Genomic DNA, 115,343 nt, shown 5'->3' on the forward strand with positions numbered 1-115,343 from the left:
TTTTAAAATCTTAGTATAACCCAGATCAATTCTAAAAGGCAGATTTTCTCTGACACCATTAAACGATTTAAACTGATAACCGAAATTTCTCAGCACCACAGAAACCACTTCTTTACTTTTTTTAGGATGATAAGTCACTCCTAAAGTTCCTGCCAAAGCAGAAGATGTATAGGTGTCAATTTTTGACGTTATAAAATTTAATCCTCCACCGATCGTCCAGTCTTCTTCAAACTGATACGCATATCCACCGCCAACTGCAACGTCTGAAGCCGAGAATTCTCCCATTTCAAAACCACTCTCGTCAGTTCTCGGTATGTTTCCATAGCTCATATAACGTGCGTTTACGGTAACCATGTGGCCATTTTCGAGATCTTTTGCAAAAGCTATTGTTCCGTACTTTGAATCTGCAAGATAAGCAGTCGCATTTACAGAAAGCTGTTTGTCTGATTCCTGATTAAGTAGAGCAGGATTGGCAATGGCAAAAGATACATCATGATCTCTCATGGTAATTGCATCACCACCCAAAGCAGCCTGTCGTGCTGATACCGGAATATTCAGAAACGGATAAACGTTTGTTCCAGTTTGTGCAAACGAAACAATTCCCGAAAGAAACAGTGAAAAAATTAGAACTTTCTTCAAATCAGTAATTAATTAATGCAAAAATAATCCTTTTTCGAACTTATCAAAATATTTAGAACATTATTTACTATTAAATATTTTTCTTTTTTCAATATTTTTAATGATTATATTTGCAAAGTTAATTTCTGAGGAATTTGACTCTCGAAAACTATTATAAATTTAAAGATGAAATATAAAAGAATCCTTCTAAAACTGAGTGGTGAGGCATTGATGGGGAACAGACAGTATGGTATTGATACCGAAAGACTGATGGAGTACGCTCAGGAAATTAAAAAAGTAGTCGATCTGGGCTGCGAAATTGCGATTGTAATTGGAGGAGGAAATATTTTCCGTGGTGTAGCTGGAGCTGCAAAAGGTATGGACAGAGTGCAGGGCGATTACATGGGAATGCTGGCAACGGTGATTAATGGTATGGCTTTGCAAGGAGCTTTGGAAGATGTCGGAATTAAAACGAGACTACAATCTGCTATTGAGATGGACAAAGTAGCTGAACCATTCATCAAAAGAAAAGCGGTAAGACATCTTGAAAAGGGTAGAGTTGTGATCTTCGGAGCCGGAACAGGAAATCCTTATTTTACGACAGATACTGCAGCAACTTTACGCGCAATAGAAATTGATGCAAACGTAATTTTAAAAGGAACCAGAGTAGACGGAATCTACGACAGCGATCCTGAAAAAAACGAAAATGCTGTAAAATATAACTCATTATCTTTTGATGAAGTTTTCGAAAAAAATCTTAAAGTGATGGATATGACTGCTTTCACCCTAAGCCACGAAAACAAATTGCCTATCGTCGTATTTGATATGAATAAAGATGGTAATTTGGTAAAAATTGTTGAGGGAGAAAATGTAGGAACTTTAGTGAATATATAAAAAAAAAACATAAATAACCCCCCTTTAGACTTACGTCTAAAGGGGGTTATTTATTAATACTGTGTACGTACTGATAACCGTAATTTGATACATTTTCTTATTATTACATTTACGGCTTTAAAACTATTTTTATGAAGAAAGTAATACTTATTTTATTCTCAAATTTATTATTTGCTCAAATCATTCCAGAGCCTAGACAAATCAACATTCCACCCCGTCAGAAAGTAACAGAATTAAACTTATTAAGAGTAGAACTTAAAGATGCTTTACAGCCTTTCATTAATAGTGAAAAATATGGAATAGGAGTAATTAGTTACACTGCTATTAGTGGTTATTCAACAACTGGTGCATCTTTTTCCATATACAATCCCTCGCAAAAAACTATTAAATATATTTGGTTTACTGTTGCAGGTGAAAATCCGGTAGGGGATTTAGTTCAAGTTTCAAAAGGAGTTTATTATAAAACATTAAAAGCTATAGGACCCGTTGTAACTAGTGGAATTGCAGAGTGGTCATTTGATTATGTTTGGTCTACAGATATTGTAGAATACTTAAGATTATCCAATATAAAAATACAGTATATGGATGGTACGTTTAAAACAATCAAATACAACAAGAATATGCACATTGGCGAATCTGCATATGAATATGCAATAATTTTAATGAATAAAAAGAAAAACGCTGAGCTAGAAGAACAGGAAAAAACTTATTCAGATTTTACTCTAGAAATGGATAAAATATACGCAGATGTTGATCAAGCTCCAGAATTTCCGGGAGGAGTAAATGCATTTAGATTAAAAGTTTCAAATAGTTTTAATAGCTCTAAAATGAAAGGTAATGAAGGTACAGTTAAAACTGAAGTAACATTTATTGTAGAAAGAGATGGTAGTATTACAGACGTTAAAGCAGGTGGTAATAATGAAGATTTCAATAATGAAGCAATTCGATCAGTTAATTCTATAAAAAACAAATGGACACCTGCAAAAATCAATGGACAATCTGTTCGTTGTATATTCAGACTACCACTAACAATGAATTTTGAATAAAAAATACGAAACTTCAAAAGATTGGTAAGCATAAAGGAATTATTAAGTTCCTCTTTTTATTATCAAAGAAAATTCTTACTGATATTCAGAAAACAATCATTATTTTTGCAAAACTAAATAGTAAAAAACAGTGAGTAAAAGGCTTAAAATGTAAATTTTAGAAAGCTTAACTTATTGATTTAAATACCTATTAAAAAATGTGTAACCTTTCAAATTTTTATTATATAATGGAAGAATTAGATCTTATTGTAGAATCTGTAAAACATGATATGGAAGCAGCTATAAAGCACTTAGATCATGCATTTCAAAGAATTAGAGCTGGCCGTGCGTCTACAAATATGGTTCAGGATGTGATGGTAGAATATTATGGTGCTCCAACTCCTCTTAACCAGGTTGCAAACGTATCTGTGCCTGATGCGATGACAATTTCTATTCAGCCTTGGGATAGAACTGCTATTAACGCTATTGAGAAAGCTATCATTAATTCAAACTTAGGTTTTGCACCTTCTAATAACGGTGAAAATATTATCCTCAATGTACCACCTCTTACTGAAGAGAGAAGACGTGAACTGGCAAAACAGGCCAAAGGAGAAACCGAAGATACCAAAGTCGTAGTAAGAAATGCTAGACAAAACGGGATCAAAGAACTGAAAAAATTAGAAGGAGTTTCTGAAGATGCTATCAAAGGTACTGAAGAAGAAATTCAGGTACTTACCGATAAGCATGTGAAGCTTTGTGACGATCATCTTAAGACAAAAGAAGCTGAAATTATGAAAGTATAATTTTAATTTAAAATTATAACAAAAAGTGGTTTCGTATTTATCGGAACCACTTTTTGTTTTTAAAGACAATTGATTTTGCCCTTTTTATTTCTATTTTTAAGGAGCAATTCTAAAGTTTTCTGAACTTCGTTTGCAGAACAATTTTTATTCTGTTTGTTGGGTATATTTTCAGGATCAGGTTTTGTTGGGAGGCTAGACTTTATAGTAAACTTTTTTTCTAAACACTGAATAATTTTATCTTTCGAAAAATACATTCTTGTCTGAGTGACATCATCTTTAGTTTCTGGCTTTTCAGGCGTTCCTCCATCAAAGTTCCAAACTGTTTCATCCCTGAAAACGAAATATGGATGACCTTCATTTAAAAAATATTTTTCTGTTGAAGAATAGTGACTGTCTGCAGTGAAATGTTTGATAACTTTTAAAATTCCATTCTCAGAATAGTAAACCACATTTCCTGACCTTTCTTCGCATTCATAATCGAAACTGACTGAATCAAGTTTTTTTGCGGTTAGTTTCGAATTGATCAAATTGTACTCTTTTTTTATTCCATCAATAGAAATTAAATTATTATTTGATCTTAAAGAATCTTCGATTACTTTTGAGGTAGAAGTGTCTTTTAAAACATCATTTTCAGAAGGTTTATCATTTCCTTTTTTACATGAAACCAGCAAAATTAGACTTAGGATTAGAAGCAGATTTTTCATAAGAGTAATTTAGGATAACGATTTATAAACAAAAAATGTGCGATAGAGTACTTATCACTCTCAGAATTTAGCTTCAAACCCTGTATGTAATGCTTTTTTTTCAGGATCAGTTAAACTCCTTTTGTAAATTTGTTCCCAAATATTAATGGCTTGGTCGACAGAATTTACATCTAAATTTCTAACGTTTGCAGCCCAAAGTAAAATGGCAAAATCTTTCTTATTGTACGCAGTGTCCCCGAAAGTAATTAATGCATTATCTTTGTATTTTGCATCAACTTTTTTGGTGAAATCAAGCTTTCCGCCAATGCTTTCTTTTTTGATGTAAGCTTCTTTATCGCTTTGTTGAGCCATTGCAGAAATGCCTATGAATATCAATAGAATAAAAAATGTACTTCTCATGCTTTGATTTTATATTTAAAGATAGAAAATTTTCCCATCTTTCTTAAAATAATTATTTGTATTAAATAATGACTATTTACAGTTTTCGTTGTAATCAAATATCACTTCATCCACAATTTGAGGAACGTTAGACATTACGTCATCGATTTGATTTTTAATAAATCTACCCAAACCAGAGCGCTTTTTTTCATCATTTTTCATTGAAGAGTAAGAACCGTTTGCTATTTTACCTTTCACAAAACCGCAATCTGCAGTGATGATTTTAGTTTCCTTTAAATCTAATTCTTTAAGCTTACTACCTTTTTTTGTGTAAATAAAACTTGGATTTTTTCTCATTCTCTCGGTTTCCTGATCTGCTTTGTCAATCTGACTTTGACCGGCCGAAAAAGTCGTAGGGTAACCGTATAATTTATAAATTTTTATTTTACCGTCTGTTACCACTTCTGCAAATTGATTGCTTTTTGTAAGATTATTAAATGCTTTAATATTTCCGCTTAATCCTCCGGTGGCTGTATTAAAACCTTCTTTGGTGTTGGTGTATTTTATTACTTCAAAATGCCGTTCGGTATTGCTGTCATCATAAGCAACATATTCTTTAAGATCATCAGAATCCAACGTTTTAAATTTCTGTTTTTTCTTCGATTGATCAATATCTGAAGTAGCAATAAATTTCACCTTTTTTTGGTTGACCCAAGGGCTCATTTCACTGCCTGCCAATCTTACAATTCCCTCAATTTTTTTTCCGTTTTTATCAATTACGTAACCATATTTTTCGTTGGTTTTTAATTCGTAATCTATATTTTCCTCCTGTGCATAAACGCTTGAAGTGATTAAACTAAACAGGCTAAACAATAGAACTTTTTTCATAATTATTAAATTTAAATAAGATGATAAATATGAGATTATTTTTCGACACTTTAGGAATTTAAATTTCTTATGTATTTCGAACTAACTTTTATAAAAAAAATCCGAAGACTAGCTTCGGATTTTTTGTTTATTGATATCGTTTATGTTCTTTATCTTTCACAAAAAGCTTCGTAATGGGTTTAAAGAAAGTCTTGTATTTTTCAGAATCAAATAATTGAGAATCTGTAAGTGCTTTATAAGTCATCAAGACACCAAAAGGAAAAAGTATCATGTTTGGTAGCCATGCCGCAAGATACGGACTCATTTTTCCTGACCAGGCGACGTTTTCAAAACCAACATTGATGACATAAAATATAATAAAAATCACAATGGCAACGATAACGGGAACGCCCATTCCGCCTTTTCTGATAATAGAGCCAAGACTCGCACCGATCATGAAGAAAATGATGCATGTGAATGAGTAGGAGATTATTCTTTGCTGATAAATAACTACTTTGTTAAAATATTTTACGCTTGGCGTGATCTCCTGATCTTTAGTTTCCAGCGTAGTTTTTAGATTACTAAGCCTGCTGTGAGCATTGTAGATCATCTCCAGCTTTTTATCTTTTTTTATCGTATCAAGTTTATATTGGGATTTTACCGGCGCTTTTGTTTTATTTTTATCCATATAAGTGACCACAGAGCTGGTCTGGGACAAAACCTCATTTCCAATAGTAGATGATAATTTAGCATTATCTTTCCTCGTTTTATCTATTGTTGAAAATAATTCTCTGAAAGTCTGAAAACGGTAATCTTCTGTAATTCTTTCCTCTTCGATCGCTTTATTAATAATTTCGCTGACATCAAAATGTGAAACTAATGTGTCAAATTTAATTGCCTGATCCGGCTGCTTTAATCTGATATTTTCTGATTTACCCGCATAACTGTCTTCAAAAACATAACCGTTGAACAATACCAATTGAAGATAATTTTTATTCGGAGGCGTTACAAATTTTCCCTTTTCTGCTACAATAGACCGTTGGTTTTCGAATGTACTTGCTTTTTTATGAATGAAAATCCCTTGCAGATCGCGACCTTCTTCGCCTTCTATTTTATCAAATTTTACCATATATCCGGGAATCTGATCGATGAACTGTCCTGGTGTAAAATTTAATGCAGGTTTGGTTTGAGCAATATTATAAAGCATATTCTTTGCTTTCCTCTGAAAATCCGGAATAATGTTGTTCGAAAAGAAATATAGCATGACTGCCAAGACGGTGACCACTCCCAAAAGAGGCATCATGACACGAGTAAGTGAAATTCCTGCTGCCTTCATTGCGGCTAATTCATACCTTTCGCCAAATTCTCCGAAAGACATGATGCTAGCCAAAAGTATCGTCAAAGGCAAAACCATACTTACTACACTTACTCCAAGATAAAAAAGAAGTTTCATGATCTGAAGAGTGGTAAGACCTTTTCCCATAAACTGCCCGAGCTGAATCCAGATAATGTTTACAATAAAAATGAAAAACAACACACTGAATATAAAAAAGAACGGACCAAAAAAGGTTTTAATAATATATCGGTCTAATATTTTAAACATTCGCCAAAATTAATGAAAAAGCCACAAAGTTTCCTTTGTGACTTTAAATTTTAATATATATTTAGAATTATAATTCTGTAACAAGATAGTTTTTATATTTATTCTTATCGAAAACAAACATGTTAGGGTCTAATTGCTGATTTTCTTTATACTCTTTAATAGAAATTACCGCAATATCTTTATTATTTCCGTGTTGCTCTAATTTTAGCATTTGTTTTTTTGCGCCGTCTATAAATATGTAAATAGATTTCAGACCATTTGGTTTTACTGGCGTTAAGGTTATAAAATCTGCACTTACACCTTCAACTGTTTTTTTTCCGCTGTAAGAAACATTGTAATCTTTTCTATAAGATGTCAAATAATTAATAGGAGAAAACATCGTCGAGCTTTCATTAGGCTTTGCTACCGTTACTTCTTTATCTTCTGTGTTGATATTATAAATTTTGCTACCATCGAAAATCTGCTCGGTTTCCATGATCTTTAATTTATATTTATCTCCGGCTGTGTAATAAATTCCTGGTTCGTTTTTACTTACAACACCATTCATGCCGCTTCCGAAAGCAAATTTGAAATACGAATTTTTTTTAGATTTGTAATTTGCCGTTACATCATCTAATATTTTTTTTGCCTTGGCATCAATTTTTTGAGCCTGAACAAAAGCAACACTTCCGACTACAAAAGATCCAAATACTATTTTTGAAATTAAATTTTTCATGTTTCTATTTCTAAATTTTCTATTCTTTAGACGCATTCAACTCTTAAAAGTTAAAACAGGTCTGTTTCTTTAATTTCGCAGATCTTTCAAAAACTGTTCCATTAAAGTGATGCAGGTTTTATTTGCGATTTGCTCTGTTATTATACTTTTCAAAATTTTGCGGTAATACATTGGTAACCGTAAGTTTATTTGATGTGATCGTGGGTTCTATTCTGATCACTTTAGTATTTTCATTAACAGAAACGGAGTGATTACTTCTCATGTTGACCATATCTAAATGAAGTACATTAAACTCATAAATTCCATTACTAAGATCGATGATCACGTATTCTTTTGTTCTGATCTGACCAACCGGTTTCTTATTAATCCAAAATTTAATCTTGCAGTATTATCCATCGAGTGCAAAATACTTGCGCCATTGTAGATCAGTATTTTACCGTTTCCTAATGTGCTGAGATCTACCGATTCAATTTTCACATCACTGTAATCGCTTGGTACCGATCTTAATGCACATGAATTTAATGTGATGAATAATGACAAAGCAGCAATTCCTGCAATGTAATTTCTAAAGATTTTCATAAAGATTTATTTAGTAATGATGTGTTGAAATTTAATTTCTAAGATCTTCTAAGAACTGCTCCAGAGAATTAAGGTCGCTGATCAAAACTTCTCTTGCTTTAGCTCCGTTAAATCCGCCAACAATACCGCTTGCTTCAAGTTGATCCATAATTCTGCCGGCTCTGTTGTATCCCAACTTTAATTGTCTTTGAAGCATCGAAGTAGAACCTTGCTGTGTTGAAACAATAATTCTAGCAGCATCATCAAATAACTGATCTTTTTCATTAGGATCAAATGCACCAACTGTACTTGTAGCCTCTTCATTTACATATTCAGGAAGCATAAAAGCTGACGCGTAGCCTTTTTGTTCGCCAATAAATTCTGCGAGTCTTTCAACTTCGGGTGTGTCAACAAATGCACACTGAAGTCTTAAAATCTCATTTCCGTTAAAATAAAGCATGTCGCCTTTTCCGATCAACTGGTCTGCACCTGGAGAATCTAAAATTGTTCTTGAATCGACGCTCGAAATCACTCTGAATGCCGCTCTTGCAGGGAAGTTTGCTTTAATCATTCCCGTAATTACGTTTACAGAAGGTCTTTGAGTGGCAACAATCAGGTGAATTCCGACTGCTCTTGCTAATTGCGCCAATCTTGCAATTGGAAGTTCAACTTCTTTCCCGGCAGTCATAATCAAATCTGCAAATTCGTCGACAACCAAAACGATGTAAGGTAGATAACGGTGTCCGTTTTCAGGATTTAATTTTCTTTCACTGAATTTTTTATTGTATTCTTTTAAGTTTTTACAGAAAGCATTTTTAAGCAAATCATATCGTTGATCCATCTCTACACAAAGAGAATTTAGAGTGTTGATTACTTTATGAGTATCTGTAATAATTGCATCATCAGAATCCGGAAGTTTTGCTAAATAATGTCTTTCAATTTTAGAATATAATGACAGTTCAACTTTTTTAGGATCTACCATTACAAATTTTAATTCGCTAGGATGTTTCTTGTAGAGTAGGGAAGTCAGGATTGCATTAATACCGACAGATTTTCCCTGTCCGGTAGAACCCGCCATCAAAAGGTGAGGCATTTTTGATAAATCTGCCATGAAAACTTCGTTGGAAATCGTTTTCCCAAACACAACTGGAAGATCCATATCTGTATTTTGGAATTTCTGCGATGCGATAACGGAACGCATAGAAACCATTGTAGGATTTTTTCTCGGAACTTCGATACCGATCGTTCCTTTTCCAGGCATTGGTGCAATGATTCTAATTCCCAGAGCAGAAAGATTTAAAGCAATATCATCCTGTAATTTTTTAATAGCAGAAACTCTGATTCCCGCCTCAGGAACTATTTCGTATAAAGTAACTGTTGGCCCGATGGTCGCTTTAATTTCAGCAATTCCAACGTTGAAGTTCTTTAATAAACCAACAATTTTATTTTTATTTTCTTCTAATTCTTCTTTATTAACAGATATTTCCTCATTTCCGTAATCCTGCAGTAGATCGATCGTCGGCATTTGAAATTTAGCTAAATCCAATCGATGATCATACAGACCGTGTTTCTCAACCAAATCATTAGACTGTTTTTCAGAATCATCTAAAATCTCTACAGCCGGAGCAACTTCGACGTTAAATTTAATTCCGTCTGCTGGCGAAGTGGAAGGTTTTATATCAAATGCCTCTTCAGGTTTTACAACAGGAATTACTGGTTTTGTATTCAGATCTAGACTTACAGATTGGGAAAAATCTTTTTTGTCTTCTTCAAATGAAGTCTGATTGGGAGTGACAATAGTTTCAACATTCGTAATTGGCTCATTATCTACTATCGGTTTCGCTGTTTTTACAACTTCTTTTTTGGAAGCATTGTCAGAAACATCAGTAATTGTAATATTGGATGAGTTATTTTCAACCTCATTTTCAAGTTCCTGATCTGCTTCGAAATTTTCGCTCGAATTTGGCATCATCGATTTTACTCTTCCGATCGTATTTTCATTGATTTCATTAAATTTCGATTTAATAGAAGACGGACGAAGATTAAATTCCAGAATAAAATAAAGGGCAATGCTAACTACCAAAACCAGCCAAAGACCTACGCTCCCGATAATTGCACTTAGAGAATCCATAATCTGGTAACCATACACTCCGCAAAGTACGCCGGCATTTCCCTGACCTTTAGTTACGGCTCCGAAAAAAATAGGCAACCAGCAGATAAAGAACAGTGAATGTCCGAATGTCATCCATGGTTTAAAGATTTTCTTCTTTAAAATCATCGTCCCGAAAACCACAAAAAGAAAGGCAACAATAAATGATGCAACACCAATACTTTCAAAGATGAAAATATTGCCGAGCCAGTCTCCCAATTTACCAAAAACATTAGATGATTTTATACTTTTATCAAGCATTGTTCCTGCCTGGCTTTGATCTGATTTCCAATTCATTAAATAAGAAATGAACGACAGCGCGAGAACTCCCGAGAAAACGATAAACGTCAATCCGAAAAAGATTCGCGGTTTAGATAATATCTTTCCTTTTTCAGGAGATTCGGTCTGTGGTTTTTGTATTTTCTTTTCCATAATGTCAATCCCGGCAAATTTAGTGTTTTTTTAATATTGTGCTTATTTTTTTTCTCTAAAAACCGCCTCGTTTTCTATGCTGATTCACAGATGTTTTAAGTTTTTAATAATGAATTTTTTATTATCAAGAATGATTCAAAATAACAGTTTCGTATGCTTTGAATGACAAAAAACAGCTTTTTTTCTCTGCCTTTCGTTTTATCATCCTTATTTTTGCAAGTCACATAAAAAAAATCATGAAGAAGATCCAGGATATTCTTATTTCGACCAGAACAATGGCTGTTCTATTGCTATTTTATGCCTTCTCAATGGCGTACGCAACATTTTTAGAAAACGACTATGGAACGCCCACAGCGAAAGCTTTAATTTATGAAGCTAAATGGTTTGAACTGATTATGGTTCTTCTTATTCTCAATTTTATAGGAAACATCAGCCGTTACAGACTTTGGAAGAGAGAAAAATGGCCGGTTTTGGTATTTCACCTTTCTTTTATTTTAATCTTTACAGGTGGTGCCATTACAAGATATATCAGTTTTGAAGGGCAAATGGTGATTAGAGAAGGCGAGACTTCTAATGAGATTGTGACCGATAAGAATTTCTTTAAAATTCAGATCGAAGATAAGGGGGATGTTTTGAATTATCAGGATGTACCTTACCTCATGTCGCCTTTGCACAAAGATTTTGGTGCTGCTTACGATTTTCATGGGAAATCTGTAAAAGTGAAAACTTTGGATTATGTTCAGAGAAAAAAAGACAGTTTAGTTGCTGATGCAAACGGTTCAGAATATCTTCATTTAGTTTCTACAGCTGAGACCGGAAGACAAAATATTTTCATCAAATCGGGCGAAACAAAATCAATCAACGGAACTTTGGTGACATTTAACAGAGCCATTGACGGAGCGGTAGAATTTAAACAGGAAAACGGACAAATTTTAATTAAAACTCCCGTAGATGCTAACTATATGACAATGGCAACTCAGGCAACAGGAAAAACTGTGAAAGATCAGTTCCAGCCTTTGGCATTGCGAAGTTTATATACAATTAATGAGCTAAAACTTGTGGTGCCTGAAGGTCTGAGAAAAGGTAAATTGATGTCATTTGAAGGTGATAGAAAGAAAGATCAGAATGTTCCCGACGCAATGACGATCGAGCTTCAGGGTCCAAAAACAAAACAAATCGTAGAGCTCTCAGTAGAAAGAGGAAACCCTAATGCGTATAAGCAAGTGACAATCGACGGATTAAACATAATGGTTGGTTTTGGTCCCAAAATTTACAATACGCCTTTTGCAATAAAATTAGATGATTTCGTAATGGAAACTTATCCTGGAAGTTCATCACCAAGTGCTTATGAGAGCCATGTGAAAATTATTGATGAAGGAAAGCAGACACCTTATAAAATTTATATGAACAATGTTTTGAATTATAAAGGTTACCGTTTTTTCCAATCAAGTTTTTCACCCGACAGAATGGGAACCGTATTATCTGTAAATCATGATTTTTGGGGAACTTTAATTTCTTATATCGGATATGCCTTTTTGTTCGGAGGAATGTTTGTAATGTTCTTCTGGAAAGGAACTCACTTCTGGAAACTGAACAAAATGCTTAAAGACATTAATAAAAAAAGAGCGACTGCAATTTTGCTTCTATTTCTAAGTTTTGGTTTAAATGCTCAGAAAATCGAAACTCACGGAACAACAGATGGAAGCAGAGAACACGTACATGTGGAAGGCGACGGTCATAGTCACGACGCGGCTCCTCAGGCAGGTCCCGGAGATCAGAATATACGACAGAATTCAGTAGCTGCACCTTTATCGAAGATGAAATTGGTTTCTCCTGACGAAATCATTGCAAGAAATAAAATAAGTAAAGAGCATGGAGATAAATTCGGATATCTTCTGGTTCAGAATATAGAAGGTAGAATTGTTCCTATCAATACGCAGGCTTTAGATGTTTTAAGAAAACTTTATCAAAAAGACGCTTTCAGAGGTACTGACGGAAAATATCTTACTGCAAACCAATGGTTTTTATCCATAAATACAGACACTCCGAGTTGGACGATGGTTCCGCTAATTAAAGTTGATGCAAAAGGTGGAAAAGCTTTATTAGAGAAGACTAAAGCCAATGAAGATGGTTACACATCATTGATGAGCCTTTTCCCTGCAGATGCAAACGGAAATCTGACTTACATTTTAGATGAAGATTACAATACTGCTTTCCGCAAAAAACCTGCTGAGCAGACTGAATACGACAAACAGGTCATTAAAATCAACGAAAAAGTACAAATCTTTAATGGTTTCTTCAGCGGTCAGTTCATGAGAATTGTACCTGTAAAAAATGACCCGAATCACACTTGGCATTCTTGGCTTGACCAAAATATGGAACCCGATACTGAATCTCAACAAGTGATGGGACCTTATTTTGCAGAAGCACTGCAGGCGGAGAAATCAGGAAACTGGAGCAAAGCAGATGCAGAATTAGCAAAACTTTCGGCATATCAACAAAAGTGGGGAAAAAGTGTAGTTCCATCAAAAACTAAGGTTGATGTGGAAGTTTTTATGAATGAAGTGAATATCAATTTTAAACTTTTGATTTTTTACACGATCATTGGTGGTCTCTTATTAATATTAGGTTTTGTGGAATTATTCAAACCTAAAAAGCTTTTAAATAAAATTATTAAGACCATTATTTATTTGGGAGTTGTAGGTTATTTCTTTCATTTCTTAGGATTGATTGCAAGATGGTATATTTCGGGACATGCACCTTGGAGTAACGGTTATGAAGCCATAATATTTATTTCGTGGATCGGAATTTCAGCAGGATTAATGTTCTACTTTGGTTTTGGAAAACCAGGTCTAGAACCAAAAGCGACAGCAGATAGTACGCAAAATGTGAGTAAAGGGAATATGTCTAATGCATTAATTCCTGCCGCAGGATTTATGGTTGCTGTCATCATGATGGGATTTGCTCATGGAGGTTCAGCGCTTGATCCGCAAATCACACCGCTTGTTCCTGTTTTGAAGTCTTACTGGTTAATTGTGCACGTTGCGATCATCGTCTCAAGTTATGGCTTTTTCGGGTTATCGATGGTTATTGCAGTAATTTCACTGGTATTTTATATCATTTCAGATAAGAATTCTTTTAAAATTCATAACGATACAACGCTGAAAGAACTGGCTATCGTTTCTGAAATGTCTTTAACGATGGGACTTTTTGCTCTCACAGTAGGAAATTTCTTAGGCGGAATTTGGGCGAATGAATCTTGGGGAAGATACTGGAGCTGGGATCCAAAAGAAACATGGGCGTTTATTTCAATCATGGTTTATGCTTTTGTATTACACATGAGATTGGTTCCGGGATTGAGAAGCAGATGGGCATTTCACGTCGCAACGATGTTTGCATTCTGTTCGATGGTGATGACTTATTTTGGGGTCAATTATTACTTAAGCGGTCTTCACTCTTATGCAGCCGGTGATCCTGTTCCCATTCCTGCTTGGGTTTATATAGGATTGGCAACGATGCTAACATTAGCAGTGATTTCTTACTTTAGATTTGTTGCTTTAAAGAAAAAATAAAATAACATTTTATAAATTTAAACTCCCGAAATTAATTTTTTCGGGAGTTTTTTTATTGTAAGATATTCGGTTGTTAAATAATCATTGCCTAAAATTTTAAAAAAAGCATTTAAGTAAAAATGAATTTGCGAAATTAAAAGCTAGTAGTAGTAAAAACCATTTGCAAAATTTACGTTAAAATAATTAGTTTCTAAATCTGCAGAAAATGAAATCATTAAATTCAAAAAGCTCTTCAGATAACGCAGCAAAAAAATAAAAAATCTTTTGTAGTCAGGATTGATGAAGATACTTATAAATTAGTAGAAAAATGGGCTAACGATGAGTTCAGAATTGTAAACGGAAAAATTGAATATCTACTCAGTAAAAGTTTAATGGATTCTGGAAGGAAGAAAAAAGAATAAAGAAAGAACGTCATAAGAGCAAAGAGAAATCTTTGCTTTTTTATTGAAAAATACCTGAGAAATAACCACTAATGATTGTCCAGAAATTTTTGCCTAAAAAATAGATCAAAGTTGACGTGATAATACCTTTTACTGTAAAGAAAATAATTCCTGCAACACCAAATTTCTTCAGCATCCTTTTCCATCGGGAATTTTTCTCTTCCGTGGGCTCTTTTACAGATTTATTGGTTTCCATTCTAGAAAGATTTATCATACAAATATAAAGATGTTTATAATCATTCCAAATAAAAATAGGTTAAAATCAATAAAGTTTCATCATTCTCAGAATTATTTTTATCTTTAGACAAAACGAAAAGTAACATTTATGTCAAAAAAAATCAAAGATTTCGGAATAGAAAAATCTTTAAAAAACCTCGGGATAAAAGCTGAAAATAAAGGAACTTCTACAGGAGGTAAATTTTTTGCTTCCGGGAAAAACATCGAAAGTTATTCGCCCTCAGATGGAAAACTGATCGGAATCATAAAAACATCATCGGAAAAAGATTATGACAAAGTAATAGAAACTGCACAGCAGGCTTTCAAAGAATTTAGAATGATACCTGCTCCCAAAAGAGGAGAGTTTGTAAGACAGCTGGGTCAGAAATTAAGAGAATATAAAGACGATTTGGGGAAACTTGTTTCTTATGAAATGGGAAAATCTTTGCAGGAAGGTCTTGGTGAAGTTCAGGAAATGATTGATATCTGTGATTTCGCAGTCGGACTTTCGAGACAGCTTCATGGTTACACAATGCATTCTGAAAGACCGGGACATAGAATGTACGAGCAATATCATCCACTTGGAGTTGTTGGTGTGATTACCGCTTTCAACTTTCCTGTTGCTGTATGGGCATGGAATACTGCTTTAGCTTGGATTTGCGGAAACGTTACCATCTGGAAACCGTCAGAAAAAACGCCTTTCTGTGCTATTGCCTGCCAGAATATTATGATGGAGGTTTTAAAAGAAAATAATCTTCCGGAAGGTATTTCAAGTGTTTTGGTTGCAGATCACGAAATAGGGCAAAAATTAGTTGATGACAAAAGAATATCGTTGATTTCTTTCACCGGTTCTACAAAAGTAGGAAGAATGGTTTCCTCTAAAGTAGCTGAAAGATTCGGGAAATCTATACTTGAGCTTGGCGGAAACAATGCAATTATCATTTCGAAAGATGCAGATCTGGATATGTCAATTATCGGTGCTGTTTTTGGCGCGGTAGGAACAGCAGGACAGAGATGTACATCGACAAGAAGACTGATCATTCACGAAGATGTCTATGAAGAAGTGAAAAATCGTTTGGTAAAAGCTTACGGGCAGTTGAAAATCGGGAATCCTTTAGATGAAAATATGCATGTGGGACCACTGATCGACGTACAAGCAGTAAATCAATATGAAATGGCCATTGAAAACTGTATTCAGGAAGGCGGTCAATTTGTTGTAGAAGGTGGTGTTTTGAAAGGTAAGAATTATGAGTCCGGCTGTTATGTAAAACCTTGTATCGCTGAAGTTGAAAATTCTTTCCAGATTGTACAACACGAGACTTTTGCTCCGATTTTATATTTAATTAAATACAAAACTTTAGAAGAAGCCATCGAAATTCAGAATGATGTTCCGCAAGGATTATCATCTGCTATCATGACACAGAATTTGAGAGAAGCTGAATTGTTTCTTTCTCAGGCTGGTTCAGATTGTGGAATTGCCAACGTTAACATTGGAACTTCCGGTGCTGAAATCGGTGGAGCTTTCGGAGGTGAAAAAGAGACAGGTGGTGGTAGAGAATCTGGTTCGGATGTCTGGAAATATTACATGAGAAGACAGACCAATACAATTAATTACACTGCAAATCTACCGCTGGCTCAGGGAATTAAATTCGATTTATAAAGTTTTAGTTTAAATCATTAAAAGATAAAGATTTAATGATTAGCGTTATATAATTTTTAATTCTTTAATCTTTTAATAAAAATATTTTCAATTCACACAACTATATGGAACATACAATAGAAACAAAAATAAATAAAGTAAAAGAAACCGTTGGGAAACACGTTTTGGCAGACGGATTCGATTTCGTGATGGATATTGAAAACTCTCACGGATCCTGGATTCATGACTCCATTACAGGTAAAAATTATCTGGATATGTTCTCAATGTTTGGCTCAGCTTCAATTGGTTACAATCATCCGTATCTTGTTGAAAGATCAGAATGGCTCGGTAAAATGGCGATCAACAAGCCAACCTTGGCAGATGTATATTCCAAAGAGTATGCAGACTTTCTGGAAACTTTTGAAAGAGTAGTAATGCCAGAAGAGCTTCAGTACGCATTTTTTATTGAAGGCGGAGCAATGGGTGTTGAGAATGCAATGAAAGCTTGCTTTGATTGGAAAACAAGAAAGAATTTTGATAAAGGTCTTGATATTGAAGCAGGAATCTGCATTCATTTCAGACAGGCTTTTCATGGACGAAGCGGATATACTTTAAGTTTAACGAACACTTCTGATCCCAGAAAATATCAGTATTTCCCGATGTTTGAATGGCCAAGAATTTTAAATCCTAAATTGAATTTCCCTATTACAGAAGAAAATCTTGAGGAGACGATTAACAATGAGAGATTAGCATTATTAAATATTGGTGAAGCAATTTTAGCTAATCCTGATAAAGTTGCGTGCATCATCATCGAACCAATTCAGGCAGAAGGCGGTGACAACCACTTTAGAGACGAGTTTTTTGTAGAATTGAGACAACTCTGCGATGAGCACGAGATACTTTTGATTTTTGATGAAGTGCAGACCGGAATAGGTATTACAGGAAAAATGTGGTCTTTTGAACATTTCAGCGTAAGACCGGATATTATAGCTTTTGGTAAAAAAACGCAGGTCTGCGGGGTTTTGGCAAACAGAGAAAAATTTGATGAAGTTCCGAATAATGTTTTTAGAGAAAGCTCAAGAATCAATTCTACTTTCGGAGGAAACTTTATTGATATGCTACGTTTCCAACTGGTAATGGAAGTTATTGAGAAAGAAAATTTGGTTGAAAATGCAAGAGTTGTAGGTGATTATCTTTTAGATGGACTGAAAATTTTAGCACAAAAATATCCCGAAAAAATCTCAAATGCAAGAGGAAGAGGTTTAATGTGTGCTATCGATTTGCCGACGCAGGAACACAGAAATAATCTTCGCGAAATTCTTTTTGATGACGGATTAATCATACTTTCATGTGGCGATCAATCCATACGTTTCAGACCACATCTGAACGTTACAGCAGAAGAAATTCAGATTGCTTTAGATAAAATTGAGAGCAATATTAATAAAATTTAAAATTTCAAAATTTGGATTTTTAAAAAAAACGTTCTATATTTAGATACTCAAAATGTATAATATATGGAACGTAACACGAGAGTATCAGTTTTTGAAAGCGATAAACCGTCAGAAATTCAATTGATCAAATCTAAATTAGAAGAAGCCCAAATTACGAATGAAGTTGAAAATAATTATCTTACATTCACTACGACGCCCACCGCGACATCGCTGAAGGTTATGGTAGATTTGCAGGATGAAAAGAAGGCATTTGAAGTAATTGATGCTTACATTCAACAAAATCAGAATCAATAAAAATCAATTTCATAATTTTAAATTTTACTACTTCGGAACCGAAAATTAATTATATTAGTTTTCGGTTTTTTTTGCTGGAATTCAATCAAAACCAGCGATATAATTATATTAATTAAAATTTATCATCAATAAACACAATTTAATTTCTCATGACTCAAGAAAATGCAATTAAATTTAGACCAGCTCAAATGTCAGATAAAGATATTATCTGGGAAATTATTATGCAGTCAATCGAAAGGAGAAGAATTGACGGAAGCGCACAATGGCAAAATGGCTACCCGAATGAGCAAACAATTGAAAATGATATTTCTAGAAATTTCGGATTTGTATTGACTGTGAATGGTGAGATAGCGGTATATGTTGCTCTTATATTCAATGACGAACCAGCTTACAGTACCATCGACGGTGCGTGGCTTACTACTGGTGAATTTGCTGTAATTCATAGAGTTGCGGTTTCAGAAAAATTTGCAGGCAAAGGAATGGTGAAAAAACTTTTTGATGTAATTGAAGATTTTGTAAAATCACAAAATGTTCAGAGTATAAAGGTTGACACGAATTACGACAATCTCGCGATGTTAAAAATTTTAGATCACAAAGGGTACACTTATTGTGGTGAAGTTTTTCTGGCGGGTGGCATAAGAAAAGCCTTTGAAAAAGTGTTGATTTAAATGATAGTCAAAAGTTAAATTGTTGTCTGATTGATTCTTTAAGAAACTATATATTCATAAACTCTATTAGCTTTGTTCGTTTAGTTCCGAACTAAGTTTTACTTTTGTGCAAAATTACTTTTCTATGAATAAAAGTATACAAATTGATGAAAGAATTTTTCAGGATTCAGTAAAATTTTGCAGCACCATGTTTAATCTGCCTCCGTTAGCGTCTAAAATCTATTCCTATCTTATTTTCGATTTTGAAAAGGTAGGAATTACTTTTGATGAATTTGTAGAGGTTTTTGCAGCGAGCAAAAGTTCGGTTTCTACAAACATTAAATTATTGCTCAATGCTCAGCTTATTATTGATGTAAACAAAATAGATGAGAGAAGAAGGTATTTTTATACCAACAGCGAGTACAAAAAAGTAAGGTTCGAAAAAATAGTGCAAAAAATGCAGGATGAGCTTAAACTGATAGAAGATCTTCGGAAATTCAGAAAACTCAAACAAACCCACGATATAGACTATGACGAAAAAATGGAAGTCTACAAATCTCTTTTAAATAAAAATATCGTAAATATTCAGGAATCACTAAATAAACTATAAAATGACAAACAAGCTTATACTATTTTCTGTAGCAGCATTTTCTCTCACTGCCTGCAAAAAAGAAGCTCCGAAACAGGAAGGCCCAAAAACTTTTCCTGTAATAGCGGTAGAGAATAAAAATATAACAGGATACGATATTTTTCCGGCGAGCATCGAAGGAAGGGTAAATAATGACGTAAGGGCAAAAATATCCGGCTACATTACACAGGTTTTGGTAGATGAAGGTCAATATGTTTCGAAAGGGCAACCGTTGTTCCGTTTGGAAACCAATACTTTAAATGAAACCGCAGCAGCAGCGAAAGCAGGCGTAGGTGCAGCGCAGTCGAATATTGCAGCGGCTCAGGCAGCAGTAAACGCAGCTCAGGTTGAAGTAAATAAGCTTAAACCTTTGGTTGCAAAAAATATCATCAGTAACATTCAGCTTCAGACGGCTCAGGCGAATCTTTCGCAGGCTCAGGCGCAAGTTCAGCAGGCGATTGCTGCAAGACAACAGGCAAATGCAAATTATAAAGGAGCGGCAGCGAACGTTGATTACTCCATTATTCGTGCGCCAATATCTGGTGTGATCGGAAAGTTACCTTTAAAAGTTGGTAGTTTGGTGGGACCGACAGATCAGATGGCGTTAACAACAATCTCCGACACTTCTGAAGTTTTCGCTTATTTCTCAATGAACGAAAAAGAATATTTTGATTTTCTGGAAAAATCTGTTGGATCTACGGTTCCGGAAAAAATAAAAAACCTCCCAATGGTTGAATTACAACTTGCAAATGGAAGTATTTATCCTGAAAAAGGAAGAATAGAAGCCATTACAGGTTCTATCGATCCTACGACAGGTACTATTCAATTCAGAGCTTCATTTAAAAATGCTCAGAAACTTTTGAGCAACGGAAATAGCGGAAGTATCAGATTTCCAAAATCTTATGATAATGTTCTAGTGGTTCCCGAAAGTGCAACTTATGAGCAGCAGGGTATTGTTTATGTGTATAAAGTTGAAAAAGATACTGCCAAAAATGCCGTTGTGGAAGTAATTGAAAGAATAGACAATTTAGCTTTACTAAAATCTGGTGTGAAAAAAGGCGATGTAATTATTGCTGCCGGAACAGGAACGATAAAATCCGGAACTGCGGTAAAACCTAAAAAAATAAGCATGGACAGTCTTGTACAATCAGTAAAACCCAAATTCTAATGATAAAGAACTTTATTAACAGACCGGTTTTATCAACGGTAATCTCCATACTGATCGTTATCCTGGGGGTTCTGGGTCTTACGGCACTTCCCGTTACACAATATCCCGACATTGCTCCTGCAACAGTAAGTGTACGAGCAAATTATACTGGAGCCAACGCAGAAACGGTAATGAAAAGTGTTGTTGTACCTTTAGAAGAGCAGATCAATGGAGTTGAAGGTATGGATTATATTACTTCATCCGCTGGAAACGATGGTTCGGCTCAGATTCAGGTATTTTTTAAACAAGGCGTTGATGCAGATATTGCTGCCGTTAACGTGCAAAACCGTGTTGCCAGAGCCTCCCCGTTACTTCCAAGTGAAGTTACAAGAGCCGGTGTTGTTACACAAAAACAGCAGACCAGTGCATTGATGTATTTGTCTTTTTATTCTGAAAATAAAAATATTGATGATGTTTACCTTCAGAACTTTTTGAATATCAACGTTATCCCAGATCTTCAGAGGATCAACGGAGTAGGTGAGGCCAATGTTTTTGGTGGAAAAAACTATTCAATGAGAATCTGGCTGGATCCTGCAAAACTGGCAGCTTATGGTATAACTCCAAACGAAGTTACAACAGCAATTAACGAACAGAGTAGAGAAGCTGCAGCAGGTTCTTTAGGACAAAACAGCGGAAGTTCTTTTGAGTATATCATCAAATATGTTGGTAAATTCAGTGAAAAAGAACAGTACGATGATATTATCATTAAATCTCTTCCTGACGGACAGAATTTGATGCTTAAAGATGTAGCGAAAGTCGAATTAGGAGGTTTATCTTATAGCGGTGTTGGTGAGAATGGTGATAATCCGTCAATTAGTATGGGAGTTTTTCAGACTCCGGGATCAAATGCACAGGAGATTATCGAAAACATCAAAAAACAGCTTAAAGACAATGAAAGCTCTTACCCTGAAGGTGTAAAATATACTTTTAACTTTGATACCAACGAGTTTTTGGATGCCTCTATTGAGAAAGTAATTCATACTTTAATTGAAGCATTTATCTTAGTGTTTATTGTAGTGTATATTTTCTTACAGGATTTCAGATCGACATTAATTCCTGCAATTGCAGTTCCTGTATCTATCGTGGGAACCTTTTTCTTCCTAAATTTATTTGGATATTCATTAAACCTTTTAACGCTTTTCGCATTAGTATTAGCCATTGGTATTGTAGTAGATGACGCGATTGTCGTCGTAGAAGCAGTACACGCTAAAATGGAAAACGGTGTTTCGAATGCCAAGAAAGCAACAGTGGAAGCAATGGATGAAATTACTGGAGCGATCATTTCGATTACTTTGGTAATGGCGGCGGTATTTATTCCGGTAACATTTATTACTGGCCCAACTGGTGTTTTTTATCAGCAGTTTGGTATTACTTTGATTATTGCAATTATTATTTCAGCAGTAAACGCATTGACACTGAGCCCGGTTTTATGTTCATTATTCTTAAAACCTCACGAAGATCACCACGAAGATTATAAGTCTAAAAATTTCATTCAGAAGTTTTTCTATAAATTTAACATTGGTTTTAAAACTGCTACAGACCGTTACGGAAGAGGCTTTAATTTCTTAATTAAACACAAGTGGGTAACTTTACTCATTCTCGTGCTTACTTGCGGAATTATTTATTGGGCAAACGGAAGCATGAAAAAAGGTTTCGTACCTACAGAAGACAGAGGAATCATATTTACCGACGTACAGCTTCCTCCGGGAGCATCGATGGAAAGAACCTACAATGTTCTTAAAACTTTACAGAAGAATGCAATGCAAATTCCAGGAATACAGAATGTTACCATTTCTACAGGGAGAGGTTTACTTTCCGGTAACGGTAGTAATAATGGTTTGGCATTTATAAAATTAAAACCATTTGATGACAGAAACGGTGATGGTCTTTCATCTGATGAAATCACTAAGAGATTATTTGGTTTGGCAGGGAAAGTTCCTGATGCAAAAGTAGTATTCTTCCAGCCGCCAAGTGTACCGGGATTCGGTAACAGTGCTGGTTTTGAGATGGTACTTTTGGATAAATCCGGAGGAGATTTTGCTGAATTGGATGCTAAAACAAATGAATTTATCGGAAACTTAATGCAGAGACCAGAAATTGAATTTGCTCAGACTTCATTCAATACCAAATATCCACAGTACATGATGGAAATCAATGTTCCTCTCGCAAAACAAAAAGGAGTTTCAGTCAACGATATTTTGTCTACAATGCAGGGCTACATAGGAGGAGTTTATGGTGCTGACTTCACCAAATATGGAAAGCAGTTTAGAGTAATGATACAGGCTCTTCCTCAGGACAGGGAAAATGCAGAAAATCTTAATCAATATTATATTAAGACCAATTCTGGTGAGATGTCTCCAATTTCACAGTTTGTTACGCTCACCAAAACTTATGGTCCGCAATCTGTAGGTCGTTACAATTTGTTTACTTCTGTAAAGATTACAGGCGCAAATAAGGCAGGTTTCAGTTCAGGTGACGCAATTACAGCAGTACAGGAAGTTGCTAAACAAACCCTTGATCAAAACTATGATGTAGAATTCACCGGTCTTACAAGAGAAGAATTAAGTGCAGGATCTCAGACTTTATTGATCTTCGGACTCAGCTTGGTTTTCGTGTATTTTATTCTTTCTGCACAGTATGAAAGTTATATACTGCCTTTTGTGGTTGTCATCTCCCTACCTTTAGGAGTTATGGGTGCTTATTTCGGACAGAAAATAATGGGTCTGGAAAATAATATCTATTTCCAGATTGCATTGATCATGCTTGTAGGATTACTTGCCAAAAATGCAATTTTGATTATCGAATTCGCAGTTCAGCGTAGACATCATGGCGAGACGATTGTAGAATCTGCTATTAATGCCGCAAAAGCAAGATTAAGACCTATTTTGATGACATCACTTGCATTTATATTTGGTCTTTTACCTTTGGTTTTAGCCAGCGGAATTGGCGCTGTCGGAAACAGATCAATTGCAACAGGTGCAGCAATAGGTTTACTGATCGGTACCATCCTGGGAGTATTTGTTATTCCAGTTTTGTACGTGGTTTTCCAGACTTTACAGGAAAAAATAAAACCAATCAAGCACGAAGACATCAATTTAGCCGAATAAGAAATCTTTAAGATTTAAATAATGAAAAATTTATCAATAATTATAAAAGGAACTGCTTTTTCTGTGCTTACAGCTATGCTTATTACTTCTTGCAACATAAGAAAGGAGTATGAGAGACCTGCTGCCGTAGTTGATGAAAAACTCTTCCGAACTGATATGCTTCCTAAGGATAGTACAAGTACAGCAAATGTTTCGTGGAAAGAGATATTTACCGATCCTATTCTTCAGAAACATATTGCAAAAGCTTTGGAAAACAATTTAGATATTAGAATTGCAATACAAAACATAATATCTGCTGAAGCATATTTGCGCCAAAGCAAAGCCGCCTATCAGCCGACACTTTCTGTGGGTCCGGGTTATACATTCCAGACTCAGTCATTGAATACGCAATTCGGACAGATCATTGGTGAGAGACGCTATGTCAATCAGTTTGACATAACCGGATCTGTTACCTGGGAAGCCGATATTTGGGGAAAACTAAAGGCTCAGGAAAAAGCTCAACTGGCAACATATTTAGGAAATGTAGCGGCGCATCAGGAAGTGAAAAGTGATCTTGTGTCATCAATTGCATCAAGCTATTTTCAACTCTTGACACTAGACGACCAGAAAAGAATAATCCAGGAAACAATAAAGATCAGACAGAATAATCTTGAAACTACAAAAGCTTTAAAGGTAGCCGGAACGCTTACAGAAGTTGCGGTGCAACAAAGTGCGGCATTAGTTTACAACGCAGAGTCTTTATTGATCGACATCGATACTCAAATTCAGCAGTTAGAAAATACGATGAGCTTTCTCATGGGCGAGCCTTCAAAGGCAATTGAAAGGTCAACTTTAGAAAATCAGACGCTTCCTGCCAATTTTGCACTGGGATATCCTGCTAACTTATTGGCAAACCGTCCGGATGTGATGCAGGCAGAATTTAATTTAATGAATGCATTTGAGCTTACAAATTCTGCAAAAGCTCAGTTTTATCCGACTTTACGATTAACGGGAAGTGGCGGTTTACAGTCTGTGGATATTGACCATTTGTTTAGTGTAAATTCACTTTTTGCAAGTATAGTAGGTGGTTTGGTACAGCCAATTTTAAATAAAAGACAGATAAGAACCAATTACGAAGTGACTCTTGCTAATAAAGAAACGGCTTATTTAAACTTTAGAAAAACCGTTCTTACGGCAGGAAAAGAAGTTTCTGATGCAATTAGAGTGTTTTCTGTTCAGGATTCTTTTATTGATTTAAAAATGAAAGAACTCAATGCTTATAAAAACTCGGTCGAATACTCACAGGAATTGGTAAACTACGGGATGGCAAATTATCTAGAAGTCTTGAATGCCAGCGTAAATTCACTGAATGCAGAGCTGAATATTTCTAATGCACAATACAGTAAAATGAAAGCTGCAGTAGATTTGTACAAAGCTTTAGGCGGCGGCTGGAAATAAATTATTAATATAAATTCTATTCTGAAAACGTATGCTGATGTCCGGCATACGTTTTTTTTGTTTTTTCTTAAATATAGTTCAATACGTGATAATGCTGTATTTATTTAATCATAATCTTAAATAAAATTTAACAAAACATTTGCAAATATGGTTTATTTACTTACTTTTGTACCGCTTCGTGAGAAAAACAAGGCAAAAGGGGAATTAGCTCATTTGGCTAGAGCGCTACACTGGCAGTGTAGAGGTAACGGGTTCGACTCCCGTATTCTCCACAAAAGAAAACTTTATCAAACCATATTAAAAGCTATGAAGAAACTTTTTTTACTTTTAGTGACTACTTTTTTATTAATCGGATGTACAGCTGATGACGAAACAATCTATGATTACATAGGAACATGGTCTGGAACTTACACAGGAAGTGATAAAGGAGTGTGGAATTTTGTAGTAGCGAACGATGGTAACGTTACAGGAACAATGCATTCTGACACCAACAATGAGAACTATAATATCTCCGGTCATTTGGATGCCTCAGGTCAATTAACAGCAGAATTAGGATTGCCACAGGACGGGCAGTTTGTGGGAACTCTAGATCTGGAGAAAAAAGCAAACGGAAACTGGACTAATGCTGTACCAACGCCCACAAGAAGCGGTGCATGGACTGGTGAGAAGAATAAATAATTTTTCAGCTTTAAAAATAGAAAACCTGTAAAGAAAATTTACAGGTTTTTTTATGATCTTTAAACAAATCCCATCTTAACAATTTTTCCTTCATTTTTTAGAACTACAAAATGAAGCAGCAATTCTTCGTCTGAAAAATGCTTTTCAAAAAGATATTCATTCGACTGATTATGTATATTAATTATCTGTTGGAAATTCTTAGATGTATAGCTTTCAAAATCAACAGATAAAGTTTCTACAACCATTTCATCACAGGCAGTATTTTTGTCTAAAACTAAGCTCTTATCCCACAAACCTATAGAAACTGGTGCAATATTTTCCAAATTTTCTATAATTCCAAACTGGAATTTCTTTAACAGCTGATATCCCAATTCTGTTTCTAATCCTTTTTTTACAGATCTTTTCCCTTTTTCGGAAACTATATCTAGATCTTTAATTTCTGTCATCACTTTCGCAAATTTCTGGTAGAGTAGGGGATCTTCAGATTTTTTGATATAAAAATCCAGACACTGTCTTATCGTTTTTCCAATTTTTGAGCAATGACCAAATTCAGAACTGTTCTGCCGTACTTTTTCATACGACGCACTTTTTTTAAATGAGTTTTTGTTAAATCCACTTTTTTTCCTAACAACGTTCTTACCATTTAGATTATAAAATACCAAATCGCCTAACGATCCTTTCAGTTTTATTAAACTTTCATATGTAGCCATTGATCCATAATTGAATTTCAAATATACTAATAAAAATTAAATTCTATAGTTTTAACATATAGTTATCATATAGTTGTAGTATAGTTCTAGCATAATTAAAAATAATTTATTATTTTTGTTATCAGAAATTTAAACCCTAAGTCACCGAATTATGGATTTTGATAAAGTACATTATAAAAAGGCAACTAGATTCATTACAGTTTTGTTACTTTCGACAATAATTATATCATGCGGAAGTTCTAAAAATGTTACAAAATCAAAATCTTCATCTGGCAAAATAATTGCAAAGGCTGAAAATTTAAGAAAACTAGATTCGAAATTCGACGGCAAAATTTCTGGTTCTGTAAAAGATATTTTAAAAGATGCTGAAAAATTTTTAGGATCGCCATACAAGTTTGCTGGAAATTCATCTTCAGGTTTTGACTGCTCCGGGCTAACATCTAAAGTTTTCGACGACAATGGTTTAAAGCTACCAAGAAGATCAGCAGATCAGGCAAATACAGGTAAAAATATTGATGTAGAAGAAGTAAAACCCGGTGATCTGCTATTTTTTGCAACGGCCGGTGGAAGCAAAGTTTCTCACGTCGGCATCGTACATAAAATAGAAAATAATGGCGAGATAAAATTTATTCATGCTTCTACGTCTAAGGGCGTTATCATTTCGTCGCTCAATGAAAAATACTGGAATAAGGCTTATTTGCACGCCCAAAGAGTATTATAGATCAGATTCAAAATTTGGCTCATTTTTACAATTAAATGATTTCGCTAATCATAACTTTAAAAGGGTTTTGCGCAACTTTTTCGTATCTTTGGCGACATATTTAAACTGAAATAAACTTAAGACATGTCGTTACAACAAACTATCGAAAACATTTGGGATAATAGAGATTTATTACAAAACGAAGACAGCAAAACTGCTATTAGAGAAGTTATTTCTCTGTTAGATTCAGGAAAACTTCGTGTTGCTGAACCTACAGAAAACGGATGGCAGGTAAATGAATGGGTAAAAAAGGCTGTAGTAATGTATTTCCCGATTCAGACAATGGAAACTATTGAAGTTGGTCCGTTTGAGTTTCACGATAAAATGCCTTTGAAAAGAAATTATGCTGACAAAGGGGTGAGAGTTGTACCTCATGCTGTTGCAAGAGAAGGTGCCTTTATTGCTTCCGGAGTTATTTTGATGCCTTCTTATGTTAATATCGGAGCATATGTTGATTCAGGAACGATGGTTGATACCTGGGCGACTGTTGGAAGTTGCGCTCAAATCGGTAAAAACGTTCATTTAAGTGGTGGTGTTGGTATTGGTGGTGTTTTAGAACCACTTCAGGCTGCGCCGGTTATTATTGAAGACGACTGTTTTATCGGTTCGAGATGTATCGTTGTAGAAGGAGTTCACGTTGAAAAAGAAGCGGTTTTAGGAGCAAATGTGGTTTTGACGGGTTCTACTAAAATTATTGATGTTACAGGTCCTGAACCAATCGAAATTAAAGGAAGAGTTCCTGCGCGTTCGGTTGTGATTCCGGGAAGTTATACAAGACAATATCCTGCGGGAGAATATCAGGTTCCATGTGCTTTGATTATTGGTACAAGAAAAGAATCTACAGATAAAAAAACGTCTCTGAATGACGCTTTGAGAGAAAATAATGTTGCGGTTTAATCATATTTAACCTAAAACTAAAAACCTTGAAAGAAAAATTTTTAAAGCTGATCTTAAACCCCAAGTATATATTTGGGGTTTATCTTATTATAGCAATTGTTACGGCTATCTCAAAGTATTTTAGAGGTAATGCGATCAACAATTATTTGATTTTTAAGTATACTTATTTCAACACAATTCTTGAGAAAAATCTGTATTTGCAATATCCTGAGCATTTTCAGGATTCTAATCATTATGGTATTTTCTTTAGTGCCTTGATTGCTCCATTTGCCTTAATGCCCGATTGGTTGGGGATTTCACTCTGGAATGTTGCCAATACTTTCATCTTTATTTATGCCATTCATAAACTTCCGTTTTCGGATGGTAAAAAAGCGCTATTCGCATTGTTATGTTTACAGGAATTCATTACAGCAGCTTTAAGTTTACAGTTTAACATTGCTCTTGTCGGATTGTTGATGTTGTCAGCAACTTATATTTATGAAAAGAAAGAAGTAAAATCTGCAGCCGCACTCATGGTTGGAGTTTTTGTAAAAATCTATGGAGTTGTAGGTTTATCGCAGTTTTTCTTCATTAAAAATAAAACTAAATTTATCATTGCCGGAATTGTGATTGCGTTACTGTTTTTCGTATTTCCGATGATCTATTCCAGTCCGGAATTTGTAATTCAAAGCTACAAAGACTGGTCAGTTTCGTTGGCAGAAAAAAACGGACAAAATCAAAGTTTAAACAGTTATCAGGACATTTCTTTAATGGGTTTTGTAAGAAGAATTTTAGGCGATGCTTCTATTTCTAATCTTGCTTTTTTAGCTTTCGGTTTACCATTATTTGCGTTGCCATATATCAGAATCAAACAGTATAAAAATTATGCTTTTCAGTTGATGATTTTAGCTTCTACCTTACTTTTCTTGGTTTTATTCAGTTCAGGCTCAGAATCTCCGACGTATATTATTGCAGTTGCGGGAGTAATGATCTGGTTTTTTCTACAGAAAAAAAGGTCTCCGCTTGTCATTGCGATGTTAGTTTTCGTAATTATTCTTACTTGTTTTTCACCCTCAGATTTATTTCCAAAGTCCATCAAAGTCAATTATATCGTAAAATATTCCTTAAAAGCGGTACCTTGCATTATCGTTTGGTTCAGGGTAATTTATGAACTGATGACAAGAGATTTTGAAAAAGATTACAGTCTGCAATAACTCGCTGCATATGAAAAAAATATCTATCGTAATTCCTGCCTACAATGAAGAAGGAAATGTTGCATTGATTCATGAAAAAATCAAAGAAGTTTTTTCTGAATTGCAGAATTATGATTTTGAAATTATTTTTGTAAACGACGGAAGCAGAGACAATACTCAGCAACATTTGCAGCTTTTATCTGAAAAATTTAATGAAGTTAAATACATAGAATTTTCCAGAAATTTCGGGCATCAACCTGCCGTAAAAGCCGGAATGGACAGTGCTTTAGGAAATGCTGTTATTTCAATGGACGGCGACCTTCAGCATCCACCAGAACTTATTCCAAAGATGATTCAGAAATGGGAAGATGGGTATGATGTGGTATTAACAGTAAGAAAATATCCTAAAGAAATTTCCTGGTTTAAGAGAAAAACTTCAGATTTTTTTTACAGAATTTTATCCGGGTTATCTGATGTAAATCTTACAAAAGGCGGCGGTTCAGATTTCAGGCTGATGGATGCAAATGTTGTCGAAGTCATGAGAAAATTCAACGAAGATGATTTATTTCTTCGCGGGTTGACAAGCTGGATGGGTTTCAAACAAATTGCATTAGAGTTCACAGCATCTGAACGGATTTCAGGAGAAAGTAGTTATAATTTAAAAAAAATGATCACTTTTGCATTTACTGGAATCACAGCATTTAGTGTAAAACCCTTATACATTGCAGCCTATTTAGGATTCTTATTCTCAGGTTTTTCGGTAATTGGTTATGCAGCTTATGTCATTCATTCTTTTGTTACAAAAACAGAAATTTCAGGTTGGGCATCATTGATTATGACCATCGTTTTCTTTGGTGGTTTACAGTTGATTATCTTAGGAATTATTGGGATTTATTTAGGTAAAATTTTCAAACAAGTGAAAGCGAGACCCAATTATATTATTAAAAATAAAAACTTTTAAAAATGGTATTATTAAGTTTTGACATCGAAGAATTTGATATGCCATTCGAATATCAAGGGGAAATTTCCTTCGAAGATCAAATCTCAATTTCTCAGATCGGTCTTGAAAGAATTTTAAATATTCTTCAAAAACACAACGTTAAAGCTACTTTTTTTTCAACAGTAGTATTCGCTGAAAATAGTAAATCGCTTATCGAAAGATTACTAAATGAAGGTCATGAATTGGCTTCTCACACGTGGTTTCATTCCGAATTTGAAGTCAAACATTTAAAGGAATCCAGAGAAAAATTACAGCAATTATTTTCAACAAAGGTTACAGGATTGAGAATGCCAAGAATGATGCCTGTCGATAAAAAAGAAGTTGAAAAGGCAGGATATTTATATAATTCTTCTATAAATCCAACTTTTCTTCCCGGCAGATATAACAATTTAAAAGTGTCACGAACTTATTTTAAAGAAGAAAGTGTCACTCAAATTCCGGCTTCGGTTTCACCCAATTTTAGAATACCTTTATTTTGGCTGAGTTTTCATAATTTCCCACTAAGTTTTTATAAAAAAATAGCATCAGATACTTTAAAAAAAGACAATTATCTCAACATTTATTTTCATCCATGGGAATTTGCTGAAATTAGAAATCCAGAGTTTAAACTTCCAGGATTTACCGTTAAAAAGTCTGGAAATGAAATGGTTGAAAGATTTGATAATTTCGTTGGTTGGTTAAAAAATAAAAATTACAAATTCGGAACTTTTCAGGAATTTCAAAAGCAGATAGAATCATGATGATAGCTTACGACGCAAAACGTTTCTTTCACAACACTTCGGGTTTGGGAAATTATTCCAGAGATCTGGTAAGAATACTTTCCGAATATTTCCCTGAAAATCAATACCTTCTCTTAAATAAAAACAAATCTGAAAGAGGAAATATTATTGTAGAAAATTCTAATGTTCATTTTATTGCAACATCAAAAGGAAAATTCTCGCGACAGCTTAAAATGGGTAAAGACGCCCAAAAACAAAATGCAGATATTTTTCATGGACTTTCCGGTGAACTGCCTTTAAAATGGGATAAAACCCCAATCAAAAAGGTTGTGACGATTCATGATCTTATTTTCATGAGGTATCCACAATATTATTCTTTTTTTGACAGAAAAATCCACTTTTGGAAGTTTAAAAAATCGGCTGAAATGGCCGATAAAATCATTGCAATTTCGGAGCAGACAAAACGAGATATAATTCAATATTTAAAAATTCCGGAAGATAAAATTGAAGTTATTTATCAAGGCTGTCATCAGGCTTTTAAAAAAAATCAGTCTGAAGAATTCATTCAAAAAACGAAACAAAAATTCAAGCTTCCTGAAAGATTTATTTTAAATGTCGGAACAATTGAAGAAAGAAAAAATCTTTTAAACATTGTAAAAGCAATTGACAAATCTGAAATTCCTCTGGTCGTTGTTGGTAGAAAAACAAAATATTTTTCCAAAATAGAGCAGTACATCAAAAAAAATAAGTTAGAAAAACAAATTTATTTTTTGGAAGGCGTTTCGATGGATGAGCTCGCTGTGATTTATAAGTCAGCCGATATTTTTGTGTATCCGAGCTTTTTTGAAGGTTTTGGGATTCCGATTATTGAAGCATTATTTTCAAAAACCGTCGTTATTACCAGCAATATAAGTTGCCTTCCGGAAGCTGGCGGAAAAGATTCTGTTTACATATATCCAGAGAATTATTTAGATATTCAGGCAAAAATAAAATTTCTCTGGGAAAACGAATCTGAGAGAAAACGTCGTGCTGATAAGGGTTTCGATTTTGTTCAGAAGTTTAACGATGAGCCAATTGCCAATGAAATGATGAATCTCTATCAAAAAATTCTCTAAAAATTCTTGGTTAAATAAAAATAAGTTCTACATTTGTACCATAAATATTCAACAATGAAACCCAATTTTTTAACAGTACATCATTATCATCATCTCTGCTAAGACGGAATTGATTGATATTTGTGTTAAAAAATATATTAATAATTTAAACCGTCTGAGTCTATAGACGGTTTTTTTGTTTCCTGAATTCTCTTCAGAATCCCAATAATTCCTTTTTATTTACTCAGACACAAGAAAAGTGAAAATGAGTAAATTAAAAATTGCAATCCAAAAAAGCGGCCGTCTGTACGAAGAATCTCTGCAGCTTCTCAAAGATTGCGGAATTTCTGTAAACAATGGGAAAGACCAGTTAAAAGTTTCTGTGGAAAATTTCCCAATGGAGATTATGTATCTCAGAAATTCGGATATTCCTCAATATCTGGAAGATGGAGTCGTGGATATCGCGATCGTAGGAGAAAATCTTCTGGCTGAAAAAAATAAAGAAATCACCGTTGTTCATCAGTTAGGATTTTCAAAATGCCGCGTCTCTTTAGCGGTCCCAAAAGATGTGGAAACCGACGATCTTCAGTATTTCCAAGGAAAAAAGATCGCCACTTCTTATCCAAACACACTAAAAGAATTTTTAAAGCAAAACCACATTGAAGCTGATATTCACGTGATTTCCGGTTCTGTAGAAATTGCTCCCAACATTGGTTTGGCAGACGGAATCTGTGATATTGTAAGTTCCGGAAGCACTTTATTTAAAAATGGTTTAAGAGAAACGCTTACTATTCTGAAATCCGAAGCTGTTTTAGCGAAAACTGTTCAGCTAAGTGCAGAAAAGGAGAATGTTCTTGATAAACTGCTATTCAGGATCAAGGCTGTTTTAAAAGCTAAAAACTCAAAATATATTCTGATGAATGTTCCTAACGATAAAATCGCTGACATTTCAAATGTACTTCCGGTTTTGAAAAGTCCAACAGTGATTCCTTTGGCAGAAGAAGGCTGGAGCAGCATTCACTCAGTCATTGATGAAGAACGCTTTTGGGATGTCATTGATGAGTTGAGAGAAAACGGAGCCCAGGATATTTTAATAATTCCAATTGATAAAATGGTTATTTAAGATGAACAGATATGAATTTCCCAGTAAAAATAACTGGAACGAACTGATAAAACGTCCGGTTCTCAAAAGAGAAGAAGTTTCCGAGATTGTTGCAGAAATTTTCAACGAAGTACAAAAATTTGGTGATAAGGCATTGTTTGATTTTAATAAAAAATTTGATTCAGTTGAAATAGAAAATCTTTCCCTCTCAAAAAATGAAATAGATAATTCAGCTCAATTAATATCAGTAGGGTTAAAAGATGCTATTCAACAGGCAAAAGAAAATATTACAAAGTTTCACAATTCTCAAAAGATTGAAATTCAGAAAATTGAAACAACAAAAGGGGTAATTTGCTGGAGAGAAAACCGAGCCATCGAAAAAGTGGGAATTTATATTCCTGGAGGAACAGCCCCATTATTTTCAACGGTTCTGATGCTTGCAATTCCTGCACAATTGGCCGGTTGTAAGGAAATTATTCTTTGCACACCACCAGATAAAAACGGAGAAATAAATCCTGCAATTCTCTATACAGCAAAGCTTTGTGGAATCACTAAAATCTTCAAAATCGGTGGAGCTCAGGCAATTGCAGCAATGACTTTCGGTACAGAAACGATTCCTAATGTTTATAAAATTTTTGGTCCCGGAAATCAGTTTGTTGTTGCAGCAAAAGAACTGACTCAGAATTTTGGTATTGCCATTGATATGCCTGCAGGACCAAGTGAAGTTTTAATTATCGCAGATGAAAATGCAGTTCCTGAGTTTTGTGCTGCTGATCTTCTTTCACAGGCGGAACACGGAAGTGACAGTCAGGTGATTTTTGTCTCGACAGATCGAGAGATTTTAGATGAAACTATTGAAGAAGTTGAAAAGCAGATTAAAAATCTTCAAAGAAATGAATTTGCACAGCAATCTTTAAATAATAGCCATTTTATTTTAGTTGAAACTATTGAAGAAGCATTGGAATTCAGTAATTTATATGCTCCTGAACATTTAATTCTTGCTATTGAAAATTTTGAGAATTATATCCCTTTAATCAAAAATGCAGGTTCGGTTTTTCTGGGAAATTATTCATGTGAAAGCGCAGGAGATTATGCAAGCGGAACCAATCACACATTACCTACGAATGGTTTTGCTAAAAACTACAGTGGTGTTTCTCTAGATAGTTTTGTGAAGAAAATTACTTTCCAGAATTTATCAAAAAACGGACTTCAAAATTTAGGTAAAACCATCGAAATAATGGCAGAAGCGGAAGGTTTATTTGCCCACAAAAACGCAGTTTCAATCAGATTAAAAAAGTAAAATGACAATAATAAATATTAACAGGTTTGTTCGAAAGAATATTTTAGAACTTCAGCCTTATATCAGTTTCAGGGATCAAAACGAGTTTGAAAGTCCTATTCTAATGGATGCTAATGAAAGTCCGTTCGGTGAATTCAATCGTTATCCGGATTCTACTCATAAAAAAATTAGAAATCAAATTTCTCAACTTAAAAGCATTTCACCAAGTCAGATTTCAATTGGAAACGGAAGTGATGAATTGATTGATCTGATCATCAAAATCTTCTGTGAACCAAAAAAAGATTCCATATTAATGATGAATCCTTCGTTTGCGATGTACGGTTTTTACGCAGCAATCAACGAAAATTTAGTTTTAAAACTTCAGCTAGACGCAAATTTTGAAATTCAGAAAGAAGATTTTTTAAATATAATAGAAGAAAATCAACCTAAAATTTTCTTTTTATGCTCACCCAATAATCCTACCGGAAATTCAATTGAAGATATTGAGTTTTATATCAAAAATTTTAGTGGAATTGTAGTGGTAGATGAAGCTTATATTGAATTTTCGGATGGAAGATCAGCGATTGAATTGTTAGAAAAATATCCGAATTTGATTGTCCTTCAGACCTTTTCAAAAGCTTGGGGAATGGCGGGAGCAAGAGTAGGAATTGCTTATTCTTCTGAAGAAATAACTCAATTAATTTATACTGTTAAAGCTCCTTATAATGTCAATTCTTTAAGCCTGAATTTAGTTTCAGAAAGTCTTGAAAATATAAGTGAATTTCAGAATAATCTGGAACAGATCATTGCAGAAAGATCTTGGTTAAAAGAAGAATTTAAAATGATTAGATGTATCGAAAAAGTTTTCCCAACCAATGCTAATTTCTTTCTTATTGAATTTAAAAATGTAGAAACTGTTTATCAAAAATTGTTGGAAAACGAAATTTTAACCAGTAAAAGATTTCCTCAAATTCCAAACTGTATCAGAATAAATGTTGGAAATAAAGAAGAAAATAACATATTAATTAATGTTTTAAAAAATATTTGATGATGAAAAAAGTATTATTTATCGATCGCGACGGAACATTAATTACAGAACCGCTAACAGATTTTCAGGTTGATTCTCTTGAGAAACTTGAATTTTATCCCGGAGTTTTTCAAAACTTAGCAAAAATTGTAAAGGAATTGGATTACGAATTGGTAATGGTAACGAATCAGGATGGTTTGGGAACTGACAGCTTTCCTTATGAAGATTTTATAAAACCACAGGAAAAAATGATGAAAGCTTTTGAAAGTGAAGGGATATTTTTCACAGATGTTTTTATTGATAAAAGTTTTGAGCATGAAAATTTAAATACAAGAAAGCCGCAAACCGGAATGCTTGGCAAATACGTCTACGGAAATTACGATCTTGAAAATTCATATGTAATCGGTGATAGATTAACAGATATTGAATTAGCAAAAAACTTAGGAACAAAAGCAATTTTTCTTAATGAAACTGAAAACGAAGAAGCTGAATTAACAACGAAAAGCTGGAGCGAAATCTATCAGTTTTTAAAGCAAATTCCAAGAAAAGCTAACGTTTACAGAAAAACAAATGAAACAGAAATTGAAATTGAAGTTAATCTCGACGGAAGCGGAAATTCTGAGATTTCGACCGGGCTGCATTTTTTTGACCATATGCTTGAACAGATCTCAAAACACGGAAATTTAGATTTAAAAATTAAAGTGAATGGAGATTTACAAGTTGATGAGCACCACACAATTGAAGATACTGCGATTGTTTTTGGAGAAGCAATTTTAAAGGCTTTGGGCAAGAAAAAAGGAATTGAAAGATATGGTTTTTTGCTTCCAATGGATGATTGTCTGTCTCAGGTTGCGATTGATTTCGGAGGAAGGCCGTGGTTGGTTTGGGATGTAGAATTTAAAAGAGAAAAAATTGGTGATGTACATTCTGAAATGTTTTTTCACTTTTTTAAATCATTTACAGATTCTTCGAAGTCAAATTTGAATATAAAATCTGAAGGAAATAATGAGCATCACAAGATCGAGTCTATTTTTAAAGCTTTCGCAAAAGCACTGAAAATGGCTGTCAACCAAACTGATCAAAACTATAATTTACCCTCAACAAAAGGAAGTTTATAAATGATTGCAATTATTAAATACAACGGCGGGAATGTACGTTCAGTGCAAAATGCATTAAACAGATTAGGCGAAAAATCTATAGTCACAGATGATTTTGAATTGATTCGAAAAGCCGATAAAGTGATTTTTCCGGGCGTCGGTGAAGCTTCTTCTACAATGAAATTACTGAAAGAGAAAGGTTTAGATGAATTGATTCCGAAACTCACTCAACCTGTTCTTGGAATTTGTCTCGGAATGCAGTTGATGTGTGGACATAACGAAGAAGGAAATACTATGGGAATGGGAATTTTTGATATAAACGTTAAAAAATTTCCTTCAGAAAATATCGTTCCGCATATGGGTTGGAATACGCTTATGGATTTGAAATCAACATTGTTCTCTGAGATTTCAGAAAAAGATGATTTCTATTTTGTTCATAGTTATTTTTGTGAATTATCAGATTTTACAACTGCTGTCTGCGATTATATTTTGCCTTTCAGCGCAACTTTGCAGAAAGATAATTTTTTCGCAACACAGTTTCACCCTGAAAAATCAGGAAAATCTGGAAGTCTGTTATTGAAAAACTTTTTAAAAATTTAATGATGAAAATAATTCCTGCCATAGATATCATCGACGGAAAATGTGTAAGGCTATCAAAAGGTGATTACAGCACAAAAAAAATATACAACGAAAATCCTGTAGAAGTTGCCAAAGAATTTGAGAGCTTTGGAATACAGTTTCTTCACTTAGTTGATCTTGACGGAGCAAAATCCAAACATATCGTCAATCAAAAGGTTTTGGAAAAAATTGCTAGTAAAACTTCATTACATATCGATTTTGGAGGTGGATTAAAAACTGAAGAAGATATTGAAACTGCCTTTAATTGTGGTGCAAAGCAAATTACAATTGGAAGCATTGCCGTTCAAAATCCTGAATTTTGCTATGAAATTATTCACAAATACGGTTCTAAAAAAATAATTCTGGGAGCCGATTGTGAAAACCGAGAAATAAAAACTTCAGGCTGGCTTGAGGAAAGTGACAGAGATATCATCGATTTTATTCTGCAATATCAAAAATGTAATATTGAGAATGTGATTTGTACAGACATTTCAAAAGACGGAATGTTGCAAGGTGCATCCACAGAATTGTATCAGGAAATTTTAGTAAAAACACATATAAATCTCATTGCAAGTGGTGGAATCTCGTGTCTCGAAGATGTTTTTAAAATGAAAGAAATTGGCTGCTCCGGAACGATTATCGGGAAAGCTATTTATGAGAATAAAATATCATTAAATCAACTTCAAAATTTTATTGAAAATGCTTAAAAAAAGAATCATTCCATGTTTGGATATTAAGGATGGAACAACTGTAAAGGGAATTAATTTTGAAGATTTAATTAATGCCGGAAATCCAATTGAGTTGGCTAAAAAATATGAAAATGAAGGCGCTGATGAATTGGTTTTCCTTGATATTACAGCAACAATCGAAGAACGAAAAACTTTCGTTGAACTCGTAAAAGATATTGCAAGAGAACTGAGCATTCCATTTACGGTAGGTGGCGGAATTTCTACGGTGGAAGATGTAAGAAAATTGCTTGAAGCGGGAGCCGACAAAATAAGTCTCAATTCTTCTGCGGTAAAAAATCCAATGCTAATTTCTGATTTATCCCAAGAATTTGGAAATCAATGTATTGTAGTTGCAATAGATACGAAATTCATCGACAATTCTGATCGGGTCTTTGTAAAAGGCGGGAGAGAAAAAACTGCTTTGCAGACCTTAGATTGGGCAAAAAAAGCAGAAGAACTGGGTGCAGGTGAAATTCTTCTTACCTCAATGGACGGAGACGGAACTAAAAATGGTTTTGATTTAAGATTAACAAAACTGATTTCAGAAAGTATTAATATTCCTGTAATTGCGTCAGGTGGAGCGGGAAAAATACAAGATTTTGAAGATGTTTTTAATCAGACAAAAGTTACAGGAGCTTTGGCTGCAAGTATTTTTCACTTTAGAGAAATTGGTATCAATGAATTAAAAGAAGAATTAAAATTAAAAAAATTAGCAATAAGATGATAGATTTTAGTAAAACGAATAGTTTGGTTCCCGTGATCATTCAGGATGACAGAACTTTACAGGTTTTGATGTTGGGTTATATGAACGAAGAAGCATTAGAAAAAACAAAAAAAGAAGGCATTGTTACTTTTTTCAGTCGTTCAAAAAACGGATTATGGACAAAAGGTGAGGAGTCCGGGAATTTTTTAAAAGTAAAAAATATAGCAATAGATTGTGATCAGGATACGATTTTGATAAAAGCAATACCTGAAAATATTGTTTGCCACACCGGAAGTTTCAGTTGTTTCGGAGATAAAGAATCGAAAGGATTTTTGTACGAATTAGAAGAAAAAATTGCCCAAAGGATAGATAACAAAGTTGAAGAATCCTACACATATTCGCTATACAAAAAAGGGATTAATAAAGTCGCACAAAAAGTAGGAGAGGAAGCAGTAGAAGTGGTGATTGAAGCAAAAGATAATGATGCAGACCTGTTTAAAAATGAAGCGGCAGATCTTCTTTATCATTTTTTGATTTTACTGAAAGCCAAAAACTTTTCTTTGCAGGAAATCGAAGAGATTCTGGTGAAGCGCAATCGATAAAAAACCTGCAGATGCAGGTTTTAAATTTATTTTTTAATTACGATTTTTCTGGTCGCGCTTTGGTTTTCCGTTTCTATTGAGCAAAGATAAACACCATTTGGTAAATCTGAAGTGTTCAATTCAGTTTCATTTTCTTTAGACAAAACTAACTTTCCGGACATGTCTGTGATCTCAACTTTAAAATCTTTGATATCTTTTGGCAGTTCTAATTTGACAAAATTCTTGGCTGGATTGGGATAAATCTTTATTGATTCAAGAGAATTGAAAGATGTTTCGTTGATAGAAAGATTAGTTGTTGCTACTGCAAAATGCTGCAGAGCACCAATTGCCGCTTTACCAACATTAAACACATATGTGGGATCTACATTTACAAAGGTGTCATTTGATGTATGCTCGTTCATGCTTTGAGGAGTTTCGTAGAAACCGGTAATAATATCTCCTTTAGCTTCAAAAGGCACATAATCGGAAGCATAAGTATTTGACATTACAGTTTGCAGAGGAGAATAAAGTGAAGTACAAGTTGCCAACTGCTGCGTAAATGTAAGTGATTGCGCATTGTTGCTGGTGAGACCACTTTGGTCGCTTTCACATTTTATAAAATTACTAGGTGCAGACAATTTGCCTCCAACTTGATCGATATTGAAAACTACTTTCAAGTTTAATTGTCGTACTCCATTTTGAAAAACAACATTATTCACATAGTGATTACTGCCAATTAGTCCCTGTTCCTCACCGGAAAAATGAATAAATTTGATAGAATATTCGGTAGGAATGTCTTTTAAAATTCTTGCAGCTTCAAGAATAATAGATGTTCCGCTGCCATTATCACTTACGCCAGGACCCACAATAGTGTCATAGTGTCCACAGATAATAACATAGATATTTGGATATACGGTTCCGGTTTTCGTTATAATTAAATTTTTTGTTGTATTACCGTTAACCGTAAAGCTGTCTTCAGTTACCTGACTAGCATCGTAGCCGTAGGTTTGATATTTACTTTTAAGCCAGTTCAAGGTATTATTATTGGCTGCTGAGCCAGAAGTTTTTACACCGTATGACGCAAAATCCTGTAACAGGGAAGTTACATTAGCCTGCGTGATCTGATTGACTCTGTTTTGATAAGCCTGAATAAAACTTTGAGCCTGAATATTATAAGATGCTAACGAAAGTAGGAGTAGAGTAGTTAAATTTTTCACTTTTTATCAAATAAATTAAGATTTAGCAAATGTAGATAAAATAAAAAAATCCCGAGCAAAAAACTCGGGATTTAATATTGATAACAAAAAATTTTACATTATTTTACTTGATCTACAACTGCTTTGAACGCTTCAGGATAGTTCATAGCCAAATCAGCTAAAACTTTTCTGTTTAATTCAATGTTGTTCTTTTTAAGAGCTCCCATAAACTGAGAGTAAGACATTCCGTGTTCTCTTGCACCAGCGTTGATACGCATAATCCAAAGTGATCTGAAGTTTCTCTTTTTCTCTTTTCTACCACGGTAAGCATATTGCATTGCTTTATGTACCGCGTTTTTAGCAACAGTCCAAACGTTCTTTCTTCTACCGAAAAAACCTTTAGCTTGTTTCATTAATTTTTTTCTGCGAGCTCTAGAAGCTACGGCATTTACTGATCTTGGCATAATTTAAATTGTTTTTTTGAAAAGGGCGGCAAACTGTTTCATTGCACTTATCTGCACCGTTTCAGGGTTAAAATGTTGAATTGTTATTCTTATAAACCGAAAAATGATTTATAAAAACTACTTAATTGCTAATTGACGTTTAACGCTTTTTTCGTCCACTTTAGCTACATAAGAAGTAGTAGTAAGATTTCTCTTCTGCTTAGTTTCTTTTTTAGTCAAGATGTGGCTTTTGTAAGCATTTTTTCTTTTGATCTTTCCAGAACCGGTAAGAGCAAAACGCTTTTTAGCACCTGATTTCGTTTTTAATTTTGGCATTGTTTGCTTTTTTATGTTTTTGTTATCAATACTATTTTCAATTGTAAAAATATTCCGATCTAGAAGTGTACTATGGCTAGCATATATTACACTTTAATTGGTACATAGTTACATTACTATATTTGCAAAATTAATGACTATCATATTTACCACGATATTCATTGTTATTTTACGCAAATATTTGGTTTGCAAAACTACGAAAAATAATCATACAAAAAGAGACTTTCCGTAGAAAATCTCTTTTGTATATTCTCAATGATAATAAGCTTTGAGCTATTATCATATTATTAAACTATTTAGCTGGTTTTTTAGGACTCATCATCATGATCATTCTCTTACCTTCAAGTTTAGGTAACTGATCTACTTTCCCAACGTGCTCTAATTCCTGAGCCAATTTAAGAAGTAAAATCTCACCCTGATCTTTAAAGATAATTGAACGTCCTTTAAAAAATACGTAGGTTTTCAATTTTGAACCTTCTTCCAAAAACTTTTCAGCATGTTTTTTCTTAAAATCATAATCGTGCTCGTCTGTCTGAGGTCCGAAACGAATCTCTTTTACAACCACTTTGATCTGTTTTGCTTTAAGCTCTTTGGTTTTTTTCTTTTGCTCGTATAAAAACTTTTTGTAGTCTAATATTCTCGCAATGAAAGGTTCAGCCTTGTCTGAAATCACGACCAAATCTAATTCCTGTTCTTTGGCAATTTGTCTCGCTTTGTCAATCGGGAAAATTCCCGGTTCTACGTTATCGCCCACTAAACGAAGTTCTCTTACGCGAATCTTATCGTTTATCATGTGTAAGTCCTCCTGTGGTGGACGTCTCTGTGGGCCTCTGTTGTTAAATCTTTGTGCTATCGCTTTATAATTTTATTGGTTAATAACTAATTTTAATAATTAAGACATTCAGTAATTCAGATTAATTAATAACTTATTTCTAAATAATAAATCTCTTAATTGTCTTATATTGTTGCTTCTTTTTTGAAGTGAGATACAAACTCATCCATACTCATCACTCCAAGATCGCCTTCTCCACGTCTACGTACAGAAATTGTGCCATCTCTTTCTTCATTTTCTCCTACTACAAGCATAAAAGGAATCTTTTTTAATTCCGCATCACGAATTTTTTTGCCTGTTTTTTCGTTTCGATCGTCAATCAATCCGCTAATATCGTGATTTTCTAAAAATTCTGAAACTTTTTTAGCATAATCTACATATTTTTCACTTATTGGCAATATTGTAAACTGATCCGGGCTTAGCCATAATGGGAAATCTCCGGCAGTATTTTCTAATAAGATCGCAATAAAACGTTCCATAGAACCAAATGGAGCTCTGTGAATCATTACAGGTCTGTGCTTCTCATTATCGCTTCCAATATAAGTAAGATCAAATCTTTCCGGCAAGTTGTAATCTACCTGAATCGTTCCCAACTGCCATTTTCTACCTAAAGCATCTTTTACCATAAAATCCAGTTTAGGACCATAGAATGCAGCTTCACCGTATTCAATTACAGTTTTTAAACCTTTTTTCTCCGCAGCCTGAATAATTGCACTTTCTGCTTTCTCCCAATTCTCGTCAGATCCTATATATTTTTGTTTATTTTCAGGATCTCTTAACGAAACCTGAGTCACAAAATCTTCAAATCCTAAAGACTGAAAAACATAAAGGGTAAGATCTATTACTTTTTCAAATTCTTCCGCAAGCTGATCCGGAGTACAGAAAAGGTGAGCATCATCCTGAGTAAATCCACGAACTCTCGTTAAGCCATGAAGTTCACCGCTTTGCTCATATCTGTACACAGTCCCAAATTCTGCATATCTTTTTGGTAAATCTCTATAGCTCCATTGTGAAGTTTTGTAAATCTCACAGTGATGCGGACAGTTCATTGGTTTCAATAAAAATTCTTCTCCTTCATTTGGAGTTTTTATTGGCTGGAAGCTGTCTTCCCCATATTTATCCCAGTGACCGGAAGTTACATACAATTCTTTCGAACCGATGTGAGGAGACATTACAAATTCGTAACCTCCTTTTTTCTGAGCAACAGAAAGGAAATTCTCTAATTTCTTTCTTAAAGCTGTACCTTTTGGTAACCAAAGTGGTAAACCGGCACCTACTTTTTCTGAGAAAGCAAAAATCCCTAATTCTTTACCTAATTTTCTATGATCTCTTCTTTTAGCTTCTTCTAATAACTCAAGATATTCGGTCAGTTCTTTCTGTTTTGGGAAAGAAATACCGTACACTCTTGTTAGCTGAGGGTTTTTCTCATTTCCTCTCCAGTAGGCTCCTGCAGCATTCAGAATCTTCACTGCTTTTACAATTCCTGTATTTGGAATGTGACCGCCACGACAAAGATCTGTGAAATTGTCATGTGTAACAAAAGTGATTTCGCCATCGTTAAGATTAGAAATCAATTCTACTTTATAAGGATTATTTGCATAAGTTTCCAATGCTTCTGCTTTAGAAACCGGATATAATGAAAACGTTGATGCTTTCTTGGCGTTTTCTAAAACTTTCTTTTCTATTTTATCAAAATCTTTTTCAGACAAAACTTCGTCACCGAAATCTACATCATAGTAAAATCCGCTTTCGATTGCCGGACCAATTGTTAATTGAGCATGAGGATAAAATTCAAGGATTGCCTGCGCCAAAAGGTGGGCAGAAGAATGCCAGAAGGCTTTCTTACCAAGATCATCATTCCATGTCAATAGCTGTACCGTAGAATCTGTGGTGATAGGCGTGGTAACTTCGACTTGTGTGCCGTTTACAACTGCGGAAATGGTATTTCTAGCCAATCCCTCGCTTATCGATTTTGCCACATCCAAAGGAGTAACTTCTCCTTCAAATTCTTTGATGCTATTGTCTGGAAGTGTAATTTTTATCATTGTTTACTACAAAATTTTAAGTTGCAAAAATACGCATTTTTTAGTTCTTTAAGAAATAGTAGCTTGATAATTCACAAAAAATACAATTTATTTTAAATTTTGACGTTGAAGACAGTTTGTATGACTCATTAATAATCCTGAAAGCTGAATAATGAGACTGTAGAAATATATAACAAACATGAAACCCTGCACAGTTCGCAGCCCGACTTGAACGGAGCTCTTTTTGTGAAGCGCAGCGAAACAAAAAAGCGGGAGTGGAAGGCGGAAAAAGCTGCCCTGAGAAAAAATGTCAAAAAAAATACTAAGCTTTCACTTAGTATTATCTGTTTTTCCTGAATTGTTTTCTGAAGATTTTTTCACGTCTTCTTTAGCTACATCTGAAGGATTTTGTTTTTCCGAAGATGCGGGAAGGTCACGAAAATCTTCATTTTGTTTCTTAGTTTCTGCAGAGTTTGCAGATTCTTTCTGGTTCTCGTCTTTAGGATTCATAATTTCACTTTTAGAGTTTTAGAATACCGAGTCGCCCGGTTTCGTCTTCTATGGTGTAATTCAAAGCCTTTGCCAAAACGAAAATATTGTTTAGATTTTCTAACAATTGCTGCTTTCCGTCATTTTTCAGTTTATTTTGATCAATAGATTTCAGAGCAGTTTGCTTCGCTTTTTGCTGTACATTCTTTATATCTTTCTCAGAAATTCTGTTTAGAAAAGAATCATCCATCGACTGTATTTCCACACTTGGTGTAATCCGGATCTCAGGGTTTGGTAGAGCTGTAATAATTAATTTTTTATTAACAGAATCTACCTCAATTTTCATTTTATTGAGGTCGTACGAAACCTGTGCATTGGTCTTAGTATAAGTGATGATGCTGTTGCTTGTCATTTCTCTACCAAAAAATTCGTAACCCATTTTGGTCTTCTGCATCGAAGAAATATCCTGTTCCAAAACAACCATTTTGTTCATTTTGGAGATTTGATTGGTCAAAATATAATAATCTGATTTTTCGGTTTTCTCACTTATTTTCAGACAAGATCTGAAACTGAAAAACAGAATCACCATAAGGAGAATTCCTGCAACAAACGGAATAACAAGTTTTAAATTTCTCAATTTTCTTTTTTAAATATTTCTTTTATAACCGATGAATCATCTTTCTTTAAAATTTCTACGAGATCTCTTTCGATATATCCTGTGGTCGGCATCTCGATAATTCTTCCAATTTCCTTGCCATATTTTTCTACAATAATGGTGGGAACCTTTTGTACATTGTATTTTGATTCGTCACCGGTAGGAGATTCTTTCTTTCTGTTGACCGCAATAATGGTTAATCTGCTTTCAGGAAAATTTACCTCTTCTAAAATCTTCATCAATCTCGGGAAATCTCTGTGACTGTCTTCGCACCATGTTCCTATGAAAACGATCAAATTGTGAGAATTGATTTTGTTCTTCTTTAGTTCACCAACTGCTTTTTGATCTAATGCATATTCATTAAATTCTTTTGTATACCACTCAGAATACGGTTCCTTCACGAATTGTTCTTTAAGCTGATGTCCTAAAAGCATTTTGCCATCGTTGGTAGTTTCAACTTCACGGTTGACGACAACTTTTTGAGCAATAAGCGAATCTGTTGCAAATGCAAACGCTGAAATGACAAGTATTTTGGCAATAATTTTTTTACAATTCATATTTTTGTTATTTTTCATTTATTTGTGAATCTTTGATTTTATCTTAATTTTCTATAATCGTTTTTAAATCGGCTGGCGAGTAGTATTTGTTCTTTAAAACTTTATGATCAGCCTTTCTGTAAACATTAAATTTTTCTCCGGATTTTTCGTAGAAAGATTCAACGTCTTTTTCTTTGTAAAATTCGACAGTTTCGTTCGCCTGTTCTTCGTTGTCACAAGCTTTAGACATATTTGAACGCTGCACTTCGTTGAATAATTCTACAAATTTATCGCCTAAGCCAAATTCTAATACTGCTCCGCTTAAAACGTATTGCAAATCGCATAAAGCATCAGCAATTTCTACTAAATTTTTATCTTCAATTGCCTGTTTGAGCTCGTTTAATTCTTCCTGCAAAAGCTCAACTCTCAGATTACATCTTTCCGGAGAGGGAATTTGTGGTGTTTCTAAAATAGGAGCTTTGAAGGTTGTGTGGAATTCTGCTACCTGATTCAGACTGTCAATTTTATCCATGAAATTTTTAAATTTAAGCAAAGATAGTGATTTTGGGAAAATTGTTTTAGTTGTTCATTACTCATTACTGATTATTCATTGACCACAAAAAAAAGACTGCCATTTGCAGGCAGTCTCTTTCATGTTACATTTTCAATGGTTAATTTTTAATAAATCTTTTTGAAATTTCTCCAATCTGGATCGTGTAAGCTCCTGTTGTAAGGTTGCTCACATTTACCGTTCCTCTTTCGAGTTTTCCTGAATTGATCAGTTTCCCGCCCATATCGAAGATTCTGTATTCTTCTGATGTTGTATTAGAAATATTTAAAACATCTCTTACTGGATTTGGATATAATTTAACGTCTGTCATTAAATTTTCGACATTAAAATCGTCTCCTCTTCCCGACGAAAGAATATTTAAAGTATAATCTTCAACCTGACCATAAGTATATGATCCACAAGATGATGACGGTACAGAATTATACTGCATCATTACTCTCATTCTTGTGTTTCCAAGCGTTGCTGTAGAAGGAATCGTAATTGATCCCGTTACAGGTGTAGTTTGTGAACCGGTTTTTGTCCAGGCCAATTCTCCGCTGTCTGTGAAATCGCCATCTTTATTATAATCAACGTAAACTGCATACGCTTCATTATATTTAGTAGATGTCCAAACCGGTGTGATAGAAATTGTATTCGCAGTCCCTCTCGTTACATTGGTTGATATTGAAGTGAAGTTTTCATAACCTGCCGTTCCGGTAGAAATATTGTTGATGCTACCGAATTTTACATTTCCGATTCTTTCATCTGCCGTATTTGTTGCTGCTGCAGTACAATAAGTAACGGTGCTTCCTGCAAGAGTTGTAACTGTTGCCGTGTTACTTGCTGTCGAAATATTTCCGGCTGCATCTTTAGCCTTAACCGTAAAGCTATAAGTTGTTGATGGTGTTAAACTTGTAACCGTATATGTTGTTGATGCTGTAGAACCAACAAGTGAAGAACCTTGATACACATCGTAACCTGTAACACCAACTGCATCTGTTGCGCCACTCCATGAAAGATTGGTGCTTGTAGAAGTTGTTCCTGAAGCCAAAAGAGTAGGAGCTGTAGGAGCAACAGTATCTGTACTTCCTGAGCCTGCATTTACAGAAATATTTGCATTATTTACATCAAAGAAAATATGATTGCTTCCTTTTACCATGATTCTTCCGGTTGTGGTAGAAACATTCGGTATTGTTACGACCTGAGAACCGTCATTGGGAGTTGCTGTCAAAAGGGTAGTCCAGTTATTGCCGTTATCCGTAGACCAAAGAATATCTACATTAGCAGCATTTACACCGTTGGAAGTTGTTCCTGCAACATTCCATGTAACGTTTTGAGAACTTCCTCCTGTGTACGTTGTTGTTGTACTTTGAGAAGTTATGACAAAAGGACCAGCTGTTGAATTTACAGTGATTCTTGAATCATCAGAATTATTTCCGGATCCTCCGGCTCTGTTATCACGAGCTGTGAATCTGAAATTTAAAGTTCTTGCAACTGAAGAAAGTGCTTCAACTGTGATTTCTGAACCAGCTGTGGTTGTCGCTCCCGCCAGTACAGAAGCCATTCTTGGAAAATATCTTACCGGAGTTGTCGTTGGAGTCCACGATCTGAATGTTGGTCCTGTAGCTTTTGTAGCACTGGCTGCAGAACTCGCTCCTGTTTGAGAAGACGATGCGTTATCGACTTGTTCCCAAATATATGTCAAAGAATCTCCATTTGCATCAGTTCCGGTTCCTGTCAACATAAACGGTGTGCTTTTAGGAATTGTGTAATCCAGACCTGCATCTGCTGTAGGAATTGAGTTTCCCGTCAAAGTGCTTGTAGGGCAGGTTTTAGCTTTAATATTATTGGTAATTTGCTGAATGCTTATCGCATGAAAGAAGGCATCTGAATGTGGCTGAATATCCTGAGCTGTAATGCCCGCATAACCCATAATTGTTGAACCAGAGCCAGGTTCCATATTAACACCTGTTCCTTCATTTGAATTTGAAAATGTATGATTTCCTCCAAACTGATGTCCTAATTCATGAGCAACATAATCAATGTCAAAATTATCTCCGGACGGTATACCATCAGACGGAGAAGTATAACCACTGCCTTTAGAACCATTTACACAAACACAACCGATGCAACCGGCATTGCCGCCACCGCCGGAAGCTCCGAATAAATGTCCGACATCATAATTTGCTTCACCTATAACTGAGGTTAAAGTTGACTGAAGTTGAGAGTTCCAATTGCTCATTTGTGCAGCCGCAGAGTAAGGATCGGAAGACGCACTTGTGTAAATTACAGCATCATTATTGGCAATTAAAACCATTCTAGCTGCAAAATCTTTTTCAAAAACACCGTTTACACGAGTCATTGTATTATTCATCGCAGCAAGAGCAAGCGCTTTTGTACCTCCGAAATAAGTGGTGTACTCTCCAGTAGAAGAAAGTGCTAGACGGAATGTCCGCAATTTTGCATCATCTGCGTTTGGTCTTGCTGCAAGATCTGTATTGCTGATTCCTTTTTGAGCAACATCAATAACGGTACATTCAAAAGTATTTAAATTATCTTTCTTATCAGATTTTTTGTAAACCACATAGGTTGAAAGGTCTTTCGTGTAAGGCTCAATGAAAACTGCGGATTTGTCGCCATAGATTTCCATTGAAGATAATCCCAAAGGAGAAATACTGAAATAAACGGTGGAATTAGGATCTTCAAGACCTTCGCCCACATAAGATTTAATATCCGGATATTTTGCAGCCAATTGAGGATCAAAATTTGAGTTTTCTCTTACTTTAAAGCTTTCTAATTTCCCTTCAGAATTTGGAAATGAAATAATGATTTCTGATTTTTCCCTTGCAGCCAATCTTTTTGGTGCTTTTGCAAGAGCATTTTTCAATCCGTTAATGTCAAGCTGATAAATTCTTGGATTAAGAATATTTGTTTTGTTTTCTAAAACTTCTGAATTTGTTTTTGATGAACCTTGAGACCACAATTGATCGGTCTGAGCGATTGAAATACCAGAGATAAATAGCATTCCGATCACTAATAGTTGTTTTTTCATATAAATAATATTTTTGATTGTGAAATATCAAAGCTATTAAAAAATTCTTTACGAAAAACAAAAAATTTTATGAAAAATTTAGACAATCGATTGAAATCATTATGCAATACATTAAATTTATAATAAATACTAAACGTAAAAAAATAGTACCCGAAGTTTCGGATACTATTTTATAATAATTTAAGCTTACTTAAAAACCTTAATCAGCAGTAGGTCCATACATCCCTGGAACTTTATTTCCAGTAGATCTGAGATAAACGATGAGTTCACCTCTGTGATGATATAGATGATTGTATAAAAAAGAACGAATCACCTGAATCTTTGACATCGGAGGAAAGATGAAATTACCATCCATTTCCATTTTCCAGTCATTCATCATCGTACTTTCGTCCCACTTTTCTATCGCTTGCTGAGCATTTGCAACATTTTCTTCGAACTTAGAAACAATATTTTCTGCCTTAGAAATATCACCTTTGTCATACTGATAAGTTCCCATATCAAAAACGTCCTGATTGAAAGTAACCTCATACCAATTATATATTTCCGAGATATGAGAAGCCAACTGAGCGGTTGTCCAGTTAATTTCAGAAGGTTTAAATTCCAATGAAGCGTCTGGAATTTCTTTTAAAAGTTTTCTAGTACTTTCTGCTTCATGCAAAAATTCATCTAATAATACTTTTTCATCAATGTATGTTTTTTAATAATTTATTTGGTAATTTCTCTCCCGATAACGAGTCTTTGGATCTCGGAAGTTCCTTCGCCAATTGTACAAAGCTTAGAATCTCTGTAGAATTTTTCAGCAGGGAAATCTTTCGTATAGCCATAACCTCCAAAAACCTGCACGGCATTATTTGAAATTCTTACACAAGCCTCAGAAGCGTATAACTTTGCCATTGCTCCTTCTTTAGTCATTTTCTGCTTAGCATTTTTCAATGTAGAAGCTCTTTGAATCAACAATTCTGCAGCGTCAATTTCTGTTGCCATATCAGCAAGCATAAAATTAATTGCCTGAAATTCAGAAATTGCTTTTCCAAACTGTTTTCTTTCCTGAGCATACTTTAAAGCTGCTTTGTAAGCTCCTCTTGCAGTTCCTAAACTTAATGCAGCAATAGAAATTCTACCACCGTCTAATATTTTCATTGCCTGCTTGAAACCTTCACCCACTTCTCCTAAACGGTAAGAATCTGGTACACGAACATTATCAAAGATAAGCTCAGCAGTTTCTGAAGCACGCATTCCTAATTTGTTTTCTTTTTTTCCTGAAGTGAAACCTGCCATTCCTTTTTCCAGAACAAAAGCGGTAGAATTATTTTTAGCACCAATTTCACCAGTTCTGGTCATCACAACAGCAATGTCTCCTGAGATTGCATGAGTAATAAAGTTTTTAGCTCCGTTGATAACCCATGCGTCGCCATCTTTTACAGCTGTAGTAGACATACCTCCGGAATCAGATCCTGTGTTGTGCTCTGTCAGTCCCCAAGCTCCGATTACTTTTCCCGTTGCCAACTGAGGAAGCCATTTATTTTTTTGCTCTTCATTTCCGAACTCATATATATGATTGGTACACAATGAATTGTGAGCTGCTACAGAAAGTCCGATAGAAGGATCTACCTGAGAAATCTCATCAAGAATGGTAACATACTCATGATAACCCAAACCAGAACCTCCATATTGCTCAGGAATTACAATTCCCATGAAACCCATTTCTCCTAATTGATGAAATAATTCTTTAGGAAAAGTCTGGCTTTCGTCCCACTCCATGATATTGGGTCTGATATTTTTCTCAGCAAATTCTTTTGCTGTTTCAGCTATCATTTTAATGTTGTTGATAGTTTCTGTATTCATATTATAAAATAGTTAATGCCCAAAGATACTTAAATTGCCGAAATACTAAAAAAAATTTATTTGGGTATAAAAAATTGATTCTAATGTTTTATTTTTCACATTTTTAAGTATTCAAAATTAACAATACATTCATGTATAAATTAAATGAAGACTGTATTAATTTCATAATTTAGCCAATCAATTTCTAAAGAATGAGAAAATTTATACTTCCTGCTTTATTTGTTTCAAGCTTTATTTTTGCTCAGATTCCTTCCGGATATTATGACGGAACTTCCGGTCTCTCGGGTTATGCTCTGAAATCAAAAATACATGATATTATTTCTGCTAAAAATATCAACTGGCATTACGGTGATCTCACCAATTATTACAATCAAACCGATTTAGATCAATACTATGATCACGGTGTAACAAATACCACTTTTTTACTTGATATGTATTCTGAAATCCCGACCGGCGTAGATTCTTATGAGTATACAACAGCTAATATTATAGGTGGCGCGTCGGCAGAAGGACAAGGATGGAACAGAGAGCATATGATGCCACAAAGTACATTTTACAGTAATTATCCTATGTATTCCGATTTGTTTTTTGTGGTTCCTACCGATGCAAGAATTAATCAGCTGAGGAGTAATTACCCTTACGGAATTGCCGGAACTGCCACTTTTTACACTTTTACAAATACATCAAAAATAGGAAACAGCAATATTCCCGGATCGTCTTATACAGGTCGCGTTTATGAACCTATTAATGAATTTAAAGGTGATGTTGCGAGAAGTCTTTTGTATTTTGCAGTAAGATATGAGGGCAAACTGGGAACTTTTAATTTTAACAATAATACAAATCCTGCTTCTGACACCAATCCTTTAGATGGAACCGAAGAAAGATCTTTTGATCCGGCTTATCTTACGATGTTGCTTCAATGGCACAATCAGGATCCTGTTTCGCAGAAAGAAATTGACAGAAATAATGCAGTCTACAATTTACAGAAAAATAGAAATCCTTTTATAGATAATCCATCATGGGTCAATGCAATCTGGGGACAAACTTCTGATAATATTGCACCTCAGACTGCGATGAACTTAACGGTAACTCAGAACAGTGCATATTTCGCCACTTTAAGTTGGTCGCCAAGTTCAAGTATTGATGTTATTGGATATAAAATCTATCGAAACGGTACTTTAATTTCATCTACCAAGCAAACATCAATTACTATAGATCATTTAACGCCATCTACAGCTTACCAATTTACTGTAAAAGCTTATGATAACGGATATTTACTTTCTTCAGACAGTAATATTGCGTCCACAACGACCTTGTCTACAGATATTTATGCTAAAGATTTAATTATTTCAAAATATCTTGAAGGAACGGCAAACAATAAAGCTTTGGAAATTATCAATAAGACCGGACATGCTGTAAATTTAAGTGATTATAGACTTTCAATTCAGTTTTACAGCGGAACAAATTACTATTTTGTAGATCCTTATGAACTGGAAGGAACCGTTCAGAATAATGAGGCATTCGTTATTTTAAATCCGAATGCCAATTTTTTGTGTTACACAATTGATCAGGCAAAATTGGTAACGGCGGCTCCACAGATGACTTTTACGGGAAGCAATTATTTAGAATTGAGATATAAAAATTCTAGCGTAGATGCGATAGGAGTGAGTTCACAATCAAACAGTTCAATATTATCAAATGTTTCACTGTATAGAAAAACCATTATCAATCAACCTGTTACAACTTTTAATATTTCAGAATGGGATTCTTACACAGCCGATTACTGTCAGAATCTTGGGACATTATCGATTTCAGATCATATTTTAGCTGATAAAGAACTGAAAATTTATCCAAATCCTGCCAACGAGGAAATCTTTGTGAAAGGAGATGTAAAAAATATTGAAACAGCTTCAATTATTGATTTATCTGGTAAATTGATCTATTCCGAGAAAAATCCATTTAAAAATAAAAACAATATCCCTGTTCAGCAACTAATAAAAGGAAATTATCTTTTAAAATTAGACAACAAAATTTACCAATTTATCAAGAATTAATACAATTTATTGTAAAAATTGATATAAGCAGATTCACTAATATGTAATTTCTATAAGTGTATCTGCTTATATCTTTTATATATAAGTATTTATGCTTATATTTGCAAAATGATAGCGGTAATCACCGGTGATATTATAAATTCGCAACAGACAGACACAGAAGTTTGGATTACCAGACTCAAAAATCTTCTTGAAAGCTGGGGAAGCACACCACAGACATGGGAAATTTACAGAGGTGACGAATTCCAGTTAAAGTGCAATATAGATGAGGTTTTCTTGCGTTTCTTAGCCATAAAATCTCTTATAAAAAGTCAGGAAAATTTAGATGTCAGAATTGCCATAGGCATTGGTGAAGAAAATTTTCTATCTGAAAAAATCACAGAATCCAACGGAACCGCATATGTAAACTCCGGAAGATTACTAGATGATATTAAGAATGACGGTCATACGGTAGCTATCAAAACATCTAACGATTCTCTGGACAGAGATCTGAATATTCTCCTGAAATGGTCTTCCAAAGACTTTGATAACTGGACGATGGCGACTTCCGAGATTATTCACGAAATGATTCTCAATAAAGATATTACGCAGGAAGATTTAGCTAAAAGATTTGCTATTTCACAATCATCTGTAAGTCAGCGGCTAAAACGCGCAAACTATGATCTTATCGTAGAAACAAATCTATACTTCAGAAAAAAAATATCAGAATTGTAGCATGATCTTTATACAACTCATATTGGCACATTTACTCGGAGATTTTATTCTTCAGCCAAACTCTTGGGTTTCAGATAAAGAAAATAAAAAACTGAAGAGCAAATATCTGTATCTTCATGTTTTGATTCATACTGTTTTAAGTTTTACATTTCTTTGGAATTTGGAACTTTGGTGGGTTGCTGTTTTGGTTGGGATTACTCATTTAATTATTGATGCTTCCAAACTCAGTTTTCAGAATATCAAAACAAAAAAAAGATGGTTTTTCTTTGATCAGGCACTTCATATAGCAGTCATTGCCGGAGTTTCACTGTATTTCAATGAATATAATTTTGAGTTTTTAAAGAATCAGAATTTACTGAAAATAGCAATGGGAGCTTTGTTTTTAACTTCGCCCGCATCAATTTTCATTAAATTGCTATTATCATCGTGGACGCCCGTTCCGCAAACACAAGCAGAATTACAAACCGATTCTCTCACGAGTGCCGGGAAATATATAGGAATTTTAGAACGTTTACTGGTTTTCACCTTTATCTTGGTGAATCATTGGGAAGGCGTAGGTTTTATGGTTGCTGCAAAATCTGTTTTCAGATTCAGCGATCTGGCACAGGCAAAACAAAGAAAACTGACGGAGTATGTGTTGATTGGTACACTTCTCAGTTTTGGAATGGCTGTTTTAACAGGAATTTTAATAAAATAATAAATCTAACTAAAAAGAAATTTTAGAAAATGGAAAAGAAAGAAATGTTGTACGAAGGTAAGGCAAAACAAGTATTTGCGACCGATAATCCTGATCAGGTTGTAGTACGTTTCAAAGACGATGCTACAGCATTTAATGCTCAAAAAAGAGGATCTGTCGATTTGAAAGGTGAAATGAACAATGCCATCACAACTCTTATTTTTGAATATTTAAATGAAAAAGGAATCAAGACTCATTTCATCAAACAATTAGACGAGAGAGAGCAATTGGTAACGAAAGTATCCATCATCCCTTTAGAAATGGTGGTGAGAAACTACTCTGCAGGAAGTATGGCTCAAAGATTAGGAGTTGAGGAAGGTATAAAATCTCCGGTTACAATCTTCGATATCTGCTACAAGAAAGACGAATTGGGAGATCCGCTTATCAACGATCACCACGCAGTTTTTTTAGGAGCTGCAACGTATGAAGAACTTAACGAAATGTACGCGTTGACAGGAAAAATCAACGAAATTCTGATTGATCTTTTTGATAAAATGAATATTATTTTAGTTGATTTCAAAATCGAATTAGGAAAAACTTCAGCTGGTGAAATCATCTTAGCAGACGAAATTTCTCCTGATACCTGCAGACTTTGGGACAAGGATACTATGAAAAAACTGGATAAAGACAGATTCAGAAGAGACTTAGGAGAAGTTACTGAAGCTTATGTTGAAATCTATAATAGATTGAAAGTAGCTTTAGGCAAATAAGATTTAGATAAAATTAGATGTTAAGTTTTTATTTAACATAATATTTAATTTTTCATCTAATTGAATATCTATCAAAATAAATCTAGATTAGAAAAAATAGAAATGAAAAGTTTAGACATTCATAAAAGTGAATATTTAAAACAATTTGAAACTCAAACCTACGGAAGAAATCTCTTCAGAACGCAGGAAGAAGAAAGGCTTGATGCTCCAAATGAGGAGTGCGGTATCTTCGGAATGTATTCTGATAATGATCTTGATACGTTTTCACTTTCACAGTTCGGTCTTTTTGCATTACAGCACAGAGGCCAGGAAGCTTGCGGTATTTCTGTTCTTAAAGACGGAAAAATTACCAACATGAAAGATGAGGGTTTGGTTTTGGATGTTTATAAAGAGATTCAGGATCCTGAGACTTTTATGGGAAATTCTGCAATCGGGCACACCCGCTATACGACTGCAGGAGATAAAAAGAAATATAATTTTCAGCCATTTTTCGCCAAAAACGAATACGACCAGATTATACTTTCTATTGCGCACAATGGTAATCTTACCAACGCAAAAGAATTAAAAGCAGAACTGGAAGCTGAAGGCGTAGTTTTCAGAGCTACTTCGGATTCTGAGGTTATTTTAAGATTGATTCAAAAAAATCTTGATCTAGGATTACGTGGAGCCATTAAAGCCACCATGGAGAAGATTGAAGGCGCATATTCTGTTGTCGGAATGACGAGAAACAAATTCTTTGCATTCAGAGATTTCAACGGAATCAGACCTTTGGTATTGGGAGCAGTTGATGAGAAAACATATGTAGTAGCCTCAGAATCTGTGGCTTTAGATGCTGTGGGAGCTCAATATGTAAGAGATATTTTACCTGGAGAAATCATTTACACCAATGAAAATGAACCCGGGAAACTAAATTCTTACATGGTGAATGAGGAAAAAGGCAAGCAAAGAATCTGTTCGTTTGAATATATTTATTTTGCAAGACCAGATTCAACTTTAGAAAATATCAACGTTTATGAAATCAGGGAAAAATCGGGAGAAAAAATCTGGGAACAGGCTCCTGTTGAAGCTGATATTGTAATTGGAGTGCCGGATTCCGGAGTTCCTGCGGCGATTGGTTTTTCTAAAGCGTCGGGAATACCTTTCCGTCCGGTTTTGATTAAAAACAGATACATCGGAAGAAGTTTCATTGTACCGACTCAGGAAATGAGAGAGAGGGTAGTCAATTTAAAATTGAATCCAATTATTTCAGAAATTAAAGGCAAAAGAGTGGTTATTATCGACGATTCTATCGTTCGTGGTACGACTTCAAAAAGATTGGTAAAAATTTTAAAAGAAGCAGGAGTAAAAGAAATTCATTTCCGAAGTGTGTCTCCGCCAATTATTGCACCTTGCTATTTAGGAATTGATACGCCATCTAAAGACGATTTAATTTCTGCCAATATGTCAACTGAGCAGTTGCGAGATTATTTGGGAGTAGATTCTCTTGAGTTTTTAAGTACAGAAAATCTAAAAGTAATTTTAGGTTCTGCCAACCATTGCTTCGGATGTTTTACTGAAGAATATCCTGTTGCAAAAGGAGAAGAAATAGAATTATTCAGTTAAATAGATCTCGAATAATTAATAATAAAAATGTCAGACTTAGAAATTAAGTCTGACATTTTTTATTGAAATAAAATTTGTTTAAATTCTTAGAATTTATAAGCTAAACCAACTTGGAATACGTTATTTCTAACTGCATCTCTACCAGCTGGTCTGTCTTTAGCAATATCAGTTACACCAGCAACATATCTTGCAGTTAAACCAATATTATCTGTAAAATAATAACCTGCACCAAGACCAATACCTACGTTAAAAGTATTGAAGTTGTCTTTATAATTTCCAGATTCAGCGATTACGTCGTTATTAGTTTCGTTTTTAGCTTTGTTTTTAGCACTTACCATGAAACCAAATTCCGGACCTGCTTCAACATATAAATTCGGAATGAAGTTATATTGGAACATAACTGGTACTGCAATATAATCAAAGTGATTAGCGTAAGAATATCTGTTACCTAATACAACCTCGTCATATTTGTCACCATATTGTGTGTACAATACTTCCGGTTGAATACTGAATGATTCAGCAATTGGAATATTTGCAAATAAACCTGCATTAAAACCAATTTTTGATCCTTGATCTGCTAACGAACCATCATCTGATAATGAAGAAACGTTCATCCCTGCTTTAATACCAAATCTTACATCTGAAGACATTGATCTTGTAGTAGTGGTTGTAGTTGTAGTCTGAGCGAATGCTAATGAACCTGCTGTAATTGCTAGTCCTAAAATTAACTTTTTCATAACTTTAAATTTTTAATATTTACTATTTCCTAATTTTAAATTTTACTGTCAATTTTCATTTTGACGAGTGGTATCTTTCAAATTGTTTGCCAAAATCAATTTTTAGGCCATCACAAGGATATGATAGATATCATTAATTCAACAATTAAATTTTAAACACCTGATAAACAGTATAATAAAAATCGCTTGAAAATAATATGCTACAAATAGTAAATGACATAATTTATATTAAAAACCACTTAATGTCTTGTAAAAATTGAGAGATTTGAGAATATTTTCTGTGGAACATTCATAATCGAATGTACAAAAGCCGATGTCAGTCAGCAGTGAAAAATTGATTTTGCTCTGAACATTCTTTTTGTCATTCAACAAAAGATTAAAAATATCTTCTTCTTTAAAATCACTCAGATCGATAAAAGAATAATATTTGTGAATATTTTCTATAATTACATCAGCATCTTCTTTAGAAATTAAACCTTCCAGCTGAGAAAGATTTGTTTCGCAGATCATTCCTAAAGCTACAGCTTCACCATGCAAAATCGGGCTTTCTTTTTCTAAACAAAGGCTTTCAATGGCATGACCGATGGTATGGCCAAAATTTAATGTTTTTCTGATGTTTTTTTCGTGAAAATCTTTTTCCACCACGTCTTGCTTGATATTCATCGAGGTTTCAATAAGCGGAATAATTCCCGGCACATCTAATTTTTGAATCTGAATTAAATTATCCCAATGTGTTTTATCAGCAATTAATCCATGTTTCAGCATTTCTGCAAAACCACTCACTAATTCTTTATAAGGGAGAGTTTCCAGAAACTGAGGGAAAACAAAAATCTGCTCCGGAAAACTGAATGTTCCCACCATATTTTTGTAATGCAGCAAATCAATCCCTGTTTTGCCCCCAATTGATGCATCACACATCGATAATAGAGTAGTAGGAACGTTGATAAATTGAATTCCTCTTTTATAGGTAGACGCTACAAAGCCGCCCATATCTGTGATAACGCCGCCTCCAAGATTGATTATCAGCGCTTTCCTATCTGCCTTCATCTCTGTAAGAATTTCCCAAAGCTGGTTGACGGTCTGTATATTTTTCATGTCTTCTCCAGGCTCTATTTCCAGGATCTCGAAGCTCACATCAGTTTCCAAATTTCCAAGAAGAACCGGAAGACAATATTCGTGAGTGTTCTCATCCACAAGAATAAAAATTTTACTAAAGCTGTTTTCAGTCAGAAAATCGTTGAGTTGAGAAAAATTGCGGTCTAATATAGTGATCATTTTATATTTTTAATCTATTAAATAAGGAACAATTGCGCAAAGTTATGATTCTTAATTTCTAACTCGTAACTAAATTACTATCTTTGCAAAAATATTTAGAATGAGCAGAGACAATAATAGTTCAGGAAGACCTAAGAAACCTAGATCTTCAACAAGAAATTCGGACGGTCCGCGCGCTCCTAAATCTGGAAATTCTTCAGAATCAAAATCTTTTAAAAAACCATTTTCTAAAACTGGCGGAAAAAGTTTTGAACCCAAAGATAGAAATGAAAACGGCTCATCAAAATTTGAGAAAAAGCCTTTCAGCAGAAACGAGAGAGATGCAGACAGCTCAGCATCTTTTACAAAAAGTGATTCTAATAGATCTGATACAAGCTATCAGAGTCGAATGAATAAAAAATACTCAAAATCTGAAACAGAACCATTTGTATCCAACAAAAGTGAAGAAAAAAAATCTTTCGGAGCTAAGAGAGGAGGCGTAAGAAGTTCTGACACAAGAGATAAATACGAAAGAGGCAGTCTGAAATACGGAAGAAGACCAGGAAGTGAAACAGACCGCGATGACGACAGAGCCAGATCTTTTGTACAGAAAAGAAGATTCAAAAAAGTAGAAAAAGATGTACATAAAGACACGATTCGTCTTAACAAATACATCGCCAACTCAGGAATCTGCAGCAGAAGAGAGGCAGATGATCTGATTGTTCAGGGATTGGTAGAAGTGAACGGAAAAGTAGTCACAGAGATGGGCTATCAGGTTGAGAAAACTGATAAAGTTGTATTCGACGGACAAGGCATTACACCAGAAAAGCCTGTTTATGTTCTTTTAAATAAACCTAAAGGATACATTTCTACAACAAAAGATGACAAGGCAAGAAAAACAGTGATGGATCTGGTTGCGAATGCATCACCATATCGTCTGTTCCCTGTGGGGAGATTAGACCGTTCTACAACGGGAGTTATTCTTTTAACAAATGACGGACATATGACCAAAAAGCTGACTCACCCGTCTTTTGATGCTAAAAAGATCTATCACGTAACTTTGGATAAAAAACTTACCAACGAAGATATGAAGCTGATCGTAGAAGGGATTCGTCTGGAAGAAGGTGTTGCGATGGTTGATCAGATTTCATTTATCGAAGGAAAACCGAGAAACGAGATCGGAATGGAAATTCATATCGGTTGGAATCGCGTAATCAGAAGAATTTTCCAGAGATTAGGATATGAAGTTGAAGCTCTAGACAGAGTAATGTTTGCAGGAATGACCAAGAAAAACATCAAGAGAGGACACTGGAGAATCTTGACAGATTTGGAAGTGAATAATTTGAAAATGCTTTAAATGTTATTAATTATGATTTATAAGTTCTAATTCATAATTTGAAATAAAGTAAAAAGACGCAGAAATAAATTCTGCGTCTTTTTTTGTTCTGATTATTTACTTAAATTTTTCATTCAACAGATTTGACAGTTCCATTTCTGAAATATTTTTAGCTATAATGTTACCTTTTTCATCTAGCAAATAATTTGTAGGAAAAGAGGTGATCGTCCATTCCGAAGATTGTTTCCCATTTTCATCCCAATAATTGTTCCAGGGAATTTTGAATTTCTCAATTGTGCTTTCTAGATTTTTTTTAAACTTACTTTTATCTGTTGCAATGCCAACTATTTCAAAACCTTTCGGCTGGTATTTAGAGTAAATTTCAACATAATTAGGCATTTGATCTAGACATGGTTTGCAATGACTAAACCAGAAGTCAATCAAAATATATTTAGCTTTTGGAATCTTAAATTCATTTTTTAGACTATTTAAATTTTTTATTTGGGGACTGGGAAATTTTTTGCCTATCTGAAATATACTAGCCTGCCTGATTGCTAATCTTAAAGTTTCAGCTGTTTGTTTTGATTTCATTTCTGATGACAGAAGATTAAATGTTTCGTCATAGATTTCCGAATATGCATTTCTGTCGAATTTTTCTACTAATTTCCATAGAGCTACAAATGAATTTGGATTAGTTTTTACAAAATTTAATAGAATTGAATCCTCTTTTACACTCAGCTTTTTTTCTGAGGTTTGATAATTATCCCAAAACTCCTGAGAAACTCCGCCATTTTTTTCCAGCCTTTCATATTCTTCTTGCGCTGCCTTTTGAAATTTTTCTTTTTCCAGATTAAAATTTTCAAAATATTTTTCAAATTTTAAAACTTCATTATTAGTTAAATTTTCATCTGTAAAAACGTCAAAATTTTGAGGCTGATTTTCTTTCCCTAAAATTATGTTTTTGGTTTTGGGATTGACGAAAAAAATACTACTCTGATAAAAAGACGATGTCGTAATTCTGTCTGAAAATCTGTAAGGATAAGGAATATCTGAATTGCGATTGGGAAATACAATCTCAAATCGATCATTTACTACAGCTGCAGAATCAACGATCTGATTACCGTTATAATATTTTTCATCAAAGGCATTTGCTACTAAAACCTTATATTTAAATGGTCTGAAACTCTTTGCGGAAACCTTAATATTTTGCCCAAAGCAGCACAAATTGAAAAGAAATAAAACAGATAATAAAAACTTTTTCACAAACATAAGATTTAATTATTCCAAATTTAAAAAGTTTATGTTTAAAAATTAAAATCATACGATAATTTTTTCACAAAAAAAGTTTTGAACCTAGTAAGATTCAAAACTTTATCATTGATCATTTCATAAAAGTCTCACCCCAAAACCGTTACGCCTTTCTGAATCATTTCAAAAATGGCATCTTTCGCATTGTCGGGTTTTACGTTTACAGCTTTTGTTCCGTTAAAGTGAAGACAAGTGATATATCCGTTGGCAACTGCGTCTGTTGCTGTAAATTTCACACAATAATCCATCGCCAAACCTACAATTTCTACCAGTTGAATGTCATGATACTTTAAAAAATCATCAAGACCTGTTTTCATAAAATGATTGTTATCCTGAAAGCCGCTATAGCTGTCGATCTCGGGATTTTTTCCTTTTTGAACAATATGCGTCACTTTTTCCCGGTTCAGATCCTGATGAAATTCTGCTCCGAAAGTGCCTTCGATACAATGATCTGGCCACATAAACTGCGGAACTCCATTCAGAATAATACTTTCACCTACTTTTTTACCATTATTACTGGCAAAACTTTTATGATTTGCAGGATGCCAGTCTTGCGTAAGCACAATCTGGTCATATTCATTTTCTTCCATCAAAGAATTGATGTAAGGAATTATTTCGTTAGCTTCCGGAACAGCCAATGCGCCACCCTCACAAAAATCGTTTTGTACATCGACTATGATTAATGCTTTTTTCATATATAGTATGTTGATTTATTTTAAATTTATTTAAATCTAGAGCTCAAAAAATTGTCCAAATTTTAATATTCGGACAAAACGGCATTCGATATTATTATTTCTCAGTTTATTGGATTACAAAATAAGTAAATTTTCGGTTGTAGAATAACCAAATTCCAATAGCTTATCTTTGCGGCAAATAAGTATTTTTATGTCATTTGAATCTTTAGGTTTATCAAGCAATATTATTCGGTCTGTCAAAAAATTAGGATATTTAAAACCATTTCCGATTCAGGAGCAGGCTATACCTGTCATTTTACAGGGAAAAGATCTGATGGGAATTGCGCAGACTGGTTCCGGAAAAACAGCGTGTTTCGTAATGCCGATTTTAGAGAAACTTCAAAATGCAGAAGTTAAAAAAGACCGTAATGTTCAGGTTTTAATATTGGTTCCTACCCGCGAACTGGCGATTCAGATTGATGAAGTTTTCAGAGCTTTTACAGAAAGTCTTAAGCGAGAAGTCCGTACGATGGCAGTTTACGGTGGTGTTTCTATTAATCCGCAAATGAAAGGAATGTTTGGCGTAGAAGTCCTTATTGCAACTCCCGGCAGATTATTGGATCTCATTGATCATAATGCGCTGAGCATCTCAGGGATTCAACATTTGGTGATCGATGAAGCAGACAAGATGTTTCAGTTAGGTTTTGGTGACGAGATGAATAAACTTTTTGGTATGATGCCTGTAATGAAACAAACAACAATGTTTTCTGCGACATTAGACGAGAAAGTTTCCGAAATGAAAAAACGCCTTTCAATGAATCCCACATTGATTGAAATTAAAAAAGAAGAAATTGAAGTTGACGATATTGAGCAGTTGGCGTATCACGTTTCGCCGGAAAACAAAGGTCCGTTTTTGCGTTATTTAATTAAAGAAAAGAAAGTTGAAAAAGCTTTAATTTTTGTTTCGTCCACAAAATCTGCAGATAATTTAGTCGAAAAACTTAAAAAAAATAAAATAAAAGCCGTTGCAATTCACAGTCAGAAATCGCAGGGAGCTAGAAGGAATAATTTGGAAGAGTTTAAAGTAAACGGAGCACAGATTTTGATTGCTACAGATTTGATCGGTCGCGGTATTCACATTGAATCCTTACCTTGTGTAATTAATTATGAATTGCCGAGATCGCCTTTAGATTACATCCACAGAATCGGCAGAACGGGTAGAGCAGGTGAAAAGGGAACAGCTATTAATATTCTGACCGATGATGAACTTCAACATTTCCGAGTGATTCAAAAGAAAATGGGGAAGAAAATCACTCTACAAAGAACCGAAGGGATCGATCTTCATGGTTATTAATAAAAAAAATCACAAAGCTTCAAGTTAATTTTGAAGCTTTTTTAATGCTTGAATTTCTATAAATTTTTGATAAATTTACGCGGCAAACATCTTATGCTTGCGATAAATGGCTAATATTAGTACGATTAAGTAAAATGAATGATATTGATAATAAAAAATTCCCGATTGGTGATTTTCAGGAAGGCAATACGGGCTGCGATATTGAATTGGAAAGTCATATCAAAATTATCCGGAACTTCCCCGAAAAGCTAAAAAAGCTGATAGAAGATTTATCCGATGAGCAGCTTGACACGCCATACAGAGACGGAGGCTGGACGGTGAGACAACTTGTCAATCATCTTGCAGACAGCCACGCCAACAGTTTTATCCGATTTAAACTAGCCTTAACCGAAGATAATCCGACCATAAAGCCTTACGAAGAAGCAAAATGGGCAGAACTTCAGGATAGCATCAGTATTTCTATAAAACCTGCCATGCGAATGCTCAAGGGAATTCACCAAAGATGGTATTTCTTACTAAAAACACTCACCAACAGACAGTTTGAAAGAACATTCAGACATCCGGAAAAAGAGACTGACTATAATCTGAGATATTATCTGGCGCTTTATTCATGGCATTGCAATCATCATTTTGCGCATATCGAAAATCTCAAAAAAGAAAAAGGTTGGTAAAGAAAAGTCTTCACAGTAGAGAAGATTTCGATGAAATAATTGAGAGAATTTCTCATCTTACGGTCAATGCTCAAGCTAATTGGGGAAAGATGAATGCTGCGCAAATGCTTTGTCACTGCGATTTGATTTTACAAATAGCTTTAAAAAAGATCGAACTTCCGAAAGTACCTTTGTTTTTTAAATTGATTGGTATTTCAACTAAAATAGAAATTCAGATTTTCAATAACGGAATTCCGCACAATATGCCTACTTTTCAAAAAGTAATCGTTAATTTTGATTGCGATTTTAATGAAATGAAGTTTCGTTTGTTAAATACGCTGAACGAGTATTGGGAAGCGTTTAAGAAAGGAGATTTAGCGGAAAATCATGAGCTTTTCGGAGCAATGAAATTAAAAGATTGGGGTTTTTTAGAATATAAACATCTCCATCATCACCTAAAACAATTTAATGTATGAGTTTTTTTGATAAAATATTTGGCGGAAAACAAGAAGAAAGTCAGGAAAAATCTTTTTGGAACCCAATAGAATCTGAACAGGATCTATCGCAGGCAATAGAAAAATCTTACGAACAGAGAATTGCTATTTTTAAACATTCCACAAGTTGCTTTATCAGCAAAACTGTTTTAAGAAATTTCGAGAAAGAAATCGAAGCAGCGGAAGGCGATAAAGCAAAGTTTTATTACCTTGATCTCTTGGCTCACAGAAATCTTTCGAACAAAATTGCTGAAGATTTTTCTATCAGACATGAAAGTCCACAACTTATCGTGATCGAAAATGGTAAGGCGATCAACAATGCTTCTCATCAGGATATTACGCTAAATCAGGTTTCGTTATGAGCAATATGACATCATATTTGGCGAAAGTATTCGAAGTTCCCGCAGAGAGATTGAGCCTTTGCAGCATTCACTACGAAATAAAAAAGTTTGCGAAAGGAGAATTTCTTCTTCATCAAGGCGAGGTGTGCAGGAATACTTATTTTGTGGAAAAAGGGCTGTTGAGAATGTTTTCTATCGATAAAAACGGTAAAGAACACATCATACAGTTTGCTCCGGAAAACTGGCTGATTGGCGACCGAAGCAGTTTGTATTTTAATGAAAAATCAAATTATTTTATTGAAGCTGTAGAAGAATCTGAAGTTTCTGTACTTCCGCGTGATTTTTTTAATAAACTCTTAGGGGAATTTCCAAACAGCATCGAAAAAAATGATCTGGTTCTTCAGAAACATGTAAAAAGCCTGCAAGACAGAATCAACTCTTTATTAGGTGAAACCGCAGAAGAAAGATACCTGAAGTTTATAAAAATGTATCCGGATTTATTACTTAGAGTTCCTCAATGGATGGTCGCATCCTATTTAGGAATTACACCGGAGAGCCTGAGTCGTGTAAGAAAAGAGTTGGCAAGGAAGAATTTTATTACCGATAAATAATTCTTTTTAGATCAGAAAAAAACAACACCGAATATTAATCAATATTCAGTGTTGTAATAAGTCTGTTTAGATATTCCTGCTCTTTCAAAACTTTTTGGTAAGATTGTTTCGCATACGCAGGCGTCAATTGGTAACCTTCAGAATGTAAATTACTGTGATCATTTTCAACATAGCCTTCATAATGAGTGGTTGCGTACTCCTTAATAAATTTTTTAATCATTTTTCTCTTGATTTTACACAAGGTACTGCTTTTAATTCTATGTAATGAACTCAAAATAAATGATTTATCGCCATTGAAAGTGACAATATTTGTAAGAAGTTTTATGCTTTCGTGAGGCATACTGCTCGTCTCATGCACAATTGTATGCGGTTTATCTTCAAAAATCATGATTAATCAGGTTTTTCAGGTTTTTGCTATACTGTTGCGTTGCCCTCGACTCCGTCTGAATTATCAGTTTTGCTTCCGGTAACCGCTGCTGCAACAAAACTAAGCATGCTAACGAGTTTTCCAGCCTTCGTATCCCAATAGTAGCTTTGCTTAGGCTCTACTCGAATAATAGAAACGTTCGGATCGTCTTTCCCATCAAACCAAGCATTGGCCATAGCAGACCATTTTTCTTCTATAGTAGATTTGTCTTTATAAATTGTCGCATCACCATATACAGATAAATATTCTGAATCGCTGTTGTTCATGAAAAATAACTGAACTCTTTTATCTTCTTTAATTTCAAAATTTTTATTACTGGCATCGCTGCTTATAAACCAAAGATTCCCTGATTCATCGGTCTCCTGAAGACCCATTGGTCTTGATGTGATGGGAAGAGTTTCAAGATCTGTAGCAAACATACAGAATTTTGCTTTTTCTGAAAGTTCTTTGATTTTTTTAATTGCTTCTGCGCTTGTAAGATTTTCTGTTGACATAATATTAATATTTAAGTGTGATTGAATAAAAAAAGAGAAGCTGTAATTTCTCTTGTAATAAGAACCATGAAGATTCTTAATTTTCAACTTCAAAAATCTAACCAAAAATGATAAATTTTCGAAATTTATGTAAAAATATTTCATTATTGACTTTTTATTTATAAATTCTTAAACACAATATGCAATTATCTAGTAAACAAAGGGATTATGATTGTAATCATAAGCAAAAATATGATTAAATTAGTAATATTATTTTTTGAGCATCAAGTAAATTGAATATGCAACAGTTGATGGCAATACTCTTGCTATACTGTAAATTTATGTGTGGTAAACTAAAAACCAATAAAACTAATGATGAAAACTATTAGCTGTACCAAGTTAGATGAAAATTTACTTAAATCTTTCGGTGGAGAGATCAAGACCCACAAAGAAGGGGAGAGAATATTTGAACAGGGTGACGTACCGGTATTTTACTATCAGATTGTTGAGGGAAAAGTGAAGGAAAACAACCACGATAAAGAAGGTCGGGAATTTATTCACAATATTTTGGGCGAAGGTCAGAGTTTTGGCGACTCAATGCTTTTTATTGATAAAAGGTATCCTATCAACGCAGAAGCAATTACCGACTGCAGAATTTTGAGACTTTCTAAGCCAAACTTTTTAAATCTTCTGGAAAAACATCCTGAAGTCTCTGTACAAATCAACTCCTGTATGTCGCAGCGTATGCATTATCAGTTCATTATGATGCAGAGCCTTGCATCTAATGACCCGATGATAAGACTTACCGGACTTCTAGACTATTTGAAAAGTTTTCATAGCGATGATAATCCCCAATCATTTCAGGTACAACTTACGAGACAACAGATTGCGAATCTTACCGGTTTGCGTGTAGAAACAGTAATAAGGACGGTAAAAAAAATGGAGAAAGAGAATACAGTGAAAATTGATAACAGAAAAATATTTTATTAAAGTAAATAAACCAAATCAATATATTAATTAAAACTAGAAACGATGCAGTTAGAAAAAAAATCAGTGCTCATCACAGGAGCAGACAGCGGAATTGGAAAAAGCGTAGCATTGCTTTTTGCGAAAGAAGGAGCCGATGTAGCAATTGTTTATCACAGTGATGAAGAAGGTGCTGCAAAAGTGATGAACGAGATAATCTCTATGGGGAGAAAATCAATTATTTTACAGGGAGACGTTAACGATGCAGAATTTTGTAAAGAATCTGTAGAAAAAACAGTCGCTGAATTTGGAAAGCTTGATGTTTTGATCAATAATGCAGGAACACAATTTCCGGCGAAAAGTATTGAAGAGCTTGAGGAAAAAAACATCAGAAAAACATTCGATTCAAATATCATCGGTATGATTTTACTTACCAAAGCTGCTTTTCCACATCTAAAACAAGGGAGTTCAGTAATCAATACTACTTCAGCAACCGCATATCAGGGACACGAAGAACTTTTAGATTATTCTGCAACAAAGGGAGCGATCGTATCTTTCACACGGTCACTTGCACTGCAGGCAAAACCTAAAGGTATACGTGTAAATGCTGTTGCGCCGGGACCTGTAGCGACGCCTCTTACCGAGGAAACTTTTGGAGAAGATAAAGAAGATACTTCAAGACCACCATTTGAGCGCAATGCAACACCGGAAGAAGTGGCGACGAGTTATCTCTTTTTGGCTTCAGACCAGGCTGCGCAAATTACAGGTCAGGTTCTACATCCAAACGGCGGAATTGTTGTAAACGGATAATATAAAAGTATATACAGAAGGAAGATATTTTATTAATAGAATATCTTCCTGTTTTTTATTTTAAGATCATCATTTTTTTCCATAAGTTTTGTCACCCGAATTACTGTTTCTACACTTAATCCTGTGAGTGATGCCAATTGCTGTCTGGTATATGGTACCTGAAAAGAAAATGGTGATTGCTCTTCCTGCTTTTCTTTAAGATAATTCATAAGCGTTTTTAATCTGTTTTCAGGTTTCTGAAAAGACAATGTCTGCATCATAATATGTTTATAATACATGCTTTCTGAAATATATTTTAAAAACTTAGTGTAAAATTCAGGTCTCCGACTTAGAAGATTGAAAAAATTCTGTTTCGGCAATCGTATCACTTTACAATCTTCTATGACGACCGCATTCATCGGATATGGCCTGTCTATAAAAAGAGCAGTAACGACTATTATTTCACCTACAGATAAAATTCTCTGAATAAACTCTTTCCCCTGATCGTTGTAATTGTTAATCTTTACTTTTCCATCTAAAATCTGATAGTAAAAGGAAGGATTTTCACCTTCAGCAAATATTATATCATTAGTTCTGTATTTTTTGTAATCTGCACCATAAGATATTAGTAGGTCTTCAAAAATCATAGAGTCAATTGAGTAAAAATATTAATAAAGGTGTTATAACCAAGCATATCAACCTATATGAGTTTTATTTTAATGAGAATGTAAAGAAAATAGAATTTTTATTAAAAATTAATCAATGTGGTACCACATATATACCACAAGATTTCAGAAATGTCAACAACAAAAACATTCCATCGTGATTTCGATCATAAAAAGTCTGGTACAAAATCTAATATATTTGAATAATCATTTCGATTCTTACCTGTAAATAAGATCTTAAAAATTTAGAAAGCATAGGCAATTCTTGCATTTTGATCAGTTGGTTTCAGAATTTAAATGAAAATAAATTTAGTAGAGAATATTTTATGAAAAATTTAGCAGAAGATGAAATTTTAAGATTGGCGAAGGATAATTCACCCCGTCTTTTGAGTAAATTTAAAAGTTTGTATCCTGATTTTTTTGAGAAACTTGAGGCCATTCAGCCAAATCTACAAAACTCTGAACTTATTTTCTGTATCTATCTTAAACTAAATTTAAGTACAAAAGAAATCGCCACCTACACGTATGTTACTCCGAAAGCAGTGCAAAACAGGAAGAACAGAATCAGAAAAAAGCTTAATATTGCATCATCGGTAGATATTTATAAATGGTTTGATGAAAATTTTTAAAGCTCAAATCTCATAAATTTCAGAATCCGTAAACACGAAATATGTTCCTTTCTTAGGAATATTTTTTGTGTCTAAACCTGTAAACTCACTAAAAGCCGGCAATAATAATTGCTTTGAAGTCTGAGCAAAACAAGGCAATTTTATTTTTTTCACGAGAGAATTGATCACAAAACCGGGATGAATATGCCCGGTAATCTGAAACTTCGGATTCGAACGGTCAAAGTCGTGAACAAATGAAATATCATCAATTTCTAATGATTTTTCCCGAAAGTCTAAACACAATTTTCTTTCCAGAGTTTTTGAAATACGATCGTGATTGCCTTCTACCAGACAGAATTTGATGTCTGAATATTGCTTTTTCCACTCACAAAATTCGTCGACTTCAGAATTATTTCCTGCGTGAAGAAGATCACCGACGATGATAAATTTTTCAGGTTTAAAATATTCAATTAATATAGAAAGACGCTCCAGATCATTTTTCATAATATGATTGGCCAAAGCAATTCCGTTTTTACGGAAATGAGCGGTTTTACCAATGTGCAAATCTGAAAAAATTAATGCTTTTTCTTTTCCCCAGTACAAAGCTCTTTGATTTATTAAAGTAAAAATTTGGTTTTGAATTGTTATATCTTTTATGGCTATGTTCATACTGCATTTTGAAGACGAAAATTTAATCGTCTTTAATATTTCTTCCGGATTGTTTAATGAGTTTCTGAATTCTCGCATCAAGATTCTCACTCGTCAACGTTTGTCTTAAGCTGTCAACTTTAATCGGGAAACTTAATGGTGTAAATTTATTAGAATATTTTAAAATAAACTTCGATTTTTCAATTCTTTTAAAAGCTTCAACCAAACGCTGTTCCTGCAGCTGCATATTAAAAACTTCTGTATAAGCCTGTCTTACGAGAAAATGATTTGGGTCGTAATCTTCCAGAACTTTAAAAATCAATCCTGCCGAACTTTGCAAAGCCTTATTCGAACGCTGCTGTCCGGGAAAATTCTGCACAACCATTCCGGAAATCACTGCAATATCTCTGAATTTTCTTCTTGCCATTTCTGCCGAATTAATACTCGAAATAACATCCACCATCAGATTATCTCTCGTCAGAATTTTAGCTAAATTATCCTCATTCAGCGGGATTTCTTTGTCGCTGAATAATTCAAAACCATAATCATTCATTGCCATTGAAAATGAAATCGGAGCCAGTTTTGAAATCCGGTAAGCAATCAAAGCCGCCATCACTTCGTGCACCAAACGCCCTTCAAAAGGGTACATAAATAAATGATAGCCTTCGCGGTTTTTAATCAATTCAACCAAAAATTCATCTTCTCTCGGAATATGCGAACGCTTTTCCTGATTCGCCAAAAGTGGATGCAGAAATTTCAATTCCTTTTCAGAAGCTTTCGGATTTAATGCTCCAGATAATTTTTCTCTTAAAAAATGACCCAGATTAGAACTTAACGGCAATCGTCCGCCCAAATAACTTGGAGCCTGCGCTTTCCCTTTTGAAGCCCGGACGAAAACGGTCATATCTTTTATCGTCGCCACTTCCAGAACCCTCCCCGCCAGAATAAATTTCTCTTCTTTCTTCAATCTTGAAATAAAATATTCCTCAACCATTCCAATATAACCGCCGGAAATAAATTTCACTTTTAGCATTGCATCACTCACAATTGCGCCCATATTCATTCGGTGTAGCATTGCAATTTTTCTGGAAGTCACTTTATGCAGACCGTCTTCCATCACGACAACTTTGTGATATTCTTCATAGCTTTTCAAGGCACTTCCGCCAATCGTGAGAAAATCAATCATCGACTTCCATTCCTCATCTCTTATTTCCTGAAACGTATAGACTTTTTTTATTCTCTCATAAACTTCGTTAGGTGAAAATCCATCACCAACCGCCAAAGTCATCAGAAACTGAACCAAAACATCGAAACACAAAACCACCGGTTCGCGTGGCTCGATGATTTTTTGTTTCACGGCTTCTTTTAAAGCGGCAACTTCAATGAGTTCCAGAGAATGCGTAGGAACACAGAAAATTTTTGAGGTCTCAAAAGGGGAGTGGCCGCTTCGTCCTGCACGTTGCAAAAATCTCGCGACACCTTTTGCAGAACCAATTTGAATAACGGTATCAACAGGTTTAAAGTCAATTCCCAAATCTAAAGATGATGTGGAAACAACGGCTTTCAGTTTTCCTGAACTTAAATTTTCTTCAATCCAGATTCGCAGATGCGCATCAATCGAACTGTGATGAATGGCGATTTGTCCGGCAAAATCAGGATATGCATTCAGCAAAAGCTGATACCACATTTCGCTCTGACTTCGGGTATTTGTAAAAACAATCGTTGATTTTGATTCCAAAATAATCGGAACCACTTTATCAGCCAGTTTTTGTCCGAGATGTCCTGCCCAAGGCAAAAGTTCAACTTCATCCGGAAAAACAGAAATAATATCAATTTTCTTGAGTTCTTTAGCAGTAATCTTTGTTTTCTTGATGTCATACGGAATCAGAACATCCTGCGCTTCATCGAGGTTTCCGATTGTTGCCGTAATTCCCCAGATTTTAAGTTTCGGAACATAATGAAAGAGCTGCGAAATTCCCAATTCAACCATCACGCCACGTTTCGAACCCAGCAATTCGTGCCATTCATCCACCGCAACGCAATGCATATCGCTAAAAAATCGCTGATGATTTTTCTGAGCTAAAAGTAAGTGGAGACTTTCGGGAGTAACCACCAGAATTTCAGGCATATTTTTTACCTGCTGTTGCCGGACTTTCGGGTCCGTGTCACCATTTCTTACGCCAACAGACCAATCTAACCCAATCTCGTCGATCGCTTCCTGCATTGCTTTGGCGATATCTTTTGAAAGGGAACGAAGTGGCGTTATCCAAATCATTTTCAGCCCTTTCTTATATTTATCGGGATTCGTCAGAAAATCTGAAACCAAAGCTAAAAATACCGAAAAAGTTTTCCCAAAACCCGTCGGCGCCACAACCATTCCGCTGTAGCCACTGCCAAATTTCTTCCAGGTGTCGACCTGAAATTTAAATGGAGAATTGCCTTTTTCCATCATCCAGTTTTGAATGATTTTAAAGCCTTCGGTATTTTCGTAGTTGCTCAAATTCTTTTAATTATATATTTAAACGCAAAGAGCGCAAAGATTTTTTGACTTTATCGTGCATATTTTCGTTCGTAAAGGCGTTTCACTTAGCCAAGAAATGCTACTGTCATTTTCTGAATGAAGTACCCTTGTGAACGAAAACGTTTAAAAATGTAACAAAAAGTCTTTCGAACAATGCGTTTAGAAATTTACTGTATCAGTTTTTTAATCTCTTCAATATTATCAATATCGTTCACGGTTTTATCTTTCCGCCATCTTAAAATCCTTGGAAAGCGCAGTGCAACACCGCTTTTGTGACGGTTGCTGAATCCAATTCCTTCAAATGCAATCTCGAAAACCAATTCAGCTTTCACAGTTCGGACTGGACCGAATTTTTCAATCGCATTTTTATTCACAAATTTGCTGACTTCCATTATTTCTTTATCGGTCAATCCGGAGTAGGCTTTGGCAATGGTGACCAATTTATCGCCGCTTTTTACGGCAAAACTGTAGTCGGTGTAGTAGGCGCTTCGTCGTCCGCTTCCTTTTTGGGCGTAAATTAAAACTGCATCAATCGTTAACGGACTGATTTTCCATTTCCACCAGTCGCCTTTTTTTCGTCCAGAATGGTAGTGAGAATTTTTCTGTTTCAGCATCAAACCTTCACTGTTGATTTCCCTTGAATTTTCTCTGATTAAATTTAATTTGCTCCAATCGTTAAATTCAATGGACTGAGAAATTTTTATGTTTTCTGGAGTTTCATTTAACAATAATTCCTGCAGCATTGCTCTTCGGGCTGAGATCGGTTTTTCCCTTAAATCAGTTCCTTCCAGTTCAAGAATGTCATACGCAAAAACTTCAATCGGAATTTCAGCGAGCATCTTTTTAGTTAAAGTTTTACGGTTTAACCGTTTTTGTAATTCGTTAAAATTTAAAACGTTACCATCCTTTACCGCAAGTATTTCTCCATCTATCACAAAGTTGCCTTTCATCGCTTTTACGGTCTCGTCAATTTCGGGAAACTGTTCGGTTACCAGTTCTTCGCCGCGCGACCAGATAAAAACTTCGTCATTCCTTCTGATGATTTGTCCACGGATTCCGTCCCATTTGTATTCGATGAGCCATTCTTCAGGTTTCCCCAAATCTTCCAGCTCTTTTTCAAGCGGATAAGCCAAACAAAAAGGGTAGGGTTTTGAGTTATCGGGATTGATATTTTCAGCAGAAATCAGTTCCTGAAACGAAACTTCATCAGGTTGCCATTTCCCCATCAAACTGTGCATCAATGTACTTGCTTCCTGTCCGGAAAATTTTGTAAGGGAATTAATCAAAGTTTTCGATGAAACCCCAATTCTGAAACTTCCACCAAGTAATTTGTTGAAAATCAACCGTTCAGTATAATCCAGACCGTTCCATGAGTTGAGAACAAATTCTTTTTTCTCGGCTTCAGTTTTTGTTTTTAAACCAATAATTTCTGTCATCCATTCAGACAGTGTTTTTTCTATTTTTTCTGTTGGCGGAGGAAGAATCAACGATATGGTTTCACCCAAATCACCGACCGAAGAATAGCTTTCCTGAAACAGCCAAAAAGGCAGCTGAATAATCTCCAACGCCCATTCTTTCATATAGTTGGTGTTCACATTTCGCTTGGGTCTTTTCCCCGTAAACAGGGCGATAAACCACAATTTATCATCATCCGGCGCACGCTCAAGATAATCGATGATGGCATCGATTTTAGCATTGGTTTTATTGGTGCTCTCGAGGGCGTTGATAAGTTCTGCGAAATTTTTCATTCTAATCTTTTGTATTACTTGGGCAACTTTGAACTTCGTTCGTAAATTTTGATTAAGCTTGGCTTCATCTCACTTATGCCTTCCGTTCCCAATCTTTTTTTGCAGGATGTTTCAGATATAATCAATGTGAGTTTATGCAAAAAAAGGATTTCCACTTAAGTCGGGCCGGGGGCGATATGCGTGTTAAAATAAACAGGTTGCTAATTACTTGATGATTTATTTTTAATTAATTGTCTTTTTCATCTGATACAGCTTCCTTTTCTACGACCTCTTCATCATCATCACCATACAAAGTTTCCACCACATCAGATTTAATTCCAATTTCATTTAAATATTTCGAAAAAACTTCGGTTTGTCCGTGTGTAACGTGAACGATCTCCGCTTCTGTAGCTTTGATGGCTTGTAACAAACCTTTCCAGTCGGCGTGATCGCTCATTGGAAAACCTGCGTCCATACTTCGCCATCTTCTAGCACCACGGACCTGCATCCAACCGGAACAAATCGCTGTGGCGGCATCCGGAATTTTCTTAATCACATTGCTATCCAATAAAGCCGGCGGAACGATCACAATATCGCCCGCAACTTGTTTAATACTTTCTCTGAAATCCGGAACTTCATAATCCGGAAGGATGATTCCAACCTCTTCAAAAGCCTGATTCAGTTTTCCGATAGAGTAGTGAACGTGGATTTTTCCCATTCCTTCCACGGCTTTCATTATGCGCTGTGCCTTGCCCAAAGAATATCCGATGAAAACTGAAGTCTTCTGGTTTTCCTGATTCCGTAAAACCCAGCTCTGCATTTTTTTATTCAGATCATCCACTTCCAACCAGTTGTAAATAGGAAGCCCGAAAGTACTTTCAGTCACAAATTCATTACATTTTACCACCTCAAAAGGCGTGCTCAGCCCATCATCCTGAACTTTATAATCACCTGAAATCACACTCACATATCCTTTATATTCGAGCCGAATCTGAGCCGAACCAATAATATGACCAGCAGGATGCATGGAAAGTTTTACCCCATTTATGTCTAAAACTTCACCATACTGCAAAGTCTGACACTCTATATCCTCGGCAATTCTTTTCTTTAAAATAGGTTTGGTGAAGTGATGGCAAAGGTATTTTTTCATTCCCCAACGTGCGTGATCAGCGTGCCCGTGAGTGATGACCGCATAATCTACAGGTCGCCAAGGGTCAATGTAAAATTTGCCTTGCGGACAGTAAATACCTTTATTTGTGAATGTAATGAGTTTCAATAGTGTAATGATTAGTGTGTTTCTGAATATTCAAAAACCTAACCAAATTACTATTTTTAAATATGTTTCTGCAAATTCATTCCAACTTCATTTATTTTGGAATTTCCCTTAAAATGTGATAATGAATATTCTGCTAACAAAAAAAGAGCTGTTTAAAAACAACCCTTACGCAAATTTTTAAGGAATAATATTTTCCTGTTTCAATTTTTTAAATAATTCAAAGAAAGAATCTTCGGTATTTTGGAATTCTTTAAATCCCGCTTTTCTGCTGTTAGTCATATCCGTCATCACTTCCAGCGGCCTTCCCAAATCCAGATCTGTATGCCAAGGGGAAGATAATCTTTCAATATTTTCCTCTTTTAAATGATATTTCTGTACAATTTCACTCCAGATTTATTGGTCATTACGCATTTCTTTTTCTAGAGGTCTGATTTCATTTTCAAAACCAACTACTTCTACACCAAAATACTCTGCCAATCTGTACCATAACCACTTCCATCGGAAAATATCTCCGTTTGTAATATTGAAAGCTGTATTTTTTGCTTCTTCAGTGGTTGCTGCCCAAACCAGTTGTTTAGCCAAAATTCTTGCATCTGTCACATCAGAAATTCCGTTCCATTGTGCGGATGAGCCGGGCCATATAAATTTTCGTCCTTCCTCTTTACAGATGCTTGCGTATACTGCCAAGGTCGTTCCCAAATTCATTGCATTTCCCACGGCATAACCAATGACTGTATGTGGTCTGTGAATACTCCAACTAAAACCATCTTTTTCAGAAGCAGCATACACCTCATCTTCCTGAGCATAGTAAAAATTGGGTAAAGGAAGTCTAGGTTGCTCTTCTCTAAGAGGAGTTTCGGGAAGTTTTCCTTCTTTTGCATAAGCTTCAAATGGTCCGAGATAATGTTTCAATCCGGTAACCAAAGCAACATGCTTCACCGATTTTTTTGGAGATAAAACATTTAAAAGATTTCGCACCAAAGCACTGTTGACACGGATGTTTTCTTCTTCGGTGTCGTTTCGCATCCATGTTGTAAAAAAAATATGAGTGGGAGCGATATTTTCTAAAGCAATTTCTAAACTTTTGATATCCAAAAGATCCGCTTTAATGGAAATTAATCCTTTGATATTGTTGTTGATATTTCTGGAAAGTCCGTACGTTGTCCAGTCTTGAGATAGAAGTTCGTTGGCAAGATTATTTCCCGTAATTCCGGTGGCCCCGACGACTAATGCAATATTTTTATTGTTTTTCATTTTGTAAAATTTCTTCTACAAAGCTATGGCTGTTCCTATCGAAAACACTTGATCTGGATCATGAGTTTTGGTTAATAGTCTATAGTTAAGTTTAAATTAAATAGAGTCTTTTGATAGATTTTTTTTACGAATTCTGCTGACAGTTTCCGGAGCTAAACCTAAAAATGAAGCAATCAAATTGTGTGGAATTCTTCTGATCACTTCGGGATTTTTCTTAGAAAATTCAAGATATTTCTCTTCAGCGGTATAGCTGTTTGAAGCGATTAAACGATAATCTTTCGTTACCAAACTGTTCTGATACAGAATCCTGAAGTAACGATCCATCATCGGAATTTTCAGCATTAATTTATCGTAGTCATCAAGACTGATTGTCAGCAATTCTGTTTCTTCAACGGCACTAATATTCAGCAATGCTTTGTCCTGACTGATAAAACTTTTAAAATCTGAAATCCACCAGCCTTCAAAGGCAAACATATTGATGTTTTCACCACCTTTTTCATCAACAAAATAAGATTTCAACAATCCTTTGCTTACGAAAGAAAGATGTGTACATATATTTCCTTCCTGTAGCAAAAACTGTTTTCTTTTTAATTTTTTAACCGAAAAAAAAGTTTGTAGCTCACTTTTTTCTTGTTCGGTCAAATGAACTTTATTCTGAATATGTGAAATGAGAACGTCAAACATTTTTTAGATAATATAATGTAAATTAATATTTCAAATCATATACGCTGATCTCCTATGTTGATTTCTTCCTTAAACCAATGGTTGATTTTCTTCACGACTATTTTTTACGTAAAACCATAACAGCACAAAAAGGTATAAGCAGTGGAGTAGTTGTGCTTCAATGGCGGTCCAGTTTTCGACCGAACTGCTTCCGAAAATCAAAATTGTCATCAGAGAAATCGCTGCATAAATTGTTAATTTAGGTTTAAAACCAATCAACAGAGCAATTCCTACAATAGCTTCCAAAAAAGGTAAAATATATCCAAACGGAGTAATCAAAACTTCAGGAATTGCTGACTTTTCCATAGATTTCACCATTCCTTCGGTGAAAGTCTGGAGTTTCGGAATTCTTACCAATCCGTGTCCGACCAGCGAAATAGAGATCGGCAGTCTTAGGAAAAAGAATAAGGTTTTGAATTCTTTCATAGAGTTATTTTTGGTATTGGTTAATTTTAATGAAAGTTTTTTTCTTGAGTTTAAATATTTAATTCTGACCTCGGTTCTTCTTTAAGTAATTAATGATCCCAATTACGTCATCTTTACCGAAACCATCGTTTTGAGCAGATTGATAGGTTTCTAATAAAGTATGAGACAAAGGAAAATCTGCACCAGCGTTTTTCGCCAAAAGAATATCTTTTAGCATTAAATCTAAAGAAAATGCAGGTTTGTAATCATCTTCTATCAACAGTGGAGTTTTAACTTTGGTCGCACCGCTTCCGCTGGCACTTTCGTTGATAATTTCAAGCATGTCTTTTCTATTGATTCCCAACTTGTCGGAGAGTAATATTGTCTCTGCTAAACCTTGATATAGTGCCGAAATAAAATAGTTGACCGATAGTTTTGCGGCCAGACCTTTTCCGTTTTTGCCTAAATGTTTGATCTCCTTTCCGAGCTTTTCTAAATAAGGAGCTGCTTTTTCTACATCTTTATCTTCGCCACCAACCATAAATATTAACGTTCCTTCTTCGGCAGGTTTTGTGCTTCCCGCAACCGGAGCGTCAAGGAATGAGGCTTCTTTAATTTTAACGGCATCAGCAATTTTTGTGCTTTCTTCGGGTGAAATTGTACTCATGTCGATAAAAAGTTTATCTGCGATATTTAATTCTAAGATCTGCATAAAGACATCTTTTACTGCTTCGTCATTGGTCAACATCGTAAAAATAATATCACTTTCTTTAACCAGCTCTTTCACATTAGAAGCTACTTTCGATTTTATTTTGAAATCTTCTGTTTTTGATGAATTCCTGTTGTAAACGATTAACGGGAATCCTGCTTTTTCAAGATTTTTTGCCATCGGATGTCCCATGTTTCCCAAACCGATAAAACCTACTTTTTCTGTATTCATTTTTATTTCCATCAACTTAATAATTTAAGATTTTGTTGCTATTTTAGTACTGTTCACTTTTCTTTTTTAAACGACTCTCCAGTCTAAAGGCTTAAACTCATCAAAAAAGCTACCAAGAAATGTTTGAAATATTAAATTATCTTTTTAAATCAAAAAAAATATGCTCTGAAAGTTTTATAACTAATAATTTGACTCTGGTAAGAACTAAAGGCATAAAAAAAGCAGTTTCGATTTGAAACTGCTTCTCTCTTTTTGTAAATCACTTAGTAAAGTACTGCCAGACTTTCTGCAGAAAAATCTGCAATTTCTTCATTTCTGCCTTCCTTTATTTTTTGTACCCACTCAGGATCAGTCAGCAAAGCCCTACCTACTGCAACGAGATCAAAATCCTGACGATCAAGACGTCGAGTCAATTCGGAAAGATCACTTTTTTCACTTCCTTCACCTGCAAACGCGCTCATGAAATCACCTTTTAAACCTACAGATCCTACCGTGATAGTTGGCTGGCCGGTTATTTTCTTTGCCCAACCTGCGAAATTAAGATCTGAATCTTCAAATTCCGGTTCCCAAAAGCGACGTTGTGAACAATGGAAAATATCAACTCCGGCTTCTTTCATTGGCAAAAGCCATTCTTCCATTTCCATTGGAGTCGTAGCCAATCTTGCTTTATAATCCTGCTGTTTCCATTGAGAAAGTCGTATAATAATTGTAAAATCTTCGCCAACCGCAGCTCTCATTGCTTTAATGACATCAATGGCAAATTTGCTTCTTTCTTTCAACGTTTTACCTCCGTATTCATCTGTTCTGGTATTGGTAACTTCCCAGAAAAACTGATCAATCAGATAACCGTGTGCGCCATGAATTTCCAATACATCAAATCCTAAATCTTTAGCAGATTTTGCCGAAGCCGCAAATTGTGCAATCGTATCCTGAATATCTTCCAAAGTCATCGTTGAAGCTTTCTCCATCTCACCAATTGGATAGTCTGCAGAACTTCTTGTATCACCAACATGCCAAATTTGCGGACCCATTTTACCTCCGTTTTTGTGTACGGCATCGATTACATTTTTCCAGCCGTTCAAAGCCTCCGTACCGTAAAAATCAGGTATGTTTTGCATGTTTTTCGATGCAGGTCTTTTTATTACCGTTCCTTCAGATAAAATTAATCCTACGTTTGCGGCAGCACGTCTTGCATAATATTCTTCAATTTGTTTCGTAGGTACACCATTGTCAGACTGAGCTCTGGTCATTGGCGCCATCACAAGGCGGTTTTTTAATGTAAGATTTTTATACGTAAATTGCGTAAATAATTTTTCTATACTCATTTAAAAATATTTAATTTTAAGATTTATTAATTGTTACACAAAGTAACTAATAATAGTTCACTTTTGTATCTTTAAATTAAAAAAAACAGGTAACTTTGTGGTAACTCACAATAGTAACAAAATAGTAACCAACCATGAGACAGGAAAAAATTAAACATTGCAGCTGCCCTCTCGGTAAAGCAATGTCGGCTTTAGGCAGTAAATGGAAACCTATTATTGTATTGGTCATTAAAGACCGTACATTGAGGTTTGGAGAAATTGCGGCACGAATTTCAGTGATTTCCAGAAAGGTTCTTACCGATCAGCTGAGAGAGATGGAGGAAGATCATCTCGTAATACGTCAGGAATTTAAAGAGCTTCCGCCAAGAGTAGAATATCATCTCACAGAAAAAGGTATTGCACTGTTACCGATTCTAAATTTACTTGAAGAGTGGGAACGTGAATTTGAAAAAACGGATAAAAGATCAGAAGTTCAGGTTTAAATCAATTATAAAAATTTAAGGATTAATTCTCCATATTATCAGTATTTAATGAAAGTAATCGATATCGAAAACTGGAAGCGAAAAGAACATTTCGAATTTTTCTCAAAAATGGCTAGTCCATATTTTGGTCTTACCACAGAAGTAGATTGTACGCTGGCTTATGAAAAAGCAAAGAACAATAATTATTCTTTTTTTGCTTCTTACATGTACAAATCGATGGTTGCAATAAATACCGTTGATGAACTTAAAATGCGAATAGTAGATGATGAAGTAATTCTTTTTGACGAGGTGCACGTGGGAAGTACGATAGGTAGAGATGATGGCACTTTCGGATTCTCGTTTTTCCATTATTCAGCAGACTTTGACGTATTTAATGAAAGATTGCAGAACCAGATCAAAACCGTACAAAATTCTGTCGGTTTAGGGATCAGCAACGATGTTTTACCGATCAATCATATAAGACACACCACCATTCCTTGGAATTCTTTCAGTGCATTATTGCATCCGACAAACTTTGATCCCAAAGAATGCATTCCCAAGATAGCCTTTGGTAAATTTAATGTGAAAGACGGTAAAAAATATCTTCCGATTTCTGTTGAAGCACATCATGGTTTAGCAGACGGACTTCATCTTTCAAAGTATCTTGAGGAATTTCAAAAACAGCTCGATCGTTAAAAAAAAAATTAGTTACCAGTTATTCAGACCGTTTTCCAGAGCTTTTTTATAATTTATTTCATTAAAAGTATAAAGATCAGGAGATTTGTGAGCACCGCCGCGACGTTGCTCATCAAGCTTCGTAAGAATTTCCAAATTCTTAATTTTTCTGTAAAAATTTCCTCTATTGAGTTCTTTTCCTAATATTGTTTCATATAATTTCTGAAGTTCAGAAAGCGTAAATTTTTCCGGCAAAAGATTGTATCCTATTGGTTTATAAGAAATTCTTTCCCTTAAAGTCAATAATGCTTTATCGATGATCTCACGATGATCCATTGCGAGGTCAATCTCCGAAAGTTGACTAAGATAAATCCATTCACATTTTTCACTGAACTCATCAACAATCAGCTTTGCATTGTCGGGATTATAGAGCGCGTAATATCCGATAGAAACAAAACGCTGTTTGTGCCATAATGTGTCATCAAAGTCTTCGAAGTATCTTTCGCTGCGTTTATTTTTACCAAAAACTGCAAATTCCTCCAAATAAACATCAGAAATTCCGGCTCTTTCTTTTAAGACTCTTTTGGCAGCATCATCCATATCTTCATCTTTTTTTACATAACCTCCGGGTAGTAGCCACTGTTTGCGATAAGTCATCTGAAGAAGAAGAACTTTAAGCTCGTTTTTATCAAAACCAAAAACTACGGGATCAGTTGATAAATGTGGAAGAAATAAATCTTTAGCCTCCTCAGATTTTTGTAAAAATTGTTGTTGTGGATCCATAAATATTCGAATGTCTGATGATACAAATTTAACCCTAAATATATTAAGATTTTTATAAACAAAAAAAATCGCTAAATAGTTCAAAATGAAGCAATAATAAATTTCCAGTTGTTTTTTCGGGCTGCAATTCTAGGAATCGAGATATAATGTAACACCCAGAAGTATATAAAACTAAGAAAATTTAATGTCTCAAATGGAGATTTTATCGCCAAAAGCATTTATCTTTATCGTTTCTTTAAATTTAATGTTTATGATCAATAATGAAGTAAAATCTGTCAACAGGAATTATACTGTTCCTTTGATAACCATTACACTTTTATTTTTTATGTGGGGATTCATCACCTGTATGAATGATATTCTTATTCCTTATCTGAAACAGCTTTTCAATCTCACTTTTTTCGAATCGATGCTTGTTCAGTTTTGTTTCTTTGGAGCTTACTTTATCGGCTCGCTTATTTACTTTCTGGTCTCCATGACCGGTGGCGATCCCATTAATAAAGTAGGATACAAGAAAGGAATTCTTTTCGGAATTTTCCTTGCAGCTTTTGGCTGTGTGCTTTTCTATCCGGCAGCCACACTGTCTTCTTACGGATTGTTTTTAGGAGCATTATTTGTTCTCGGATTAGGATTTACAGTTTTACAGATCACTGCCAACGCTTATGTTTCGCTTTTGGGTTCGGAAGAATCTGCATCCAGCCGGCTCAATATGACCCAGGCTTTTAATGCATTCGGAACTACTATTGCACCGGTTTTGGGAGGACATTTAATTTTTGAATTTTTCTCTGCCGATGACGGCTCTTTTTCTGCAGTAGCAACGAGAATTCCATATCTGATTTTTGCAGGAATATTGCTTTTGGTAGCATTATTAATTTCAAGAGTTCAATTGCCATCATTTCAGACAGACGAGCAGGAAACCGTTACTGGTTTAGGTGCACTTCAGTATTCGCATCTCTTATTTGGTGTCTTTGCCATGTTCTGTTATGTAGGTGGCGAAGTTGCAGTAGGAAGTTTTATCATCAGCTTTCTAGAGCAGCCACAGGTGATGAATCTCAATGAAGTAGTAAGCAAAAACTACCTTTCGCTTTATTGGGGCGGTGCAATGATCGGGCGTTTTCTGGGAGCAATCTCACTAAATCAATCGATCAGTCAGGGTAAAAAAGTATTGTATATGATTGGCGCTGCAACTGCTGTTTTTCTTGTAATTTTCAGCATCGTAGATCTTACATTTTCGCAGATCAGTTTCTTTTTAGTATTTATCGTACTGAATTTTATTGCATTCTTTATAGGAAAATCTGCTCCGGCAAGAACGCTATCTATCTTTGCAGGAATCAATGTACTGCTATTAATTTCTGCCATGCTGAATCACGGCGAACTGGCAATGTACAGCATTTTGGGCATCGGAATTTTCAACTCTATTATGTTCTCAAATATTTATACTTTAGCCATTTCAGGTTTAGGGAAATACACGAGCCAAGGTTCTTCATTGGTGGTAATGGCCATCCTTGGTGGAGCAATTGTTCCAATTTTTCAGGGATATTTGGCAGATATTTTCGGAGTACAGCATTCCTTTATCATTCCGGTATTCTGTTATCTTGTGATCCTGATTTTCGGCGCTTATTGCACAAAATATTTAGGTCATGTAAAACAGGATGTTGATGCTAAATCAGGACATTGATATTTCTGAATTTTAAAATATGAAACCTGCTTTTGAGCAGGTTTTTTTTGATTTATAATTAAAATTAAGCTTCTTCAATTATTTCATCAAATATTACAGGATCAGCGACTTCCTGAAAACGCTCCCAATCAGCTTCAATTGCTCTATTTGTTTTCATTTGTTCTTCAAGCTTTAATGTCTCTCGATACTGCTTCGCTTCTGCCAGAAGTGTCCATTTACAATTTATACCAAGTCTTTCAATATGATTTTTTAAATCAGTAAGTTCTAGTTTAAAAAATTCTTTTCGTGGATTAATTTTATTAAGTTGATTTTTTAGAAATTTTCTGTGAAGTTGTCTCTCCAAAGCCGGTGCATCATCACAATAAATCATTGCATGAACATCAAATTCAAATGGAACACTTGCATCACCAAGCTCACGAACCCTATCTAAAGGTTCCAGACGTCTTGTCATACCAATTTTATAAATATCATCACCAAAAGAACCAACATTTGAAATAATGTAAACATTACCAGTTTTAGTTTGTTGTGCCATAGAAATTGCTCTACGATTTTTGTCTTCTGCTGTTGTTAGTTTTTCTTGAAGTTCCTCTAATTTCTGTTGGAGAATCGCTTTCTGTTCTTCATTTGCTCTGGAAACTTGAGCTTCGGCCTTTTCAATTAATCTTTTTAAAGTCTGCTCCTCTTTTTCAGCATCTTTCATTGCTTTTTCAAATTCTTTTCGTGCCTTTTCTTCCTCGCGTATCTGTTCTCTGATTTCTCTTTGCTCTTCAAGCTCCAATGACCTTAATTCTTGTGCAACAACTGCCCACTTCAGTTCTTCCAATCTCGCCTGATGATAAATTTCAGATATTCTTGCATTTCTAAAAGCTTTCCCATTAAAATTTACGATTTGAAAAGCATCGTCAATTTTTTGTTTTAAAATTCCGTAATTATCTTTTCTTACCGTTGAAAGAATAGAATCAACTTTACCGTTATAAGCATCAATAACAAAATCTATTGCAGTCTTTTTTCTTTCAACATCCATATACTCGCAAATTCCAGCTTGTCTGTTAACAATCATCATCTTATTATTCACACGAAGTTTTTTTAAATTCTCCCCAGCATCTTTATGGCTGAAATCTTCTGCAAGCTGATCTAAAAGTGTGTAATTAGGAATCAGGTATTCATTTCCGTAGCCTTTAATCACGTTTTTCATTGCCTGAATTCTATCTGCAATTTCATTTGCTTCACGCAAACTCTTATAAGCGTCACCACCGATTGCTTCAGCTTTGTTTTCTGCGCTTTCAATAATCCGATTGGATTCTCTTACCGCATTTTCATACAATAATTCTATTTCTCGATGTTTTTTTTCCGTAAGTTCTTTAATATTCTTTCTTGACTCTTTAGCATTTTCTTGCGCTTCCATCAATACTTGATTTCCCTGTTCCCTCAGTTTTTCATAATCTTTCTGAGCTTTTTTAAGAAGATATTCGCATTCAACTTTTACATTTATTATATTTTCATATTGACTTAATTCTACAATTTTATCTTTCATTTGAAGATTAGTCGCCTGAAGATTTAGATTTGCGACATTAAGAGTTTGAATTTCACTTTTAAGCAAATTGTTTTGTACTTCTAATTCATTAAATTTCACATCCTTTGTTGTAGCTTCTTTTTTTAATTTCTTAAACTTAATGTAGAGGTAAATTAGAAGAATGGATAATAGTAAAATTAAAATAGTTCCCATGATGATTAGTTTATTTGTTTCTGATAAATATATACACAAATTTTTCGGACTCACTAAGGTTTTCCGTAATTTCAAAAATAAACTTTAGTAATGTCAAAATCAACCGTATTTCCACTGAATATAAACTTCCAAAACACCCGTTTTCAAACCTCACAACTTTGCCGGAAGTCACAAAACAAGTGTTTTGTAACCAAACAACTTTTACTTTTGTTTCAAAACAACTGTTTTATAACAAAACACAATTGGCGAAAGTTTCCCACAGTTAGTGTGAGACCAAAAACAAAGTTGTTTTGTTTCCCATAAAAAATTTGGAACTAATCAATAATTTATTTACATTTAAAATCTATAATTAATGAATTAAAAACAATTAAAACACACTTTGCATGAAAATTACATTATCAAAATTGAGTACCAAAGATTTGGCTACGCTTTGTCAGAGAAGTATCAATACTTCGGAATCAGGAAATTTCGCTGTCATCAGCAATCATCCTTTGCTTACAGAATTGCAGACCATGTATTCAGAATATGATGAGGTTTATACTAAACAGATCTACAGCGGTAAAGGCGTTAATGTTGCAGAAGCAGACAGACAGAGAGACAACGCCTTTAGAGTGCTGAAAAATTTCCTAAACGGTTATCGAAAAATGACCACCGTAAATCATTATCAGTTTGCAGAAGATGTATATCAGATTTTCAAACTTTATGGGATAGATATGGATAAAGAGAGCTATTCAACTCAGACCGCTCAAATGAAAAAACTTATCGAAGATTTAGAAAAACAAGAGAATATTCAAAAACTAAACGCACTTTCATCATTTTCTGCTTTTAGTGAAATGAAATCTAAGCATGAAACTTTTGAACAAATATTTGCCGAACAGGCTCATGCAAATTCAACTCTTCGACAGATGAAAAGTGCATCCGCAATCCGCAGAGATTTAGAAAAATCTTTAAAGTCTTTCCTCAACCTCATCACTGCAATGAAAGACATCCCAGAGTGGAAACTTTTGTATGCGGATATCAATGAGTTGGTAAAGGCAGCAAAAAATTCTTCAGTTAAATTATCTGAGAAGAAAGTCGACAGTAATCATGTTGATTAATAATTAAGCATCAATCATAATAATTGTCTAAAAAATAAACCCCGACTTTTGATCGGGGTTTATTGTATGATTTAAAAATTAAATGTGCTTAATCTTATTGATCTTTGTTATTTTTTAGAACTTCTGGAAGTGAAAAACATATACGCTAATCCTAACGTAACTCCGGCTACCACTGCCATTTTAGTTTTCTTACTTGGAACTGGTAGAGAGGTTTCTCCGTAGATCTGATGAGGTTCAGATGATGCCTGAAGAACGTTACCAGATGTGGGTTCTCCATTTTTAAGCTTCATCATCATTCGCATTCCTGCGGAAGCTGTGTTGATGATCATTTTAGGGAACATGCCGTAAATATTGACTAATGCTCTTGATGTAAAATCGGGAAAAAGATCTTTTTGAGGCTGCTTCGCCAGCTGTACAATTTTAGAAGCTGTGTCTCGTGGATCAGACGCAAATGGTGGAACTTTAAAATCTAACCCGGAATATTTTGCGGAATGCGAATTTCCCGTGGAACGCTGTATTTGAGGATATAAATTAGCAATATGAATGTCTGCAAAATCTGAAATTTCACCCTGAAGACATTCCATCATTCCACGGATTCCGAATTTCGTAGAAGAATACACCGCACTGTAAGGCGCAGGCATGAAACCGCCGATAGATACGTTATTGATCAGTATTCCTTCATTCTGTTCTTTGAAAACAGGAAGCACGCTGTACGCTCCGTGCATATAACCGAAAAGGTTGGTTTTGATGACCTGCTCGTGAAGCGACATAGGAATTTCTTCAAATTTACCGCTTGCCATTACTCCCGCGTTATTTACCCAAATATCTATTCGTCCAAATTCTAAGATTGCTCTTTTAACCAGATTATCCACTTCTTCAGCTTTAGAAACATCCGTAGGTACGGCAATGGCTTTTACTTCTAGTTCGTTGCAGAGATTTAATGTTTCATCCAGTGCTTCCTGTCCGCGCGCCGCAATTACGATATTGCAACCTTCCAGTGCAAAAGCTTCCACAGTAGCTCTTCCGACTCCGCTGCTTCCGCCCGTAACGACTACAGTTTTACCTCGAAGACTTCTTTTTTCTAAATTATTTTCTGATTTCATATTTTGATGATTTTATATCAATAGATTTGATACTTACAAGCTATCTATTTTTACACCAAAGAGATATGAATCAGGATTTATTTTAAATTTAAATTTTTCATTTATTGATTTTAAATCCTAAAGGAGCCATTGTTTGTGCTTTGTCATACATATTGAGATAAACTGTGACAGTGTCGTTTTTTCCCTCATAGGTTACTGCATATTTATCCAGCAATCCCATCCCAAACGGACTGTTATGAGATTTAAACTCGCAACAGCTTCCACGTCTTTCATAAGAAACTTTTTCACCGTTGGGTCCGGTAAGTGAGTTTAGATAATTTCTTTCATTATGAGGACCGCTACCAATGCCTCCGACTTTTATGGGATTCTTTTCTGTAAAGCCATAGGTAGAATCTTTAGAGGATTCTAGAATTTTATTTGATGAAGTATTTGCAGTTCCGCATGATGACAATGCGAATAACAGCAGTGGAATAAAAAGCAGTTTTTTCATGGTGTGTAAATTAGTTTTAAGGTTTATGATATGGTTTTTTCATTGATCCATTCGTGTTCTACGTTTCGCATCAGCAGCGCATTGTCAAATTTAACAGAACCTTTCGGAAATATAGTTTCGTCTTCAAAAAAGCTTGACTTCACTACAGAAACGTTTAGTGGTTGTACTTTCCACTCATATGCATTCAATCTCAGTCCGTCGAAATTATTTCTGTTTGGCGAATATCCCAAATCTCCTTTTTCAAAAAACCCAGAAGCATTTTCAAGGTTTTCAAAGATTGAATTGTCATTGAAATTATCCGTTTCCGTTGCATCAATAGAAATTTGTGTACGGTCTGAACTAAAAAAATCTACGTGATAATTTCCAGCACCTTCTTTAACATTAAATTTTGCTAGATGATGTTTCCCCGGAAAAATTCTTCCGCCAACAAAAGTATTTAGCAGTAAAGATGTATCTCTTCTTGGAATATAAACACCAGACTTCACTTCGTCATTTTCATCCCATTCAACAGCAATTCTGTGAGCGCCATTCTCAGAATTTACTCCCAAAAAGTCTGCGAAGCCTTTGGTTTTATATCTTTCAATCTGATAAGACAAATTCCTACAATTGCTTTGTTTCTGTAAATTTTTGGACGAAAAGGAAATGGTAAAATCTTCTCAACATCTCTAGGATCTGCGGTATAATTAATGAGTATCCGGCGATCTATATACCCGTGAATGGTTGGGATTTTCATAAACTGGAGCGTTTATGATACAGGCGTTTGATCTTCAGATTTACTTTAATATAAAAGTTTAAACCTTCAAATATTTAATACGTCAGGCTGTTCTCCTTATAATTATAAGCGATGTAATTTCGTTTATTATTGTCAGGCTTTATCAACTTATTTAGACTGATGATTTTAAGATTTTTACAATTATAGATCATCAATGTACCAGAATTTTCGTCTACGATCACTTTATCGGCTTTGTCAAAAATTATAAAATCTGATTTAAAAGAAACATCGCCTTCATAAACAATAGTTTTTTCTGTAACATTTCTTTTACTTTTTAATCCTTTAATATCTAAAGTTTTTTCTTGCTTAGAATTATTTTTCTCCTGAGAAAATGCTTGCTGAGAAATAAATAGCAAAAATACAGCTGTCGAAATTTTTAATAATTTATTCATTTTTGTTTTTTTTGTATTGTAAAAATTTAATGATTAAAAGTATAAATACTATTCACTTTTAATGGATAAAAAATTGTTAATTTTTTTATAAATTTTTTATCCATATTTTCCGATGGTAATCTATTTTTTCACGCTCATATTTTCTCTTAAATCTTCTCCTTTTATGTTTTTCTCGAACACAAATGGAACTGAAACGAGTGACTTTCCTTTTTTTGGAACAAGCACATTAAAATGGAGGTGCGCCGCGGTTGTATATCCTGTAATTCCGCTTAATCCTATCGGCTGATCTCTTTTAACTGCATCACCTACTTTTACAAAACTTCCATTCTGTTTCAAATGAACATATTGAGTGAATAAACCACTTTCTGGATGATAAATGGTGATAAAATTGGCATAAGGAATCCATTTTCTGTCATTTCCTCCAAATTCATAATCTTTTATGACACCAACTACATAACCATCATCAGCTGCTACTACAGTTTCTCCGACAGGCATACTGAAGTCAATCGCGTATCTTGAATAGTTATCATTATGACTGAGATTTCCTTTCTGTCCCTGCATAATCAGATAACGTTTACCTTTCACAAAAGGAAGTGCCAAATTAGTACTCATTATCTTACTGCTTTCGTCTCCCAATAAACCGTCGAATCGAAAATTCACCTTATTAACATCGATATCTTTTGCGAAAATTTTGAATTCTGCAAATGATTTATCTCCTATAGTCACTTTTAGAGTATCATCAATAATATTTTCATCTTTAAGATAACTTGAGAAAACTCTAAATCTCAATGGGCAAAACAGGGGATTTTCTATTCGTAAAAAAAGCGTATCGTTCTTATAGTTTTGTTCAATCTTTTCTAAAGTAAATTGCTCAAGGCGTTGTGTGGGAATTATCTGGCTTTCACACGAAGCAAATGAGAATATAGTGATAAATGATAGAATTAACCTTTGAAGCATGATAAAATAATCTTTTTCATATTGAAATAACACTCAAAAATAAACATTTTGTTACACAGTTTTATAAATTATAAATATCATCATCAGTGATTTGGCTACAACAATCTGTGATTTGGTCACGATTTCAAATTCTACATTTTCCAACTTTGTATTGTAATAATTAATCAATTAAAAACAATCAAAATGGACACAAAAAAAGTATGGCTAGTGACAGGAGCTTCGAAAGGTTTAGGTTTAACCTTGGTAAAAAAATTATTGGCGGAAGGTCATTCAGTAGCGGCAACTTCGAGAAACATTACTGAACTTCAAAAAGCGATAAGTGAGGAAAACGCAACATTTCTACCGTTAGAAGTTGATCTCATCAATGGAAATTCTATTGAAAATGCAGTTTCAAAATCAATAGAAAAATTTGGAAAACTGGATGTCGTGGTGAATAACGCCGGATACGGACAATTGGGAACCTTGGAAGAACTGACAGATTTGGAAAGCCGTCAAAATTTTGACACCAATGTTTTCGGATCTTTAAATATCATCAGAAAAACGATTCCTTATTTAAGAGAACAGAAAAGCGGCTTCATTATCAATATTGCTTCTATTGGCGGACTGACGGGAGAATTTGCAGGTTGGGGAATCTATTGCGCTACAAAGTTTGCCGTTGTAGGATTTACAGAAGCTTTGGCAGCGGAAGTGAAAGAATTCGGCGTGAATGCTACTGTAGTTTATCCAGGATATTTCAGAACTGATTTTCTAACTGGCGGTTCGCTAAGAACTCCTAAATCTGAAATTAATGAATATACAGTCGCAAGAGAATTGCAGATTGCTCATGAAAAAGACATCAACGGTAATCAGCCGGGAGATCCTGAAAAAGCAGCTGTAGCGCTGATAAAATTGGTCGCAATGGAAAATCCGCCTGTACATTTGGTTTTAGGTTCTGATGCATTCAGCATTGCCGGAAACAAATTAAATGCGCTTCAAAACGAAATTTCTGAGTTTAAAACGCTAAGTACATCTACAGATTATTAAATTTGTAAAGGCAACAGTTTCTTGCTGTTGCCTTTTAATTTTAAGGTTATGACTAACAGAAAATTATATACCATCGATACGATCTCGGAATTTCACAGAATTTCCGGCTTGCCAAAACCTCAACATCCGCTCATAAGCCTTGTAGATTACAGTTTGGTGGAATATCAGATTGAAGAATCGGAAATCAGCTGGGTTCAGGATTTGTATTTTATGGGTTTTAAAAGAGATCTTCAGGGGAAACTGCATTATGGGCAGAGTCAGTACGATTTTGATGAAGGTTTGATGTGTTTTATTGCGCCGAGGCAAGTCGTGAAAATGGTAATCAGCAAATATGAAACAAAACCTTCAGGCTATCTTTTGGCATTTCATCCCGATTTTATCTGGAATACACCTTTGGCAAAGACCATTCATAATTATAAATTCTTTGGATATGATGTGAACGAAGCTTTGTTTCTTTCCGAAAAAGAGGAAGAAACGTTAATCGGACTTTTCAAAGGCATTGAAAAAGAATATCAGTCGGGAATTGATCAGTTTACTCAGAATATTATCATCTCTCAGATCGAGGTGATCTTAAATTATTGCGAAAGATTTTATCAAAGACAATTCATTACCAGAAAAAAAACCAATCATCAGGTTTTGGAAAAATTAGAAATAATTCTTGAAGATTTTTTTAATGAAAATATGATTGACAAAGGTTTGCCAACTGCCAATTATATCGCAGAACAATTGAATATTTCAACCAATTATTTAGGCAGTTTATTAAAACAATTAACTGGACAAACCACGCAACAGCACATCCACGAAAAACTGATTGAAAAAGCGAAGGAAAAACTTTCTACAACCAATCTTTCCGTAAGTGAAATTGCCTATGAATTGGGATTTGAACATTCACAATCTTTCAGTAAACTGTTTAAAGCTAAAACTGATATTTCGCCTTTGGAATTCAGGAAATCGTTTAATTAAATTTTTCGGCTACAACATTATACTTTTCGGCTACAAGGCTATAAAACCGAAATCTGAACTTTGCTTCATTAAATTATATCAAAAAAATATATTAAAATGAAAGTATTTGTAACAGGCGCAACAGGTTTTGTAGGAACCGCCGTAGTGCAGGAATTATTAGCGAATGGTCATCAGGTTTTGGGATTGGCACGTTCGGAAGAATCAGTAAATAAATTGATTGCAGCCGGCGCAGAAGCACACCGAGGAGATTTAAATGATTTTGAAAGTTTAAAATCGGGAGCCGGAAATTGCGATGCAGTGATTCATCTAGGTTTCGTTCACGATTTTACCAGGTTTGAAGAAATGTGCAAACTTGACGGACAAGTGATTGAGGCAATCGGTGAAGCCCTAATCGGAACAGAAAAGCCATTTCTCATCACCTCAGGAACGGCACTATTTTCAAAAGACGGAGTTACAATTGAAACTGACCGTTCGGTAAATCCGCATCCGAGAATTGCAACAGAAAATGCAGCAGATGCGGTTGCGGCAAAAGGTGTGAAAGTTGCGGTTGTCAGATTATCACCATCCGTTCACGGCAAAGGTGACATCATCGGTTTTGTCCCGACTTTGATAAGAATTGCAAAAGAAACAGGAAAATCTGCAGTCATCAATCACGGTGACAATGTCTGGCCGGCCGTTCACAGATTAGACGCTGCGAAACTCTACAGATTGGCTCTGGAAAAACCTTTTGAAAGCGGCACAAGATATCACGCTGTCGGAGAAGAGGGAATTCCATTAAAAGAAATCGCAAGTTTGATTTCAGAAAGATTAGATGTTCCGGTTGTTTCTCTCACCAGCGACGAAAGTTCGGAACATTTCGGTTGGTTTACGCATTTTGCAAAGCTTAATAATAGGACATCCAGCGAAGTAACAAAATCCTCATTAGGTTGGAATCCCGAACATCCAACATTATTAGTTGATATGGAAAATATTTATTTAGCTGAAAATAAGTAATCTGATCTTTATAATTTTTAAATTTAATTAAATATTTAAACAATGTCTGACGCACCGATAAGAATTAAAACCATCTCGCAGTTTCATACTTTGAGAGGATTGCCAAAGCCGAAACATCCGCTTATTAGTGTGATCAATTTTGAAGATATGAAAGCTGCATCGGAAAGCGGAAAACAGAGTTTAATATTCGATTTTTATATGATCTCCGTCAAGCGGAATATGGACCACAAATACAAATACGGGCAGCAGGATTACGATTTTGATGAAGGACTGATGTTCTGTATGGCTCCGAACCAGGTTTTGACAATTATAAGAGAAGAAAACGGAAAAAATCCTTCCGGATGGTCTTTATTGATTCATCCGGATTTCCTTTGGAATACGGCAATGGTAAGCGCAATCAAGAAATATGAATTCTTCGATTATTCAGTAAATGAAGCTTTATTCTTATCTGGAGATGAGGAAATTAAAATTCAGCAAATCATTGAAAATATCAAGCAGGAATATCAGACGAATATTGATAAATTCAGTCAGAATATCATTATTTCTCAGTTGGAAACGCTGCTGAATTATTCTGAACGTTTTTATCAGCGACAATTTATTACACGTCAAAAAGCGCATCATCAATTCTTAGAGAAATTAGAAATTCTGTTGAATAATTATTTTGAACGAGATGATTTTAAATCAAAAGGATTACCGAGTGTTCAATATCTTTCTGATGAATTCAATATGTCGCCGCAGTATATGAGAAGTCTTTTGAAAAATTTGACCGGACAAACAACGCAACAGCACATCCACGAAAAAGTAATCGAAATCGCCAAAGAAAAACTCTCAACAACCGAACTTTCCATAAGTGAAATCGCCTACGAATTGGGATTTGAGCATTCACAATCATTCAGTAAATTGTTTAAAGCTAAAACTGATATTTCGCCGTTGGAGTTTAGAAAATCATTCAATTAGAAGTTTTACAAGACTACTTCTAAGAATAATATCTTTGATGCGTGATTCAAAAAAATAAAACAATTCGCTGTTTTCATTCATTTGATTTTCCAGAATAATCAGGCTTACATCATATTCAGGAAAATACAGATTTAGTGAAGAAAAACCATCCCCCAATCCTGTATGGCCCAAATATTTTATACCGGCATTTTCTGCAATTCTGATATTGTAACCATAACCCATTTTTTCTTTCCCAAACACGTCATGCTGCGATTTTGCAGATTCTGTGATCATCTTTTTGTACATTTTCCGACTCAAAATTTTACCCTTATGCAGATGACTGTTCCAGATTACAAGATCTTCTGCTGTCGTAATTATTCCGTCGGCAGGCAAATTTTCTTCATCAATAAATGAACTGTCAACTATTTTAAAAGCACTTTGTTTAATCTGGTGACCACTTACCAGATTTCTTTTATTATCTTTTGAAAAGCAAAATGTATTGTTCATTTTAAGATCCTTGAATAATTCGGAAGTAGCTTTTTTATATGTTTTACCTGAACTTTTTTCAATGATTTTTCCTAAAAGGATATTAGACAGATTTCCATATTTAAAATCGCTTCCGGGTTTAAATAAAAGTGGTTTTTCAAGCTCTGAAATTCCGTGCGTGTGATTTAAAAGATGATGAACTTTTACAGAATTTGCCCAAGATTGCTTCAGGAAAGGTAAATATTTTTTGATAGGTGCATCTAAATCAACTTTTCCCTTCTCAACTTCTTTTAAAAGCAAAACTGAGGTAATCTGCTTGGAGTTTGACATGATTTCAAACTGATCATTTATTTTGTCTCAAGATTTCTCACTCCAAAAGCCTTTGAATATTGTGCTTTTCCATCTTTGGTTATCAGAATTACTCCATTAAAAGTTGTAGGATCCTTTATTTGAATTAAACTGTCAATGCTTGCCGCCCAGTTTTCTCTGGTCTGAGAAAATATATTGATTGACAAAAATAGAAAACCGAAGATTATATTTTTCCTGAAAATCATTTGTTGTTAAATTAAAATAATATTCAAATTTAGGATTAAAATATTCAAATTTCGGGACAGATTTGTAAGGATTTGTTTATCGATGTTTCCGCTCACTTGCTTGCATATCATGCAAGAATTAATTCATAAAATGATCAAATTTTCATTAAGAAATAAATACCTTTAAGTTTTAAAATCAAAATAATGAAAATAGAAATCTGGTCAGATGTAATGTGCCCGTTTTGCTACATAGGAAAGAAGAATTTTGAACAGGCGCTGGATAAACTACCATTTAAAAATGAAGTAGAAGTAGAATGGAAGAGTTTTCAGCTTGATCCTACTTTGAATTCTGGGGAAACAAAAACTACCTCAGAATATTTCAGGGAGAAAAAAGGTTTCCCGGAAGAGCAGGCAAAGCAGATGACTGCGCAGGTGGTACAAATGGGAAAAGCTGCTGGAATTGAATTTAATTTAGAAAAAGCTTTGATCACCAATACTTTTTCTGCCCATAAAATTCTTCATTTGGCTAAAAAACACAACATATCTATCGAAATGGAAGAAGAACTGTTCAGGTCGCATTTTCTGAATGGGGAAAATATTGGAAGTGTAGAGGTGTTATCTACTTTAGCACAAAAATTAGGAATCAATAAAGAAGAAGTTTTGGAGACTTTAAGTTCTGATCAATTCGACAATGATGTTCATCAGGATATTTCAGAAGCTCGCAACAATGGCGTTTCCGGCGTTCCTTTTTTTATTTTAAACGGAAAATATTCCATTTCTGGTGCACAGCCCGCTGAGCTTTTTGAGGAAGCTTTAACGAAGACTTATCATGAAACCGTTCAGCATTCAAAAGATTCAAAAGACAACAATTTATCCTGTGACACAGACGGATGCAGCATTTAATGAATATATTTTTAATTGATCAATGATAATAATAAACAACGAAACAGCATTCACAGTCGAAGACACTTTATTTGTTTTCGCTCTTGATTCCGAAGCCGGAAAAGTGTTTGATCACACCTACAAAATAACAACAGGAATCGGTAAAGTAAATGCTGCAATAGAACTTACAAAAGCAATTCTGAAAAATAAACCGAAACTGATCGTCAATCTGGGTTCAGCAGGTGGAATCGGTTTTCATAAAGGTGGAATAATCTGCTGTACACAATTTATTCAGCGTGATATGGATGCACGCGGTTTAGGTTTTAAAAAATTTGAAACACCATTATCCAATATCCCGATTATTCTCGAAAACGGATTGAAAATGGACAACCTTCCGGAAGGAATCTGTGGCAGCGGAGACAGTTTTGAGATGAATCATATCAACACAGAATACAACGTGATCGACATGGAGGCTTATCCGCTTGCATTAATTGCGAGACGAGAAAATATTCCTTTTCTGTGTCTGAAGTATATTTCAGATGATGCCGGAAGTAATGCTGCAGACGACTGGTCTGTGCAGGTACATCTGGCTTCTGAGGCTTTTAAGAAAATTCTATTTAAAGACTTCATCTAAATAAAGATTTAAAAAATAAGGCTTTCCGATTCCTTTAAAACCTTTCTCTTTTTCTTTATTAAACTGAATTCAAATGATTTACAAATGAAATTTATCAAACATATGTTTGAATTCCAACGTTCTTGTGGCGGATAAAATGGGATAAACAGACAATTTTACTTATATTTGAAAATTCTTAGTTTATTTTAATAATGGAAGAGTTTTCGATTGATCGAATTTCAATTAATATACCATTATTAAATTTTATTAATCCAGCAAAGGTTCTGTTGAATGATAATATTTACCTTTTTTCATTAGAACATCTTTAAATATGTAAACCGGTGAAGATTCACAATAAAAAAAAATACCTTAATTTTCTGAAGTTTAAGAGAGATTTTCAGCAATTTGGTATTAAAAAAGTCCGTAGTTACGAGATCATTTTACATTGGCTCAACAGCCGACTGAGCAGAAGTCAGTTTTTGATTCTTTCCGGTATTTTGGTTGGTTGTACGGCAGGTCTCGCGGGTGTTCTACTAAAAACACTAGTTCACCATATACATTATTTGATCAGCAAAGTTCATTTTGAATATCAGATTCTATTTTATATCATTTTTCCGTTTTTAGGAATTGTTCTTACTACAAGTATTGTTCTCACTTTGTTTCGCGGACAAGACAGAAAAGGGATTGGTGCCATTCTCTACGAAATCGCCCAAAACTCAAGCATCGTTTCTTCCGTAAAAATGTATTCTCAGATTGTTCAAAGTGCGATCACAGTAGGACTCGGAGGATCTGCAGGGCTTGAAAGCCCGATCGCTGTGACCGGAGCCGCAATAGGCTCCAATTATGCGCAGACCTACAGATTGGGATATAAAGAACGTACACTTTTGCTTGCAGCAGGAGCCACAGCAGGTGTTGCTTCAGCTTTCAATGCACCGATCGCAGGAGTGATGTTTGCCTTTGAAATTCTTCTTACGGGAGTAGTATTTTCAGATTTTATTCCTTTGGTTGTTGCTGCAGTATGCGGAAGTCTTTTATCTCGAATTTTGCTTCAGGAAGATATTCTTTTTAGATTTCATGCTAGAGAATCATTTAATTATTTTAACATCCCTTACTATTTGATTCTTGGGGTTGCGACCGGTTTATATGCAAGATATTTTGTTGTGGTTTCCCAAAAAGTAGAGCATTTTATTCATAAAATGAAAGTGTCGCGCTTGCGGAGGGCGGTTATCGGTGGTGCGGCTTTGTCTTTATTATGTGTACTTTTTCCACCTCTTTTTGGGGAAGGATATGAGACCGTAAAAGCATTTACCAATGGCAACGCCAACTATATTATCCAAAACAGCCTTTTCAGATATTTTGAAATCGGTAACTGGACTGTCATTTTATTTTTGCTATTAATTTGTCTTTTAAAAGTATTTGCAACCTCCATTACCATTTTCAGTGGTGGAAACGGTGGTAATTTTGCTCCTTCACTTTTTGCGGGAGGGACGCTGGGTTTTCTCTTTGCAATGATCTGTCAGCAGATTGGTTTTGATAATGTTCCTGTGACCAATCTTGTCCTGGTAGGAATGGCGGGAGCAATGAGCGGAGTTCTGTATGCGCCTCTCACAGCAATATTTCTGATTGCTGAATCAAGTTTCGGGTATGATCTTTTTATTCCGTTGATGATCGTATCAGTAATCTCTTATCTGATGGCTAGATGGTTTTCGGGTATTTCGCCAGAGTTGAAATCTTTGGCAGATCAGGGAAAAATTTTCACGCATGAGCACGACAAAAATCTACTTTCTTCGCTTCGTACCAATGATTTGATCGACAAAGATGCTCAGGTTATCAAATTTGATGCACCCATTACCGATCTTTACGAGCTAATTGTGAACGGGAAGAAAAATACTTTCGCGGTAATTGATGATCAAAATATTTTAAAAGGAATTTTAACAATGGATGATCTTCGGCCTCTTTTGCTTAATAAAGACAGAGAAGAACTCAGTATTTTTAAACTGATGAAAGCTCCGCCGGCTGTTATTTATCCTAATAATGATCCTTTAAAAATTATTCAGGCGTTCGACGACACGGGAGTCTGGAATCTACCCGTAGTTTCTGAAAACAACGAATTCATCGGGTTTATCTCAAAATCAACAATTTTGATGAGTTACAGACAGCTTTTAAAAGAGTATTCGAATTAATTTTTAAAAAGCTGATGGTTAAAAAAAGATCTTACAGCTTTCAATAAGGTTTGAAAAATTTCAGAATAATTAGATTTTTTGCGCAGATACTAATATTTAATTATCTCGTTGTTGAGTTTTATTATAATTAAAATCTCATTAGAAATAAACTAAAATAAGATTAATATGTTATTATTTTCAAAAGAAAACCTCACAAAATAGTGGAAGGTTCTCTGAAAACACTTTAATGATGAAAATTAATCATAATTCAAATGTATAAAATATTATTATAATTTTTAGAATTTGTGAGAAAAAATCAATAAATAAGTGTAGTAATCATAGATTTATTCAGCTTAAATCAAATCCCATTCTGTAATTTTTCGAATGGGATTTCAATTTTTAAATTCGTTAAATTTAGATTCTAAATCCGCCGGAAACTTCTATTCTCTGCGCATTGATCCATTTTGAATCGTCTGAACAAAGAAACGCAACTACGCTCCCGATGTCGTCAGGCAAACCAACTCGTCCTAATGACGTCTGAGAAGAAATCATATTGTTGTAATCTGCGCTGTCACGAACTGCTCCCCCGCCAAAATCCGTTTCAATCGCACCTGGCGCAATAGAATTTACTCTTATTTTTCTTGCACCAAGTTCTACTGCCTGATATCTTGATAATGAATCAACCGCTGCCTTCATCGCACCATAAGCGGAATATCCAGCGAATGAAAATCTTGCCAAGCCAGAAGAAGTGTTTACGATACTGCTTCCGTCATTGAGTAACGGTAATAATTTTTGAGTCAGGAAATACGGTCCTTTAAAATGAATATTCGTCATCGCATCCAACGTTTCTTCTGTGGTAGTTTCGAAGCTTTCGTTGATTCCGATTCCTGCGTTATTGACTAATGCGTCGAGTTTTGCAGAGCCAAATTCAGTATTCAAAAGATCTTTCACTTCATTTACAAACTGATCAAAACCTGATGTTGTTGAAATATCTAAAGGTAGTGCAAATGCTTTCTGACCAAGAGTTTCAATCTCTTTTACCACTTCATCCGCAGCTTCTTTTTTGGTTTGATAAGTCAATATAATATCAAATCCTTTTTTTGCAAGGGCGATTACAGAATCTTTACCCAATCCGCGGCTTGCGCCTGTTACTAATGCTATTTTACCTGCCATTTTATTTGTTTTAATTAATGATACAAAGTTGAAAAATTATAGCATTTGCTTATTTGCATAAATCAAATTAAAATTTGTGAAAATCAAACAATCAGTAATTCTCTATAATTCTGAGGCGATTGCTTGCTGTACTTTTTAAAGAAGTTAGAAAAATGAGCTACCTCTTCGAAACCCAAAGTGAAAGCTATTTCCGAAATGTTCCATTGTGTTTGCGTCAAAAGTATTTTCGCTTCCTGAAAAATTCTGCTTCCGATGATCTCACCGGTCGTTTTTCCCGTGGTTTCTTTCAAAACTCTGTTGAGATGATTGACGTGGACTCCCAAAATTCCGGCAAAATCTGCGGGAGTTTTCAACTGTAAAAGCTGGCTGATGTTTTCGATAGGGAACTGTCTTTCTAACAGTTCTATAAATAATGTTGTCGTTCTGGAAGCAGCAGTTTTGGTATTCACAACTGGCTGAATAGGTTTTAATTTCTGACCAAAGTGAATGAGTTCCATTACATAATTTCTCAGCAAATCATATTTGTAAACGTAATCTGAACTAATTTCTTCGTGCATTTTCAGAAAAACAGCTTCAAATTGATTAAACTGTTCCGTTGAGATCTGAAATATAAAATCACTCTGCGCCGAGAAAACAGGAAGATGGTCTAGTTCTAAACCAATCTTGGAAGTTGGCAAAAAGTCTTTGGTGAAAACGCAGAAATGACCCGATTGCTCAGTACATTGATGGGTGTAATTATAGGGAATTTTCGGCGACGCAAAAAGAACAGCGCAATCTTCGATCTCGATGGTTTTGTCTGCATATTCCACTTTATTTTTACCGTTGATTAAACTTATTTTGTAGTAAGTTCTTCTGTTGTAAGGCATTTCGGTCTTCGAGGTGCAGTTTCTATAAATTTCAGAAATATCAAAAACATTGAAATGACCAATATCTTTATGAATATTTTCAGTTAGAAATTGATTAATATCGGGACATGTACCTCCCAAAATATCCTGATAAAATTCTTTAATGGTAATTGAACTCATTTTGTTGTAAAAATCAAAGATACAGATTAACTTTAAATAAATTTTTTAATAACAAGCGGAGTTTAATTTAATTGAAAATATTTGGATTCATAGCTTTTCTAAAATAAAAAAATTCAGACTACACTTGATTTTATTGATTCTAATGATTACTTTTAAGAAAAAAACACAAGAATGAAGTGGACTCAGGAGCAGCAAAAAATTATAAATTCCACTGGAAACATCAAGATAAATGCAGTTGCAGGCTCGGGAAAAACAACAACCGTTATCGAATATGCAAGATCAAGATCTGCGGAAAGCAAAATTTTATATCTGGCGTTCAACAAATCTGTAAAATTGGAAGCTGCAAAAAAATTTCAGAAAGCCGGTCTACAAAATGTTCAGGTAGAAACTGCGCATTCTCTGGCGTACAAATACATCATTTATAACAGCAATTACAGAATTAGAGCGCAAGGATACAAAACGAGTGAAATTGCAGAACTTCTTCATCTACAGGGAAATGGTGAAAAACATAATGAATATATCATTGCCAACCACATCAATAAATTTATAACTTATTTCTGCAATAGCGACAAACTCAAAGTTCAGGATCTGAATTATTTAGATACAATTTCTGATACCAATGCGAAAAAATTTGTGACTACTTTTTATCAGTATATCCTCTCAAAAACAAGGTTACTGCTCAGCAAAATGGATAAAGGCGAAATTGAAATCACTCATGATTTCTATCTTAAAAAGTTTCAGATTTTGAATCCCAAACTACCTTTTGATTTTATCTTATTTGATGAAGGTCAAGATGCCTCGCCGGCAATGCTCGATGTTTTTCTGAAGCAAAATGCTACAAAAGTAATCGTGGGAGATACTAATCAGCAGATCTACGGATGGCGTTTTGCAGTCAATTCGTTAGAAAAAGCAAATTTTGAGACGCATTATTTATCGGCGAGTTTTCGTTTTAGTCAGGATATTGCTGATCTTGCGAAACAAATATTTAAATATAAAAATTACATCAACAATGAGGAGGCGATTTTGATCACCGGAAAAGGAGAAGTTGGTGAGATTAAGAGCAAGGCCATTATCGCAAGAACAAATCTCGGCTTGCTGCTGAAAGCGATAGAATACGTTACCGAAAATAAAAAAGTAAAGTATATTTATTTTGAAGGAAATATTAATTCTTATACTTACGCTGACGAAGGAGCTTCTTTATATGATGTTTTAAATTTACAAAACGAAAACCGTCATCTCATAAAAGATAAGCTCATTAAAGCGATGAAAAATCTCAAGGAACTTGAAGATTATATTGGTAAGACAGAAGATATGCAACTGGGAATGATGGTGGAAATTGTGAAAGAATACGGCAATAAGATTCCGAATATCATTAAAACGATTAAGAATAAACACGTAGAAGGTGACGAAAAAGAGAAAGCGGAAATGATTTTTTCTACCGTACATCGTTGTAAGGGAATGGAGTATGACAGTGTGCGACTTGTAGAAGATTTTATTTCTGAGGAAAAATTAGAAAAGATAAAGAAAGACAAAAAGCCCGAGGAAATTAATCTCACGAAACTTAATGAAGAGATCAATTTATTGTATGTTGCCGTTACTCGTGCAAAAAGCAAACTCTATATTCCCGAATCTCTGATGCCGCTCAATTTTCCGGAATCTTCTCAAATACATGTTATTAAAGATATTCCGAAAGAGGATAAAAAGGCTGAAAAGACTTATAACGTTGATCTCATACGCGAAAAACACAAAGGCGCATACCAACCGTGGACGCCAGATCTTGACCAAGAATTGTCTGAAATGTTTTCTGAAGGAATCAGCGGCAGTGATCTCGCCAGACATTTTGGCCGTACAAAAAGTGCAATTTCATCGAGACTTAAAAAATTAGATATGAATAATTTTTAGAATTTATAAGATCAAAAATCTAAAGTCCAAAAATCCTTCTTTAAAAATATAAACACAATGAACAATGGAAAATATTTCGGAAATTGTATCCCATTTTAATTTTACGCAGACCAGAAAATCCAGACAATATTTAAATCTTTTTTTCAGTCAGAAATCTTTTAATAAAAACCAGACATTATATACGCAGCAAAAGCTAAAAATGTTTTTAGAAAATCTTCATATTATAAAAGATTACAGGATCAGCGAAAATGCGGTTTCTGTGACTCATAAACTTTTGGGTGAGGCAGATTCTTACAACTACACATTTATTAGAAATTTGACTTACAGAAATTTTTTTAAAGAAATAAATAATAACCTGTCAATTTTTATTGAATTTTTTCATGGTTTTCACGCCGTACTGGAAAACTTTAAACAATCTGAATTTTGTAAAGATTATTGTGCTGAAATAAATGAAACCCTAAAATTTATTGAATCTTTGACTGTAATTGATTATCATCAAAAAGAATTGAATTTCAAACTTAGAAAGACATTATTACTTATAATTAAATCAGAAATTGGAAAGAAAAGCTTTGAGTCTTTTTGGGATTTCTTTTATATGTTTGATGTGCACTCAAGTATTGCAAAAGGTATTGCTCTCAATGATCTTGTTTTTCCGGAATTTTCTGATAATCAAAAATTTATAATAAGAGAATTTTACCATCTTGATCTTACAACGTCGGTGAAAAATACGCTTACTGAAAGAGAAAAAAACATAATGGTCTTTACAGGAGCGAATATGTCTGGAAAGTCAACGGCTATGAAATCTGTGAGCATTATTGTTTTACTCGCACATTTGGGAATTGCTGTACCTGCAGAATCGTGCAAAATACCATTCTATGACCGAATTTTTCTACATTTCTCTGTTACTGATAATCTTAAAGAAGGTCACAGCCATTTTATGCAGGAGATTATCAATATTAAAAATGTACTCGTCGAATTAAAAACAAAAAACTGCTTTGCGGTTTTTGATGAAATATTTAGTGGAACAAATATTAATGATTCGGCAAAAATTACCGGTGATACGATACTTGGAATTTCGAGATATACCAACTCAATGTTTATCTTTTCAACCCATCTCAATATGATAGAAAATCTTTTAAAGGATGAAAAGAATATTACATTGCTCAACTTGGAATGTCTTTTTGAAAACAACGATTTGTTATTTACTTACAGGTTGCAGAAAGGCTGGTCTAAACTTGAAGTAGGAAAAATAATTTTTGATCAGTATGGTTTGAACGATCTTTTAAAAGATGATCATCAATGTTAAGAAGTTTTTGTAAATTCAAAATTTCTACAGAATTGAATCTTTAAATTTGCAGTTAAACAATTGACGGATTAGTCAGTAAATAAAAAATTATCACAGATGAAAATTCTGATTATTGAGGACGAATCTGAACTTGCAAAAAGCATTGCAGAATATTTATCAGAAGAGAATTATCTGTGCGAATTTGCTGCAACATATCGTGAAGCGATGAACAAAATCGCCGTGTTTCAGTATGACTGTATTTTGCTGGATATTACTTTACCGGATGGAAACGGACTGAAAATTCTTGAAGAATTGAAAAAAGAACAGAAACAGGATGGTGTGATTATTATTTCGGCTAAAAATGCTTTAGATGATAAAATAAGAGGTTTGCAGATTGGCGCAGATGATTATTTGACCAAGCCATTTCATCTATCTGAATTGACGGCCAGAATTTATTCCGTCATTCGGAGGAAACAGTTCAGCAGTACAAATGTGGTGAAGCAAAATGAACTTCAGATTGATCTTCTTTCTAAAACCGTTGCTGTAAACAACAAAATCATCGTTTTGACAAAAAAAGAATTTGATTTATTAATCTATTTTATCGGAAATAAAAACAGAGTAATCTCTAAAAGTACATTGGCAGAACATCTTTCGGGAGACTTTGCCGATATGCTGGAAAACCACGATTTTGTATACGCTCACGTAAAAAATCTGAAGAAAAAACTCTACGACGCCGGCTGCGACCATTATCTGAAAACAGTATATGGAACCGGATACAAATGGGAGAGTACATAAATTGATAAAATGAAGCCGTTATTAAGTAAAACAACCAAACCGTTTTTGATCTTTGTGCTGATTATTCTGACAATCAGTATACCTGTCTATTATTTTATGGTTGATGCGATCTGGCAAAATGAACTTGACGAGCACAATGAAATTGTTGCAGAAAAAACTTCATTTGAATTTAACCGAATGAAGATTTCCAATAAAGATATTCAGCGGAATATCAATTTATGGAATCAGATTCAACCCGGCACCAGTATTCAGAAACTTCCTTTTAACAGTTATAAGAAAGACCAGATCTTTACCACCGAAAAGTATAAACCATTTTCTTCTGATAAAACAATCGAGCGTTACAGAACTCTCAAAAAAGTGATTTATATTAAAAATGAACCGTATCTGTTTACCATAGAAACCAATATTGAGGAAACCGAAAGTACAGTAATGATTATCGGAATGATTACTCTTTTCTTTTTTATTATGATCGTAACGGGACTTTTTATTCTGAACAGAAGATTATCAAAGACAATCTGGAAACCGTTCAGAAACACATTAGATAAATTAAAGAATTTTAATCTTAACACACAGACAATCATTGAGTTTGAAAATACTGACACTACAGAATTCGATGAGCTGAATATTTCTTTAAAAAAGCTTATTGCTCAGAATGTTTCTGTTTATAAAGCCCAGAAAGAATTTACCGAAAATGCATCTCACGAGTTGCAAACACCGTTGGCTATTTTGAAGAACAAGCTTGATCTTCTATTGCAGGATGCAGATCTTACTGAAAAACAGTACAATATCGCTGAAGATATGCACAAAGCACTGTCGCGAAGTGCAAGAATCAATCAAAATCTTCTGCTGCTGGCAAAAATTGAGAACAGCCAGTTTCTTCATTCAGAAATCATCAATTTTGATGAATTACTGACTCAAAGTATTGAAAATCTTCAGGAACATCTTGATCAGAAAAACATAACTTTAAAGCTCGGTGTCATTCAAAAAACGTCCATAAAAGGAAATACAAGTCTTACAGAAATACTTATTAACAATCTGTTTCTGAACGCAATTCGGCATACTGCAGCAGATGGTATTATTTTCGTCAGCTTGCAAGCTTCAGTTTTTTCTGTCGCCAATACCGGAGCCGAGAAATTAAATGAAGATCTTTTGTTTAAAAGATTTGCAAGGCTATCTGCAAACAACAGCGGGAGCGGTTTAGGGCTTGCTATTATTAAAGAAATTTTAAAATCTCAAAATTGGGAAGTGAAATACAGCTTTACAGATCAAAAACACCTTTTTTCTGTTACATTCTAAATTGAGAAGCTCTCTTTATTTACTGAATTCAAAATTTCTTCGAAATTGAGTCTTTGCTTTGCTTTTTAATAGCAAACAGTGACTTCAAAAAATGAATACAAAATTATCCCAAAAGTTATTTAAGAGCAGATTTTCTGTATTATTCAGCATTTTATCTTTATACATTTCTCTGTCTTTTTTTATAAGGATTACAATGATGATCTGGTCTGTAAAAGATCTAGACCTTAACCCGATTTATATTTTCAGAGCATTTGCAACAGGTTTTTTATTCGATCTTATAATGGGATTATCAATTCTGGTTCCTTACACAATCTATTTATTAATTTTTCCGAGAAAATGGATGGGTTCATTATTTGACAGATGTTTTACTTATTTTTATCTCACAATCATTTTAATTGTCATTTATTTCAGTCTTCTTGCGGAAATTCCTTTTTGGGATGAGTTCGGAGTAAGGTTTAATTTCATTGCGGTAGATTATCTCATTTATACTTATGAAGTTTTTGCCAATATCAACCAATCTTATCCATTACCTTTAGTTGGCGTTGTTTTGGTGGGATTGATCATGCTTACATTCATTGTATTTAAAAAATTTAGTACTTTTAAACACACCTTTTCTCGTAAAACGCCGATCCGTAATCGTCTATTTCATACGGTTCCTGTTTTTGGAATTGCTGTTATTTTAGGATTAGCTTTGAGAAATAAACAGGCAGACTTCAGCAATAATCTAGTAATTAATGAATTAGGTAAAAACGGAGCTTATTCTTTTGTAAGTGCTTTTAGATCTAATGAACTTGATTATGAAACGTTCTATCCCAAACTGTCTGAAAAAGAAGCCTACGCAATCGTCAGAAAAAATCTTTTACAGGAAAACCAAAAAAACAGTACAACACGATATGATGATATTTCAAGAATAACAGCCGGCGATCAGGAAAAAAAACCAAATATCATTCTTATTGCTATCGAAAGTTTCAGTGCAGATTTTCTTTCGGAATTTGGAAATACTAATCATCTTACGCCCAATTACGATAGATTATCCAGCGAAAGTATTTTCTTTACAAATCTTTATGCAACTGGTACCAGAACGGTTCGCGGCATGGAGGCTCTGACGTTATCTGTCCCACCAACTCCGGGAAATAGTATTGTAAGAAGACCAGACAACAAAAATTTATTTTCAGTTTCTACCATTGTAAAATCAAAAAACTATCAGCCTTATTTTATTTACGGTGGCGACGGTTATTTTGATAATATGAATACTTTTTTTGGAGGTCAGGGATTTGATATTGTAGACCGAGATCGTGGAAATCCGCTTTCTGATGAAATTACAACAAATAGATTTGCAATTCCTGACCAAGAAGTTACCTTTGAAAATGCCTGGGGAATTTGCGATGAAGATCTTTATAATCAATCCGTAAAATATGCTGATAAAAATTTTAAATCCGATAAGCCATTTTTTCAGTTTGTAATGACCACTTCAAATCACAAACCGTATTCTTTTCCCGCCGGAAGGATAGATCTTGCACCGGGCGACAGAAACGCTGCTGTGAAATATACAGATTATGCTTTGGGAAAATTTATTGAAAAAGCCAAAACGAAACCCTGGTTTAAAAATACTGTATTTGTTATCGTAGCAGATCATTGTGCAAGCAGTGCAGGGAAATGGGAAATTAATATCGACAGACATCATATACCTGCCATAATTTATAATCTACCGAAGCAGATGCCAACAAAAATTGCTCGTTTAACATCACAGATCGATCTAATGCCGACTTTATTCGGTTATCTCGGCTGGAATTACACAACAAATCTCTATGGGAAAGATATTAATAAAACTCCGATAGGAGATGAGAGAGCCTTTATCGGTAACTATAGAACTTTAGGAATGTTGAAAGGTAATATTTTTACTCAAATAGACGACAGAAAATGTGTTAAACAATTCGTTGTTTCTGGTAATGAAAAGCAGATCTTAACAGTATCGAAAACAAAAAATAAGGATTTGGCTTCACAAACTATTTCTTATTATCAGACGGCAAGTATGAGATTTAAAAATGGTAAGATGAGAAATAAATAAAATTCAAGCTTATCATGAGTTAGTATTTATTTTTTAGAAACTAAAATATTAAATTCAAAAAAATTGAACATTGTAATATTGTAAAAACTTGAATAATTATAAGTTTTAAAAATCCTAATATTAATTTATAACATACTGATTTCAAGAACCATAGAACATTAAAATTAAATCGACAACAACACTCTATTTAACATAATATAAATTATAGGACTTTTTAAATGTTGACTGTGGAGTAGTTTACATCTTTAAAAAGTACCAAAATTCATGTATTAATTACATATTTCTCTACTCATTATTTGACTCACGTTTGATTGTAAATCAATTTAAATTCATTATTTAAATATTTTAATAACTTAATTATAATTCTTATCGCTATCTATGGTTTTCAAATTTTTTGAAATCCTGAGTATGATTTAAATAAAAGATTTTTATCCGATTCTCAGCGATTAGAATTTCGAATTTAATTTTAATTTTTTCTGTCTAATATAATTTAAGAATTATTTCAATCATTGTCGTCATAATTTAAATATGTTAAATATAATTTTATTATAAATTTACCTACCATTCAGATTACAATGATTATTTTAGCAATACAAATCAATTTAATATAATATAAAAAGTCATGAAAAAGTACATTTTATTAGGTTCGTTATCATTATTTCTGATCAACTGTAACAAAAAAGTTGAAACTACGGCTCCTGCGGCTAATGCAGATTCGCTTACAGACACCACTGCTACTGTGGTTGATACCTTGGGGGCAAAATCATACTGCTTTATGGGTGCAACAGGAAAAGACAGCGTTTTTGTTAGTATTGATGATAATCTGGGTACCGTTACGGGAAAAATGGCCTATAAAAATAGCGAAAAAGATAGTTCTAAAGGTGAACTTACCGGCTTCAGATCTGGAGATACCTTGAAACTGACGTACGAATTTGCATCTGAAGGAACTACCAGTAAAAGAGATATTTTCTTTCTACAAAAAGACGGAAATTTAATGGAAGGTATTGGAAATCAAAAAGATGAAAATGGTCAGATGAAATACGCTGATGAAACAAAAGTTGCCTATAAAGATGGTCAGAAACTGGAAACTGCTGATTGCATTATGGTCGCAAAAGCTTTGAAAAAATAATTTATCTTTGGAAAAAATACAAAAAATGCAACTTTCTGAGAGTTGCATTTTTTGTATTTATATATTATTATTATTATTAATGATTTCTATAAAATCTTCAACCGCTTCATCTTTTGTATTCCATGATGTGATCAGCCGAATTGCTGAAGAATTTTCATTGATGTTTTTCCAGATGTAAAATTCAAACTTATCAGATAATTTGTCAATAATTTCATGACTCAAAATCGGGAAAATCTGGTTTGTAAAAGTATCTGAAAGAAATGAAATCCCTTTTTCACATAAAGCATTTTTGATTTTCATTGCCTGTTGATTTGCATGTTTTGCCAGATCGAAATACAGATCATCTTTTAGCAGTTCTAAAAACTGAATTCCCAACAATCTGCCTTTTGCAAGCAAAGCACCTTTTTGCTTTATGTTGAAAGCAAAATCTTCCTGTAAAGATTGATTATTGATCACGATCGCCTCTCCTATTAAAGCTCCGTTTTTCGTGCCTCCCAGATAGAAAATATCCGTCAGTTTAGCAACATCTTTTAAAGATAAATCACTTATTTCGGAAGTAATTGCATGTCCCAATCTTGCGCCGTCCATGAATAAATAAAGATTATTTTCACGACAAAATTTAGAAAGACTTTCAAGTTCTGTTTTTTGATAAATCGTTCCAAGTTCTGTAGAATTTGAAATATAAACCAATTTCGGCATCACCTGATGAGGAATATTTTTATGACCATCTAAAATTGGCTGAATATCTGAAGGTTTTAGTTTTCCGTCTTCAGTTTCTATACTCAAAACTTTGTGTCCGGTCGCCTCGATGGCACCTGTTTCATTATTCAAAATATGCCCCGTGGATGCAGAAATCACACATTGATATGGTTTTAGAACTGAAGAAATAACAAGCAGATTGGCCTGAGTTCCGCCCGAAACGAAATAGATATCAGCAGCCTGATTGTCTGTTTTTTCTTTAATTAAATTTTTAGCTTGTAAAGAATATTCATCTTCCCCATAACCCGCCTGCTGATCAGTATTGAAGCGTAAAAGCGAGTCTAAAATTCTGGGATGACAACCTTCTGAATAGTCGTTTTTAAAGGAAAATTTCATTCAGCAAAATTAAAAAAACTTAAAATAACAAGACTTATTTTTAAATAATATTTTGTTAGATTTGTAACGAAAATCATCTAACATTTTGAGAACAACATTAACAGAGGAAAATTATCTGAAGGCTTTGTTTCATTTAGTTGACCATGAAGGAAAAGTAACGATCAACGAACTCAGCAAATTTTTGAATGTAAAAATGCCGAGCGTCAATAACATGATGAAAAAATTTGCTGAAAAAAAATGGGTAGTTTATGAAACTTATAAACCGCTGAAAGTTACAGAAAAAGGCAGACGCGAAGCAGCTCTGGTCGTAAGAAAACATAGATTAACGGAGATGTTTCTCGTCAAAAAAATGAATTTTGGATGGGAAAATGTTCACGAAATCGCCGAACAGCTGGAACATGTACATTCCAAAATATTTTTTGATAAAATGGACGAGATTTTAGATTACCCCAAATTCGATCCTCATGGAGAACCAATTCCTGATAAAGATGGCAACATCATTTCGCAGGATTTGCAGAAATTAAGTGATTGTAAAGTAGGAGAAAATATTGTATTCGCTTCTGTAACGCTTTCTGATGATGCTTTTCTTAATTATCTTACAGAAAGAAAACTTCTTTTAAATACTAAAATAAAAATTATTAAAATTGAAGATTTCGACAGGTCTGTAACCGTGGAAGTTGAAGGAAAACAGGAAGTTTTAAGCAAAAAAGCGACTGAGAAAATTTTAGTAAAAAAATAAATATTTATACACCTAAAAATCCCGAACATCAATATTCGGGATTTATTTATTGTATGAAATTTAATTAAATTAATCTAAAACACTCCAACCTCTTTTCGGGTTAGTGTTTGAAGAAACTTCCTGCTCGTTGACGATAATATTTTCTTTTCGCTGTCCGATGTAATCCAGTTCGCTTAATTTGGAGAAAATAGTTTCTAAACTTCTCAGCATCTGATGAATATATAAAAGTGGTTCGCCGCAATTATGATGATCATAATTAGTCTCTGCAACCGTTGATAATTGATTTAGCAAAGTATGAGGTGCAATTTCGCTCCATTCTAAGCTATAATTCAACATTTCTTCCAACTCTGCAGGAACCAAAACCTGTGTAGCATTATAAAGTCTCAAAGCTAACTTAGCAAAAGTTTCGATTAAAAATACAGGTGCCTGATAAGGAATCACATTTCTAAACTGAAAATACATATCTCCAAAAGTATTCACCAAAACAGTACACAGCGATTTTACATTTAATGCTAAAGCGGTATTTTGATTTTTGTGAGAAGCTTTCTGGATAATTTTAAATGCGTATTGCTGAAGATTTCCGATTGATTTTGCGTATCCGTTATAGTAATCGATCAGCGCCGGATGGCTCTGCACCGATGTACATGGCGGTATAAATGTAGAATTAACCTGTGCGATATTGCCTTTAAAATCTACTTTTCCCACAACCAGATAATTCCCTCCAGAATAGCTGCTGTTCAAAGATGAAACTGCTAACAGTTCAATATGGTAGTAGGCATGAGCATTCGGATGTCTTGGCGGAATTTCCTCAGGATCGATATCGCCAAATGGTACTTTATCAAAAGGATTAACAGAAATTAAAATATAATACTCTCCATCGATCTGATTTTCATCCAGATTCATCGATTTGGCAAGTGCTTTTACGCTTACTCTTCTGTCTTTTAGCTCAATTCTGTAACCTGCTAATGTGACGGCACTGCAATGTTTGATAACGAGCTGCACATCATTGGTTGCGGTATTATGAACATCAAAAATCGTTTTGTCGGTAAATTCGTTCGGAATCGGCAACAGACCATAATTATAAGTTGTGATTGCTAACGAATTGGCATCTCTTATGGTGTCAATTAAAAAATTATCCTGGTCATTGAGATGTCTTTGAGAAACTTTCATCCCGTCGACCCAGTTGATTGCAAAATGTTTGATTGGCTGTATCATAGTAATACTTTTTAAATTTGTGATGGTGATCTTCTTCCTTCCTCTTCATGCTGGATAACCCTTTTACAGACTACCACTTCGTTTTCAGAGATATTATTGGTGCTGATATCCTGATCGAAATCAATATATTTTCTAAAGCTGAAGAATGATTTTTTTGTATAAAATATCCAGTAATATGATTCTCTGCTTTCGTCTGAAAGATGAATAATCGACTGTGGGTTTTTGTGATTATAATCGTCTACCACACGGAAAAACCAGTCTCCGAAAGTAACACCAGTCGGCAAAGTTTTGGCTTTTATTCTGAATCTGTTGGCATCTTCAAGATTTTTACTCAATTCAACATTCAAAACCATTAATCTGTCGAAATCTGCTCCTTCAAAATTCGGTGGCTTCTGATCCGGAGAATATCGCCATGTTTTATAAATATCAACCGGAATACTGATAAACTGAATATAACAGTAATGAAAAACCATTGGCACAAAAAAGATCAATGCACTCGTAGCAGACATTACCGGAAATCCCTGATCTTTGCTGATCCATCGGAAAATTAGTACAAAAAGATAAGCTCCCAGAAGCACGCAGGTCACAGAAAGTACAGACTCAAATAAGACACTGAGACTAAATGATTGTATATGTTTTCTGAAAAAACGATGCATCAAATTGACATGAAAAATCCCAAGGATTAAATATACAACCTGAGAAATCAAGTAATAATAAGGATTAAACAGATTTCCTGCAAAACCTAAAAACCCAGGAAGTGCCAAACATAAGCTGCAAAGCAGTACATAAATGATGATCACTTTGATCTTTATCGCCGGCTGATTTCTTCTGATCGCACCCAGAATACCCATCATAATTACCGCCAGCAACGGCACTAAAATATATCTTAGAAATACACCTTTTACTGAAGAAAATTCCATTTAATTAAATTAATAGTGATTGTGATTGATGATTGTAAATATAATAAAATATTTTACAGAAAAGTAGAGAAACCAAGCCTGTTAGAATTTCTTTCGCCATCCTCCAGCATGAATGAATATTCTTTCTTTTCTGTTATAAAATTTTCTTCAATATCTACACTTACAGGAAGACAATAATCATACAAAGCCTGCAGAACTTTTCTGAAAGGATTTCCGGGAATGTACTTTTTCATATCTTGATAAGGAATGGGCCCGATGTTTACAATCCAGTTTCTTTCGCCATCCATATGTCTACCGCTGGGAATGTAAGTAACCCCAAGTCTGGAGTTACCCAGAAGCATAGAATCATCTTCCCTTTCTATCCTGTCTATGATATTTGGAGTGAACGTAATTTCCACAGGAACCCGCAGAAAAGAGGTAAGACATCGCTCAAACCATTTTTTGTCGCCGCGAATCTGATGAAAAAACGGAATGATATGTATAAAAATGTAGGCACTTTTTTTGTCAAGCATTTTAACAACAGGCCAGAGTTCTGAAAAAACTTTTAGGAGAGAATCTGTTTCACTTGCAAGATCAAAATCGTATTCTTTGAGTAATGCACCGATTTCCGTAAAGAAAATTTCAAGCTCAAAAGGTCTGAAAAACTTTCTAGCGTCGTCTTCTACCCTCTTTTGCTTTCTAATTTCATTAACGACACTTTCTACATTTTTCCGTGATGTATTAAGCGATGGCGGGTGAAAAAGACCTTCCGGTAAATAGTCGTAAATACCTTCTCTATAGGTTTTTATACTTAAAACTTCTTCATCAAAACCAAGGTAATGACTGGAAATACTTTTGATATCTTTAAGATAAGCTCTGTCATTGATTCCGATCCTTTCAATAAAAATATTGCTGACTGCCCGATGGTATTTCAGGAGATTCACGGCAACTGCCTCAGCCTTAAAATCTGTCTGCAGTTTGTTGTAATGCATGTCTACAATGCTGGTGTCGTACATACTCTCGTTCTGTGATGTGGTTGTTAGTGTAAAATAATATTTGAAAAAAATTAGCCAAATATTTTATAAATCCAATTTAGTGATAAAATTTGTGATATTGTGAGTATAAAAATAAAATTTAGAAATTTGATTCAAAACTTTGAAAGATTAAATTT

113 protein-coding genes and 1 tRNA gene (1 of these 114 cut by a window edge) are annotated in these 115,343 nt (G+C 34.5%); 60 read left to right on the plus strand and 54 right to left on the minus strand.

The window, feature by feature from the left end:
- Positions 1-639, minus strand: the 5' portion of a protein-coding gene (porQ, locus tag PGH12_RS03105; RefSeq protein WP_267599021.1) for a type IX secretion system protein PorQ. Its footprint begins 354 nt before the window's first position; 639 of the gene's 993 nt are visible here — the first part of the coding sequence; it begins with the start codon at positions 637-639; its stop codon lies off the left edge, out of view.
- Positions 640-804: 165 nt separating this feature from the next.
- Between porQ and pyrH the strand changes: the two genes are divergently transcribed.
- The 3 genes from pyrH to frr all read left to right on the plus strand — a co-directional run bounded on the left by pyrH (position 805) and on the right by frr (position 3,340).
- Entirely contained in the window at positions 805-1,512 is a 708-nt protein-coding gene (pyrH, locus tag PGH12_RS03110; RefSeq protein WP_267599022.1) for a UMP kinase, read from the plus strand.
- Between the two features lie 131 nt (positions 1,513-1,643).
- A complete protein-coding gene (locus PGH12_RS03115; RefSeq protein WP_267599024.1) occupies positions 1,644-2,558 on the plus strand; it encodes an energy transducer TonB in 915 nt (304 codons plus the stop codon).
- Between the two features lie 227 nt (positions 2,559-2,785).
- Complete coding sequence (gene frr / locus PGH12_RS03120; RefSeq protein WP_267599026.1) at positions 2,786-3,340, plus strand: ribosome recycling factor; 555 nt, start codon at positions 2,786-2,788, stop codon at positions 3,338-3,340.
- Positions 3,341-3,399: 59 nt separating this feature from the next.
- Here frr and PGH12_RS03125 read toward each other — a convergent pair whose 3' ends face one another.
- The 8 genes from PGH12_RS03125 to PGH12_RS03160 form a co-directional block, all read right to left on the minus strand.
- Complete coding sequence (locus PGH12_RS03125) at positions 3,400-4,044, minus strand: hypothetical protein (RefSeq protein ID WP_267599027.1); 645 nt, start codon at positions 4,042-4,044, stop codon at positions 3,400-3,402.
- A 60-nt stretch (positions 4,045-4,104) separates the two neighbouring features.
- Positions 4,105-4,443, minus strand: a complete 339-nt coding sequence (locus PGH12_RS03130; protein ID WP_267599028.1) for a hypothetical protein — start codon at positions 4,441-4,443, stop codon at positions 4,105-4,107.
- Positions 4,444-4,515: 72 nt separating this feature from the next.
- Positions 4,516-5,310 carry a hypothetical protein gene (locus PGH12_RS03135; RefSeq protein ID WP_267599029.1) on the minus strand — a complete coding sequence of 265 codons (795 nt, stop codon included), beginning with the start codon at positions 5,308-5,310 and terminating at the stop codon, positions 4,516-4,518.
- A gap of 127 nt (positions 5,311-5,437) precedes the next feature.
- Complete coding sequence (locus PGH12_RS03140) at positions 5,438-6,892, minus strand: LptF/LptG family permease (RefSeq protein WP_267599031.1); 1,455 nt, start codon at positions 6,890-6,892, stop codon at positions 5,438-5,440.
- Positions 6,893-6,959: 67 nt separating this feature from the next.
- Complete coding sequence (gene lolA1 / locus PGH12_RS03145) at positions 6,960-7,607, minus strand: outer membrane lipoprotein periplasmic chaperone LolA1 (RefSeq protein WP_267599032.1); 648 nt, start codon at positions 7,605-7,607, stop codon at positions 6,960-6,962.
- 118 nt (positions 7,608-7,725) lie between these two features.
- Positions 7,726-7,932 (minus strand): hypothetical protein, encoded by a 207-nt coding sequence (locus PGH12_RS03150; RefSeq protein WP_267599033.1) that lies wholly within the window; start codon positions 7,930-7,932, stop codon positions 7,726-7,728.
- Entirely contained in the window at positions 7,929-8,186 is a 258-nt protein-coding gene (locus PGH12_RS03155; RefSeq protein WP_267599035.1) for a hypothetical protein, read from the minus strand. Before PGH12_RS03155 ends, PGH12_RS03150 begins: the two co-directional genes overlap by 4 nt.
- A 31-nt stretch (positions 8,187-8,217) precedes the next feature.
- Positions 8,218-10,746 (minus strand): FtsK/SpoIIIE family DNA translocase, encoded by a 2,529-nt coding sequence (locus tag PGH12_RS03160; RefSeq protein ID WP_267599036.1) that lies wholly within the window; start codon positions 10,744-10,746, stop codon positions 8,218-8,220.
- 236 nt (positions 10,747-10,982) lie between these two features.
- Here PGH12_RS03160 and PGH12_RS03165 point away from each other — a divergent pair, with 236 nt between their 5' ends.
- Positions 10,983-14,318: a cytochrome c biogenesis protein gene (locus PGH12_RS03165; protein ID WP_267599037.1), complete on the plus strand. Its 3,336-nt coding sequence runs from the start codon at positions 10,983-10,985 to the stop codon at positions 14,316-14,318.
- A gap of 441 nt (positions 14,319-14,759) precedes the next feature.
- Here the strand turns inward: PGH12_RS03165 and PGH12_RS03175 are convergent, their stop codons facing one another.
- Entirely contained in the window at positions 14,760-14,954 is a 195-nt protein-coding gene (locus tag PGH12_RS03175; protein WP_267599038.1) for a hypothetical protein, read from the minus strand.
- Positions 14,955-15,083: 129 nt separating this feature from the next.
- Here PGH12_RS03175 and amaB point away from each other — a divergent pair, with 129 nt between their 5' ends.
- From amaB to PGH12_RS03225, 10 genes are all read left to right on the plus strand, one after another.
- Positions 15,084-16,634 carry an L-piperidine-6-carboxylate dehydrogenase gene (amaB, locus tag PGH12_RS03180; protein ID WP_267599039.1) on the plus strand — a complete coding sequence of 517 codons (1,551 nt, stop codon included), beginning with the start codon at positions 15,084-15,086 and terminating at the stop codon, positions 16,632-16,634.
- A 104-nt stretch (positions 16,635-16,738) separates the two neighbouring features.
- Positions 16,739-18,064, plus strand: a complete 1,326-nt coding sequence (gene lat / locus PGH12_RS03185) for an L-lysine 6-transaminase (protein ID WP_267599041.1) — start codon at positions 16,739-16,741, stop codon at positions 18,062-18,064.
- 63 nt (positions 18,065-18,127) lie between these two features.
- Positions 18,128-18,358: a DUF2007 domain-containing protein gene (locus PGH12_RS03190; protein WP_267599042.1), complete on the plus strand. Its 231-nt coding sequence runs from the start codon at positions 18,128-18,130 to the stop codon at positions 18,356-18,358.
- Between the two features lie 188 nt (positions 18,359-18,546).
- The gene (locus PGH12_RS03195) at positions 18,547-19,026 is read left to right on the plus strand and encodes a GNAT family N-acetyltransferase (RefSeq protein WP_267599043.1); all 480 of its coding nucleotides are present in this window, start codon (positions 18,547-18,549) and stop codon (positions 19,024-19,026) included.
- Between the two features lie 124 nt (positions 19,027-19,150).
- Positions 19,151-19,615, plus strand: coding sequence for a P-loop NTPase family protein (locus PGH12_RS03200; RefSeq protein WP_267599044.1), 465 nt, complete (start codon positions 19,151-19,153; stop codon positions 19,613-19,615).
- A 1-nt stretch (position 19,616) separates the two neighbouring features.
- The gene (locus tag PGH12_RS03205; protein WP_267599046.1) at positions 19,617-20,801 is read left to right on the plus strand and encodes an efflux RND transporter periplasmic adaptor subunit; all 1,185 of its coding nucleotides are present in this window, start codon (positions 19,617-19,619) and stop codon (positions 20,799-20,801) included.
- Positions 20,801-23,947 carry an efflux RND transporter permease subunit gene (locus PGH12_RS03210; RefSeq protein ID WP_267599047.1) on the plus strand — a complete coding sequence of 1,049 codons (3,147 nt, stop codon included), beginning with the start codon at positions 20,801-20,803 and terminating at the stop codon, positions 23,945-23,947. Before PGH12_RS03205 ends, PGH12_RS03210 begins: the two co-directional genes overlap by 1 nt.
- A gap of 21 nt (positions 23,948-23,968) precedes the next feature.
- The gene (locus PGH12_RS03215; protein WP_267599048.1) at positions 23,969-25,384 is read left to right on the plus strand and encodes an efflux transporter outer membrane subunit; all 1,416 of its coding nucleotides are present in this window, start codon (positions 23,969-23,971) and stop codon (positions 25,382-25,384) included.
- A gap of 198 nt (positions 25,385-25,582) precedes the next feature.
- Positions 25,583-25,656 (plus strand) — tRNA-Ala (locus PGH12_RS03220).
- Between the two features lie 34 nt (positions 25,657-25,690).
- Positions 25,691-26,062: a hypothetical protein gene (locus PGH12_RS03225; RefSeq protein ID WP_267599049.1), complete on the plus strand. Its 372-nt coding sequence runs from the start codon at positions 25,691-25,693 to the stop codon at positions 26,060-26,062.
- Positions 26,063-26,121: 59 nt separating this feature from the next.
- On the opposite strand, the gene PGH12_RS03230 is transcribed toward PGH12_RS03225, so the two are convergent.
- Entirely contained in the window at positions 26,122-26,772 is a 651-nt protein-coding gene (locus PGH12_RS03230; protein ID WP_267599050.1) for a hypothetical protein, read from the minus strand.
- Positions 26,773-26,923: 151 nt separating this feature from the next.
- On the opposite strand from PGH12_RS03230, the gene PGH12_RS03235 reads away from it, so the two are divergent.
- From PGH12_RS03235 to hisIE, 14 genes are all read left to right on the plus strand, one after another.
- Entirely contained in the window at positions 26,924-27,493 is a 570-nt protein-coding gene (locus PGH12_RS03235) for a C40 family peptidase (protein WP_267599053.1), read from the plus strand.
- A 123-nt stretch (positions 27,494-27,616) separates the two neighbouring features.
- Positions 27,617-28,429: a 2,3,4,5-tetrahydropyridine-2,6-dicarboxylate N-succinyltransferase gene (locus PGH12_RS03240; protein WP_267599054.1), complete on the plus strand. Its 813-nt coding sequence runs from the start codon at positions 27,617-27,619 to the stop codon at positions 28,427-28,429.
- 26 nt (positions 28,430-28,455) lie between these two features.
- Positions 28,456-29,622: a glycosyltransferase family 87 protein gene (locus PGH12_RS03245; protein WP_267599055.1), complete on the plus strand. Its 1,167-nt coding sequence runs from the start codon at positions 28,456-28,458 to the stop codon at positions 29,620-29,622.
- A 10-nt stretch (positions 29,623-29,632) separates the two neighbouring features.
- Entirely contained in the window at positions 29,633-30,562 is a 930-nt protein-coding gene (locus tag PGH12_RS03250; RefSeq protein WP_267599057.1) for a glycosyltransferase family 2 protein, read from the plus strand.
- A gap of 2 nt (positions 30,563-30,564) precedes the next feature.
- Positions 30,565-31,341, plus strand: a complete 777-nt coding sequence (locus PGH12_RS03255) for a polysaccharide deacetylase family protein (RefSeq protein WP_267599058.1) — start codon at positions 30,565-30,567, stop codon at positions 31,339-31,341.
- The gene (locus tag PGH12_RS03260) at positions 31,338-32,435 is read left to right on the plus strand and encodes a glycosyltransferase family 4 protein (RefSeq protein ID WP_267599059.1); all 1,098 of its coding nucleotides are present in this window, start codon (positions 31,338-31,340) and stop codon (positions 32,433-32,435) included. The genes PGH12_RS03255 and PGH12_RS03260 overlap by 4 nt, the downstream gene beginning before the upstream one ends.
- Positions 32,436-32,679: 244 nt before the next feature.
- Entirely contained in the window at positions 32,680-33,537 is an 858-nt protein-coding gene (hisG, locus tag PGH12_RS03265) for an ATP phosphoribosyltransferase (protein ID WP_267599060.1), read from the plus strand.
- Position 33,538: 1 nt separating this feature from the next.
- Positions 33,539-34,816 (plus strand): histidinol dehydrogenase, encoded by a 1,278-nt coding sequence (gene hisD, locus PGH12_RS03270; RefSeq protein WP_267599061.1) that lies wholly within the window; start codon positions 33,539-33,541, stop codon positions 34,814-34,816.
- A 1-nt stretch (position 34,817) separates the two neighbouring features.
- Complete coding sequence (hisC, locus tag PGH12_RS03275; RefSeq protein ID WP_267599062.1) at positions 34,818-35,843, plus strand: histidinol-phosphate transaminase; 1,026 nt, start codon at positions 34,818-34,820, stop codon at positions 35,841-35,843.
- A gap of 2 nt (positions 35,844-35,845) precedes the next feature.
- Positions 35,846-36,940, plus strand: coding sequence for a bifunctional histidinol-phosphatase/imidazoleglycerol-phosphate dehydratase HisB (gene hisB / locus PGH12_RS03280; protein ID WP_267599063.1), 1,095 nt, complete (start codon positions 35,846-35,848; stop codon positions 36,938-36,940).
- A complete protein-coding gene (hisH, locus tag PGH12_RS03285) occupies positions 36,941-37,519 on the plus strand; it encodes an imidazole glycerol phosphate synthase subunit HisH (protein WP_267599064.1) in 579 nt (192 codons plus the stop codon). It begins immediately after the preceding gene.
- 2 nt (positions 37,520-37,521) lie between these two features.
- Entirely contained in the window at positions 37,522-38,244 is a 723-nt protein-coding gene (gene hisA, locus PGH12_RS03290; RefSeq protein ID WP_267599065.1) for a 1-(5-phosphoribosyl)-5-[(5-phosphoribosylamino)methylideneamino]imidazole-4-carboxamide isomerase, read from the plus strand.
- Positions 38,237-38,989, plus strand: a complete 753-nt coding sequence (gene hisF / locus PGH12_RS03295; RefSeq protein WP_267599066.1) for an imidazole glycerol phosphate synthase subunit HisF — start codon at positions 38,237-38,239, stop codon at positions 38,987-38,989. The genes hisA and hisF overlap by 8 nt, the downstream gene beginning before the upstream one ends.
- A complete protein-coding gene (gene hisIE, locus PGH12_RS03300) occupies positions 38,986-39,570 on the plus strand; it encodes a bifunctional phosphoribosyl-AMP cyclohydrolase/phosphoribosyl-ATP diphosphatase HisIE (RefSeq protein WP_267599067.1) in 585 nt (194 codons plus the stop codon). Before hisF ends, hisIE begins: the two co-directional genes overlap by 4 nt.
- Positions 39,571-39,596: 26 nt before the next feature.
- Here the strand turns inward: hisIE and PGH12_RS03305 are convergent, their stop codons facing one another.
- The 12 genes from PGH12_RS03305 to PGH12_RS03360 form a co-directional block, all read right to left on the minus strand.
- Positions 39,597-40,766, minus strand: a complete 1,170-nt coding sequence (locus PGH12_RS03305; RefSeq protein ID WP_267599068.1) for a M28 family peptidase — start codon at positions 40,764-40,766, stop codon at positions 39,597-39,599.
- Positions 40,767-40,864: 98 nt separating this feature from the next.
- Positions 40,865-41,209 (minus strand): 50S ribosomal protein L20, encoded by a 345-nt coding sequence (rplT, locus tag PGH12_RS03310; protein WP_267599069.1) that lies wholly within the window; start codon positions 41,207-41,209, stop codon positions 40,865-40,867.
- A 117-nt stretch (positions 41,210-41,326) separates the two neighbouring features.
- The gene (rpmI, locus tag PGH12_RS03315; RefSeq protein WP_027385360.1) at positions 41,327-41,524 is read right to left on the minus strand and encodes a 50S ribosomal protein L35; all 198 of its coding nucleotides are present in this window, start codon (positions 41,522-41,524) and stop codon (positions 41,327-41,329) included.
- A 292-nt stretch (positions 41,525-41,816) separates the two neighbouring features.
- Complete coding sequence (gene infC / locus PGH12_RS03320; protein ID WP_115596428.1) at positions 41,817-42,317, minus strand: translation initiation factor IF-3; 501 nt, start codon at positions 42,315-42,317, stop codon at positions 41,817-41,819.
- Between the two features lie 164 nt (positions 42,318-42,481).
- Positions 42,482-44,401 (minus strand): threonine--tRNA ligase, encoded by a 1,920-nt coding sequence (gene thrS / locus PGH12_RS03325; protein WP_267599071.1) that lies wholly within the window; start codon positions 44,399-44,401, stop codon positions 42,482-42,484.
- Between the two features lie 309 nt (positions 44,402-44,710).
- Positions 44,711-44,890, minus strand: coding sequence for a hypothetical protein (locus PGH12_RS03330; protein ID WP_267599072.1), 180 nt, complete (start codon positions 44,888-44,890; stop codon positions 44,711-44,713).
- 10 nt (positions 44,891-44,900) lie between these two features.
- Complete coding sequence (locus PGH12_RS03335; RefSeq protein WP_267599073.1) at positions 44,901-45,506, minus strand: DUF4230 domain-containing protein; 606 nt, start codon at positions 45,504-45,506, stop codon at positions 44,901-44,903.
- Entirely contained in the window at positions 45,503-46,081 is a 579-nt protein-coding gene (locus tag PGH12_RS03340; protein ID WP_267599074.1) for a TlpA family protein disulfide reductase, read from the minus strand. The genes PGH12_RS03335 and PGH12_RS03340 overlap by 4 nt, the downstream gene beginning before the upstream one ends.
- 43 nt (positions 46,082-46,124) lie before the next feature.
- On the minus strand, positions 46,125-46,592 hold the full coding sequence (locus PGH12_RS03345; protein ID WP_267599076.1) for a pyrophosphohydrolase domain-containing protein: 468 nt from the start codon (positions 46,590-46,592) through the stop codon (positions 46,125-46,127).
- A 139-nt stretch (positions 46,593-46,731) separates the two neighbouring features.
- Positions 46,732-49,662: a reprolysin-like metallopeptidase gene (locus tag PGH12_RS03350; protein WP_267599077.1), complete on the minus strand. Its 2,931-nt coding sequence runs from the start codon at positions 49,660-49,662 to the stop codon at positions 46,732-46,734.
- A gap of 199 nt (positions 49,663-49,861) precedes the next feature.
- Positions 49,862-50,350: a DinB family protein gene (locus PGH12_RS03355; RefSeq protein ID WP_267599331.1), complete on the minus strand. Its 489-nt coding sequence runs from the start codon at positions 50,348-50,350 to the stop codon at positions 49,862-49,864.
- Positions 50,351-50,367: 17 nt separating this feature from the next.
- Entirely contained in the window at positions 50,368-51,507 is a 1,140-nt protein-coding gene (locus PGH12_RS03360; protein WP_267599078.1) for an acyl-CoA dehydrogenase family protein, read from the minus strand.
- 191 nt (positions 51,508-51,698) lie between these two features.
- On the opposite strand from PGH12_RS03360, the gene PGH12_RS03365 reads away from it, so the two are divergent.
- The 5 genes from PGH12_RS03365 to purF all read left to right on the plus strand — a co-directional run bounded on the left by PGH12_RS03365 (position 51,699) and on the right by purF (position 57,323).
- Complete coding sequence (locus tag PGH12_RS03365; protein WP_267599079.1) at positions 51,699-53,561, plus strand: endonuclease; 1,863 nt, start codon at positions 51,699-51,701, stop codon at positions 53,559-53,561.
- A 108-nt stretch (positions 53,562-53,669) separates the two neighbouring features.
- Positions 53,670-54,275 carry a SatD family protein gene (locus PGH12_RS03370; RefSeq protein ID WP_267599080.1) on the plus strand — a complete coding sequence of 202 codons (606 nt, stop codon included), beginning with the start codon at positions 53,670-53,672 and terminating at the stop codon, positions 54,273-54,275.
- A 1-nt stretch (position 54,276) separates the two neighbouring features.
- Positions 54,277-54,972 (plus strand): DUF3307 domain-containing protein, encoded by a 696-nt coding sequence (locus PGH12_RS03375; RefSeq protein ID WP_267599081.1) that lies wholly within the window; start codon positions 54,277-54,279, stop codon positions 54,970-54,972.
- 29 nt (positions 54,973-55,001) lie between these two features.
- Positions 55,002-55,721 (plus strand): phosphoribosylaminoimidazolesuccinocarboxamide synthase, encoded by a 720-nt coding sequence (purC, locus tag PGH12_RS03380; RefSeq protein WP_267599082.1) that lies wholly within the window; start codon positions 55,002-55,004, stop codon positions 55,719-55,721.
- 102 nt (positions 55,722-55,823) lie between these two features.
- Positions 55,824-57,323: an amidophosphoribosyltransferase gene (gene purF / locus PGH12_RS03385; protein ID WP_267599083.1), complete on the plus strand. Its 1,500-nt coding sequence runs from the start codon at positions 55,824-55,826 to the stop codon at positions 57,321-57,323.
- 86 nt (positions 57,324-57,409) lie between these two features.
- Here purF and PGH12_RS03390 read toward each other — a convergent pair whose 3' ends face one another.
- Positions 57,410-58,060, minus strand: coding sequence for a porin family protein (locus PGH12_RS03390; RefSeq protein WP_267599085.1), 651 nt, complete (start codon positions 58,058-58,060; stop codon positions 57,410-57,412).
- Positions 58,061-58,288: 228 nt separating this feature from the next.
- Positions 58,289-59,335 (minus strand): 3-dehydroquinate synthase, encoded by a 1,047-nt coding sequence (gene aroB / locus PGH12_RS03395; protein WP_267599086.1) that lies wholly within the window; start codon positions 59,333-59,335, stop codon positions 58,289-58,291.
- A 388-nt stretch (positions 59,336-59,723) separates the two neighbouring features.
- Here aroB and PGH12_RS03400 point away from each other — a divergent pair, with 388 nt between their 5' ends.
- Positions 59,724-60,671, plus strand: a complete 948-nt coding sequence (locus tag PGH12_RS03400) for a pseudouridine synthase (RefSeq protein ID WP_267599332.1) — start codon at positions 59,724-59,726, stop codon at positions 60,669-60,671.
- A gap of 96 nt (positions 60,672-60,767) precedes the next feature.
- On the opposite strand, the gene PGH12_RS03405 is transcribed toward PGH12_RS03400, so the two are convergent.
- Both PGH12_RS03405 and pncA read right to left on the minus strand, forming a co-directional pair.
- Positions 60,768-61,913: a TlpA family protein disulfide reductase gene (locus PGH12_RS03405; protein ID WP_267599087.1), complete on the minus strand. Its 1,146-nt coding sequence runs from the start codon at positions 61,911-61,913 to the stop codon at positions 60,768-60,770.
- 134 nt (positions 61,914-62,047) lie between these two features.
- On the minus strand, positions 62,048-62,653 hold the full coding sequence (gene pncA / locus PGH12_RS03410; RefSeq protein WP_267599088.1) for a bifunctional nicotinamidase/pyrazinamidase: 606 nt from the start codon (positions 62,651-62,653) through the stop codon (positions 62,048-62,050).
- Positions 62,654-62,843: 190 nt separating this feature from the next.
- Here pncA and PGH12_RS03415 point away from each other — a divergent pair, with 190 nt between their 5' ends.
- The 5 genes from PGH12_RS03415 (at position 62,844) to PGH12_RS03435 (ending at position 66,082) form a co-directional block, all read left to right on the plus strand.
- Positions 62,844-63,986: a DEAD/DEAH box helicase gene (locus tag PGH12_RS03415; protein WP_267599089.1), complete on the plus strand. Its 1,143-nt coding sequence runs from the start codon at positions 62,844-62,846 to the stop codon at positions 63,984-63,986.
- 134 nt (positions 63,987-64,120) lie between these two features.
- Positions 64,121-64,657 carry a YfiT family bacillithiol transferase gene (locus PGH12_RS03420; protein ID WP_267599090.1) on the plus strand — a complete coding sequence of 179 codons (537 nt, stop codon included), beginning with the start codon at positions 64,121-64,123 and terminating at the stop codon, positions 64,655-64,657.
- Entirely contained in the window at positions 64,651-65,112 is a 462-nt protein-coding gene (locus PGH12_RS03425) for a DUF1569 domain-containing protein (RefSeq protein ID WP_267599091.1), read from the plus strand. The genes PGH12_RS03420 and PGH12_RS03425 overlap by 7 nt, the downstream gene beginning before the upstream one ends.
- The gene (gene ytxJ / locus PGH12_RS03430) at positions 65,109-65,492 is read left to right on the plus strand and encodes a bacillithiol system redox-active protein YtxJ (RefSeq protein WP_267599092.1); all 384 of its coding nucleotides are present in this window, start codon (positions 65,109-65,111) and stop codon (positions 65,490-65,492) included. Before PGH12_RS03425 ends, ytxJ begins: the two co-directional genes overlap by 4 nt.
- Positions 65,489-66,082 (plus strand): Crp/Fnr family transcriptional regulator, encoded by a 594-nt coding sequence (locus PGH12_RS03435; RefSeq protein WP_267599093.1) that lies wholly within the window; start codon positions 65,489-65,491, stop codon positions 66,080-66,082. The genes ytxJ and PGH12_RS03435 overlap by 4 nt, the downstream gene beginning before the upstream one ends.
- A gap of 34 nt (positions 66,083-66,116) precedes the next feature.
- Here PGH12_RS03435 and PGH12_RS03440 read toward each other — a convergent pair whose 3' ends face one another.
- Together PGH12_RS03440 and PGH12_RS03445 are read right to left on the minus strand one after the other, a co-directional pair.
- Complete coding sequence (locus PGH12_RS03440; protein ID WP_267599094.1) at positions 66,117-66,470, minus strand: hypothetical protein; 354 nt, start codon at positions 66,468-66,470, stop codon at positions 66,117-66,119.
- 26 nt (positions 66,471-66,496) lie between these two features.
- On the minus strand, positions 66,497-67,003 hold the full coding sequence (locus PGH12_RS03445; protein WP_267599095.1) for a pyridoxamine 5'-phosphate oxidase family protein: 507 nt from the start codon (positions 67,001-67,003) through the stop codon (positions 66,497-66,499).
- A 351-nt stretch (positions 67,004-67,354) separates the two neighbouring features.
- Here PGH12_RS03445 and PGH12_RS03450 point away from each other — a divergent pair, with 351 nt between their 5' ends.
- A complete protein-coding gene (locus PGH12_RS03450; protein WP_267599096.1) occupies positions 67,355-67,972 on the plus strand; it encodes a Crp/Fnr family transcriptional regulator in 618 nt (205 codons plus the stop codon).
- Positions 67,973-68,014: 42 nt separating this feature from the next.
- Complete coding sequence (locus PGH12_RS03455; RefSeq protein ID WP_267599097.1) at positions 68,015-68,758, plus strand: SDR family oxidoreductase; 744 nt, start codon at positions 68,015-68,017, stop codon at positions 68,756-68,758.
- 32 nt (positions 68,759-68,790) lie between these two features.
- Here the strand turns inward: PGH12_RS03455 and PGH12_RS03460 are convergent, their stop codons facing one another.
- Positions 68,791-69,384 (minus strand): Crp/Fnr family transcriptional regulator, encoded by a 594-nt coding sequence (locus tag PGH12_RS03460; protein WP_267599098.1) that lies wholly within the window; start codon positions 69,382-69,384, stop codon positions 68,791-68,793.
- Between the two features lie 344 nt (positions 69,385-69,728).
- Between PGH12_RS03460 and PGH12_RS03465 the strand changes: the two genes are divergently transcribed.
- A complete protein-coding gene (locus PGH12_RS03465; protein WP_267599099.1) occupies positions 69,729-70,031 on the plus strand; it encodes a helix-turn-helix transcriptional regulator in 303 nt (100 codons plus the stop codon).
- Between the two features lie 3 nt (positions 70,032-70,034).
- On the opposite strand, the gene pdeM is transcribed toward PGH12_RS03465, so the two are convergent.
- The 9 genes from pdeM to PGH12_RS03510 form a co-directional block, all read right to left on the minus strand.
- On the minus strand, positions 70,035-70,679 hold the full coding sequence (gene pdeM / locus PGH12_RS03470) for a ligase-associated DNA damage response endonuclease PdeM (RefSeq protein ID WP_267599100.1): 645 nt from the start codon (positions 70,677-70,679) through the stop codon (positions 70,035-70,037).
- A gap of 22 nt (positions 70,680-70,701) precedes the next feature.
- Entirely contained in the window at positions 70,702-73,158 is a 2,457-nt protein-coding gene (locus PGH12_RS03475) for a ligase-associated DNA damage response DEXH box helicase (RefSeq protein ID WP_267599101.1), read from the minus strand.
- 188 nt (positions 73,159-73,346) lie between these two features.
- The gene (locus PGH12_RS03480; RefSeq protein WP_267599102.1) at positions 73,347-74,927 is read right to left on the minus strand and encodes an ATP-dependent DNA ligase; all 1,581 of its coding nucleotides are present in this window, start codon (positions 74,925-74,927) and stop codon (positions 73,347-73,349) included.
- Between the two features lie 226 nt (positions 74,928-75,153).
- Entirely contained in the window at positions 75,154-76,182 is a 1,029-nt protein-coding gene (locus PGH12_RS03485; protein WP_267599103.1) for a ligase-associated DNA damage response exonuclease, read from the minus strand.
- Between the two features lie 393 nt (positions 76,183-76,575).
- On the minus strand, positions 76,576-77,436 hold the full coding sequence (locus PGH12_RS03490) for an SDR family oxidoreductase (RefSeq protein ID WP_267599106.1): 861 nt from the start codon (positions 77,434-77,436) through the stop codon (positions 76,576-76,578).
- A gap of 96 nt (positions 77,437-77,532) precedes the next feature.
- On the minus strand, positions 77,533-78,120 hold the full coding sequence (locus PGH12_RS03495) for a Crp/Fnr family transcriptional regulator (protein ID WP_267599107.1): 588 nt from the start codon (positions 78,118-78,120) through the stop codon (positions 77,533-77,535).
- 69 nt (positions 78,121-78,189) lie between these two features.
- On the minus strand, positions 78,190-78,585 hold the full coding sequence (locus PGH12_RS03500; protein WP_267599108.1) for a MauE/DoxX family redox-associated membrane protein: 396 nt from the start codon (positions 78,583-78,585) through the stop codon (positions 78,190-78,192).
- Between the two features lie 58 nt (positions 78,586-78,643).
- A complete protein-coding gene (locus PGH12_RS03505) occupies positions 78,644-79,504 on the minus strand; it encodes an NAD(P)-dependent oxidoreductase (protein WP_267599110.1) in 861 nt (286 codons plus the stop codon).
- A gap of 263 nt (positions 79,505-79,767) precedes the next feature.
- A complete protein-coding gene (locus tag PGH12_RS03510) occupies positions 79,768-80,829 on the minus strand; it encodes an NADH:flavin oxidoreductase (RefSeq protein ID WP_267599111.1) in 1,062 nt (353 codons plus the stop codon).
- A 134-nt stretch (positions 80,830-80,963) separates the two neighbouring features.
- Here PGH12_RS03510 and PGH12_RS03515 point away from each other — a divergent pair, with 134 nt between their 5' ends.
- A complete protein-coding gene (locus PGH12_RS03515) occupies positions 80,964-81,311 on the plus strand; it encodes a winged helix-turn-helix transcriptional regulator (protein WP_267599112.1) in 348 nt (115 codons plus the stop codon).
- A 48-nt stretch (positions 81,312-81,359) separates the two neighbouring features.
- Complete coding sequence (locus tag PGH12_RS03520; RefSeq protein WP_267599114.1) at positions 81,360-81,986, plus strand: chloramphenicol acetyltransferase; 627 nt, start codon at positions 81,360-81,362, stop codon at positions 81,984-81,986.
- A gap of 12 nt (positions 81,987-81,998) precedes the next feature.
- Here the strand turns inward: PGH12_RS03520 and PGH12_RS03525 are convergent, their stop codons facing one another.
- Positions 81,999-82,748, minus strand: coding sequence for an NUDIX hydrolase (locus PGH12_RS03525; protein ID WP_267599115.1), 750 nt, complete (start codon positions 82,746-82,748; stop codon positions 81,999-82,001).
- A 193-nt stretch (positions 82,749-82,941) separates the two neighbouring features.
- Here PGH12_RS03525 and PGH12_RS03530 point away from each other — a divergent pair, with 193 nt between their 5' ends.
- A complete protein-coding gene (locus PGH12_RS03530) occupies positions 82,942-84,423 on the plus strand; it encodes a sugar MFS transporter (protein WP_267599117.1) in 1,482 nt (493 codons plus the stop codon).
- Between the two features lie 64 nt (positions 84,424-84,487).
- Here PGH12_RS03530 and PGH12_RS03535 read toward each other — a convergent pair whose 3' ends face one another.
- On the minus strand, positions 84,488-86,149 hold the full coding sequence (locus PGH12_RS03535; RefSeq protein ID WP_267599119.1) for an SNIPE associated domain-containing protein: 1,662 nt from the start codon (positions 86,147-86,149) through the stop codon (positions 84,488-84,490).
- Positions 86,150-86,532: 383 nt separating this feature from the next.
- Between PGH12_RS03535 and PGH12_RS03540 the strand changes: the two genes are divergently transcribed.
- Entirely contained in the window at positions 86,533-87,246 is a 714-nt protein-coding gene (locus PGH12_RS03540) for a DUF6261 family protein (protein ID WP_267599120.1), read from the plus strand.
- Between the two features lie 107 nt (positions 87,247-87,353).
- On the opposite strand, the gene PGH12_RS03545 is transcribed toward PGH12_RS03540, so the two are convergent.
- From PGH12_RS03545 to PGH12_RS03565, 5 genes are all read right to left on the minus strand, one after another.
- A complete protein-coding gene (locus PGH12_RS03545; protein WP_267599121.1) occupies positions 87,354-88,349 on the minus strand; it encodes an SDR family NAD(P)-dependent oxidoreductase in 996 nt (331 codons plus the stop codon).
- A 97-nt stretch (positions 88,350-88,446) separates the two neighbouring features.
- Complete coding sequence (locus PGH12_RS03550; protein ID WP_267599122.1) at positions 88,447-88,839, minus strand: 2-dehydro-3-deoxyphosphooctonate aldolase; 393 nt, start codon at positions 88,837-88,839, stop codon at positions 88,447-88,449.
- A 23-nt stretch (positions 88,840-88,862) separates the two neighbouring features.
- Positions 88,863-89,435, minus strand: coding sequence for a hypothetical protein (locus PGH12_RS03555; protein ID WP_267599123.1), 573 nt, complete (start codon positions 89,433-89,435; stop codon positions 88,863-88,865).
- Positions 89,436-89,646: 211 nt separating this feature from the next.
- Positions 89,647-90,003: a hypothetical protein gene (locus tag PGH12_RS03560; protein ID WP_267599126.1), complete on the minus strand. Its 357-nt coding sequence runs from the start codon at positions 90,001-90,003 to the stop codon at positions 89,647-89,649.
- A gap of 120 nt (positions 90,004-90,123) precedes the next feature.
- Entirely contained in the window at positions 90,124-90,960 is an 837-nt protein-coding gene (locus PGH12_RS03565; RefSeq protein WP_267599127.1) for a M23 family metallopeptidase, read from the minus strand.
- Between the two features lie 183 nt (positions 90,961-91,143).
- On the opposite strand from PGH12_RS03565, the gene PGH12_RS03570 reads away from it, so the two are divergent.
- The 4 genes from PGH12_RS03570 to PGH12_RS03585 all read left to right on the plus strand — a co-directional run bounded on the left by PGH12_RS03570 (position 91,144) and on the right by PGH12_RS03585 (position 94,896).
- Positions 91,144-91,983: an SDR family NAD(P)-dependent oxidoreductase gene (locus PGH12_RS03570; protein WP_267599128.1), complete on the plus strand. Its 840-nt coding sequence runs from the start codon at positions 91,144-91,146 to the stop codon at positions 91,981-91,983.
- A 48-nt stretch (positions 91,984-92,031) separates the two neighbouring features.
- Positions 92,032-92,946: a helix-turn-helix domain-containing protein gene (locus tag PGH12_RS03575; RefSeq protein ID WP_267599129.1), complete on the plus strand. Its 915-nt coding sequence runs from the start codon at positions 92,032-92,034 to the stop codon at positions 92,944-92,946.
- Positions 92,947-93,042: 96 nt separating this feature from the next.
- Positions 93,043-93,939 carry an SDR family oxidoreductase gene (locus tag PGH12_RS03580; RefSeq protein ID WP_267599130.1) on the plus strand — a complete coding sequence of 299 codons (897 nt, stop codon included), beginning with the start codon at positions 93,043-93,045 and terminating at the stop codon, positions 93,937-93,939.
- 42 nt (positions 93,940-93,981) lie between these two features.
- Positions 93,982-94,896, plus strand: a complete 915-nt coding sequence (locus tag PGH12_RS03585) for a helix-turn-helix domain-containing protein (protein WP_267599132.1) — start codon at positions 93,982-93,984, stop codon at positions 94,894-94,896.
- Here the strand turns inward: PGH12_RS03585 and PGH12_RS03590 are convergent.
- Both PGH12_RS03590 and PGH12_RS03595 read right to left on the minus strand, forming a co-directional pair.
- Entirely contained in the window at positions 94,885-95,691 is an 807-nt protein-coding gene (locus tag PGH12_RS03590; protein WP_267599133.1) for a serine hydrolase domain-containing protein, read from the minus strand. The genes PGH12_RS03585 and PGH12_RS03590 overlap by 12 nt on opposite strands.
- 17 nt (positions 95,692-95,708) lie before the next feature.
- On the minus strand, positions 95,709-95,915 hold the full coding sequence (locus PGH12_RS03595; protein ID WP_267599134.1) for a hypothetical protein: 207 nt from the start codon (positions 95,913-95,915) through the stop codon (positions 95,709-95,711).
- A gap of 183 nt (positions 95,916-96,098) precedes the next feature.
- On the opposite strand from PGH12_RS03595, the gene PGH12_RS03600 reads away from it, so the two are divergent.
- The 3 genes from PGH12_RS03600 to PGH12_RS03610 all read left to right on the plus strand — a co-directional run bounded on the left by PGH12_RS03600 (position 96,099) and on the right by PGH12_RS03610 (position 99,572).
- Positions 96,099-96,797, plus strand: coding sequence for a DsbA family oxidoreductase (locus tag PGH12_RS03600; protein ID WP_267599136.1), 699 nt, complete (start codon positions 96,099-96,101; stop codon positions 96,795-96,797).
- A gap of 22 nt (positions 96,798-96,819) precedes the next feature.
- Positions 96,820-97,410 (plus strand): 5'-methylthioadenosine/S-adenosylhomocysteine nucleosidase family protein, encoded by a 591-nt coding sequence (locus PGH12_RS03605; RefSeq protein ID WP_267599138.1) that lies wholly within the window; start codon positions 96,820-96,822, stop codon positions 97,408-97,410.
- Between the two features lie 320 nt (positions 97,411-97,730).
- Complete coding sequence (locus PGH12_RS03610) at positions 97,731-99,572, plus strand: chloride channel protein (protein WP_267599139.1); 1,842 nt, start codon at positions 97,731-97,733, stop codon at positions 99,570-99,572.
- Positions 99,573-99,965: 393 nt separating this feature from the next.
- Here PGH12_RS03610 and PGH12_RS03615 read toward each other — a convergent pair whose 3' ends face one another.
- Positions 99,966-100,724 (minus strand): SDR family NAD(P)-dependent oxidoreductase, encoded by a 759-nt coding sequence (locus PGH12_RS03615; protein ID WP_267599140.1) that lies wholly within the window; start codon positions 100,722-100,724, stop codon positions 99,966-99,968.
- 83 nt (positions 100,725-100,807) lie between these two features.
- Complete coding sequence (locus PGH12_RS03620) at positions 100,808-101,749, minus strand: helix-turn-helix domain-containing protein (RefSeq protein WP_267599141.1); 942 nt, start codon at positions 101,747-101,749, stop codon at positions 100,808-100,810.
- A 171-nt stretch (positions 101,750-101,920) separates the two neighbouring features.
- Between PGH12_RS03620 and PGH12_RS03625 the strand changes: the two genes are divergently transcribed.
- The 6 genes from PGH12_RS03625 (at position 101,921) to PGH12_RS03650 (ending at position 110,224) form a co-directional block, all read left to right on the plus strand.
- Positions 101,921-103,651, plus strand: coding sequence for a UvrD-helicase domain-containing protein (locus PGH12_RS03625; protein ID WP_267599142.1), 1,731 nt, complete (start codon positions 101,921-101,923; stop codon positions 103,649-103,651).
- Between the two features lie 64 nt (positions 103,652-103,715).
- Entirely contained in the window at positions 103,716-104,957 is a 1,242-nt protein-coding gene (locus PGH12_RS03630; RefSeq protein WP_267599143.1) for a MutS-related protein, read from the plus strand.
- 96 nt (positions 104,958-105,053) lie between these two features.
- The gene (locus tag PGH12_RS03635) at positions 105,054-105,731 is read left to right on the plus strand and encodes a response regulator transcription factor (protein WP_267599145.1); all 678 of its coding nucleotides are present in this window, start codon (positions 105,054-105,056) and stop codon (positions 105,729-105,731) included.
- 9 nt (positions 105,732-105,740) lie between these two features.
- A complete protein-coding gene (locus PGH12_RS03640) occupies positions 105,741-107,027 on the plus strand; it encodes a sensor histidine kinase (protein WP_267599147.1) in 1,287 nt (428 codons plus the stop codon).
- Between the two features lie 91 nt (positions 107,028-107,118).
- On the plus strand, positions 107,119-109,095 hold the full coding sequence (locus PGH12_RS03645) for an LTA synthase family protein (RefSeq protein ID WP_267599148.1): 1,977 nt from the start codon (positions 107,119-107,121) through the stop codon (positions 109,093-109,095).
- 622 nt (positions 109,096-109,717) lie between these two features.
- Complete coding sequence (locus tag PGH12_RS03650) at positions 109,718-110,224, plus strand: hypothetical protein (protein ID WP_267599149.1); 507 nt, start codon at positions 109,718-109,720, stop codon at positions 110,222-110,224.
- Positions 110,225-110,281: 57 nt separating this feature from the next.
- Here PGH12_RS03650 and PGH12_RS03655 read toward each other — a convergent pair whose 3' ends face one another.
- On the minus strand, positions 110,282-111,319 hold the full coding sequence (locus PGH12_RS03655; protein WP_267599150.1) for a threonine aldolase family protein: 1,038 nt from the start codon (positions 111,317-111,319) through the stop codon (positions 110,282-110,284).
- Positions 111,320-111,404: 85 nt separating this feature from the next.
- On the opposite strand from PGH12_RS03655, the gene PGH12_RS03660 reads away from it, so the two are divergent.
- Positions 111,405-112,058 carry a metal-dependent transcriptional regulator gene (locus PGH12_RS03660; RefSeq protein ID WP_267599151.1) on the plus strand — a complete coding sequence of 218 codons (654 nt, stop codon included), beginning with the start codon at positions 111,405-111,407 and terminating at the stop codon, positions 112,056-112,058.
- A 69-nt stretch (positions 112,059-112,127) separates the two neighbouring features.
- Here PGH12_RS03660 and PGH12_RS03665 read toward each other — a convergent pair whose 3' ends face one another.
- From PGH12_RS03665 to PGH12_RS03675, 3 genes are read right to left on the minus strand one after another with little or no spacing between them, the layout of a single operon-like run.
- Complete coding sequence (locus tag PGH12_RS03665) at positions 112,128-113,273, minus strand: hypothetical protein (RefSeq protein WP_267599152.1); 1,146 nt, start codon at positions 113,271-113,273, stop codon at positions 112,128-112,130.
- A gap of 11 nt (positions 113,274-113,284) precedes the next feature.
- Positions 113,285-114,193: a TssN family type VI secretion system protein gene (locus tag PGH12_RS03670; protein ID WP_267599153.1), complete on the minus strand. Its 909-nt coding sequence runs from the start codon at positions 114,191-114,193 to the stop codon at positions 113,285-113,287.
- Between the two features lie 53 nt (positions 114,194-114,246).
- Entirely contained in the window at positions 114,247-115,188 is a 942-nt protein-coding gene (locus PGH12_RS03675; protein WP_267599154.1) for a type VI secretion system baseplate subunit TssG, read from the minus strand.
- Between the last annotated feature and the right edge of the window lie 155 nt (positions 115,189-115,343).

It is taken from the genome of Chryseobacterium sp. CY350 (assembly GCF_027945075.1).
In the GTDB taxonomy this organism is placed as follows: domain Bacteria; phylum Bacteroidota; class Bacteroidia; order Flavobacteriales; family Weeksellaceae; genus Chryseobacterium.

Bases quoted from the DNA above. Each gene is read 5' to 3' on its own strand.
- pyrH (WP_267599022.1), top strand. From the start codon at position 805: ATGAAATATAAAAGAATCCTTCTAAAACTGAGTGGTGAGGCATTGATG.
- PGH12_RS03625 (WP_267599142.1), top strand. From the start codon at position 101,921: ATGAAGTGGACTCAGGAGCAGCAAAAAATTATAAATTCCACTGGAAAC.
- PGH12_RS03510 (WP_267599111.1), bottom strand. From the start codon at position 80,829: ATGAGTATAGAAAAATTATTTACGCAATTTACGTATAAAAATCTTACA.
- hisB (WP_267599063.1), top strand. From the start codon at position 35,846: ATGAAAAAAGTATTATTTATCGATCGCGACGGAACATTAATTACAGAA.
- PGH12_RS03390 (WP_267599085.1), bottom strand. From the start codon at position 58,060: ATGAAAAAGTTAATTTTAGGACTAGCAATTACAGCAGGTTCATTAGCA.
- PGH12_RS03240 (WP_267599054.1), top strand. From the start codon at position 27,617: ATGTCGTTACAACAAACTATCGAAAACATTTGGGATAATAGAGATTTA.
- infC (WP_115596428.1), bottom strand. From the start codon at position 42,317: ATGATAAACGATAAGATTCGCGTAAGAGAACTTCGTTTAGTGGGCGAT.
- hisA (WP_267599065.1), top strand. From the start codon at position 37,522: ATGAAAATAATTCCTGCCATAGATATCATCGACGGAAAATGTGTAAGG.
- PGH12_RS03435 (WP_267599093.1), top strand. From the start codon at position 65,489: ATGAGCAATATGACATCATATTTGGCGAAAGTATTCGAAGTTCCCGCA.
- PGH12_RS03490 (WP_267599106.1), bottom strand. From the start codon at position 77,436: ATGAAAAACAATAAAAATATTGCATTAGTCGTCGGGGCCACCGGAATT.
- rpmI (WP_027385360.1), bottom strand. From the start codon at position 41,524: ATGCCAAAATTAAAAACGAAATCAGGTGCTAAAAAGCGTTTTGCTCTT.
- PGH12_RS03560 (WP_267599126.1), bottom strand. From the start codon at position 90,003: ATGAATAAATTATTAAAAATTTCGACAGCTGTATTTTTGCTATTTATT.
- amaB (WP_267599039.1), top strand. From the start codon at position 15,084: ATGTCAAAAAAAATCAAAGATTTCGGAATAGAAAAATCTTTAAAAAAC.
- hisG (WP_267599060.1), top strand. From the start codon at position 32,680: ATGAGTAAATTAAAAATTGCAATCCAAAAAAGCGGCCGTCTGTACGAA.
- lolA1 (WP_267599032.1), bottom strand. From the start codon at position 7,607: ATGAAAAATTTAATTTCAAAAATAGTATTTGGATCTTTTGTAGTCGGA.
- PGH12_RS03140 (WP_267599031.1), bottom strand. From the start codon at position 6,892: ATGTTTAAAATATTAGACCGATATATTATTAAAACCTTTTTTGGTCCG.
- PGH12_RS03200 (WP_267599044.1), top strand. From the start codon at position 19,151: ATGAATAAAAGTATACAAATTGATGAAAGAATTTTTCAGGATTCAGTA.
- PGH12_RS03350 (WP_267599077.1), bottom strand. From the start codon at position 49,662: ATGAAAAAACAACTATTAGTGATCGGAATGCTATTTATCTCTGGTATT.
- PGH12_RS03360 (WP_267599078.1), bottom strand. From the start codon at position 51,507: ATGAATACAGAAACTATCAACAACATTAAAATGATAGCTGAAACAGCA.
- PGH12_RS03465 (WP_267599099.1), top strand. From the start codon at position 69,729: ATGAAAAATTTAGCAGAAGATGAAATTTTAAGATTGGCGAAGGATAAT.
- PGH12_RS03545 (WP_267599121.1), bottom strand. From the start codon at position 88,349: ATGAAATCAGAAAATAATTTAGAAAAAAGAAGTCTTCGAGGTAAAACT.
- hisF (WP_267599066.1), top strand. From the start codon at position 38,237: ATGCTTAAAAAAAGAATCATTCCATGTTTGGATATTAAGGATGGAACA.
- PGH12_RS03595 (WP_267599134.1), bottom strand. From the start codon at position 95,915: ATGATTTTCAGGAAAAATATAATCTTCGGTTTTCTATTTTTGTCAATC.
- PGH12_RS03375 (WP_267599081.1), top strand. From the start codon at position 54,277: ATGATCTTTATACAACTCATATTGGCACATTTACTCGGAGATTTTATT.
- PGH12_RS03175 (WP_267599038.1), bottom strand. From the start codon at position 14,954: ATGGAAACCAATAAATCTGTAAAAGAGCCCACGGAAGAGAAAAATTCC.
- PGH12_RS03590 (WP_267599133.1), bottom strand. From the start codon at position 95,691: ATGTCAAACTCCAAGCAGATTACCTCAGTTTTGCTTTTAAAAGAAGTT.
- hisD (WP_267599061.1), top strand. From the start codon at position 33,539: ATGAACAGATATGAATTTCCCAGTAAAAATAACTGGAACGAACTGATA.
- hisIE (WP_267599067.1), top strand. From the start codon at position 38,986: ATGATAGATTTTAGTAAAACGAATAGTTTGGTTCCCGTGATCATTCAG.
- PGH12_RS03125 (WP_267599027.1), bottom strand. From the start codon at position 4,044: ATGAAAAATCTGCTTCTAATCCTAAGTCTAATTTTGCTGGTTTCATGT.
- frr (WP_267599026.1), top strand. From the start codon at position 2,786: ATGGAAGAATTAGATCTTATTGTAGAATCTGTAAAACATGATATGGAA.
- PGH12_RS03460 (WP_267599098.1), bottom strand. From the start codon at position 69,384: ATGATTTTTGAAGACCTACTAATATCTTATGGTGCAGATTACAAAAAA.
- PGH12_RS03600 (WP_267599136.1), top strand. From the start codon at position 96,099: ATGAAAATAGAAATCTGGTCAGATGTAATGTGCCCGTTTTGCTACATA.
- PGH12_RS03535 (WP_267599119.1), bottom strand. From the start codon at position 86,149: ATGGGAACTATTTTAATTTTACTATTATCCATTCTTCTAATTTACCTC.
- PGH12_RS03225 (WP_267599049.1), top strand. From the start codon at position 25,691: ATGAAGAAACTTTTTTTACTTTTAGTGACTACTTTTTTATTAATCGGA.
- PGH12_RS03500 (WP_267599108.1), bottom strand. From the start codon at position 78,585: ATGAAAGAATTCAAAACCTTATTCTTTTTCCTAAGACTGCCGATCTCT.
- PGH12_RS03345 (WP_267599076.1), bottom strand. From the start codon at position 46,592: ATGGATAAAATTGACAGTCTGAATCAGGTAGCAGAATTCCACACAACC.
- PGH12_RS03215 (WP_267599048.1), top strand. From the start codon at position 23,969: ATGAAAAATTTATCAATAATTATAAAAGGAACTGCTTTTTCTGTGCTT.
- PGH12_RS03550 (WP_267599122.1), bottom strand. From the start codon at position 88,839: ATGAAAAAACTGCTTTTTATTCCACTGCTGTTATTCGCATTGTCATCA.
- PGH12_RS03525 (WP_267599115.1), bottom strand. From the start codon at position 82,748: ATGGATCCACAACAACAATTTTTACAAAAATCTGAGGAGGCTAAAGAT.
- PGH12_RS03640 (WP_267599147.1), top strand. From the start codon at position 105,741: ATGAAGCCGTTATTAAGTAAAACAACCAAACCGTTTTTGATCTTTGTG.
- purF (WP_267599083.1), top strand. From the start codon at position 55,824: ATGAAAAGTTTAGACATTCATAAAAGTGAATATTTAAAACAATTTGAA.
- ytxJ (WP_267599092.1), top strand. From the start codon at position 65,109: ATGAGTTTTTTTGATAAAATATTTGGCGGAAAACAAGAAGAAAGTCAG.
- pncA (WP_267599088.1), bottom strand. From the start codon at position 62,653: ATGAAAAAAGCATTAATCATAGTCGATGTACAAAACGATTTTTGTGAG.
- thrS (WP_267599071.1), bottom strand. From the start codon at position 44,401: ATGATAAAAATTACACTTCCAGACAATAGCATCAAAGAATTTGAAGGA.
- PGH12_RS03260 (WP_267599059.1), top strand. From the start codon at position 31,338: ATGATGATAGCTTACGACGCAAAACGTTTCTTTCACAACACTTCGGGT.
- PGH12_RS03515 (WP_267599112.1), top strand. From the start codon at position 80,964: ATGAGACAGGAAAAAATTAAACATTGCAGCTGCCCTCTCGGTAAAGCA.
- PGH12_RS03655 (WP_267599150.1), bottom strand. From the start codon at position 111,319: ATGAAATTTTCCTTTAAAAACGACTATTCAGAAGGTTGTCATCCCAGA.
- PGH12_RS03580 (WP_267599130.1), top strand. From the start codon at position 93,043: ATGAAAGTATTTGTAACAGGCGCAACAGGTTTTGTAGGAACCGCCGTA.
- PGH12_RS03250 (WP_267599057.1), top strand. From the start codon at position 29,633: ATGAAAAAAATATCTATCGTAATTCCTGCCTACAATGAAGAAGGAAAT.
- PGH12_RS03530 (WP_267599117.1), top strand. From the start codon at position 82,942: ATGGAGATTTTATCGCCAAAAGCATTTATCTTTATCGTTTCTTTAAAT.
- pdeM (WP_267599100.1), bottom strand. From the start codon at position 70,679: ATGAACATAGCCATAAAAGATATAACAATTCAAAACCAAATTTTTACT.
- aroB (WP_267599086.1), bottom strand. From the start codon at position 59,335: ATGATCACTATATTAGACCGCAATTTTTCTCAACTCAACGATTTTCTG.
- PGH12_RS03665 (WP_267599152.1), bottom strand. From the start codon at position 113,273: ATGATACAGCCAATCAAACATTTTGCAATCAACTGGGTCGACGGGATG.
- PGH12_RS03480 (WP_267599102.1), bottom strand. From the start codon at position 74,927: ATGAAAAATTTCGCAGAACTTATCAACGCCCTCGAGAGCACCAATAAA.
- PGH12_RS03160 (WP_267599036.1), bottom strand. From the start codon at position 10,746: ATGGAAAAGAAAATACAAAAACCACAGACCGAATCTCCTGAAAAAGGA.
- PGH12_RS03585 (WP_267599132.1), top strand. From the start codon at position 93,982: ATGTCTGACGCACCGATAAGAATTAAAACCATCTCGCAGTTTCATACT.
- PGH12_RS03440 (WP_267599094.1), bottom strand. From the start codon at position 66,470: ATGATTTTTGAAGATAAACCGCATACAATTGTGCATGAGACGAGCAGT.
- PGH12_RS03340 (WP_267599074.1), bottom strand. From the start codon at position 46,081: ATGAATTGTAAAAAAATTATTGCCAAAATACTTGTCATTTCAGCGTTT.
- PGH12_RS03670 (WP_267599153.1), bottom strand. From the start codon at position 114,193: ATGGAATTTTCTTCAGTAAAAGGTGTATTTCTAAGATATATTTTAGTG.
- PGH12_RS03540 (WP_267599120.1), top strand. From the start codon at position 86,533: ATGAAAATTACATTATCAAAATTGAGTACCAAAGATTTGGCTACGCTT.
- PGH12_RS03165 (WP_267599037.1), top strand. From the start codon at position 10,983: ATGAAGAAGATCCAGGATATTCTTATTTCGACCAGAACAATGGCTGTT.
- PGH12_RS03195 (WP_267599043.1), top strand. From the start codon at position 18,547: ATGTCAGATAAAGATATTATCTGGGAAATTATTATGCAGTCAATCGAA.
- PGH12_RS03575 (WP_267599129.1), top strand. From the start codon at position 92,032: ATGACTAACAGAAAATTATATACCATCGATACGATCTCGGAATTTCAC.
- PGH12_RS03255 (WP_267599058.1), top strand. From the start codon at position 30,565: ATGGTATTATTAAGTTTTGACATCGAAGAATTTGATATGCCATTCGAA.
- PGH12_RS03130 (WP_267599028.1), bottom strand. From the start codon at position 4,443: ATGAGAAGTACATTTTTTATTCTATTGATATTCATAGGCATTTCTGCA.
- PGH12_RS03520 (WP_267599114.1), top strand. From the start codon at position 81,360: ATGAAAGTAATCGATATCGAAAACTGGAAGCGAAAAGAACATTTCGAA.
- PGH12_RS03455 (WP_267599097.1), top strand. From the start codon at position 68,015: ATGCAGTTAGAAAAAAAATCAGTGCTCATCACAGGAGCAGACAGCGGA.
- PGH12_RS03605 (WP_267599138.1), top strand. From the start codon at position 96,820: ATGATAATAATAAACAACGAAACAGCATTCACAGTCGAAGACACTTTA.
- PGH12_RS03635 (WP_267599145.1), top strand. From the start codon at position 105,054: ATGAAAATTCTGATTATTGAGGACGAATCTGAACTTGCAAAAAGCATT.
- PGH12_RS03155 (WP_267599035.1), bottom strand. From the start codon at position 8,186: ATGAAAATCTTTAGAAATTACATTGCAGGAATTGCTGCTTTGTCATTA.
- PGH12_RS03115 (WP_267599024.1), top strand. From the start codon at position 1,644: ATGAAGAAAGTAATACTTATTTTATTCTCAAATTTATTATTTGCTCAA.
- PGH12_RS03135 (WP_267599029.1), bottom strand. From the start codon at position 5,310: ATGAAAAAAGTTCTATTGTTTAGCCTGTTTAGTTTAATCACTTCAAGC.
- purC (WP_267599082.1), top strand. From the start codon at position 55,002: ATGGAAAAGAAAGAAATGTTGTACGAAGGTAAGGCAAAACAAGTATTT.
- PGH12_RS03365 (WP_267599079.1), top strand. From the start codon at position 51,699: ATGAGAAAATTTATACTTCCTGCTTTATTTGTTTCAAGCTTTATTTTT.
- PGH12_RS03235 (WP_267599053.1), top strand. From the start codon at position 26,924: ATGGATTTTGATAAAGTACATTATAAAAAGGCAACTAGATTCATTACA.
- PGH12_RS03370 (WP_267599080.1), top strand. From the start codon at position 53,670: ATGATAGCGGTAATCACCGGTGATATTATAAATTCGCAACAGACAGAC.
- PGH12_RS03400 (WP_267599332.1), top strand. From the start codon at position 59,724: ATGAATAAAAAATACTCAAAATCTGAAACAGAACCATTTGTATCCAAC.
- PGH12_RS03230 (WP_267599050.1), bottom strand. From the start codon at position 26,772: ATGGCTACATATGAAAGTTTAATAAAACTGAAAGGATCGTTAGGCGAT.
- PGH12_RS03565 (WP_267599127.1), bottom strand. From the start codon at position 90,960: ATGCTTCAAAGGTTAATTCTATCATTTATCACTATATTCTCATTTGCT.
- PGH12_RS03205 (WP_267599046.1), top strand. From the start codon at position 19,617: ATGACAAACAAGCTTATACTATTTTCTGTAGCAGCATTTTCTCTCACT.
- PGH12_RS03495 (WP_267599107.1), bottom strand. From the start codon at position 78,120: ATGTTTGACGTTCTCATTTCACATATTCAGAATAAAGTTCATTTGACC.
- PGH12_RS03630 (WP_267599143.1), top strand. From the start codon at position 103,716: ATGGAAAATATTTCGGAAATTGTATCCCATTTTAATTTTACGCAGACC.
- hisC (WP_267599062.1), top strand. From the start codon at position 34,818: ATGACAATAATAAATATTAACAGGTTTGTTCGAAAGAATATTTTAGAA.
- PGH12_RS03505 (WP_267599110.1), bottom strand. From the start codon at position 79,504: ATGAATACAGAAAAAGTAGGTTTTATCGGTTTGGGAAACATGGGACAT.
- PGH12_RS03615 (WP_267599140.1), bottom strand. From the start codon at position 100,724: ATGGCAGGTAAAATAGCATTAGTAACAGGCGCAAGCCGCGGATTGGGT.
- PGH12_RS03450 (WP_267599096.1), top strand. From the start codon at position 67,355: ATGATGAAAACTATTAGCTGTACCAAGTTAGATGAAAATTTACTTAAA.
- PGH12_RS03645 (WP_267599148.1), top strand. From the start codon at position 107,119: ATGAATACAAAATTATCCCAAAAGTTATTTAAGAGCAGATTTTCTGTA.
- PGH12_RS03415 (WP_267599089.1), top strand. From the start codon at position 62,844: ATGTCATTTGAATCTTTAGGTTTATCAAGCAATATTATTCGGTCTGTC.
- hisH (WP_267599064.1), top strand. From the start codon at position 36,941: ATGATTGCAATTATTAAATACAACGGCGGGAATGTACGTTCAGTGCAA.
- lat (WP_267599041.1), top strand. From the start codon at position 16,739: ATGGAACATACAATAGAAACAAAAATAAATAAAGTAAAAGAAACCGTT.
- rplT (WP_267599069.1), bottom strand. From the start codon at position 41,209: ATGCCAAGATCAGTAAATGCCGTAGCTTCTAGAGCTCGCAGAAAAAAA.
- PGH12_RS03420 (WP_267599090.1), top strand. From the start codon at position 64,121: ATGAATGATATTGATAATAAAAAATTCCCGATTGGTGATTTTCAGGAA.
- PGH12_RS03190 (WP_267599042.1), top strand. From the start codon at position 18,128: ATGGAACGTAACACGAGAGTATCAGTTTTTGAAAGCGATAAACCGTCA.
- PGH12_RS03675 (WP_267599154.1), bottom strand. From the start codon at position 115,188: ATGTACGACACCAGCATTGTAGACATGCATTACAACAAACTGCAGACA.
- PGH12_RS03330 (WP_267599072.1), bottom strand. From the start codon at position 44,890: ATGAATCCTAAAGACGAGAACCAGAAAGAATCTGCAAACTCTGCAGAA.
- PGH12_RS03570 (WP_267599128.1), top strand. From the start codon at position 91,144: ATGGACACAAAAAAAGTATGGCTAGTGACAGGAGCTTCGAAAGGTTTA.
- PGH12_RS03620 (WP_267599141.1), bottom strand. From the start codon at position 101,749: ATGAGTTCAATTACCATTAAAGAATTTTATCAGGATATTTTGGGAGGT.
- PGH12_RS03650 (WP_267599149.1), top strand. From the start codon at position 109,718: ATGAAAAAGTACATTTTATTAGGTTCGTTATCATTATTTCTGATCAAC.
- PGH12_RS03445 (WP_267599095.1), bottom strand. From the start codon at position 67,003: ATGTCAACAGAAAATCTTACAAGCGCAGAAGCAATTAAAAAAATCAAA.
- PGH12_RS03210 (WP_267599047.1), top strand. From the start codon at position 20,801: ATGATAAAGAACTTTATTAACAGACCGGTTTTATCAACGGTAATCTCC.